This is a genomic window from Nostoc sp. (assembly GCF_036917195.1).
In the GTDB taxonomy this organism is placed as follows: Bacteria; Cyanobacteriota; Cyanobacteriia; order Cyanobacteriales; family Nostocaceae; genus Nostoc.
This window is the reverse complement of sequence record NZ_JBALDG010000020.1, coordinates 1-115,343: the sequence shown is the minus strand read 5'-3', so window position 1 is coordinate 115,343 and position 115,343 is coordinate 1. Positions and strand designations below refer to the sequence as shown.

110 protein-coding genes and 4 pseudogenes (1 of these 114 running past the window's edge) are annotated in these 115,343 nt (G+C 42.6%); 57 read left to right on the top strand and 57 right to left on the bottom strand.

The features are described 5' to 3' along the window. From V7K40_RS06555 to V7K40_RS06525, 7 genes are all read right to left on the bottom strand, one after another. Positions 1 to 1,218, bottom strand: partial view of a TonB-dependent siderophore receptor gene (locus V7K40_RS06555; protein ID WP_334957842.1) — the beginning only. The gene continues 1,458 nt to the left of window position 1, outside the view; only the first 1,218 of its 2,676 coding nucleotides appear in the window; it begins with the start codon at positions 1,216 to 1,218; its stop codon lies beyond the left edge, outside the window. 432 nt (positions 1,219 to 1,650) lie between these two features. Next, complete coding sequence (locus V7K40_RS06550) at positions 1,651 to 2,379, bottom strand: 2OG-Fe(II) oxygenase family protein (RefSeq protein WP_334957840.1); 729 nt, start codon at positions 2,377 to 2,379, stop codon at positions 1,651 to 1,653. Between the two features lie 45 nt (positions 2,380 to 2,424). Beyond that, positions 2,425 to 3,357 (bottom strand): molybdate ABC transporter substrate-binding protein, encoded by a 933-nt coding sequence (gene modA / locus V7K40_RS06545; RefSeq protein WP_334957838.1) that lies wholly within the window; start codon positions 3,355 to 3,357, stop codon positions 2,425 to 2,427. Between the two features lie 554 nt (positions 3,358 to 3,911). Further along, a complete protein-coding gene (locus tag V7K40_RS06540) occupies positions 3,912 to 4,589 on the bottom strand; it encodes a hypothetical protein (RefSeq protein ID WP_334957836.1) in 678 nt (225 codons plus the stop codon). A gap of 608 nt (positions 4,590 to 5,197) precedes the next feature. Further along, on the bottom strand, positions 5,198 to 6,049 hold the full coding sequence (gene modD, locus V7K40_RS06535) for a ModD protein (RefSeq protein ID WP_334957833.1): 852 nt from the start codon (positions 6,047 to 6,049) through the stop codon (positions 5,198 to 5,200). Between the two features lie 248 nt (positions 6,050 to 6,297). Then, positions 6,298 to 7,107, bottom strand: coding sequence for a DUF3598 family protein (locus V7K40_RS06530; RefSeq protein WP_334957831.1), 810 nt, complete (start codon positions 7,105 to 7,107; stop codon positions 6,298 to 6,300). 137 nt (positions 7,108 to 7,244) lie between these two features. Beyond that, entirely contained in the window at positions 7,245 to 8,147 is a 903-nt protein-coding gene (locus V7K40_RS06525) for an ABC transporter permease (RefSeq protein WP_334957829.1), read from the bottom strand. Positions 8,148 to 8,271: 124 nt separating this feature from the next. Here V7K40_RS06525 and def point away from each other — a divergent pair, with 124 nt between their 5' ends. After that, positions 8,272 to 8,835 (top strand): peptide deformylase, encoded by a 564-nt coding sequence (gene def, locus V7K40_RS06520; protein ID WP_334957827.1) that lies wholly within the window; start codon positions 8,272 to 8,274, stop codon positions 8,833 to 8,835. A 10-nt stretch (positions 8,836 to 8,845) separates the two neighbouring features. Next, positions 8,846 to 9,049, top strand: coding sequence for a hypothetical protein (locus V7K40_RS06515; RefSeq protein ID WP_298913367.1), 204 nt, complete (start codon positions 8,846 to 8,848; stop codon positions 9,047 to 9,049). 64 nt (positions 9,050 to 9,113) lie between these two features. On the opposite strand, the gene V7K40_RS06510 is transcribed toward V7K40_RS06515, so the two are convergent. Then, positions 9,114 to 12,686 carry an NB-ARC domain-containing protein gene (locus tag V7K40_RS06510; RefSeq protein ID WP_334957825.1) on the bottom strand — a complete coding sequence of 1,191 codons (3,573 nt, stop codon included), beginning with the start codon at positions 12,684 to 12,686 and terminating at the stop codon, positions 9,114 to 9,116. A 597-nt stretch (positions 12,687 to 13,283) separates the two neighbouring features. Here V7K40_RS06510 and V7K40_RS06505 point away from each other — a divergent pair. From V7K40_RS06505 to V7K40_RS06490, 4 genes are all read left to right on the top strand, one after another. Next, a complete protein-coding gene (locus V7K40_RS06505; protein WP_334957822.1) occupies positions 13,284 to 13,523 on the top strand; it encodes a hypothetical protein in 240 nt (79 codons plus the stop codon). A 115-nt stretch (positions 13,524 to 13,638) separates the two neighbouring features. Beyond that, positions 13,639 to 13,863, top strand: coding sequence for a hypothetical protein (locus V7K40_RS06500; protein ID WP_334957820.1), 225 nt, complete (start codon positions 13,639 to 13,641; stop codon positions 13,861 to 13,863). A 104-nt stretch (positions 13,864 to 13,967) separates the two neighbouring features. Beyond that, positions 13,968 to 14,780 carry a PD-(D/E)XK nuclease family protein gene (locus V7K40_RS06495; RefSeq protein ID WP_334957818.1) on the top strand — a complete coding sequence of 271 codons (813 nt, stop codon included), beginning with the start codon at positions 13,968 to 13,970 and terminating at the stop codon, positions 14,778 to 14,780. 53 nt (positions 14,781 to 14,833) lie between these two features. Further along, a complete protein-coding gene (locus V7K40_RS06490; RefSeq protein ID WP_334957816.1) occupies positions 14,834 to 15,475 on the top strand; it encodes a GNAT family N-acetyltransferase in 642 nt (213 codons plus the stop codon). Between the two features lie 98 nt (positions 15,476 to 15,573). Here V7K40_RS06490 and V7K40_RS06485 read toward each other — a convergent pair whose 3' ends face one another. Beyond that, positions 15,574 to 15,795 (bottom strand): hypothetical protein, encoded by a 222-nt coding sequence (locus V7K40_RS06485; protein WP_334957814.1) that lies wholly within the window; start codon positions 15,793 to 15,795, stop codon positions 15,574 to 15,576. Positions 15,796 to 16,118: 323 nt separating this feature from the next. Here V7K40_RS06485 and V7K40_RS06480 point away from each other — a divergent pair, with 323 nt between their 5' ends. Then, the gene (locus V7K40_RS06480) at positions 16,119 to 18,605 is read left to right on the top strand and encodes a DHH family phosphoesterase (protein WP_334957812.1); all 2,487 of its coding nucleotides are present in this window, start codon (positions 16,119 to 16,121) and stop codon (positions 18,603 to 18,605) included. Positions 18,606 to 18,850: 245 nt separating this feature from the next. Here V7K40_RS06480 and V7K40_RS06475 read toward each other — a convergent pair whose 3' ends face one another. The 5 genes from V7K40_RS06475 to V7K40_RS06455 all read right to left on the bottom strand — a co-directional run bounded on the left by V7K40_RS06475 (position 18,851) and on the right by V7K40_RS06455 (position 22,765). Further along, complete coding sequence (locus tag V7K40_RS06475; RefSeq protein ID WP_334957810.1) at positions 18,851 to 19,858, bottom strand: aldo/keto reductase; 1,008 nt, start codon at positions 19,856 to 19,858, stop codon at positions 18,851 to 18,853. A 263-nt stretch (positions 19,859 to 20,121) separates the two neighbouring features. Continuing rightward, positions 20,122 to 20,769: a carboxymuconolactone decarboxylase family protein gene (locus tag V7K40_RS06470; RefSeq protein ID WP_334957808.1), complete on the bottom strand. Its 648-nt coding sequence runs from the start codon at positions 20,767 to 20,769 to the stop codon at positions 20,122 to 20,124. Positions 20,770 to 21,038: 269 nt separating this feature from the next. Further along, positions 21,039 to 21,263, bottom strand: a complete 225-nt coding sequence (locus tag V7K40_RS06465; RefSeq protein WP_334957806.1) for a hypothetical protein — start codon at positions 21,261 to 21,263, stop codon at positions 21,039 to 21,041. A gap of 159 nt (positions 21,264 to 21,422) precedes the next feature. Next, positions 21,423 to 22,193 carry an SDR family oxidoreductase gene (locus tag V7K40_RS06460; RefSeq protein WP_334957804.1) on the bottom strand — a complete coding sequence of 257 codons (771 nt, stop codon included), beginning with the start codon at positions 22,191 to 22,193 and terminating at the stop codon, positions 21,423 to 21,425. A 59-nt stretch (positions 22,194 to 22,252) separates the two neighbouring features. Then, on the bottom strand, positions 22,253 to 22,765 hold the full coding sequence (locus V7K40_RS06455; RefSeq protein ID WP_334957802.1) for a cupin domain-containing protein: 513 nt from the start codon (positions 22,763 to 22,765) through the stop codon (positions 22,253 to 22,255). 91 nt (positions 22,766 to 22,856) lie between these two features. Here V7K40_RS06455 and V7K40_RS06450 point away from each other — a divergent pair, with 91 nt between their 5' ends. Beyond that, the gene (locus V7K40_RS06450) at positions 22,857 to 23,840 is read left to right on the top strand and encodes an AraC family transcriptional regulator (RefSeq protein ID WP_334958158.1); all 984 of its coding nucleotides are present in this window, start codon (positions 22,857 to 22,859) and stop codon (positions 23,838 to 23,840) included. A gap of 448 nt (positions 23,841 to 24,288) precedes the next feature. Here the strand turns inward: V7K40_RS06450 and V7K40_RS06445 are convergent, their stop codons facing one another. The 3 genes from V7K40_RS06445 to V7K40_RS06435 form a co-directional block, all read right to left on the bottom strand. Then, on the bottom strand, positions 24,289 to 24,924 hold the full coding sequence (locus V7K40_RS06445; RefSeq protein WP_334957799.1) for a pentapeptide repeat-containing protein: 636 nt from the start codon (positions 24,922 to 24,924) through the stop codon (positions 24,289 to 24,291). Positions 24,925 to 25,256: 332 nt separating this feature from the next. Further along, on the bottom strand, positions 25,257 to 25,928 hold the full coding sequence (locus V7K40_RS06440) for a cadmium resistance transporter (RefSeq protein WP_334957797.1): 672 nt from the start codon (positions 25,926 to 25,928) through the stop codon (positions 25,257 to 25,259). Between the two features lie 643 nt (positions 25,929 to 26,571). Continuing rightward, a complete protein-coding gene (locus V7K40_RS06435) occupies positions 26,572 to 27,180 on the bottom strand; it encodes a TetR/AcrR family transcriptional regulator (RefSeq protein WP_334957796.1) in 609 nt (202 codons plus the stop codon). Between the two features lie 110 nt (positions 27,181 to 27,290). Here V7K40_RS06435 and V7K40_RS06430 point away from each other — a divergent pair, with 110 nt between their 5' ends. The 4 genes from V7K40_RS06430 to V7K40_RS06415 all read left to right on the top strand — a co-directional run bounded on the left by V7K40_RS06430 (position 27,291) and on the right by V7K40_RS06415 (position 29,412). Beyond that, positions 27,291 to 27,623: an SDR family NAD(P)-dependent oxidoreductase gene (locus V7K40_RS06430; protein ID WP_334957793.1), complete on the top strand. Its 333-nt coding sequence runs from the start codon at positions 27,291 to 27,293 to the stop codon at positions 27,621 to 27,623. A 56-nt stretch (positions 27,624 to 27,679) separates the two neighbouring features. Continuing rightward, positions 27,680 to 28,432, top strand: coding sequence for an SDR family oxidoreductase (locus tag V7K40_RS06425; RefSeq protein WP_334957791.1), 753 nt, complete (start codon positions 27,680 to 27,682; stop codon positions 28,430 to 28,432). Positions 28,433 to 28,669: 237 nt separating this feature from the next. Continuing rightward, complete coding sequence (locus V7K40_RS06420) at positions 28,670 to 28,885, top strand: hypothetical protein (protein WP_334957789.1); 216 nt, start codon at positions 28,670 to 28,672, stop codon at positions 28,883 to 28,885. A 59-nt stretch (positions 28,886 to 28,944) separates the two neighbouring features. Then, entirely contained in the window at positions 28,945 to 29,412 is a 468-nt protein-coding gene (locus tag V7K40_RS06415) for a cyclic nucleotide-binding domain-containing protein (protein WP_334957787.1), read from the top strand. A 61-nt stretch (positions 29,413 to 29,473) separates the two neighbouring features. Here V7K40_RS06415 and V7K40_RS06410 read toward each other — a convergent pair. Then, positions 29,474 to 29,658: pseudogene (locus V7K40_RS06410) on the bottom strand (IS701 family transposase); the annotation flags it as partial. Between the two features lie 417 nt (positions 29,659 to 30,075). Here V7K40_RS06410 and V7K40_RS06405 point away from each other — a divergent pair. Beyond that, positions 30,076 to 30,531 carry a hypothetical protein gene (locus V7K40_RS06405; protein WP_334957785.1) on the top strand — a complete coding sequence of 152 codons (456 nt, stop codon included), beginning with the start codon at positions 30,076 to 30,078 and terminating at the stop codon, positions 30,529 to 30,531. 247 nt (positions 30,532 to 30,778) lie between these two features. On the opposite strand, the gene V7K40_RS06400 is transcribed toward V7K40_RS06405, so the two are convergent. The 8 genes and pseudogenes from V7K40_RS06400 to V7K40_RS06365 form a co-directional block, all read right to left on the bottom strand. Further along, positions 30,779 to 32,140 (bottom strand): cobyrinate a,c-diamide synthase, encoded by a 1,362-nt coding sequence (locus tag V7K40_RS06400; RefSeq protein WP_334957783.1) that lies wholly within the window; start codon positions 32,138 to 32,140, stop codon positions 30,779 to 30,781. Between the two features lie 108 nt (positions 32,141 to 32,248). Further along, positions 32,249 to 32,482 (bottom strand): CopG family antitoxin, encoded by a 234-nt coding sequence (locus tag V7K40_RS06395; protein ID WP_334957781.1) that lies wholly within the window; start codon positions 32,480 to 32,482, stop codon positions 32,249 to 32,251. Continuing rightward, positions 32,472 to 32,732: a BrnT family toxin gene (locus V7K40_RS06390; RefSeq protein ID WP_334957779.1), complete on the bottom strand. Its 261-nt coding sequence runs from the start codon at positions 32,730 to 32,732 to the stop codon at positions 32,472 to 32,474. The genes V7K40_RS06395 and V7K40_RS06390 overlap by 11 nt, the downstream gene beginning before the upstream one ends. A gap of 154 nt (positions 32,733 to 32,886) precedes the next feature. Then, positions 32,887 to 34,254 (bottom strand): glucose-6-phosphate dehydrogenase assembly protein OpcA, encoded by a 1,368-nt coding sequence (gene opcA / locus V7K40_RS06385; protein ID WP_334957777.1) that lies wholly within the window; start codon positions 34,252 to 34,254, stop codon positions 32,887 to 32,889. Positions 34,255 to 34,430: 176 nt separating this feature from the next. Then, positions 34,431 to 35,960: a glucose-6-phosphate dehydrogenase gene (gene zwf, locus V7K40_RS06380; RefSeq protein WP_334957775.1), complete on the bottom strand. Its 1,530-nt coding sequence runs from the start codon at positions 35,958 to 35,960 to the stop codon at positions 34,431 to 34,433. A 216-nt stretch (positions 35,961 to 36,176) separates the two neighbouring features. Next, on the bottom strand, positions 36,177 to 37,322 hold the full coding sequence (gene tal / locus V7K40_RS06375) for a transaldolase (RefSeq protein ID WP_334957773.1): 1,146 nt from the start codon (positions 37,320 to 37,322) through the stop codon (positions 36,177 to 36,179). A gap of 243 nt (positions 37,323 to 37,565) precedes the next feature. Continuing rightward, positions 37,566 to 38,615 (bottom strand): class 1 fructose-bisphosphatase, encoded by a 1,050-nt coding sequence (gene fbp / locus V7K40_RS06370; protein WP_334957771.1) that lies wholly within the window; start codon positions 38,613 to 38,615, stop codon positions 37,566 to 37,568. A gap of 382 nt (positions 38,616 to 38,997) precedes the next feature. Beyond that, positions 38,998 to 39,812, bottom strand: a pseudogene (locus tag V7K40_RS06365) (IS5 family transposase). A 151-nt stretch (positions 39,813 to 39,963) separates the two neighbouring features. Here V7K40_RS06365 and V7K40_RS06360 point away from each other — a divergent pair. Together V7K40_RS06360 and V7K40_RS06355 are read left to right on the top strand one after the other, a co-directional pair. Then, positions 39,964 to 40,710 (top strand): annotated as a pseudogene (locus V7K40_RS06360) (IS1 family transposase). Continuing rightward, entirely contained in the window at positions 40,655 to 40,987 is a 333-nt protein-coding gene (locus V7K40_RS06355) for a hypothetical protein (RefSeq protein WP_334958163.1), read from the top strand. The pseudogene V7K40_RS06360 and the gene V7K40_RS06355 overlap by 56 nt, the downstream one beginning before the upstream one ends. 476 nt (positions 40,988 to 41,463) lie before the next feature. Here V7K40_RS06355 and V7K40_RS06350 read toward each other — a convergent pair whose 3' ends face one another. The 4 genes from V7K40_RS06350 to V7K40_RS06335 all read right to left on the bottom strand — a co-directional run bounded on the left by V7K40_RS06350 (position 41,464) and on the right by V7K40_RS06335 (position 44,804). After that, positions 41,464 to 42,516, bottom strand: a complete 1,053-nt coding sequence (locus V7K40_RS06350) for an aromatic ring-hydroxylating dioxygenase subunit alpha (RefSeq protein WP_334957769.1) — start codon at positions 42,514 to 42,516, stop codon at positions 41,464 to 41,466. A gap of 183 nt (positions 42,517 to 42,699) precedes the next feature. Continuing rightward, complete coding sequence (locus V7K40_RS06345) at positions 42,700 to 43,137, bottom strand: secondary thiamine-phosphate synthase enzyme YjbQ (RefSeq protein WP_334957767.1); 438 nt, start codon at positions 43,135 to 43,137, stop codon at positions 42,700 to 42,702. Between the two features lie 106 nt (positions 43,138 to 43,243). Then, positions 43,244 to 44,437 (bottom strand): pyridoxal phosphate-dependent aminotransferase, encoded by a 1,194-nt coding sequence (locus V7K40_RS06340; RefSeq protein WP_334957765.1) that lies wholly within the window; start codon positions 44,435 to 44,437, stop codon positions 43,244 to 43,246. Between the two features lie 148 nt (positions 44,438 to 44,585). Continuing rightward, positions 44,586 to 44,804: a hypothetical protein gene (locus V7K40_RS06335; RefSeq protein ID WP_334957763.1), complete on the bottom strand. Its 219-nt coding sequence runs from the start codon at positions 44,802 to 44,804 to the stop codon at positions 44,586 to 44,588. Between the two features lie 1,008 nt (positions 44,805 to 45,812). Between V7K40_RS06335 and V7K40_RS06330 the strand changes: the two genes are divergently transcribed. Next, entirely contained in the window at positions 45,813 to 46,409 is a 597-nt protein-coding gene (locus tag V7K40_RS06330; protein WP_334957761.1) for a DUF1802 family protein, read from the top strand. A gap of 750 nt (positions 46,410 to 47,159) precedes the next feature. Continuing rightward, a complete protein-coding gene (locus V7K40_RS06325) occupies positions 47,160 to 47,423 on the top strand; it encodes a hypothetical protein (protein ID WP_298916704.1) in 264 nt (87 codons plus the stop codon). A gap of 83 nt (positions 47,424 to 47,506) precedes the next feature. Here the strand turns inward: V7K40_RS06325 and ggt are convergent, their stop codons facing one another. Continuing rightward, positions 47,507 to 49,318: a gamma-glutamyltransferase gene (gene ggt, locus V7K40_RS06320; protein ID WP_334957758.1), complete on the bottom strand. Its 1,812-nt coding sequence runs from the start codon at positions 49,316 to 49,318 to the stop codon at positions 47,507 to 47,509. Positions 49,319 to 49,418: 100 nt separating this feature from the next. Here ggt and V7K40_RS06315 point away from each other — a divergent pair, with 100 nt between their 5' ends. Together V7K40_RS06315 and V7K40_RS06310 are read left to right on the top strand one after the other, a co-directional pair. Further along, on the top strand, positions 49,419 to 50,150 hold the full coding sequence (locus V7K40_RS06315; RefSeq protein ID WP_334957756.1) for a phytochelatin synthase family protein: 732 nt from the start codon (positions 49,419 to 49,421) through the stop codon (positions 50,148 to 50,150). Between the two features lie 72 nt (positions 50,151 to 50,222). Further along, entirely contained in the window at positions 50,223 to 50,852 is a 630-nt protein-coding gene (locus tag V7K40_RS06310; protein WP_334957754.1) for a Uma2 family endonuclease, read from the top strand. A gap of 51 nt (positions 50,853 to 50,903) precedes the next feature. Here the strand turns inward: V7K40_RS06310 and V7K40_RS06305 are convergent, their stop codons facing one another. Next, a complete protein-coding gene (locus V7K40_RS06305) occupies positions 50,904 to 51,818 on the bottom strand; it encodes a glycine betaine ABC transporter substrate-binding protein (RefSeq protein WP_334957752.1) in 915 nt (304 codons plus the stop codon). Positions 51,819 to 51,999: 181 nt separating this feature from the next. Between V7K40_RS06305 and V7K40_RS06300 the strand changes: the two genes are divergently transcribed. Next, complete coding sequence (locus V7K40_RS06300; protein ID WP_334957750.1) at positions 52,000 to 53,238, top strand: WD40 repeat domain-containing protein; 1,239 nt, start codon at positions 52,000 to 52,002, stop codon at positions 53,236 to 53,238. 311 nt (positions 53,239 to 53,549) lie between these two features. On the opposite strand, the gene V7K40_RS06295 is transcribed toward V7K40_RS06300, so the two are convergent. Both V7K40_RS06295 and V7K40_RS06290 read right to left on the bottom strand, forming a co-directional pair. After that, the gene (locus tag V7K40_RS06295) at positions 53,550 to 54,182 is read right to left on the bottom strand and encodes an ABC transporter permease (protein ID WP_334957748.1); all 633 of its coding nucleotides are present in this window, start codon (positions 54,180 to 54,182) and stop codon (positions 53,550 to 53,552) included. Next, the gene (locus V7K40_RS06290) at positions 54,179 to 54,937 is read right to left on the bottom strand and encodes an ATP-binding cassette domain-containing protein (RefSeq protein ID WP_334957746.1); all 759 of its coding nucleotides are present in this window, start codon (positions 54,935 to 54,937) and stop codon (positions 54,179 to 54,181) included. The genes V7K40_RS06295 and V7K40_RS06290 overlap by 4 nt, the downstream gene beginning before the upstream one ends. Before the next feature lie 85 nt (positions 54,938 to 55,022). Between V7K40_RS06290 and V7K40_RS06285 the strand changes: the two genes are divergently transcribed. Beyond that, positions 55,023 to 55,697, top strand: coding sequence for a hypothetical protein (locus V7K40_RS06285; RefSeq protein WP_334957744.1), 675 nt, complete (start codon positions 55,023 to 55,025; stop codon positions 55,695 to 55,697). Positions 55,698 to 55,826: 129 nt separating this feature from the next. On the opposite strand, the gene V7K40_RS06280 is transcribed toward V7K40_RS06285, so the two are convergent. Further along, entirely contained in the window at positions 55,827 to 55,952 is a 126-nt protein-coding gene (locus V7K40_RS06280; RefSeq protein WP_334957742.1) for a hypothetical protein, read from the bottom strand. A 102-nt stretch (positions 55,953 to 56,054) separates the two neighbouring features. Then, on the bottom strand, positions 56,055 to 56,441 hold the full coding sequence (locus V7K40_RS06275; RefSeq protein ID WP_334957740.1) for a hypothetical protein: 387 nt from the start codon (positions 56,439 to 56,441) through the stop codon (positions 56,055 to 56,057). A gap of 407 nt (positions 56,442 to 56,848) precedes the next feature. On the opposite strand from V7K40_RS06275, the gene V7K40_RS06270 reads away from it, so the two are divergent. Both V7K40_RS06270 and V7K40_RS06265 read left to right on the top strand, forming a co-directional pair. Continuing rightward, entirely contained in the window at positions 56,849 to 57,247 is a 399-nt protein-coding gene (locus tag V7K40_RS06270) for a DUF4288 domain-containing protein (protein WP_334957738.1), read from the top strand. A gap of 725 nt (positions 57,248 to 57,972) precedes the next feature. Next, positions 57,973 to 58,107, top strand: coding sequence for a hypothetical protein (locus V7K40_RS06265; protein WP_334957736.1), 135 nt, complete (start codon positions 57,973 to 57,975; stop codon positions 58,105 to 58,107). Positions 58,108 to 58,123: 16 nt separating this feature from the next. Here V7K40_RS06265 and V7K40_RS06260 read toward each other — a convergent pair whose 3' ends face one another. The 4 genes from V7K40_RS06260 to V7K40_RS06245 all read right to left on the bottom strand — a co-directional run bounded on the left by V7K40_RS06260 (position 58,124) and on the right by V7K40_RS06245 (position 64,360). Continuing rightward, entirely contained in the window at positions 58,124 to 58,519 is a 396-nt protein-coding gene (locus V7K40_RS06260; protein WP_334957732.1) for a hypothetical protein, read from the bottom strand. A gap of 566 nt (positions 58,520 to 59,085) precedes the next feature. Beyond that, on the bottom strand, positions 59,086 to 59,472 hold the full coding sequence (locus tag V7K40_RS06255) for a type II toxin-antitoxin system VapC family toxin (RefSeq protein ID WP_334957730.1): 387 nt from the start codon (positions 59,470 to 59,472) through the stop codon (positions 59,086 to 59,088). Positions 59,473 to 59,474: 2 nt separating this feature from the next. Continuing rightward, positions 59,475 to 59,723 (bottom strand): type II toxin-antitoxin system Phd/YefM family antitoxin, encoded by a 249-nt coding sequence (locus V7K40_RS06250; protein WP_334957728.1) that lies wholly within the window; start codon positions 59,721 to 59,723, stop codon positions 59,475 to 59,477. 299 nt (positions 59,724 to 60,022) lie between these two features. After that, positions 60,023 to 64,360: an NB-ARC domain-containing protein gene (locus tag V7K40_RS06245; RefSeq protein WP_334957726.1), complete on the bottom strand. Its 4,338-nt coding sequence runs from the start codon at positions 64,358 to 64,360 to the stop codon at positions 60,023 to 60,025. A gap of 168 nt (positions 64,361 to 64,528) precedes the next feature. On the opposite strand from V7K40_RS06245, the gene V7K40_RS06240 reads away from it, so the two are divergent. Both V7K40_RS06240 and V7K40_RS06235 read left to right on the top strand, forming a co-directional pair. Further along, positions 64,529 to 64,756, top strand: a complete 228-nt coding sequence (locus tag V7K40_RS06240) for a hypothetical protein (protein ID WP_334957724.1) — start codon at positions 64,529 to 64,531, stop codon at positions 64,754 to 64,756. Between the two features lie 287 nt (positions 64,757 to 65,043). After that, complete coding sequence (locus tag V7K40_RS06235; protein ID WP_334957722.1) at positions 65,044 to 65,658, top strand: hypothetical protein; 615 nt, start codon at positions 65,044 to 65,046, stop codon at positions 65,656 to 65,658. 305 nt (positions 65,659 to 65,963) lie between these two features. Here V7K40_RS06235 and V7K40_RS06230 read toward each other — a convergent pair whose 3' ends face one another. The 3 genes from V7K40_RS06230 to V7K40_RS06220 form a co-directional block, all read right to left on the bottom strand. Then, entirely contained in the window at positions 65,964 to 67,892 is a 1,929-nt protein-coding gene (locus V7K40_RS06230; protein WP_334957720.1) for an ABC-F family ATP-binding cassette domain-containing protein, read from the bottom strand. A gap of 72 nt (positions 67,893 to 67,964) precedes the next feature. Then, positions 67,965 to 68,381: a DUF1824 family protein gene (locus V7K40_RS06225; protein ID WP_334957718.1), complete on the bottom strand. Its 417-nt coding sequence runs from the start codon at positions 68,379 to 68,381 to the stop codon at positions 67,965 to 67,967. Positions 68,382 to 68,464: 83 nt separating this feature from the next. Continuing rightward, the gene (locus V7K40_RS06220) at positions 68,465 to 69,313 is read right to left on the bottom strand and encodes a prohibitin family protein (RefSeq protein WP_334957716.1); all 849 of its coding nucleotides are present in this window, start codon (positions 69,311 to 69,313) and stop codon (positions 68,465 to 68,467) included. 665 nt (positions 69,314 to 69,978) lie between these two features. Between V7K40_RS06220 and V7K40_RS06215 the strand changes: the two genes are divergently transcribed. Further along, positions 69,979 to 71,520: an NAD(P)/FAD-dependent oxidoreductase gene (locus V7K40_RS06215; RefSeq protein WP_334957714.1), complete on the top strand. Its 1,542-nt coding sequence runs from the start codon at positions 69,979 to 69,981 to the stop codon at positions 71,518 to 71,520. Here V7K40_RS06215 and V7K40_RS06210 read toward each other — a convergent pair. Next, the gene (locus V7K40_RS06210; RefSeq protein WP_334957712.1) at positions 71,507 to 72,181 is read right to left on the bottom strand and encodes a hypothetical protein; all 675 of its coding nucleotides are present in this window, start codon (positions 72,179 to 72,181) and stop codon (positions 71,507 to 71,509) included. The genes V7K40_RS06215 and V7K40_RS06210 overlap by 14 nt on opposite strands. A gap of 715 nt (positions 72,182 to 72,896) precedes the next feature. Here V7K40_RS06210 and V7K40_RS06205 point away from each other — a divergent pair. Continuing rightward, positions 72,897 to 73,001, top strand: a pseudogene (locus tag V7K40_RS06205) (IS630 family transposase); the annotation flags it as partial. A gap of 344 nt (positions 73,002 to 73,345) precedes the next feature. Here the strand turns inward: V7K40_RS06205 and V7K40_RS06200 are convergent. The 4 genes from V7K40_RS06200 to V7K40_RS06185 all read right to left on the bottom strand — a co-directional run bounded on the left by V7K40_RS06200 (position 73,346) and on the right by V7K40_RS06185 (position 79,841). Continuing rightward, positions 73,346 to 73,807: a hypothetical protein gene (locus tag V7K40_RS06200; RefSeq protein WP_334957710.1), complete on the bottom strand. Its 462-nt coding sequence runs from the start codon at positions 73,805 to 73,807 to the stop codon at positions 73,346 to 73,348. A 27-nt stretch (positions 73,808 to 73,834) separates the two neighbouring features. Beyond that, positions 73,835 to 75,673 carry a bifunctional serine/threonine-protein kinase/formylglycine-generating enzyme family protein gene (locus V7K40_RS06195; protein ID WP_334957708.1) on the bottom strand — a complete coding sequence of 613 codons (1,839 nt, stop codon included), beginning with the start codon at positions 75,671 to 75,673 and terminating at the stop codon, positions 73,835 to 73,837. 527 nt (positions 75,674 to 76,200) lie between these two features. Then, positions 76,201 to 78,600: a hypothetical protein gene (locus V7K40_RS06190; RefSeq protein WP_334957706.1), complete on the bottom strand. Its 2,400-nt coding sequence runs from the start codon at positions 78,598 to 78,600 to the stop codon at positions 76,201 to 76,203. Positions 78,601 to 79,106: 506 nt separating this feature from the next. Continuing rightward, positions 79,107 to 79,841, bottom strand: a complete 735-nt coding sequence (locus V7K40_RS06185) for an ABC transporter permease (protein ID WP_334957704.1) — start codon at positions 79,839 to 79,841, stop codon at positions 79,107 to 79,109. Between the two features lie 829 nt (positions 79,842 to 80,670). Here V7K40_RS06185 and V7K40_RS06180 point away from each other — a divergent pair. Beyond that, a complete protein-coding gene (locus V7K40_RS06180) occupies positions 80,671 to 81,756 on the top strand; it encodes a glycosyltransferase family 4 protein (protein ID WP_334957703.1) in 1,086 nt (361 codons plus the stop codon). Between the two features lie 180 nt (positions 81,757 to 81,936). On the opposite strand, the gene V7K40_RS06175 is transcribed toward V7K40_RS06180, so the two are convergent. Beyond that, positions 81,937 to 83,565: a DUF655 domain-containing protein gene (locus V7K40_RS06175; protein WP_334957702.1), complete on the bottom strand. Its 1,629-nt coding sequence runs from the start codon at positions 83,563 to 83,565 to the stop codon at positions 81,937 to 81,939. A 218-nt stretch (positions 83,566 to 83,783) separates the two neighbouring features. Here V7K40_RS06175 and V7K40_RS06170 point away from each other — a divergent pair, with 218 nt between their 5' ends. The 3 genes from V7K40_RS06170 (at position 83,784) to V7K40_RS06160 (ending at position 85,602) form a co-directional block, all read left to right on the top strand. Further along, positions 83,784 to 84,953, top strand: a complete 1,170-nt coding sequence (locus tag V7K40_RS06170) for a cysteine desulfurase family protein (RefSeq protein ID WP_334957700.1) — start codon at positions 83,784 to 83,786, stop codon at positions 84,951 to 84,953. Between the two features lie 46 nt (positions 84,954 to 84,999). Then, positions 85,000 to 85,227, top strand: a complete 228-nt coding sequence (locus V7K40_RS06165; protein WP_334957696.1) for a hypothetical protein — start codon at positions 85,000 to 85,002, stop codon at positions 85,225 to 85,227. Positions 85,228 to 85,323: 96 nt separating this feature from the next. Further along, positions 85,324 to 85,602 carry a hypothetical protein gene (locus V7K40_RS06160; protein ID WP_334957694.1) on the top strand — a complete coding sequence of 93 codons (279 nt, stop codon included), beginning with the start codon at positions 85,324 to 85,326 and terminating at the stop codon, positions 85,600 to 85,602. A 7-nt stretch (positions 85,603 to 85,609) separates the two neighbouring features. Here the strand turns inward: V7K40_RS06160 and V7K40_RS06155 are convergent, their stop codons facing one another. Further along, on the bottom strand, positions 85,610 to 85,804 hold the full coding sequence (locus tag V7K40_RS06155) for a hypothetical protein (RefSeq protein WP_334957692.1): 195 nt from the start codon (positions 85,802 to 85,804) through the stop codon (positions 85,610 to 85,612). Between the two features lie 90 nt (positions 85,805 to 85,894). Here V7K40_RS06155 and V7K40_RS06150 point away from each other — a divergent pair, with 90 nt between their 5' ends. Both V7K40_RS06150 and V7K40_RS06145 read left to right on the top strand, forming a co-directional pair. Next, entirely contained in the window at positions 85,895 to 86,122 is a 228-nt protein-coding gene (locus V7K40_RS06150) for an AbrB/MazE/SpoVT family DNA-binding domain-containing protein (RefSeq protein WP_334957690.1), read from the top strand. Then, positions 86,123 to 86,362 carry a PIN domain-containing protein gene (locus tag V7K40_RS06145; RefSeq protein WP_334957688.1) on the top strand — a complete coding sequence of 80 codons (240 nt, stop codon included), beginning with the start codon at positions 86,123 to 86,125 and terminating at the stop codon, positions 86,360 to 86,362. 11 nt (positions 86,363 to 86,373) lie between these two features. Here the strand turns inward: V7K40_RS06145 and V7K40_RS06140 are convergent, their stop codons facing one another. Further along, a complete protein-coding gene (locus tag V7K40_RS06140) occupies positions 86,374 to 86,646 on the bottom strand; it encodes a hypothetical protein (RefSeq protein WP_334957686.1) in 273 nt (90 codons plus the stop codon). Positions 86,647 to 86,855: 209 nt separating this feature from the next. Continuing rightward, positions 86,856 to 87,260, bottom strand: a complete 405-nt coding sequence (locus V7K40_RS06135; RefSeq protein WP_334957684.1) for a hypothetical protein — start codon at positions 87,258 to 87,260, stop codon at positions 86,856 to 86,858. A gap of 76 nt (positions 87,261 to 87,336) precedes the next feature. Here V7K40_RS06135 and V7K40_RS06130 point away from each other — a divergent pair, with 76 nt between their 5' ends. The 3 genes from V7K40_RS06130 to V7K40_RS06120 all read left to right on the top strand — a co-directional run bounded on the left by V7K40_RS06130 (position 87,337) and on the right by V7K40_RS06120 (position 88,364). Then, positions 87,337 to 87,705 (top strand): hypothetical protein, encoded by a 369-nt coding sequence (locus V7K40_RS06130; protein WP_334957682.1) that lies wholly within the window; start codon positions 87,337 to 87,339, stop codon positions 87,703 to 87,705. Then, a complete protein-coding gene (locus V7K40_RS06125; protein ID WP_334958156.1) occupies positions 87,681 to 87,905 on the top strand; it encodes a type II toxin-antitoxin system VapC family toxin in 225 nt (74 codons plus the stop codon). The genes V7K40_RS06130 and V7K40_RS06125 overlap by 25 nt, the downstream gene beginning before the upstream one ends. A gap of 282 nt (positions 87,906 to 88,187) precedes the next feature. Beyond that, entirely contained in the window at positions 88,188 to 88,364 is a 177-nt protein-coding gene (locus tag V7K40_RS06120; protein ID WP_334957680.1) for a hypothetical protein, read from the top strand. A 244-nt stretch (positions 88,365 to 88,608) separates the two neighbouring features. Here the strand turns inward: V7K40_RS06120 and V7K40_RS06115 are convergent, their stop codons facing one another. Beyond that, positions 88,609 to 89,283, bottom strand: a complete 675-nt coding sequence (locus V7K40_RS06115; protein WP_334957678.1) for a cold shock and DUF1294 domain-containing protein — start codon at positions 89,281 to 89,283, stop codon at positions 88,609 to 88,611. 135 nt (positions 89,284 to 89,418) lie between these two features. Between V7K40_RS06115 and V7K40_RS06110 the strand changes: the two genes are divergently transcribed. Together V7K40_RS06110 and V7K40_RS06105 are read left to right on the top strand one after the other, a co-directional pair. Further along, a complete protein-coding gene (locus V7K40_RS06110) occupies positions 89,419 to 90,150 on the top strand; it encodes a DUF1995 family protein (RefSeq protein ID WP_334957676.1) in 732 nt (243 codons plus the stop codon). Between the two features lie 68 nt (positions 90,151 to 90,218). After that, positions 90,219 to 90,482, top strand: coding sequence for a hypothetical protein (locus V7K40_RS06105; protein WP_334957674.1), 264 nt, complete (start codon positions 90,219 to 90,221; stop codon positions 90,480 to 90,482). Positions 90,483 to 90,531: 49 nt separating this feature from the next. Here the strand turns inward: V7K40_RS06105 and V7K40_RS06100 are convergent, their stop codons facing one another. Beyond that, complete coding sequence (locus V7K40_RS06100) at positions 90,532 to 90,702, bottom strand: element excision factor XisH family protein (RefSeq protein ID WP_334957672.1); 171 nt, start codon at positions 90,700 to 90,702, stop codon at positions 90,532 to 90,534. 159 nt (positions 90,703 to 90,861) lie between these two features. After that, positions 90,862 to 93,882: a zinc-dependent metalloprotease gene (locus V7K40_RS06095; RefSeq protein ID WP_334957670.1), complete on the bottom strand. Its 3,021-nt coding sequence runs from the start codon at positions 93,880 to 93,882 to the stop codon at positions 90,862 to 90,864. A gap of 708 nt (positions 93,883 to 94,590) precedes the next feature. On the opposite strand from V7K40_RS06095, the gene V7K40_RS06090 reads away from it, so the two are divergent. The 6 genes from V7K40_RS06090 to V7K40_RS06065 all read left to right on the top strand — a co-directional run bounded on the left by V7K40_RS06090 (position 94,591) and on the right by V7K40_RS06065 (position 101,932). Next, positions 94,591 to 96,360, top strand: a complete 1,770-nt coding sequence (locus V7K40_RS06090; protein ID WP_334957668.1) for a pentapeptide repeat-containing protein — start codon at positions 94,591 to 94,593, stop codon at positions 96,358 to 96,360. 25 nt (positions 96,361 to 96,385) lie between these two features. Next, positions 96,386 to 96,838: a pentapeptide repeat-containing protein gene (locus V7K40_RS06085; protein ID WP_334958154.1), complete on the top strand. Its 453-nt coding sequence runs from the start codon at positions 96,386 to 96,388 to the stop codon at positions 96,836 to 96,838. A 314-nt stretch (positions 96,839 to 97,152) separates the two neighbouring features. Further along, positions 97,153 to 97,440 carry a hypothetical protein gene (locus tag V7K40_RS06080; RefSeq protein WP_334957666.1) on the top strand — a complete coding sequence of 96 codons (288 nt, stop codon included), beginning with the start codon at positions 97,153 to 97,155 and terminating at the stop codon, positions 97,438 to 97,440. 121 nt (positions 97,441 to 97,561) lie between these two features. Further along, positions 97,562 to 98,632: an LOG family protein gene (locus V7K40_RS06075; RefSeq protein WP_334957664.1), complete on the top strand. Its 1,071-nt coding sequence runs from the start codon at positions 97,562 to 97,564 to the stop codon at positions 98,630 to 98,632. Positions 98,633 to 99,061: 429 nt separating this feature from the next. Continuing rightward, the gene (locus V7K40_RS06070; protein ID WP_334957662.1) at positions 99,062 to 100,384 is read left to right on the top strand and encodes a D-alanyl-D-alanine carboxypeptidase; all 1,323 of its coding nucleotides are present in this window, start codon (positions 99,062 to 99,064) and stop codon (positions 100,382 to 100,384) included. A gap of 330 nt (positions 100,385 to 100,714) precedes the next feature. Beyond that, positions 100,715 to 101,932: an HhoA/HhoB/HtrA family serine endopeptidase gene (locus V7K40_RS06065; protein ID WP_334957660.1), complete on the top strand. Its 1,218-nt coding sequence runs from the start codon at positions 100,715 to 100,717 to the stop codon at positions 101,930 to 101,932. A gap of 387 nt (positions 101,933 to 102,319) precedes the next feature. Here the strand turns inward: V7K40_RS06065 and recA are convergent, their stop codons facing one another. Then, complete coding sequence (recA, locus tag V7K40_RS06060) at positions 102,320 to 103,399, bottom strand: recombinase RecA (RefSeq protein ID WP_298904194.1); 1,080 nt, start codon at positions 103,397 to 103,399, stop codon at positions 102,320 to 102,322. A gap of 699 nt (positions 103,400 to 104,098) precedes the next feature. Here recA and V7K40_RS06055 point away from each other — a divergent pair. The 11 genes from V7K40_RS06055 (at position 104,099) to V7K40_RS06005 (ending at position 113,549) form a co-directional block, all read left to right on the top strand. Continuing rightward, positions 104,099 to 106,738 (top strand): AAA family ATPase, encoded by a 2,640-nt coding sequence (locus tag V7K40_RS06055; protein ID WP_334957658.1) that lies wholly within the window; start codon positions 104,099 to 104,101, stop codon positions 106,736 to 106,738. 189 nt (positions 106,739 to 106,927) lie between these two features. Then, positions 106,928 to 107,221 (top strand): type II toxin-antitoxin system Phd/YefM family antitoxin, encoded by a 294-nt coding sequence (locus V7K40_RS06050; RefSeq protein WP_334957656.1) that lies wholly within the window; start codon positions 106,928 to 106,930, stop codon positions 107,219 to 107,221. Beyond that, positions 107,208 to 107,489 (top strand): type II toxin-antitoxin system RelE/ParE family toxin, encoded by a 282-nt coding sequence (locus V7K40_RS06045; RefSeq protein ID WP_334957654.1) that lies wholly within the window; start codon positions 107,208 to 107,210, stop codon positions 107,487 to 107,489. Before V7K40_RS06050 ends, V7K40_RS06045 begins: the two co-directional genes overlap by 14 nt. Positions 107,490 to 107,549: 60 nt before the next feature. Beyond that, positions 107,550 to 108,782, top strand: a complete 1,233-nt coding sequence (gene xseA, locus V7K40_RS06040) for an exodeoxyribonuclease VII large subunit (RefSeq protein WP_334957652.1) — start codon at positions 107,550 to 107,552, stop codon at positions 108,780 to 108,782. A 35-nt stretch (positions 108,783 to 108,817) separates the two neighbouring features. Further along, positions 108,818 to 109,045: an exodeoxyribonuclease VII small subunit gene (gene xseB / locus V7K40_RS06035; RefSeq protein ID WP_334957650.1), complete on the top strand. Its 228-nt coding sequence runs from the start codon at positions 108,818 to 108,820 to the stop codon at positions 109,043 to 109,045. 359 nt (positions 109,046 to 109,404) lie between these two features. Further along, positions 109,405 to 109,581 carry a hypothetical protein gene (locus V7K40_RS06030; protein ID WP_334957648.1) on the top strand — a complete coding sequence of 59 codons (177 nt, stop codon included), beginning with the start codon at positions 109,405 to 109,407 and terminating at the stop codon, positions 109,579 to 109,581. A 42-nt stretch (positions 109,582 to 109,623) separates the two neighbouring features. Beyond that, positions 109,624 to 111,273, top strand: coding sequence for a leucine-rich repeat domain-containing protein (locus V7K40_RS06025; RefSeq protein ID WP_334957646.1), 1,650 nt, complete (start codon positions 109,624 to 109,626; stop codon positions 111,271 to 111,273). Then, positions 111,252 to 112,190 carry a COR domain-containing protein gene (locus V7K40_RS06020; protein ID WP_334957644.1) on the top strand — a complete coding sequence of 313 codons (939 nt, stop codon included), beginning with the start codon at positions 111,252 to 111,254 and terminating at the stop codon, positions 112,188 to 112,190. Before V7K40_RS06025 ends, V7K40_RS06020 begins: the two co-directional genes overlap by 22 nt. Further along, positions 112,187 to 112,522 (top strand): DUF6883 domain-containing protein, encoded by a 336-nt coding sequence (locus V7K40_RS06015; RefSeq protein WP_334957642.1) that lies wholly within the window; start codon positions 112,187 to 112,189, stop codon positions 112,520 to 112,522. The genes V7K40_RS06020 and V7K40_RS06015 overlap by 4 nt, the downstream gene beginning before the upstream one ends. A 5-nt stretch (positions 112,523 to 112,527) precedes the next feature. Further along, positions 112,528 to 113,199 (top strand): DUF4926 domain-containing protein, encoded by a 672-nt coding sequence (locus V7K40_RS06010; RefSeq protein WP_334957640.1) that lies wholly within the window; start codon positions 112,528 to 112,530, stop codon positions 113,197 to 113,199. Between the two features lie 53 nt (positions 113,200 to 113,252). Continuing rightward, a complete protein-coding gene (locus V7K40_RS06005; RefSeq protein ID WP_334957638.1) occupies positions 113,253 to 113,549 on the top strand; it encodes a hypothetical protein in 297 nt (98 codons plus the stop codon). A gap of 1 nt (position 113,550) precedes the next feature. Here the strand turns inward: V7K40_RS06005 and V7K40_RS06000 are convergent, their stop codons facing one another. Beyond that, entirely contained in the window at positions 113,551 to 113,724 is a 174-nt protein-coding gene (locus V7K40_RS06000; RefSeq protein ID WP_334957636.1) for a hypothetical protein, read from the bottom strand. Positions 113,725 to 113,845: 121 nt separating this feature from the next. On the opposite strand from V7K40_RS06000, the gene V7K40_RS05995 reads away from it, so the two are divergent. Together V7K40_RS05995 and ruvA are read left to right on the top strand one after the other, a co-directional pair. Next, complete coding sequence (locus V7K40_RS05995) at positions 113,846 to 114,604, top strand: sucrose-phosphate phosphatase (protein WP_334957634.1); 759 nt, start codon at positions 113,846 to 113,848, stop codon at positions 114,602 to 114,604. Beyond that, on the top strand, positions 114,604 to 115,242 hold the full coding sequence (gene ruvA / locus V7K40_RS05990) for a Holliday junction branch migration protein RuvA (RefSeq protein ID WP_334957632.1): 639 nt from the start codon (positions 114,604 to 114,606) through the stop codon (positions 115,240 to 115,242). Before V7K40_RS05995 ends, ruvA begins: the two co-directional genes overlap by 1 nt. The last annotated feature ends 101 nt before the right edge of the window (positions 115,243 to 115,343 follow it).

The following is a 115,343-nucleotide window of genomic DNA, read 5'->3' as shown; positions in this document are numbered from 1 at the left end:
AGTCCGCTCTGCGTATACATGATTAATATAGCTGCCGGAATTTTCGTAGTCAGCATTGAAGCGATACAACAGCTTTTTATCAGTCGTCAGAGGACCTGTGAAGTCTAGGGAAGATTTATATAAGCTATAGCTTCCGACGTTACCCTGTATTGAGTAGTAAGGTGTACTCAAGGGCTGTTTAGTTACTAAATTATACACTCCTCCCGGCGAGCCATTTCCGTATAGCACCGAGGCTGGTCCACGTAGCACCTCTATGCGTTCTATGTTGGCAAGGTCATTTTGAAATGGAGTACCAATAAAACTAGTGAAATTATCTCTCAAACCATCTCTAAGACTATTTGAAGCCTCAACATCGAAACCACGAATAATCACACTCTCGCCTAGGCGGCTTGGTTCCGAGTTCTGACCGATACCAAGATTTCTCAGGACATCGCCAACACGCTTATCTGCTTGGTCTTCAATCACTGCCCTTGGGACAACTTGAACCGTTTGTGGAATATCCCGGTTTAGCGTATTTGTTCTTGTCCCGGTAGTGGCATCCGGTACACGATAACCAGTATCTGGGGGAGCAATTACCTCTAGTTCTATCGCCGGGTTTTCCCCTGGTGTCTGCTGTGTTGTTGCAGTAGAAGTTACCCCAAACACCAAACCTTCAGTCTGACTATCAAATAATTCCACCACTGGCGCACCCGTTTTCCCAACTACTGTTAACCGCACCGTGTTAGTGTCCACATTGGTAACTGTAACTAGTGCTATTCCAGCAGATGGCTTTGATTGTTGGAAACTCTCACCACTTGTCAGTTGAAAGTGAGCATTTTTGATATCTGCAACGTAGGAATTACCTTCTACTTTCCCAGAAACTGACAATTTATCAGAACTGGGCGTAACTAAAATTATCTCTATTCCTTTGTCAGTGGTGTTTACCTTCACATCCGTCACCGACACGACAGGAGTTGTAGCTTGACTTATTTGAGAAACAAAGTTCTGATTCTTGAGTGTCCTCAGTAAATACGTTGCGCTGGTGAAAGCAGACTGCATATCACTCAAACTATAAATCTTTTGGGTTGGTTTAACTTGATTGGCTGCTGTCTGCTGAGGTAATGGTTGTCTGTCAGCTTTTGGTATCTCCTGACTCAGAACAGGAAGAGTATATGCCACCATTGAGGCAGTAAATAAAAGACATCGCCGAAACAAGACAAATAGTTTTTCCACAGCCACTATGACTCCTCACAATTCGCTATTTACTTTGAAATCACCACACTACAAAATATGTCAAAGATATAGGCGATCGCAGAATCAATGATCCTTTGTCTTTGAGCATTCATGTTTCTAAAACAATACCAACTGTTGGTAACAGTTACCAATATTTTTGGTTACCAAACTTTGACAAACAGTACTACTGTTGAAATAAAGCAAATAAGTAACAAAAATCAACCAATTATAAGAATTAAACTTTTTGAATATATTTGACTAATTTTGTGCATTGAACTTGATGTAGCTGCTCTATTCCACAAGCTTATTTAGTAGTCTGCCAACCCAAATTGTTAGGTGAGGCTTAGGGAAAGGCTAAACTAACATCTTGCACCAAGCCCAAAGAAGTGGAATAAAGAATAGAGATTGTTTTCAATAATGCAAAGTCAATGCAATAGACTAAGTACCTGCATCGAGCTTATGAAAAAAAGTTACTCTGAGAGCTAATCGGCACTGTGATGCTGCCGATGCCACGGTCGTGACCATGTGCCACGAATTATGTGCTTGCACAATCACAGCCGAAAGCTGGCCCAGTGGTGGAATATCTTGGAAGACGGATTCTGGTTGTTCATCATAGAGAATTCGCAAACAACCACCCCAATCCATAGGCCATTGCTCATTGAAAAATAGTAAATGAGTTAGAGCTTTGGATGGTTCATCAGTATGAGGGCGATGACAGTGCCCTGGATTATATCGACGAAACCCAATCACCATTGCACAGTCTTTGAGTTCCACCCCAGACATTTCTGTTAAGGCTTGGCGGTAACTAGGTGTCCACAGTTCTTCGATCAGTTCTCGCCAAATGCTGCTAAGATTCTCAAGATTAGAAGATAATCTTCCGTCTGCAATGCGATCGCGCCAGCGAACTGCCAACTCAGGACTGGCGCGATCGCAAAACTTGGACATTAAAGCAATATCCTCATTACTAGCAAGCATTTCACTCCAGAGGTATCCATATCCTTCGCCGTTTGATAAGCGAAACTCTTCTTGCGGAAAGCTAACAGCAAGTTCCAAACTAGCCTCTTTGGGCAACAAATTCTCGATCACAGCATAGCGATATGGAACTGACTGCATTCCTATATGACGTATGGCATCTAAATTTAGCATCTTGATTGTTGGCAGTGACAATCATTTCCCTATCACTGCAATTTTAATTGCAGTTTATCTAAGATTTTAAATCTCTATCTTTTGTTGTGCCAATTTTTTATTGAGTGCTAAACCCATAGCCGCAGCTAGTAATAATCCGCAAACATAATTAGGTTCGGGTACTGATTTGGTTGGGCTAATAAATCCATACTTATGCAAAACTTCCTGTCCTTTAGGTGATAAAATATAATCTGCTAGTTTCTCTGCATTCGGGTCAGCATTTTTGATAACTGTTAAACCAAATGGTGCTGCAACAGACAAATAATCTGGTAGCCCAACTACTTGCAGACTCGGATCAATTTTTTGCGATGCGATCGCGCCAGTATAGTAAGTTAAGAAAACATCTGCTTGCTGAGTGTTGTCAAGAAAATACACTAAGCTGTCCTGTCCTGATGGGACTATTGGGGAATTTGTTCCACCTGTTAATCGCAAGGCTTTACTATTCAGGGTATCAAAACTACCAGGGTTTTTTGAATTAGCTTGAGTAAATATCTGTTGAGTGTAGTCTCCAAGAGGATCTGATATAGGTGTTGAAGTTCCCAACTTGATGTTGGGATTTAGTAAGTAATCTAACACCTGATTTGGTGTAATTTTTGTCTGGGAATACTTTGAGGAAAACACCGCTACAACCTGGTTTTGAGTAAATTCCACTGGCTGACTGCTCAACCCCTTGGTGTAAAGTTTTTGGGGATTTCCAATATCTGCACTAGCAAAGACATCAGCAGTAGGCTCTCCTTGTTGGAGTTCTGTTTCTATTGCTTGCTCTCTAATCCCTGATGGGCCAAATACTGTATTCGTTCCTATTCCTGTTTCTTGGGTGAAATCTTGGCTTACTTCCGTTAGTGCATTTCTTAAACTACCTGCTCCATATAAGTTGAGATTAGCGGCAAAAGCTTGATTTTGTACTAGAACACTAAAGGCACAAGCTGCCAAAGAACCTGTCAAAAAATATTTTTTCATCTGTTTGCTAAAATCTTTAGATTTTTGGATATTTTTTCCTCAAGGTTAACACTACCAATTTAATTGGTAAAATGTCAATTACTTTATATAGACAAATGTTGGCTTTATTACAATTAAGACTTTCGTATTGACAGAAGTAAATAAATATGAATACAACTTTTCAGGCATTCAAGTTTGATTTTTTCACTATTAAACTGCGATTGCTACTGATTTAAAGGTAATCGCTAACAGCCGGAAAGAAGTGAATTTCGTCAATACACAGGATAGTTATTTTGTATATTGTGTAAGTTCTATACAATCTGGTTTTGTTAAGAAAGTTATCATTTGAGGCAAATAGGAGGAGTAGTTCTTGAGCAGGGGGAGAAATAATTATTGCTCAAGAACTCTTTTTCCTCCCTTACCTCAAGAATTTATCCAAACTGTATTGGATTTTATTAATTCTTGAAGACATGGTGGGTGTAAACAAGCTTTTCACCAGTCACACTTAAAAAATTTACAAATGTTTCCAGAAGTTATTACTGATAGTCTTAAGACTAAAAATCTTAACCTCTCCATTAGAAATATCTTGGTTTCAAAGGAGAAGCAGGAGCAGATAATATGAGGATATTTCTCACATTAGTCACGTAACGACCTCCAGCTTTGTCACCTGGAACCACTAAACGAGCAAATCCTTCATCTATTAAAGACACGACTTTACCATCACTACCTTTTTTTTCAAATGCAATTAGCACTTTTTTCGCTTCAAAGCTAGGTTGAATTTCACCAATAGCTACAACTGCACCATAGCAATCTGTGGCTTCAACTAAAACATATTGCCTCAGAAAAGAGTTTTTAGGATTCAAACCAGAATTCCCAGGTTTTAGACCACCTCCAGCTTTCGGATTATTAATCAATTCCCATAAGGGAACTCCATAGTATGTTTCTGTTCGTGGACCTGAGCCGGTTTGAAAGCTCACAGTGATTTCAGTAACTACTGGTGGATTTTGTTTTTTTAAAGCATCTCGCAAATTTCTCAGGTTTTGCAAGTTATAGGTGGTTGGATTCTTGAGTTCTCCACCCAAGCGAAAACTTTGTGAAAAACCTCCAGGACACTTATTTTTTTCCCAGATAGATGGTGTTTTTTCTTGTTTATTCCAGTGAACATCACTCCTTGAGTCAGCTAAACTAGGCTGCCATAAAACCAGTATCGATAGTAGAAAAGACGCAATGGGTATTTGTCGGGTAAAACGCATAAAACATTTCTCCGTTTACTATTGAATATTGAAAAATTAGATAGTTTTGCTCAAAGCTGTTTGCTCACCAAAAATTAGTATTGTTATCGCCAAAACTGAGCAGGTTGACAATAAATTTTGTTAGAAAAAAATCAAACCTTCAAATCGTTCAACTTCCAACTCCTTATCAGACGATACAAAATACCTAGTTTTCAATATGAGTTATTAAAAACTAATAAATCACTTGCCATTAGCCGCAAACCTCTTTTTAGACTTGCGTTTTCAAAATGGATAAGTGTATCTGTGTAATCTCTTGAAGATAATACCAACTTATTGAGTAAATTACTAGATTATTTAGTAATCAAACCTTAACAAAATTAATTTTTATTTCTTTTTAAAATAGTTAAGCTTAATATTGTAAAGACACTCGCTGTGGTTATTTTGCTTATAAATAGGTAACTGTCAAGCTAATAAACTATTTACAAGTGAGACTCACCTGTAAATTGGAAATTCCAGCGAATAAACTTCTTGCATAAATTAAAAGCACTCACCTTAAATCCCTCTCCCAAGACTGGAAGAGGGACTTTGAAATTGCCTCTCTTTCTCCCAATTTATAAATTAAAAATGCACTACTGTGCCATCGTCATTTTGACTGCAATATCACATGGTTTACCAAAGTATGGTGAACTTGTCACTAAGATATCTACACCAGTGCTTGCATAATCTTTTATATTTTCAGAGGTAATACCACCAGCCACCGCTAGTTTTAAGTTCGGATACTGCTGCTTCAACTTCAAAACTAAAGGCTCAAGGTCTGGGATCGGAATTTTATCAAACTGAATTAAATCTACACCTGCTTGAGCAAGCATCCAGGCATCTGTTGGTGTATCTACTTCAACGCAAATAAGTTGTTCCTGAAACTGTTGTCGTAGTTGATTCATGCGCTCAATTAGCCCAGCTATACCTCCCAGGAATATTAGGTGTTGGTTAAATATCAGAACTGTTTCCGATAATCCTAAGCGATGAAAAAAGCCCCCGCCAGCTAGAACTGCTTTGATGGAAAGCGCTCTAGTACCTGGAAAACATTTACGAGTAGTCACAATAGAAACAGACTGATTCACTGTTTTAGCAGTATCTACTAATACTCTGGTACGCGAAGCAATACCGGAGGCATATTCCATCAAATTTAAAGCAACTCTCCAGCCACTGTGCAAAGCTTGAGCAGTGCCACTAGCTTGAAGAATTAATTGCTTTTCCTGGCAGACTGTACCACTTTCCACTTGATAATGAACTTCGGCACCACAATATTTTAATACTCTGGCTGCTTCTTCAGTAGCGCAAATGGTCATCGGATGACGGGTAGAAAACTCGATTTCACCGGGTTGCTTGCCAATGCCAAGTCCGTAGGTTGTCAAATCTAGGTAGGGAACATCTTCCTGAATTAACCTAGCGATCGCCTCATCTGAGAAGAAAACACTCATTTTAGTTTTGTGATCAGCTTACAAATATATAAGCTCAACAAAGATTTACACTAAACCTAATATCATTAGGTTGCAGGAATTGTAAGAATTACTACTATTTTCCAAAATAGTTGGTAATAAAATAATTTTATAATTTCCTCTGTGCCTTGTACGACGGATTAGGAGTCAACCCTTACAGGCTTATATGCGATCGCATCTGTGCAATTTATATACATTTTTCTGTACATACTATAGACAATTCAAATTTTTTACACTTTTTCTTCAGTAACTAATGTCAGACTAACCCATTCGCCTTTCTCGTTATAGCTGCGAATCATCCGCTGGCGCAGGTTTGGCTGGATTAACCACCCCGCTTCCAAGAATAAGGGTTGACGTAACTGCACCTTGAGGGGAGAAGTTGCAGAAGCACCATCAGGTAACAATAAGACTTGTACTTGCTTTTGGGGATCTTGGTCAAAGAGAACGATGGAACCTTTGATAGTAGCACTTGAAGTAATTGTCTGTTCCCCAAAAGAAGTACTTTGAATTAATCGCCCAGTATCATCAAGTTGTATTTTCAAAGTTGTAGAGTAAATATCAGGCGATTGCAAATCTCGATATATTGTCACTGCTTCACCAAGCCATTCTCCCAACAAGTCATCTATCTGCAAGGGTGGACGTTCTGCTGTTTGTGTTCCAGCTAGATGTTCTCGAATGAGAGTTAGTCCATTTAGCTGACCGTTTTTATCAAACAGTTGCACCAGACGCAAGCGGCGATTTTCATGAACAAAAGCAAGTTCTCCACCGAATTCTGAAAATGGCCCTAGCTGAATTAAACCTTCAGAAAATGAACCATTTTCAAAAAACAGCAGACCCCCTCCCACAGAACTATATTCTCTCTTGACATCATCTCCTCCCGAACGGCTCAGAGTTAGGCGCACTGTCTGGTTATTGTTCAAACCTTCCAGCGAAAGACGGCTAGGAGTATCGTTCACAAGTGTACCTTGAGGAGAAAAATTGGTAAATGAACCTTCCCAGACACCGAGATTTTGCAGAAAACATTCCCATTGCGATTTCATAACGATTTTGTCCTTTCTCCTTTTCCCATGCCCAATACAACTCTTGGAGAGGCTGCGCCCTAAGCGTAGCTATGCCGCAGGCTTTACAGCAACTCTTAGAGACGCTCTTGCGTTCGCTCAGTACAAGTGCTCAATGCCTAACCTTTAGCAAAACGTCGGACTGCAAATAAGCTTCCCATTAATCCTACAGCTGCACCGAAACTCAAGAGAATCAGGGGCAATAATAAAATTTGGGCTGGAGTGAGTTGTACCCCATTGGTGATAGCTTGAATAAACTCAGGTTGATTGGCTAGCAACTTACCGAGAAACTGTTGAATCACAGAAATGAAACTCCAAGCGATCGCACCACCAACTAAGCCAAAGGTAATTCCTTGTAAAATAAACGGCAGGTAGATCCAAGCCGAAGTTGCTCCCACTAGTTGCATAATTTCAATTTCCTGGCGTCGCGCCATGACAATCAGGCGAATTGTCGTAGTAGTCACTGCGATCGCTGTTAAAGTCAGAATAATTGTAATAGTTAAAGTAATCCAGTTCAGACCTTGATGCAACTGGGCAATGCGTTTAACTGCTTCATCAACATACTGCACCGTATCAACTCCGGGTAACTTAGCCAACTGGGTTGCTAAAGTTGGTACAACTTGAGAATTACGAGCTTTCACCTTCATCTCATCAACCAGAGGATTCTCACCTAGCTGCTGGGTAGCACCCTCAATATCAGAAATTTTCATTTCCTTAACTAACTTAGTCCAAGCTTCCTGTTTGGTAATAGTTTGTATCGCCGCTACCTCTGGGATTTTTGCGATCAGTGGCTCAATGTTTTCGGCGCGCGTATCCGGTTCGAGATAAACTGATACTTCTAACTGGCTACCAAACTGGTAAAGGAGTTTTTCGACTTGCCAAGAGGTTTGCAAACTCAAGCCGAATAAAAACAGTAACACCGTAACAGTACTTATAGCTGCCCAATTCATCCAACCTCCCCGCAATAAACCGAGGAAAGTTTCTTTGAGCAGGTAGTCAAGTTTTGTGAAAGATTTAAACACACGTCACCCCAGTCAAAAATTCATAACTCATAACTCATAACTTATAACTCAGCACTCATAACTGACTAGTGACGAGCTTGATAGAATTAAAGTAGGAATTTTCACCATCTAGCCATCAAGACTCATGCCCTCTGAAATTGCTGTAGAGAAAAAAAAGTTAAAAAATCCACCTTTGGAGCTTCATTATTTAGGCGATCGCGTGTTGCGTCAAGCAGCAAAGCGGATTTCTAAAGTAGATGACGAACTCCGCCAAATGGTGCGCGAAATGTTGCAAACTATGTATAGCAAAGATGGCATTGGTTTGGCTGCATCCCAAGTGGGAATTCACAAACAACTAATTGTCATCGACCTGGAACCAGAGAATGCAGCTAATCCGCCTTTGGTGCTGATTAACCCCACCATTAAACAAGTAAGCCGCGACATCTCTGTTGCCCAAGAAGGATGCTTGAGCATTCCCAATGTATACCTGGACGTAAAGCGCCCCGAAGTCGTGGAAATAGCCTATAAAGACGAATACGGCCGTCCCCGGACATTAAAGGCTAATGACCTCTTGGGACGCTGCATTCAGCACGAGATGGATCACCTTAACGGCGTGGTATTTGTAGACCGTGTGGAAAACTCCTTGACTTTAGTCCAGGAGCTATCTAAGAATGGCTTCTCGTATCAAGCGGTGAAACCAATAGTATAGGGGGCTAGTAGTGTATTTAACTCCAAAAAGCGGTTTATTTCTGGGTGGTTCTTGTGTAAGTGCGATCGCAGCTGTCGGTTCGATTTTTGAGCTTAGTTACGGACATCCAGATTTGGGCGTCCAAGTCACTGCGATTATCCTGGCATTGAGTATTCCACTCACAGGATTCTTTTTCTTTGCCGCAGTGAAGGACGCAAGGGCTAACATAAAATAAGCATCAGGTACATAAAAAAGGTAAAGGGGATGAAGGAACTTGGCAAAATTCACCCTTTTATCTTTTATTTTTTCGATTGTTCTACGGCTCCCAAAGCTTTGAGAGTATCTATCTGTGTCGATGTTAACCCTGTAATCCCAGTAATATTCATTCCTTCATAGGGTCTATCGGCTCTGAAAGTTTTCAGGCGATCACCTGTTGTCACATTCCAAAGTTGAATTGTCTCATCTTCACTGCCACTAGCGAGAATTTGGCCATCAGGACTAAAGGCTACTGAGCGGATCTGGCTGTTGTGTCCTTCTAAGGTTTGGAGGCACTTACCTTCACGTACATCCCATAACTTCACGGTTTGGTCTTCGCCACCACTCGCTAGAATTTGACCATCAGGACTGAAGACCACTGACCAGATCCATTTGGTATGCCCTCGGAAAGTCTTGAGACACTTACCTTCACGTACATTCCATAACTTCACGGTTTGGTCATCACTGCCAGTTGCCAAAAATTGACCATCAGGACTGAAAGCTACTGACCAGATCCGACTCCTACCTCCCTGCAAAGTTTTCCAGCATTCACCAGTTTGCACATCCCATAACTTTACAGTTTGGTCGTCGCTGCCACTAGCCAGGATTTGATCGTCGGGACTGAAGGCTAATGACCAAATCCATCTGCTATGCGCTTGCAAGGTTTGGAGGCATTGACCAGTTTGCACATCCCATAATTTTACAGTTTGCTCGTCACTGCCACTCGCCAGAATCTGCCCATTGTGACTGAAGGCTACTGACCTTACCCAACTGCTATGTCCCGTCAAAGTTTTAAGGCATTGACCTGTTTGGACATTCCATAACTTTACGGTTTGATCGTCGCTGCCACTCGCCAGAATCTGACCATCGGGACTGAAAGCCACTGACCAAATCCATCTGGTATGTCCCTGTAAAGTTTTGAAGCATTTACCAGTCTTGACATCCCATAACTTCACGGTTTTGTCTTCGCTGCCACTGGCGAGAATGGGATTTTTAGGACTAAAAGCTACTGACCAGATCCGACTGCTGTGTCCTGTTAAAGTTTTGCAGCATTTGCCAGTTTGCACATCCCATATTTTTACAGTTTGGTCGTCACTGCCACTCGCCAGAAATTGATCATCAGGGTGAAAAGCTACTGACCAGATCCGACTGCTATGTCCAGACAAAGTATTGAGACATTGACCTGTGTACACATCCCATAACTTTACAGTTTGGTCTTCATTACCACTAGCGAGAATTTGACCATCAGGACTAAAGGCTACTGAGCGCACCCAACTGCTATGAGCCTGCAAAGTTTTGAGGCACTTACCTTCACGTACATCCCATAACTTCACAGTTTGATCTTCACTACCACTAGCTACAATTTGACCATTGGGACTGAAAGCTACTGACCAGATCCAACTGGTATGTCCCTGTAAAGTATTGAGACATTTACCAGTTTGCATATCCCATAACTTCACGGTTTCGTCTTCGCTACCACTCGCCAATATTTGACTATTAGCACTGAAGACAACTGAGCGTACCCAACTTTTATGTCCCTGCAAAGTGTTGAGACATTTACCCGTTTGCACATTCCATAACTTTACAGTTTGGTCTTCACTGCCACTCGCCAATATTTGACCATCGGGACTGAAGGCTACTGACCAAATCCAACTGGTATGTCCCTGTAAAGTGTTGAGACATTGACCAGTTTGCACATCCCATAACTTCACAGTTTGGTCTTCACTGCCACTTGCCAATATTTGACTATTGGGACTGAAGGCTACTGAGCGTACCCAGCTTTTATGTCCGCTACAGGTAAAAAGTCGCTTTCCATCTTCTACTTGCCATAAGTGAGCATCACCATCAGCATCGCCTGTAGCCAAAAGTTTTCCATTTGGACTAAATGCCACCGACAAAATACTACCCAACTTTTCAGTAAAAACTGATTTGGATAAATCAGAATTATCCAAATTGACATGATGCAAATTTACGCCCTGTAAGTAAGCTTGCCAAATAGTCAGATGCGAAAAATCGTAGCCGCTTAAATCAACTTGGAGATGGCAAAGTAAATTGAGAACGTTACCGCCTGCATATCCTAGCTTAACAAATGATTTTGCTCGGATATTCTCTAAAATCTGAGTGAGCTTTTCTGCAAGAATTCTAGGAAATCTAAAAATATTTAGTAAATTTTCTATAACTGGCTGGAGGATGAAGCGAACTTGAGTATTCCTAATATAATCTTTGTCAGTAGCTGCCATCAGAGCATGGCTCATAAATAACGCCATTTCGCCTGTATAAATTTCTTGAGTAATCTGTTCAATAAGTTGCTCAGTAATATACTCCATAACTACAGGCTGGAGAGTAAACTGAGGAGTTTTATGTTCTAGTTTTTGCTCGATTAGCGATCGCCTGCGTAGTGATTCTAAAGCTTCCAGCAATTCCCGTTTGGCTAAGGGACGCATAATATCATCTAACAATTCATCTAGGGAAACTAACTCACGCTTGATTGCCAACCAATAGATGATTTCTTTTTCTAACTCGGAGGTGCGCTCAAATTGTTGATCCAATAAGTTTCGGGTATCGCCAAAAATTATCTCTCCTTCATTAAGAAAAGCAGAAATATCACCGCCAAATAACTCACGAATTGACTCAGATACCAGTTTTAATGCCAAAGGATTACCAGAATATTTGTTAATTAGTTGGCTCCAATCCTGTCTTGAGCCAGATAAGCTTTTATCTTTCAGGATTTCTTGCCCTTCTATTTGTCCCAAGCCTCCTAATGTTAGGGTTCTAACTGGTGACGCTTCTCCTTCTAAAGGTGCAAATTCTTTCGGTTTTTCTCGTGAAGTCAGTACCAAACAACTGTGATGAGGTTCCTCCCCTATGCGTCTGAGTAATTGACCATAATTTTCATATCCTTTTTTGTAGTGTCCAGCAAGAACCTCTTTGGCAGGAGGTACATTCATACTTGCTTGCAAAATTGTCTCTGCGTTATCCAAGACCAAAAGACAACGGCGCTCTCGTAAATAATGAATTAGCAGCGTTATTAGAGCATCTATAGTTTCTGGTAAATCCTTTTCTTGCTCATCAGATACAAATCGGATCAGATTTGTCAGCATCTCTTGCACAGGTGGAGCATTGCGAAGACTTCGCCAAATAATATGGTCAAAATTCTCCTGAACCTCGTCTGCCAGCTTCACAGACAAGGCTGTTTTGCCAATTCCCCCCATACCCAGTAGTGCTATTAGGCGGCAGTGTTCTTTAACTACCCAGCGCTTTAGTCGGAATAATTCGTCTGCACGCCCATAAAAAAGGTAAACTCCAGGTGCTTCCCCCCAATCAAGGCGCTTGTTGGTTATTTGCTCTTGTTCTTCAGTTAGCAAAGATATTTGATACTCATTATCAATTACTTGCTGTAACTTAGTGAGTTTACCTGGACCACCACCGCTCACATTGAATTTTTTGTAAACTTCACTTAATCTTTTACGTACCGCTTCGGCACTGATACCCAATTCTTCGGCGATCGCATTTGGCGATTTACCCTCAACAGCATATAAAAAAACTTCTTGCTCGCTGCCAGACAAGCACCGATCTTGAGCTACAACCAAAAGAAATTCTTGGCGAATCGCACTCATGCACAAATTAAGAGGAAACTACACTCACAATGTTAGCTCACTAGGTGAGAAAATTATCTACCGAGAGTCACATCAAGACTATAATATCTATCCTATTGTTAGGAAACTGTTATTTTCACGCAGTGTCTAAATTTCTTTTGTTGTTAGCTTGACAACCTCACAAAGTTACTTTAAAGTGAGTCTAAGTAAATATTGCTTGGTAACTTAGTAAGTTAGTTGTTGGTTTTAAGAAACTTAGTGAGCCAACGTAAAAACGATGGAATCGCCAATGCAGACACAGCAAGTGTTGAAAGTCTTTGGTCTTGAGAAATTACATTTTAGGGGTTGATGCAGGTAACTGGACGTTATGCGTCATTACGGGCATTGAGCATCTAAATTTCGATTTTCTAATACCTTTGGCAATTTATTGAGGAGCTTAATTTTCATTATCTGCCAATATCAAGACCACCATTGTTGATTTAAATTTCACTCAGGTTTAGTAGGACTGCTGCGTGCTTTGACTAGCTAAAAGCAACGTAAGTATTGACTCTTTTTTTAGAACAGTCGAGGTAGCCCTAGTTGCTGCTTAGATTAAACTTTCAAAACAGGAAAAAAACTATGAAAATCAATCTCAAAGATGATGAAAATCTACTATTTAAGTGGTTTTGTCAGGGACTTAAGTACTTTCTGTTGACTCTGCTTGGTTTGGCGATTGCTCTTGTTTTATCTCACGTTTTTGGCACGGTGTCAATAGCTGGGATGCTGTTATCAACAAGTCTATGGATACTCTTTGTGAGGATAGCAGTATCTCTGTTTTGTCTATTTGCGATCGCCATGATTGTTGAATCTTGGAGTTGATTCTTTATTCAATCATCAGCAACAAGATTGCAATTTTAGGTTCGTAGTGAAGTTTAATCAACTTTCTTGGGTTAAATGCAAGTTACCCCAAGACTTCTCACTAGGAGATTATATCATGTCAAACAACAGCAACTCTTCCGGGGGAGAAACACTTTCGCCGCTTTTAGTCATCTTAGTGGCAGGGTCAATCTCTTTGGCAATCGTTAACAAAGCTAATCACCCAGCATATTTTGACATCGTTAAAATAGCTATGGTCTACAGCTTTGGCTCAATCAAGTCTCAAGGAAAAACTAGATATTCCAATAACCAAAATGATGTAAATCAGGATGAGTTGAAATAGCAGACATGAAAACTATCTGTGAAGGCAGTAAAAAAATTACTGTTTTTTACAGATAGTCTGCCAAAGGTGAGTTGCAGATTAGAATTTGCTTCTAAAATAGAAGAATGCTGTCAACTCCCACTCAACTACTGCGACTGTCTCAAGGACAACTGAACTTACTAGAAGTTTGTCCGCGTAAATTTCAACATACCTACCTAGAACAACTCAATTCGCCCTCAAATCCAGAACAAGAAGAACGGCAAACTTTGGGTAGTCGCTTTCACCTGCTAATGCAGCAGCGAGAAATGGGTTTGCCAATTGATAGTTTCCTGCAAGCAGATGCTAAACTGCAAAGCTGGATGCTAGCTTTTGCCGATGCAGCCCCAGAAATTTTAACGGGTGCATCTGATAATCAAACTTTCCGTGAAAGTGAACACTTCCGCACTCTGCAAGTTCAGGATTATTTGCTGACGGTTATCTATGATTTATTGATTGCAGATAACCAACAAGCGCAAATTCTCGACTGGAAAACTTATCCTAAACCACCCAATAAACGCAAGTTAGAATCTAACTGGCAAACACGGCTTTATCTGTATGTATTGGCAGAAACTAGCGACTATTTGCCAGAAAATATTTCGATGACTTATTGGTTTGTCCAATCTGAGGGCAAACCGCAAAATATTAAATTTAATTACAATACTGCTCAACACACACAAACAGCAAAGAAACTAAATCAATTATTAAGCCAGTTAACTATTTGGCTGGAAAATTACCAAAATAACCAGCAGTTTCCTCAAGTGGTGGAGGGTAGCAAAACATGTGATTATTGTCAGTTTGCCAAACGGTGCGAGCGCACACAAGCTACTGAAGAAGCAGTGAAAGACTCATTGCCAAATTTTGACAGCATTCAAGAAGTCTCACTCAACCCTATACATTAGAGGATGTTTGTAAAATCCAATAGGGGTATAAAGAAATTACAACTTCTAAATTTATGTCAAACTTTGACGAAACTGAAGCCATTTATGTCCGCGAATTAGGAATTGATGACATTGCTCCCGTTTACCATTTGGGAGAAGGTTTATTTACTAGCGATTTATATCCTTATTTATACCGCACCTGGGACGAATGGGAGGTGATTGGACTTTACAACACCGATCCCGAATATTGTCTTGTGGCCGAAACAGATGGAGAATTAGCAGGATTCATTTTGGGAACCATCATCACCAAAGCATCCTGGACTTACGGATACATTTTATGGTTGGGAGTTAGTCCGAAGTATCAGCGTCGAGGAGTTGCAGACAAGTTGGTTGATAAAGTCGTCGCCCGGATGATTGAAGATGGGGCGCGGTTCATGCTGGTAGACACTGACCCCACCAATACTTCAGCATTAAAGTTTTTTAACCGTAAAGGTTTTGGGAATACTCGCCAGCATATTTTCTTGTCGATGAATTTAAGCAAACATGAATATTATGGCAGATTGATTGATTACGAACACCAAAAAGCTGAAAGAGCAGGTTACAGGCGATCACGTCCTGCCATTCGCGCCCGCAAACCCGATAGTGTCGCTAATGAAGTAGTCCTTAATCCCCTAGTAAATGAATCTCAAACAACCGAGGATCAATCTCCAATTTAACAAAAGTTAGGAGTTAGGAGTTAAAACTTTTAAAGGTCATTTATAGCGTTTCCTAATAAAAATGAGGTACAGCTTTATCTCCTCTCTCCTTAGCAAAGCTACAGTATACACATAAGTCTCTTGACCTGCAATGCCAATGCATCGACTGACAATGCCATTGCATCGACTAACAATGCCATTGCATCGACTGACAATCCTAATGCATCGACTGACAATCCTAATGCATCGACTGACAATGCCATTGCATCGACTGACAATGCTATTGCATCGACTAACAATGCTATTGCATCGACTAACAATCCTAATGCATCGACTGACAATGCTTTGCATGAGACAATCAGGAAAGCCTTATCAAGCTAGGTTTTTAGGACTTGTGTGTACACCGTAGCCTTAGCAAGGAGAGGGGTTGGAGGTGAGGTTTTGATATGTACTTCATCCACCTGGGAACCACTATATCAAGTAAAAATAAAATTATAGTAGGGTGTATTAGGCGCATAATTTCGATATCATTTGTCAGCAAAGACATGAGTAAAGCGCCTAACGCACCATATTATATAACGATGCTTGATAGCAAAGCCGTGACTACTTTATAAATCAACTTTTAACTCCTAACTTTCAACTCCTAACTCCTAACTTTCTTTATATGCCAGAACAACAGCAGTGGACTATAGCAGCAACCGAACAACCCCCGGAGTGGTTCATCCAAGCGGTGAAACAGCATACACCCGCATCAAGTGGAATATATGCAGCGCAATTATTGTGGCAACGGGGAATTAAAGATGATCAACAATTAACAGCTTTTATCAACCATAAAGCTTATCAACCAGCCAGTCCGTTTGAGTTTGGGCAAGAAATGCACCTAGCGATCGCCCGGTTGCAACAAGCATATAACGCCAGAGAAAAAATTGCCATCTGGGGAGACTTCGATGCTGATGGAATTACCGCCACGTCTGTACTTTGGGATGGATTGGGGGAGTTTTTTAAACAAAATACTCAGTTAATTTACTACATTCCCAATCGCTTGAAAGAATCCCACGGACTCAATAATCAAGGGATTGATAACTTAGCAAAACAAGGTTGCAAATTAATTGTTACTTGCGACACAGGTAGCACAAACATTGATGAAATTATCTATGCCAAACAACTAGGTATAGATGTAATAGTTACAGACCATCACACCTTACCCGCCGAACGCCCACCCGTCGCAGCAATTATCAATCCCCGTTATTTGCTCACAGAACATCGGCTGTTTAATCTTTCTGGGGTAGCGGTAGCTTATAAGTTGGTGGAAGCACTATATCAAACTCTGCCTAATATTGCAAAACATCCCTTAGAGGATTTATTAGATTTAGTAGCAGTAGGATTAATTGCCGACTTAGTGCAGTTAAGTGGAGATTGTCGCTATTTGGCACAGATGGGAATTCAACGACTGCAAGCAGATTTTCAACAGCCAGCAGCAGCGCGTCGGCGTCCGGGGGTAGGGCGATTATTAGAATTGTGCCAAAAAAGTGGCGATCGCCCCACAGATATTTCCTTTGGTTTGGGCCCAAGAATTAACGCCGTCAGCCGCATCCAAGGCGATGCCAGTTTTTGCGTTGAATTATTAACTAGTCGTGATGCCAAACGTTGTAAAGAACTAGCCGAAGTTACAGAACTCGCAAACACCCGTCGCAAATCTTTACAAAAAGATGTACAAGCGCAAGTAGCACAAAAACTTACTCAATTAGACTTATCAACCACCAGCGTCATAGTCCTAGAAGATGCCCAATGGCCTGCGGGTGTGTTGGGCTTAGTTGCTGGACAGGTAGCGCAAGAAACAGGTCGCCCGACTATTTTATTAAGTACGGAAGGAGCAGGGGAAGCAGAGGAGCAGGGGAGCAGAGGAGCAGGGGAAGCAGGGGGAAAAATTACTCCTTTATCTTCTAACTCTGAACTCAGAATTCAGCACCCAGCACTCGCATTAGCTCGTGGTTCTGCTCGTTCGGTGAATTCCGTCGATTTATACCAACTGGTGAAAGACCAAGCACATTTGTTACATCGTTTTGGGGGACATCCCTTTGCAGCGGGTTTGAGTTTGTTGGTGGAGAACATTCCTTTATTTACAGCAGCGATTAATCAGCAGTTGCGGCAATCTTTAGGTAGTACAACCCTAACGCCTACCATGCAAGCAGACTTGACGGTAACAGTAGCAGACTTGGGGAAAGAGTTATTTTTGGAACTGAAACTGCTAGAACCTTGTGGAATGGGTAACCCTGTTCCGAAATTGCTAATTCAAAACTGCTGGTTTGAAAATTCTTGGCATCGCAATCAGCAGGATTGGCAAGGGAAAAAGGTACAGTACATTAAAACCGAGTTTGATATTCGGGATGATTCCAGCAGAAGTGCTTTTCCTGGTATATGGTGGGGACACTACAAAGATGAATTACCCATAGGAAGCTGTGATTGCATAGCCGAACTGGACTACAACACCTTCAAAAAACGTTATGAAATCAGATTAATTGCCGTGCGTCCCAGTGTTAACTCAGCACTCAATGCTCGGAATGGGCTAAACGCCCCGCTATCGCTAACACCACTCATCTTAGACTTACGAAATCAGGAACACTCAGGAATCAGGACTCAGGACGGGCTAAACGCCCTGCTACCGCTAACAGCACTGATTATCGAAGATTGTCCCACTAATTGGGATAATTTACGCACATGGTTGCGGCGATGTCTAATAACAAGCCGCTCTGCGTCTGTGCTTGACAATCAGCAACAATTAGCGATCGCTTGGTCTAAACCCAACCATCAACCACCCAATCAAATTTGGCTGACTTTTGTAGGAATTGCCAAATATCTCAGTCGTACAAATCAACTAGTTACCCGTGCCCAACTTTTAGAGAAAATCGGCATCAGCAACCAAACCTTACTTGTAGGAATCAAAGCTTTAAAATCTTTAGGGTTCACAGTCAAAGGACAAGACCCTTATTTACAAATTAGCTGGCATCCAACCGATAGTGCAGAAAGCTTTGCTGATGCAGCAGTGGCACGATTTTTAGCCGCTGTCCGAGAAGAACAATTTCAGCAACAGTATTTTGCCGAAGTACCTTTATCTACTATTGTTGCGATCGCCAGCTCCGACAATTATTAACCCAAGTTGCGGGTTATCAGACTGCGAGTGAAAAGCACCTTAAAAGGAACGCGATCGCACAGAGCCTTCATTTGGTCTTCTCTCGGTTGCCTTGCTTAGTACAGCCCACCATAAATGAGGTACGGAATTCGTTTTTTGAATTAAACGTGTCTAGTAGCATCACAGTTTTTATTTCTGACCCCTTTTTGCGGTGACGTGTACTTAGTGAGCTACGGAATGCAACCAGAGAAAACATTTTTTGCCGCTTAACGACCGGTCATTTGCTCCAGCTTTTCGGGGTACCGAGTCCCTTGCACCGTGATCTTGGAGGCAGCGTTATCGATATCATGCAGATCGTCGGGCGTGAGTTCGACTGAGACTGCCCCGATGTTTTCGTCCAAGCGATGCAGCTTCGTGGTGCCTGGGATCGGAACAATCCACGGCTTCTGGGCAAGCAGCCAAGCGAGCGCGATCTGAGCAGGTGTCGCCTGCTTCCGTTCTGCGATGCTGCCGAGCAGATTAATCAGGGCCTGATTCGCCTTGAGAGCCTCCGGCGTGAAGCGAGGCAGGGTGCTGCGGAAGTCGGAGCTGTCGAAAGTCGCTTTTTCGTCCATCTTGCCAGTGAGAAAGCCCTTGCCCAGCGGGCTGTACGGGACAAAGCCGATTCCGAGTTCCTCAAGGGTTGGTATCACTTCCTTCTCAGGAGTTCTCGTCCACAGCGAGTATTCGCTCTGGAGAGCAGTGATCGGCTGAACTGCGTGCGCGCGACGGATCGTTTGCACTCCTGCTTCAGAGAGTCCAAAGTGCTTAACCTTACCTGACTGAATCAGTTCCTTCACCGCTCCTGCCACGTCTTCGATCGGCACGTTCGGGTCAACCCGGTGCTGATAGAGCAGGTCGATTGTCTCGACCTTGAGTCGCTTGAGCGATCCCTCCACGGCCTGCTTGATCTGCTCTGGCCGGCTATTCAGTCCGGGCGCACCCTTCATTCCCCGGGGATCTAAATTAGGACTCAGGTCGAACCCGAATTTGGTGGCAATGACTACTTGTTTGCGGAAGGGAGCGAGGGCTTCGCCCACAAGCTCTTCGTTCAATAACGGGCCGTAGACCTCGGCGGTGTCAAAGAAGGTAACGCCGCGTTCGACGGCGGCCCCCAGAAGAGCGGTCATCTCCTGGGTGTCTTTGGGCGGACCATAGGAAAAGCTCATTCCCATGCAGCCCAGCCCGATCGCCGAAACTTCTAAATTGCTGTTTCCAAGTTTTCTTTTGTGCATTTGCTTTTCTTCCTAAATTATTCTAGAGACCTGATTTAAAGCGATTGCTTGATGTCCTCCGTCCTGGAAGTCCCGTTGTCCGATGATGTCGTCGGGTAATCGTTGGTGGCTTTAGCATCCGCACGACGATAACTCCAGCGCTCAATACAACCATCTTGCTGTCGAGATTCTCCCTGCGAACCAGTTACTTTCTCACTCGATTAGCTCGATCGTGACTTTTATAGAACTGGGCACGTTAAGGGCTTTCGTGTAGCTTGGAGCCTTTATTGAGACCTATTACTTAAAACCTTATTCAATACTTCAGCAGCATTATCGGCTTCAGGCTTGCCGACTTTGGACTTGAGAACGGATACGAGACTGTTCATCTGTGCCTTGGTCAGTCCACTATTCATGCCGATTCTAAAATGTGCTTGCAGTTGGGAGTTGACACCTTTCATGCTCGAAAGAGCTGCAATGGTCGCAATCTCCCTACTTTGGAAGTCCAGGTTGTCGCGCCCGAAGATCTCTGCGAACAGGTGACTTTTCAAAAACTGATCAATGGCGGGAGCAAAAGTATAGATTTCCCCAGCAACCGGACTTCCTGAAAGGCGCGTCTGAATTTCTGTTCCAAGCTCGATCCGACTTTTATCGGTCGGAAGGGGGCTTGCTTCCCTGCCCGCTTCGTCCTTGATCCCCTTTGCCTGCCTTGCTTTCAGAACACTCATGAAGGCGTTGATCGCGTTTAGACTACGCGGGAATCCCGTATAAGCATACAGTTGAACCAAAACCTCCTTGATCTCATTCACAGCCAAGCCAGCATCAAGCCCTTCATTTAGGGCAGTAGACAGATATTCCATATCGCCGTTGGCGGTAAAGGCGGCGATGGTGACAATACTTTGTTGCCGTGCGTTTAAGGTTTGATCGTTGTTCATTAGTTTGTGCCTCCGACACAAATGAAAGGCTAAATATCATTGCAGATACCAGTGCCAAGAACACATTGAGCTTTTTCATCAGGCTTACCCCGTCATCTGCTGTTGTATTGCTCGTCGCTGACCTTTTCCAGCCATCTAACGTTTTCACCGTTTAGGGTCCCTGTGATGGCAATGTGTGTCATTGCGGTGTTGGGCGAGGCTCCGTGCCAATGCTTTACCCCAGGCGGGCACCAAACTACATCCCCCGGTTTAACTTCTTCGACAGAACCTCACCACTGCTGGGTTCGACCAACGCCAGCGGTAACAATCAGATGCTGCCCCACCGGATGCATGTGCCATGCTGTCCGCGCACCAGGCGCGAAGGTGACAGAGCCACCGGAAAAGTGCGCCGAATCATTTGGGGAAAATAGCGGGTCAATACGAACATTGCCCGTAAAGAATTCGGCAGAACCCTTTTGGGGAGGTTGAGACCCAGATCGAGAAATAGTTTGCATCCCGCTATTTGGTGCGGCGACTTGGGTCTGGTTCGCAAATGTGCCCGTTGAAGCAAGTAGAAAAAGCGATAGGAACGTTGCTGTGTATTTCATGTTTCTCCTCTCCTGACGATTCCACCGCACCCATAGGCAATGCGTCATTGTCAGCGACAACCATCACTACACCGTTTGACCGCCATCCACGACCAAAGCGTGCCCGACGACGAAGGAGGACGCATCCGAACACAGCCAGACGACGGCATTGGCGATCTCTTCGGGGTGACCCATCCTTCCAATCGGCTCCTCTGAGACCACCTTTTGGCGGCCTTCGGGAGTGCCGCCGGTGAAGCGATCCATCATCGATGTGTCAATGTAACCGGGAGCAACGGCGTTGACGCGGATGTTCTGCGAGGCGTAGTCGAGAGCCGCCGACTTGGTGAGTCCGATCACGCCGTGTTTTGCGGCGGTGTATGCGGCTTTGCCCTTGATGCCTATGACGCCGGCGCCCGATGATGTGTTCACGATTGCGCCGCCGCCTTGCTTGAGTAGCAGCGGGATTTCATACTTCATGCACAGAAAAACGCCGCGCAGGTCGATGTCTACGATCCGATCCCATTCTGACTCTTCGATTTGGGCTGTTGCTGCATTCTTCTGCTCCACACCGGCGTTGTTAAAGGCAAAGTCCAGCCGCCCGAAAGTTTCGATGGTCTTGTCCAGAGCCGCCTTTACGTCAAGTGCAACGTGGCGCGAGCACTTGACGGCGATCGCTCGTTTGCCGAGTTCTTCGATCAGGCGTGCCGTTTCTTGATTGCCCTGTTCTGAAATGTCAGCGACCACCACATTAGCGCCTTCGCGTGCAAACGCCAGCGCCGTAGCTCGACCGATGCCGTTCGCTGCTCCGGTCACAAACACAACTTTTCCTGTGTAGTTTCCATTCTCGTTCGTCGTCATTATTTTTCTCCCTCAATTTTTCACCTAAACAAGGTCTTAAAACCACTCGGGTGCGGAGATCACTTGCGATACTGTTCGTCGCTGACCTGTTCCATCCAGTCCACGGTCTTGCCATCGAGCTGTTCTTGGATGGCAATGTGCGTCATAGCCGTGGTTGGGGTAGCGCCGTGCCAATGCTTCTCACCCGGCGAGAACCAGATCGTGTCCCCCGGCCGAATTTCCTCGAGTGAGCCGCCCCAGCGCTGTGCGAGGCCGCAGCCAGCCGTCACGATCAGGGTCTGTCCTAACGGGTGGGTGTGCCATGCTGTCCGAGCACCTGGCTCGAACGTGACACTAGCGCCGAGCGCGCGTGCTGGATCGTGTGCCTCGAACAGGGGGTCAATGCGGACAGTGCCGGTAAAGTACTCGGCCGGCCCTTTGGTGGAGGGTTGTGAGCCACTTCTTTTGATATCCATTTTCTTAATTCCTTCACTTGATGCCATTTTGGTTGCTAGCAGGCAAGTCTCTTGCTTAATCAAAATTGAGTTTTCTCTTAAATAAAAATCCAGAATGCTTAAAGAAGCCAGAATCATTTTTCATTGCTTTAGCTTCATTCTAAGAATCCTCAAGAGCAAGCAATATGACGATAATCTAAGATCGTTGTACAATCCTGCAAACTTAGAAATGAATGCTGCCAAAACAAGTGAAAAGTCCGATATGGATTTAATGAACGACCAGCAGGCAAAGCGCGAGGCTTCCAAAGCGCAAGCCAACAGAGACGAACTGACTGAGCGCATCTCACAGGCTATCCCTAATGATGGGACGATTGAGCCGCACAAAGGATTGCATCTCAACCGCTCCTCCTCGCCTGCGGAATGCGTTCATGGTATCTCTGTTCCTGCCTTTTGTGTGATTGCCCAGGGCAGCAAAGAAGTTCTTCTGGGCAACGACCGCTATCAGTACGACCCTATGCATTATCTGCTTGCTACGGTCGAACTGCCGATTGTAAGCCAAATTCTTGAAGCGTCCAAGGAGCAACCGTTCCTTAGCCTTCGCCTCGATCTCGACCCCACCCTTGTCGGTTCAGTCATGGTCGAGGCAGGCTATCCCTCAGCACAAAGCCGTGCCAATGTTAAAGCGATAGACGTGAGTCCGTTAGATGCAAATCTGTTGGACGCTGTGGTGCGGCTCGTCAGGCTTCTAGATTCCCCTGCTGAAGCTCATGTTCTCGCACCACTGATTAAGCGGGAAATCATTTACCGACTCCTGATAGGAGAGCAAGGTAGTCGGCTTTGTCATATTGCAGTTCTGAGTAGCTGCACCCACCACATCGCCAGAGCCGTCGCGCGACTTCATCAAGACTTTAAGGAGCCGCTTCGTATTGAAAGCATCGCCCGAGATCTTGGAATGAGCGTCTCAGGCTTCCACCATCATTTCAAGTCTGTCACTGCAATGAGTCCCTTGCAGTTCCAGAAGCAACTGCGGCTCCAGCAGGCTCGCCGTCTGATGCTGGGGGAAAACCTTGACGCTAGCAGTGCTGCCTACCGTGTGGGTTATGACGATGCCTCGCACTTCAACCGGGAGTACAAGCGGCTCTTTGGCGCACCACCAATGCGCGATGTGGAGCGGCTGCGAGAAGCTGCAAGGGAGACCGCTAGTTCAATATGATCTGCTCAAGACGTCCTAATCTTGCCAGAAATCGTTTCCACGCAAACATCCTTTAACGCTGGCACTTCAGGAATACGGCAGATTGATCAAGACAGTTCATATTCTGCGTTGGTATGCCGACGAGACCAATCGCCGCAGGCTGAATCGCCAGCTCAACAAAGTGGAAGCGCTGCGGGGAAGCGCAAACTTCCCTTGAATATCCCGTTTCAGCATCAACCTTCCCATGTAATACACCGTTAGGGCTAAACTAACGGTGTATTACATGGAAGATGTATTCTACTTTGATTCTGATTTTTGAAGCATAAAATGGTTAACTCTAATATAGATGAACGATTTGTTTGCTCAAATATGCGATCGCCGTGACCCTTCAAATATTAAAGCCTGTATTCATTACTGAATCAGGCTTTTGAAGTTTTTTATTAAATTTGCCCAAAGAACTTCAGTTTAATTACTGAATAGTGAATCCTTCCGGTCTGATAGCATCTTCCAAATCAACCCCCATCAGGTTAACCCCCTGCATGTTTGCATTTGTAAGATTTGTCTTTTCCAAGTCTGCGCCCTGTAGGTTAGCCGCTTGTAGGTTTGCTCCCAGCAAGTTGGCTTTCTCTAGGTCTGCATCAAATAGGTTTGCTCCCAACAGGTTTGCTCCCAAAAGGTTTACCTTGCCTAAATCTGCTCCTTGAAAGTTAGCCCCTTGTAAGTTTGTTTGCTGCAAGTTAGCCCTTTCTAAGTCTGCATTTTGTAAGTTAGCACCCTCCAAGTTTGCTGCTTGCAGGTTTACATCCTTGAGCATTGCTCCGGTGAGGTTACACCCGACACATTCATTAGTTTGCAATAAACGTCTAACGTTTGCTGCTACAGAAACTATTGGGGATACAACCGGAGATATTACCGGGGAAGTTACAGACTCCATTGGCGATGTAACCGGAGGCATTACTGGACCTAGTTTTTCTGTAGGTATGGATGGTGTTAGTGTTTGAGCTTTAACTGCTTGCTGGTCAAGTAGAGAAAATCCTGCTACAAGTACTAGAAATACTGCTGTTACGATCCAGTGAGTTAATTTTTTTGGATTTGGTTTATTCATTAGTTCCTTTCGATGATGATTCGTAGTGGTGAGCTTGCTTTTATAAGAGCCATCAATAATCTGCTTTATTCTCACTTTAGATAAATTGATTGATAACATCAAATATTATTCTGATTCAAATTGATAAATTCAAGTGATTAAAAAATCTTTTTGGATGGGAAACGATAAGCTGATTTTTCGGTTATATGAGAGACATAGCATCCATCAATAATTTTCAGTGGCTCATTGCATAGACGCGTAGTAGCTTGTCGTCAGACATCGTGTCCCCAGGTAACAAGTTTTTAGGGCAGGTGGATGGTACGGAGCGCCCACTGTAAGCGATCGCCTCATGCCTAATTGGAAAGCATTGCTAGACTAGGTAAAAGTCGATATGATTCACTTTTAATTAAGATAGAAAGTCCCAAGTAAATTAAGACAAATGGGAAGACTTTTCGACCATAGCGAGTTAAAACCGGAGTCATCAGAGGATTACGAGTCAGGTTGTAAGAGAGTAAGCACCACGCCCCAACACTGAAATAGCAAGCACACAGAATTACACTCAAACTTGGAAGATTGCTACTGGCAAACAAGGGTACATAGATCCCAATGTTGTTTCCTCCATTGGCAATGGTGACAGCGGAAACGCGGTAAGTTTGAGGATCGCGGATGGTTGCCAATAGTGATTTCTTCTGCCGTCCAGATTTGGCAGGAGTTAAGTCAACTGACACCGCTTGCACTGTCTCTGTTTCCTCATCTCGACTGATGAAATTACTAATACCAATGGCGATGGGAAGCAAACCTAGCAAACCAATCCAAGTGCTTGGAATAATCAGACCGCCGAAGAAACCAGGAAGACTAGCACATACTAAGGTAGTGAATCCCAGAAATTCACCGAGAACAATATGCTTAGGACGAAAGCTGCGATTGACTTTTCCGAAGAAAGCTGTCAAGTATAAATTGCCGTCAAAGGTGGTTGCAAAAGCGGTAGAGATTCCAATAATTAATGTACTAATTAGCCAACTCATAATTTTTGCTCACGATGATTCAATGCTGTTTGTCTTAGTCCTTCTCTGCTTCTGGTAATGAAAGCAGTTCAGAAGATTTTGTGACTGTTTTACTTAACGACAACCGATCTTCGCTAGTCATCAGCCAGTTCCCCAGTTTTTAGAGGCGATGCCTACGGTGGTAAACTACGCCTCCAATCAAATTGGTATTTTTATTTCTCAGCAAGGTACCTTGGGAGCTCATGAAGTCAATATTATGGCTTTCAACCAAATAAGAGCAAATACTCTTGTTTTTTAAAACGATAAATAAAAGTGATTAATAACTTTAGAGACTACAAAAAAAATAAATGACCCAAAAATGATTAAATAAAGCTGCATAATCTAGATAAGAATGATAATCAGAGAAAAAGTGGAGGAAGTAGTTTCCAAAGGGGACTGCTTCCTTCCTAAATCAACTCCTGACTGTGCAAAAAGCAAGCAATTTGACCAGCGTGAATTGATTTATCTTTTACAGACTGACTTGATTTTTTCTGGTCATTTATTTTTTTGCTAGTACAACACGGCGTAAATAGAGCAACCATTCCAAATCAACCAAAAGCTTACATTCTAAGCTTTTTGACTTTTGACTTTTGACTTTTGACTTCCGCGTAGCGGTACTAGTCCCTTAAATTCGACAGGCTCGCAATGCCGTCTGAACAACCTCCAGGAGTTGGGCGCGACTGGCTCCACTCGCTGCTTGGACGGACATCCCAAAGTTGACAGTTACGACAAAGCGAGCAAGGGTAGCAGGATCAATATCAGACGGCAAGTCACCTTCTGATAAAGCACGCTCGAAGCGATCGCGTATTGCAATCTCGCCTAAGACTCGGCGTTCTGCCAATTCTTGATGGAGCGGATCGTCCGGATCTCTACATGAAAGCATACTCAGTGCAAAGAGACATCTTGAGGGATTGCACGGATTAGTCACCAAGTCAACAACACCATACATCATCCGCTCGATGACTCTACGTGCAGTTGGCTCCTCAAGTGCCTCACGAAGGTAGGCTGTTTGCCTATCAGTATAGCGATCAAGCACCTTGCGGAATAAAGTTTCCTTGTTGCCAAAGGTAGCATAGAGGCTCGGACGGTTAATACCCATCGCCTCAGTTAGATCCGTAAGGGATGTTCCCAGATAGCCCTTGCGCCAGAACATCTGCAAAGCTTGCTCTAAAGCTTCGTCGATATCAAAAGCGCGAGGACGTCCCTGTACTCTATGAGACTTTCTCCTTTCCATACCTTTCAGTATAAAACTTCCTTGACAGCAAGATTTAATCAGGGGATACTTTTTGTACCGATTGGTAAATAAATACTGATTGGCAACTATTATGCCCAGCAGAGCAAATTATGGGAAAAACACTCGCAGGTAAAGTTGCATTGGTTACGGGCGGTTCACGCGGTCTAGGGGCAGCGATCACTAAACGTCTCGCCCACGATGGCGCAGCAGTCGCCCTCACCTACACTAGTTCGCCCCAAAAAGCCGACGAGGTAGTGCTTGCGATCGAAGCGGCAGGTGGAAAAGCCTTGGCGCTTGCCGCTGACAGTACCGATGTTGAAGCGGTGAAACACGCCGTCGCCGAGAGCGATCAGGCTGCTGACTTGGTTTCCTATCTCGCCAGTGCTGAAGCTGCTTTTGTCACTGGTGCCAACCTGAAGATTGATGGTGGCTTTACAGCTTGAACGATATGTAATCTAGACTTGCTAGTCCCTAAACCTAATTCAAAAAAAACATTACTATGTCACAGAAGCTTTCAGAAAAAATCGCGCTGATTACAGGTGGCACCAGCGGCATCGGTCTTGCCACTGCCAAGCAATTCGTCGCCGAAGGTGCATATGTCTTCATCACGGGTCGTCGTCAAAGTGAACTTGATGCCGCCGTCAAAGAGATCGGTAAAAACGTCATAGGCGTTCAGAGCGATGCCTCAAATCTAGCAGACCTTGATCGCCTTTACGCCACGATTGAGCAAGAGAAAGGTCGCCTTGATATCATCTTCGCCAATGCTGGAGGTGGGGAACTTGTCCCGCTCGGATCGATTACCGAAGAACACTTTGACAAAACCTTCAACACCAACGTCAAAGGTCTGCTTTTCACTGTGCAGAAGGCATTGCCTTTGTTGCCAGAGGGGGCTTCGATTATTCTCAATGCTTCGGCTACTTCTATCAAGGGCACCCCAGCGTTCAGCGTTTACAGCGCCACCAAAGCCGCCGTGCGATCGTTTGCCCGGAACTGGACACTCGACCTCAAAGAGCGCAAGATTCGTGTCAATGCCATCAGCCCTGGTGTCGTGCCTACTGCTGGCTACAATCTCCTGGGACTGAGCGAGGAGCAGGTGCAGGGATTTATAGCAAGTCAGGCTGACAATATCCCCCTTGGGCGCGTGGGCACGCCAGACGAGATTGCTAAAGCTGTCGTCTTTCTTGCATCCGATGACAGCAGCTTTGTCAACGGCATCGAACTCTTTGTTGATGGAGGCACGGCGCAGATTTGAAGCCTCCCCAAAGTGATCGGCAACCTAAGAAATAGGCTGTTTTTAGTCCACCATCTCTGCCAGAGGCTGACACCAACGCGCAGCGTCTGGTAGAGAAGAATTTGTAGAGTGGGCGTAAGTCCTATTATTATGAGGGTGAGAGAAAAGGCAGCTTGTTGTAAATATCGCGAAAGTGTTTACTTTATTAAAGTGAAACGGTATGACATCTTAAATGTGATAAAAATCTTCGTTTTAAAAATGTCATTACATAGAAATTGGCGGGATGGAGGTCTAACAGGGGCTGTAGCACTGTTAAACCGCATAGGAAAGAGTAGCAGTTGGTCACACCTCATACTGAGTTTGGATCTGAGAAGTTTAAGAGCGATCGCTCCTATTGAAGACATACTAAGTGGATTTCTGTCGCTAAAGCCTGAGATATTCTTGGCAGCTAGTGCTAAACATCGGTTAATATGACTAATCTCGTAGCTTCAGTTTGAAAATGTATAGTAATGTTGGATGTTTAACTTGTAATTATGCTAACCAGTGTTGACCGTTTATTATTTGTCCGGCGAGTCCCAATTTTTAAGGAATTGCGGGATGATTTTATAGTGCGGCTCACTTCAGTGATGAACGAACTGTCATTTCCAGCTAATTACACCATCTTTCGCCAAGGAGAAGAAGGGCGATCGCTCTATATTGTCGTGTCAGGTCGAGTTAAAGTTCACATTGGGAATAAACAACTTGCAGAGGTGGAACAGGGAAAATACTTTGGTGAGATGGCAGTATTTGATACTCAACCTCGTTCCGCCACCGCAACGACTTTGGAACCTTGCGAATTTTTAGAACTGACGCAAGAGCAACTTTATGATGCGATCGAAGAAACTCCCGAAATTGCGCTGAATATCATTCGTGAGTTATCCCGTCTGATTCGCAGATTGAATGACGATATGAATATAACGAATTCCCCACGGACAAATCCGGGGGCTTTTAGCAGAGAGTGAGAAATAGCGGTTTGGTTCCTGTGTAGGTTCAAAAACACTACTAATGGGACTTAGATAAAAATTAAGCCCAAATAAAGCCCAAACTAGCTTTATAAGCAGCAAATACGTCACAGTTAAAGGTCAACCAGTTAAAAAATCGCGCATGACATAGCTGTTATAAAGGCATCTTATTGCTTCAGTAAATATGTTTAAAGATTTGTTCGCCCATCTACGTCTTAAGCCAACTGTTAGTTGATGCCAACTGACTGCGACGTTCACATGAGTGTGGATGTTAACTGTGACACTTGCTACCACAAGCTTTGCTACTGATTACAGAAATCATCTACGTCACAGAAGATTTGTAGTAATATCAAGCGGAGCCGGAGACGCTCCGCCTCCGGGCAAGATACAATCGTAGATATAGTCGAGACTCAATTTTTCTTAGATATTTTTAGTCTCGGCGTTTTTTTGTGACTTTTTTGCCGATTCTCCATAAATCTTCGACATCACTATACCTGCCCAATTTCTTAAATTCATATCTAGCAAGCTTTTTGTCCTTTTCTAACTGTAGAACTCAGGTTAATTTATAGCAACTTATTAAGAACATTATCGACAGAACACCTTATTGGGGTAGGATTACAGTCGTTTATCTCAACACTTTTAGCAGATGGATGTGAAATTAAGATGAATACTACTCAAGAACAAGCGACAACTTCTTGTTATGAAAGGTTAGAACGTTCTAAACCTATAGAAACTCCAGACTCATTCAGCAAATTTAATAAATGGAATGATAGATGTATTTTTAGCAATATACTTGATAGAGGTCAAGAACATTTTGTTTTGGATGACATGAAATTGACACTAATCAAGTTCGCTGATAACCAATTTAAAGGAACCTTGTCCTATTACATTACTTCCAAAGGCTGGAGAACAGGAACAACCCAAATGCCTGGAATACGGATAATTCTAAAGAGCTGTAAGGGAATCGGTTTTGCCAACTGGTCTATTGATGATATTCAGGTAAGTTGTAGAGATAATCATCAGTATCGAGAACATCAGACAATTTTCAATCTTTATGCTTTTGAAAACCTTTTTAAAGCTGAAATAGATATTAATAATGGTAGTGTTTACAAATGTTAGCAAATTTATTGCTAGTTGGCGTAAAAGTAGTGGATCTGGTCTTAGAGGATGTTTGAAAAGCCCTCTTGCGGGGATCAAAAGTTTTAGATCCTTCTAAATCCATGCCACGTGCAACAACAGTGGCTCCTCGATAAATTGGGGGACTTTGATTCTGATTCCTCCCTTAAAAAAGAAGGGCTAGGAGGGATCTAAAAGTGCTTAAAGTTATAGCAAAACACTTTTTAAACAACCTCTGAGACTTCACCTACTAACTTTTACATTGCTTAATAAACCGTTGTGGTATCTCTCTACTTTCTCCCCAATGGAGATGAACATAAGAAGCATAAACATTTGCAGGTAAACCCCATCCCTCGCATCCCATATTTTCCTCACAATCGTAGCGAGAAGTTTCAAATAGGGGCTGAGTGGGAGTTAAGGTTAAACGGGAACGATGAAACTCATGTCCGTAAACAGTTGTACCTACCTTCAATAAAAGATTATCTTGCAAAGCTACTGCACGACGATAGCCCAAAGTTAAACGCCCACCCATCACAGCAGATGTGGGTAAAACTCCCGCCATCGACCAAGATTTACCCTCAAAATCGATAATTTGCTTACATAAATACATCAATCCCCCACATTCAGCAACTGTAGGCATTCCTTTCAGAATTGCCGTTTTCACTGCATCACGAACGCTGATATTTTCTGCTAGTTGCTGGGCAAAAACTTCTGGGAAACCACCCCCAAAATACATTCCCTGCACATCTTTTGGGATGCCAGCATCTTCTAAGGGACTCCAGAAAACTAATTCTGCACCAAGGTTTTGCAGCAAATCGAGATTGTCTTGGTAGTAGAAATTAAAAGCGCGATCACGGGCTACTGCAATCCTGATAAAGAAGGGGGGATGAGGGGGATGAGACGAATGAGCCAGAGGTTCTGATTTTAATAGGGGTAATAAATGTTGCCAATCAAAACAGGTATCTCCTAAATCGGCGAGGCGATCAATTAAAGCGTTCAGTTCGGGAAGTTCTGCTGTGGGTACTAAACCCAAATGGCGATCAGGAATTGTGATGTTATCTTGACGCCGCACGACGCCGAGAATGGGTAATTGTAAGCGTTCTAGGGAATCTTTGAGTAGAGAGAGATGGCGATCGCTCCCCACGCGATTTAGTACCACCCCAGCTATTTTAATTCGGGGATCAAAAGACTGGTAGCCATGAGCGATCGCAGCTACAGAACCAGATAAACGACTGCAATCAATCACCAACACCACAGGTAAATCTAAAAGCCGCGCGATGTGCGCTGTACTCGCAAAATCAGTTGATTTTTGCTTTTCTTGCCCATGCCCAATTCCATCAAATAATCCCATTACCCCTTCCACTAGGGCATATTCACTCACTTGACTATGAAGGGCAAAACATTGCTGAATGTAGGCTTCGGAAGTCAGCACGGGGTCTAAATTCCGACAAGCACGACCAGTTACGTGTTGATGAAACATCGGATCAATGTAGTCTGGGCCTACCTTGAAAGATTGCACCAGGCGATCGCGACGACGTAAAGATGCTAAAAGGGTGAGCGTAACTGTTGTCTTGCCCACCCCACTACGTTCTCCAGCAATGATTACAGACATGGATAATTGGTGATTGGTTAAACTAAATAGTCAGCTATCTTAGTAGTATCAAATCAAAGTAAGACAAAAATATTGAATCATTTATTTGATTAAAATCACTGCTTTCTTTTACTCAGGAATAATTTTTTTATCAAGACGTTCAGCCAACCATAATTTAATAATAGAATCAGATGTCACCCCTAAACGCTTGGCTTCATGTTCTAAGGCTTCAATCATCCAAATGGGAAAGTCAATATTAATTCTTTTTTGCTCATAACGTGGACGATGTGCGTTAGATAAGTCTATAAACTCAGTAATATCTTCTCCATTCTCAAACTTAGCATCAAATTCTTTAGCTTTCATAAATATTTACCTCTTCAGTCCGAGAGCGACGAACGGAAATAATTCTTATTTTATCACCACGATAAGTAATGACTGCTGACCAATATTTTTCAGCAATCTTGCCAATAACTAGAAACCGAGGCTCATCTGTTGTGCGTGCGGGGATTTCAATAAAATTTACATCTGTCCAAAGTTTCTGTGCTTCAATAAAATCAATGCCATGTTTAGTTTTATTATTTGCACTTTTGTGAGGATGAAATTCAAACTCCATAGTTTTTTTTAAGACAGATGTAAAATATTTTAATAAATAATCTTCACTATTTTATAAATTAAATTTTCCTTGCCATTCGTCTTCACTTTAATAATAATTAAGAAAATTCCCCCCTTCCCGCATCAGGAAGGGGGGAAGGGGGGTTAGGTCTGAATTAATTCGCCAATTTGAAAATATTCGCTGTCACTCCCAGGCTTTCTTCAAACAGGGACTCGCGGCCCCAGCGTTGCACTTGCTGACTCAGCAATGCTTCCGCCTTTTGTTCCGAAAGTGAAGTCACCTGTTGAAACAGACCGGCGGATTGGGCACCACCGTGTGTTTCCATCCGCATACAACCACCAGTTTCCGAGCAGATAACTGTACCACAGTCTGCCTGGGGATTTGTCGAGCTGAGGCGCAAGGCAATCAAGTCGCCGATAATATCGCCCACATCAGCAACCGGAACTCCTGCTAACTCTGCTTCTACTTCTCGCTGTTCTTGAGCAATAAAACGGATGCGAGTGATGTCATAATCACCGCTTTCCTTTTCATAAGAAACTGGCTGCCATTCCAGCCGACTTGCCAGCCAACCCAAAAACAGCAAAGCTTGGGCGGGGTTGCCTTTTTCGTAATCAATCGTAACGCGGTCAATTTCTTTGAGGGCGGCGCGACGGTGAGGAGAATCATAGGCCTCAGCTGTCAATTCCTGCCATGACGCAAGGCGACGCCAGTTCAAATCAGCTAAAGGTACACCCGTTTCTACCAACTCTTGTAGGTGGAGTAAATCACTTTCTGGGGTGTTAAAGTTGCAAGAATCTACAATGACATTATTGGAGACTGCTGCTAGGCGCTTGAATAGACTGTTGTTAGGGTCTGGTGTTGCCTTCCACCAGAGAAACTTCGGTAAGCCGCCAATCAACAATGCTGGAATCATGCCCCCTATCCGTTCCAAGGCGGCAGCAGTACCACTGAGAGTGATGTATTCGCAGCAGACAAGTGTTCTTGACGATTGTTTTTGGATGGGGCAATAGGCAGAAACTTGAGCTTTAACCCCTTTATCTTCGCCAGTAATGGGAAATAGGGCAATGATGCGGCAGGGGTTGCGGAGGGCGATTTCATCGGCAATTCTGGGGCTGGCAGCGCTATTTAAGATCCCACTACCAGGATGTTCTCCTCCAGACGTGCTTCGCTGAACTTTAGCAAATTCTTCTCGTAATACAGTGAGAGTTTCTAGTGTTGCTGTTCCAGTTTGTGGCAGACTATGTTTTTTTTGCACTTCCCGCAATGCTGCTGCCATCTGTGGCCCTAAAATCCCATCAATTGGACCGTTGTAAAATCCTAAAGCAGCCAACAAATACTGAGTTTCTTCTGGTTCGTAGACTATTAAAGTAAATGTTGTTGCCCTAGTAGCACTGGGAAGTCCACCGTCCTCGCCAGTAATACCGTAGCTTTGCCAAATTTGACTCAGTTCCGCATCTATTTCGTCAAGCGAAATATCTTTTGGTGCCTGAAGTGAAAAAATTGTAGAAGTTTGGAGAGCCATAGGAAATTTTGGATTTTGGATTTGAGATTAGAGATTTTGGATTTGAGATTAGAGATTTTGGATTAAGAACTGGTAATTTGGTAATTAGTAATTGGTAATAGTTTTTTATATTCTCCATTACCCATTCCCTGTTTCGCCATCCCCAATCTAAAATCTAAAATCTGAAATTTAAAATCTTAGAGTCTTCGCCAGCGACGGCCATCTTGGTTAATTAAAAATTCTGCTTCTGCTGGTTCCCAAGTACCGGCTTCGTACTGGGGAATAGTATTTGGATCGGCGGGTGCATCCCAAACGGAAAGGGCTGGTGTTACTACCTGCCAGGCAGCTTCTACTTCATCTGCCCGGGTGAACAATGTTTGGTCGCCCATCATACAATCAAGGAATAGGCGATCATAAGCATCGGATGTTGCTTGGATGCCAAAGGAACCATAACTAAAGTCCATGTCAACAGATCGGGTACGGAATTCTGCTCCCGGCATTTTGACATCAAAACGCACGGAAATTCCTTCATTTGGCTGAATCCGCATCGTCAAAATGTTGGCGTTTGTCTGTTGGGCAGCAGATTGAAACATCCGAGACGGAACTTCGCGGAAGTGGATGGAAATCTCACTGACTTTTTTCGGCATCCGCTTACCAGTCCGCAGGTAGAAGGGAACACCTTGCCAGCGCCAATTGTCTACCAAAAACTTCATCGCTACATAGGTGGGCGTTGTTGAGTTGGGATCAACGCCTGGTTCTGCCCGATACCCTGGCACTGCTTGACCCTTCATCCAGCCAGCACTGTACTGACCACGCACTGCTCCCCGTGATAAATTGTGCACATCCGCTAAACGAGTAGCTTGCAGTGCCTTCACTTTTTCTGTGCGGATGCTGTCGGCATCCATTGCGTTGGGTGCTTCCATAGCCGTTAGGCAGTAAAGTTGCATTAAGTGGTTTTGCAACATATCCCTTAGTGCGCCGACGCTTTCATAGTAACCAGCCCGGTCTTCCACGCCTACGGTTTCTGCGACGGTAATTTGCACATGGTCAACAAATTGACGGTTCCATAACGGCTCAAAAATCGCATTGGCAAAGCGAAACACCAGTAAATTCTGGACTGTTTCTTTACCCAAGTAGTGGTCAATGCGGTAAACTTGGTTTTCTTTGCAAAATTTCTGTACCACTTGGTTAAGACTCTGGGCAGAAGCCAAGTCGCGACCAAAGGGTTTTTCAATTACTAGACGATGTTTGTAGGGATCTTCTAGCATCCCGGCGCTTCCTAGTTGCTTAATCGCTTCGGGAAAAAATGAGGGGGCAACTGAGAGGTAGAACATTCGATTTCCTCGCGTGCCCCGTTTTTCGTCTAATTCACTCAATAAGTTTTTCAGTTTCTGGTAGCCTTCGGGTTTGTCTATATCTCCAGGACTGTAGAACAAACCTTGAGAGAAGTCTTGCCAGAGTTCCCCTAAATCGACATCAGGATGTGCCTCTTCCATGCCTTTTTGCATCTGTTCACGGAAGTAATCGTGGCTCCACTCTCGACGTGCCACACCGACAATGGTAGTTTCTGGGGGAATGCGCCGTTCTCGCCGCAATTTGTAAAGTGCTGGCACTAGTTTGCGCCAGGTAAGATCACCAGAAGCGCCAAAAATGACTATAATCTGGGGTTCGGGCATCCCTTGTTGTTGCAGACCAACGCGCAAGGGGTTTTCTAGCAGACTAACCATAGCAATTTTGGATTTTGGATTTTGGATTTTGGATTAGGGATTGAGATTGGGATTGGGAAAGGATTTTAGATTTGCAATTTTGAATTGGATTTCAATCAAAAAGACGCTCGCGGACTTGTTCTAAGCGTTCGCGTAGCGTCTCGTAGAGAAGCCATGCCACAGGCTTCACGCTACGCTATCGCAAATCCAAAATCCAAAATTCCCATTTCCTAGCCCCTACACTGGTGACAATACCTTGATCTTGTCTTCTAAAGAGTTCATCAAGGACTGGAAGGGCTGAATGAACTTGTCAATACCATCGGCTAACAGTTCATCCATTACAGCATCGAGATCGATGTTGATGTCGGGATCTTTGAGGTTTTCGAGCAGTGTGTAAGCTTGATCTACATCTGTTTCTAAGCGATCGCTGACGTTACAATGATCGGCACAAGCTTTTATCGTCGCTGGTGGTACGGTGTTAACGGTTTCTTGCCCAATCAACTCCTCGATATACATCACGTCGCGGTAGTTGGGGTCTTTGGTGCTGGTACTAGCCCAAAGTAGCCGCTGTACTGTGGCCCCTTTTGCTGCCAAGGCTTGCCAACGATCGCTCTCGATAATTTTCTTGTATTCTTGGTACGCAATCTTGGCGTTAGCGATCGCTACTTTCCCTTTAACAGCTTTTAGCTTTGCTTCCACAGCAATATCATCAACGCCTTTTTTCAACTTAGCATCAATTTTGCCGTCAACGTTACTATCGATCCGGCTGAGGAAGAAGCTGGCGACTGAAGCAACTTTACTGATGTCTTTACCTTCAGCCAACCGTTTTTCTAAGCCACGAATATAAGCCCAAGCTGTGTTTTTGTAGCTTTCTACAGCAAAAAGTAGCGTAATATTGACATTCATCCCTTCGGCTATTACCTGTTCTGCTGCTGGTAAGCCAGGCTCTGTGCCGGGAATTTTAATCATCAAATTTTCCCGACCTACTTCTTGGAAATAACGCCGGGCTTCGTTTATTGTTGCTTCAGTATCATGGGCGATGGATGGTGGGACTTCGATACTCACATAACCATCTAGTCTATCCGAGGCTTCAAAAACAGGGCGTAAAATATCACACGCATTACGGATATCTGCAAAAACCAGCGATTCGTAAATTTTGTCTGTCGGTAAGCCAGCGCGAACTCCGGCTTCGATATCGGCATCATAAATGGCGTTACCAGCGATCGCTTTTTCAAAGATAGCTGGGTTAGAGGTAATCCCACAGATCCCTTGATTTTCAATCATGTCTTTGAGTTCGCCTGATTGAATAATGTCACGGGTCAGATTATCCATCCAGATACTTTGACCGTATTGCTTAATTTCTAGTAGATGATTGGTAGCCATAGCTCTAATTTGTTTCAGTCCTGTATAGTGATGTTTCGTAGTGAAGTTGGTAAAACCCATCAAATGTTGATGGTTACTTTTGAATTGTGGCGTTGCCAATCACTTATCGCATCCGCCAGCTGAGATAATCTTTAATACATCTTCAAGAAGTCCTATTCTGCATTCACAATCCTAAATCATCATGATTAACGTTTAATTAATGGCTGATGCTAAACGCATCCTTGATGCTTTTGTGACTGTCTTCTAGTGGCCGTTTTGAATAAAAGACTCCACCTTTGCTACATCCTCTTTGCTACCAATAATTAAAGGTGTGCGCTGATGCAGTTTTTTCGGTACTACATCCAAGATATTTACTAGTCCTGTAGTGGCACGACCGCCTGCTTGCTCAATCAAAAACGCTAGAGGAGCGGTTTCATAAAGCAGGCGCAATTTCCCTTCTGGGTTTTGAATTGTGCCTGGGTAAAGAAACACGCCACCTTGAACCAAAATTCTATGGATGTCGCTCACCATTGCGCCGCTATAACGAGCGCTGTAACCTTCTGTGCGATGAACATAGCGGATGTATTCTCGAATTGATTCTTCCCACTGCCAAAAGTTACCCTCATTCACGCTGTAAACAGACCCGTGGGTAGGAATCCGAATATTTTCTTCTGTGAGAATAAATTCGCCTAAGCTGGGATCAAGGACAAAAGAATGAACGCCCTTACCTATAGTATAGACCAGCATCGTGCTGGGCCCATACAGAATGTATCCGGCAGCCAGTTGCTTCCGTCCGTTAGTGAGGAGATCAGTTGCCTTACCATCGCTATCAGTTCCTTCTTGTTGGCGAATGGCGAAAATGGAACCTAAGCTGAGATTATTATCAGTGTTGGATGAGCCATCAATTGGGTCATACAGTAGGGTATAACGGCCAATGGGGCAATTTTCCGGGATGTAGTAGGGATTTTCCATTTCCTCAGAAGCTAGGCGACAGACTAAGCCGCTTTGCTTAAAAACTGAGATAAATACATCATTGGCATAGACATCCATCTTTTTGACGGATTCTCCTTGCACATTAACTTCCCCAGTAAATCCCAGAACGCCTTCCATTAAACCAGCACGACTCATGCGACGAGCAACCAGTTTGCCTGCTAAGGCGATGCGATTCATCAGCGCACTTAAATCCTGTGCATCTGAAGAAAAACTCTGAAGTTGCTGGAGGACGTGACGGGATAATGTTGTACAATCACGATCTAGGGATTTGTCTGTAGCATCGTAGGTAGATAAGTCTAAAGATTCTGGCGCTTTAGTCATTTTTATGTTTTCCGCAGCCACTAGCTGTTGATTGGGTGTCGTGTATGGCAACTTATAGTTGCTGCTTCTATCTTAGAAAGGTAATTTGAGAACTTAGATACGACTTTAGATAAACTAAAGAAATCAATCTTCAGTGACCCCTGCACTCAAGGCTTAGATACGTAGTAATTTGTCTAAGACATAAGGGACTTCCAGTTAAAAAAACATCGCATCTCCAAGGCGCAAGGCCAAGATCCCCTACAAATGTACAAATAATTTTGGATAATTTATTTTTTGTCAGTCCCTAAAAGTTCGTCATTTTACTATTTGGTTTTAAATATTCAAGGGTAAGGTGGGGCGCAAGGCCTTAGAGGATGTTTGAAAAGTTATGAGAGGTAAAATTTTATGCCAATCGTCTCACCATAATTCGGATCATCGCAATGTAAATAAAAGTTTCGGATGTTTCAGGCAGTAGCTCGTAGTCTTTGTTTAACCGCCGACACCAAATCAGCCATCCGAAGGTTCGCTCCACCACAAGGGCGTTTAGGCAGCAAAACGAACCCCTTACGCTCTTTTGGTCGTAGTACTACTTGTACAATCCAACGGCAGAAATCCATCACCCAGCGCATAAATGGGTCACCGTCAAAGCCGCTATCAACCCAGACTCGATTCAGGCGCGACACAACATTTTCCATCTGTTTAACCTTCTTGAGGACTTGTTTACCACCTTCCCTACGGGACGCTAACGCGAATACGTTCACCTGTACTGGCAGCAGTGACCAACACTCTCAGTACTAATCCCAAGGTATCGACTGTTAAAAAACGTTTGCGTCCCTTGACTTTTTTACCCGCGTCGTACCCTACTGCTTGGCTTATAAAAGCGCTACTTTTGACACTTTGACTGTCTATGATCGCTTCAAACGGACTCGGTTCTCGATTATTTTCCATTCTTGTCCACAAACAGAGTCGGTCATGCATTCTTACCCACGTTCCATCTTTGCGCCAGTTACGAAAGTATGTGTAGACCGTCTGTCAGTTAGGGAAGTCGCATGGGTTAGCACGCCACCAACAGCCTTCACACAGTACATAGAAAATGGCGTTGAGAATATCCAAAATCTCGACTTCACGAGGATGACCACCGGGTTTTGGGGTTGGTATTAACTTGCTAATCAATTCAAATTGATCTGGGGTCAGGTTACTAGGGTAAGCTTTACTCATGGCTCTCAATGGTGCTGTATCTACGTATTTACATTTAATGTCCTGAGAGCTTTTTTTACTGCATCACCGACTTTTAAAACATCCTCTTATGCCTCTACTTTTAGAAGGATTTTGGCGTTGCAGAATAGAAATATGAATTCGAGCGATGACTATGAAATGTCCAAGATGTTCATCAAATCATATTCGCAAGAATGGGCGGCAGCGTGGTAAACACGCATTACATATGTGTAGACTGTAAACGTCAGTTCATCGAATCTTATGAGCAGAAAGGGTACAGGGAAGATATTAAAAGTGAGTGCTTATAAATGTACGTTAATGGTTCTGGTTTCCGCGCCATAAAAAGAGTTAAAAAAGTAGATCATACTACTGTTATAAATTGGGTGAAACAAGTGGGTAATACTGTACCAGATACGCCTTATAGAAGTGAAATACCAGAAGTTACTCTTATTTGATGAACTTGAAACCTTTATTGGCTCAAAAAAAACACTCATTGGTTGTGGACAGTAGTAAATCATCGCATTGCGGGGATTATAGCTTGGGTTTTGGGAGATAGAAGTTCAGAAACTTTTAAATATTTGTGGATGGTGATCAAGTGTTGGCAATCTTACTTCTATGTAACACGAGGCTTCACTGTGTATCCTTGCTTTATTAGCAATGAAGACCACATTGTTAGTAAGACATAATTGACTTGAGTAGAAGGTGAAAATAGCCGTTTAAGACCGGAGGCGGAGCGTCTCCGGCTCCGCATTATCTTACTCGATTACATCGCAAAACTTTTTGTTACTCCAAAACCGAAGAAATGCTGAAATACTCAATTCGGTTAGTAATACATTATCTGGAGTATGGCTCTGTGGCCCTGCGGGCGCTACGCGCCCGCAAGCTTGAAGCGATCGCGTGATTCATATTTTGATTCAGCAACGCCCGGTAATCAAAATCCTAGCCCCGCAGATATTACAAACGTAATAGCAAGCTTAGGTGAAAGGGAATGGACTCAAGATTATACTGCTGGATATGCCGCCGAAGCCTTAAATTTGACCATTAATATATACAATCCAGACGGTAGCCACTACTACACGGCTTCTCCTACAAACCCCACAAGCGCAACTCAAACCATACACATGACCTATACTGGTAATCACTTTAACTCACATACCCGCAATCGCTTATCACAATGAGCAACTGTGAGCGGGTAAGGGTTGAAGTTTGTCTCTCTTCCCTTCCCAGAAGTTTTGAATGTACTGCATTCCTAAAGATTGTTGCATCATATTACCAGCAAAGCTTTTGAAAAGCATTCGCTGCCCTAATTCGTCATCTTTATCGCACTCAGATTTTGAGTGCGATAAAATTTTACTTTCCCAGTCTGCTGAAGTTCTGCTTGTTCTTTCTCCTAAACATTCATTGCTGCTGTGTTGATTAGTGGAGTTTAGATTAGTAAATGTCCGTTCGCTTATTTTGAGAATTGAAGAGGAATTAAAGCCTTAATACAAAAGGAAGAAGAATTATTAAGTAAATCTGGAATTGTTGGCAAGAAAAGTAAATCTGGCGTTGTAGAACACTGGGATGAATTTGGGCAAGCAGGGGAGGCAAGGGGAGAGATGAGCCTTAGTTGCTAAATCATCCCGCAAAGGGAGCAACGCCGTAAATCTCAATTTTAAGCACGCCACCGGAGTATTTGACCCTTGACAGGATTGACAAATTCTCGTCCTTCAGTGACAGACCGAGCATACTCCCGCTTTAATTGGTAATACCACTGCGCCTGCATATCTGAGTCCTTAATCAGCCGTAGCACAGGATTATATTTCAAACCAATTTGTTGCTTTTCCACTACCGTTCGGTCTTGGCCAAGGAAAGTCCGCGTCAGCACATGCATCAGTGGCTTAAAAAATCCTAGCCAAGGAAGTGTCCAGTAAAGAGCAAAAGTTACCTCTGTTTCTGTGTCTGAAATCGGTGTAACTGCCGTTAAATTAACGACTCGATTATTATTAATAGTGGTTTCTTCAATTCTGACTCCAGGTAAACGAAAAGAAATCTCCGTTTCCGGGACACCACCGCCAATCAGCCAGTATAATCGACCCCCATTCGCTGGTAATCGGTGTCGTCGCATCGTAAAACCGTAGAGCGAAGCATCGAATTGCTTTACTTCTTCATGCAATTGCTCATTTCGCCACCACCAAGCGCGATGAACATAGGGTGAATGGGCAGGGTCCATCAGACCTACGACTGCATGATCTACAAAACAAGGGAATTTTACCACCTCTACGAACTGGTGCGATCGCTCATCAAATCCTGGAATTACCGGAATCTCCATCTCAGAAGCAGGCTGAGGGTTATCGGGATCAGTCATATATATCCAGATATTCCCTTGGGCTTCCCGAACTGCATAGGATTGAACGTCGAAGCGACTCAAATCCATCTGCTGTTCTTCTACAAGAGACGGGATCGCAGTACAGTGCCCACCGGAGTTAAAACGCCAACCGTGGTAGCAACATTCCACTTCCTGCCCATCGAATCTACCACAACTTAAGGGCACAGCACGATGAGGACAAATGTCCCGCATAGCAGAGACTTTGCCATTGCGATCGCGGACTAACAACACTGGTTCTCCCAAGAAAATGCGGCTGATCATCATACCTGGCTTGATCTGATTACTAGGCAGAGCATAGTACCAAGTATTACGTAATACAAAGTTATCGTTATTTTTCATAGCTAATTGCGTCTGCCTTTGACACAACGAAAGTCCTGGTTTGTGGAAAGGAAGGTTATGCTTGAAAACATTCTTTCAGATTTTTAATTGCTGTAAGTAAATTCAACTGATACACTTGTTGGTCGTGTTCGTAATTCTCTCAGATTTGGGATAATCTGTGATCGCTCTAGGTGTAAAGTTGCATTATTCGCCAGAAATTTGCACAAATACCGTTCTTTTGCGCGGCCCATCCAACTCAAAAAACAACACAGATTGCCAGGTTCCCAAAGCTAATTTACCATCCACAATGGGAATTATCTCACTAGTAGTCAGCATCATTGCCATTAAGTGAGAGTGAGCATTAATCGGCTCATCTTCCGGGACATCTCTTAAATGCAAGTCATTATGCAAGTAACGGTCTGATTCAGGTGCTAATTTTTGCAAGAACATTTTTATATCTTCTAACAATCTGACTTCATTTTCGTTGATAGCTAAAGCTGTTGTTGTATGTCGAGAAAATACTAAAATTTGTCCATTTTTAATTGATGTTGAAGCAAGAAAATTTTGAATTTGTAGTGTGATATTATAAATATTAATTTTTGGCTCAGTTTCAATTTCAATTAGCTTATTAATAATTGGCATCTGTTCAATTTTATATTTGTAACTGCAAAGAAGTACGCCAACACAGTTTAACGCCTTCATAAATTAAATATCAACTCCTGTACAGACGCGATTAATCGCGTTTCTCCTAACTCCTAACTATAGTTTCCAAACCTTGCACTAATCTTTCTATACCTTCTTTTGCCGTCTCTTTTTGTAGCGCCCCATAAGCAACGCGTAGGTAGCATCCATCATCCATACCAAAGGTTGTACCTGGAATGACTGCTACTTTATGTTCCTGGATTAGTCTTTTAACTAACTCAAAAGCATCCATCTGAGTATTAACCTTGAGGAAAAAATAGAAAGCGCCATTAGCGGGTGTAATGCTAGATAAACCTTGTAAGCGGTTAAGGGAATCTAATACTAATTGCCGCACTTGAGCGATTGCACCTATATTACTCTTCAAATACTCCTCTTTTGCTTGTAATGCCCCTAAAGCTGCATATTGAGAAATTACTGGCGGACAAATCAAAATCGTATCCTGGACTTTTTTGACAGCAACAAATAAGTGTTTGGGAATCACCATGTAGCCAATGCGCCAACTAGCAAAACCGTATGCTTTAGAAAGGCTAAAGAGAGAAATGGTGTACTTGCTACTATTCCTAAATGCACCAGGGGAAACGTGTTTTACCCCGTTATAGGTAAAGCATTCATAGGCTTCATCGCTGATGTGGTAAATGCCGCGATCGCCTTCAGCACAGCTTCGCCCAACGCCACAGATTTGATTTACTTGGCGCAATGCCGCTTTTGAATAAACAACTCCAGTCGGATTATTCGGGGAAATTGTGACCACAGCCCGTGTTTTGGGAGTAATTGCTTGAGCGATCGCTTCTGGACGCAATTGATAATTTTCATCTGTCGCCACTAACACTGCACGACAACCAGCCATTGCGATCGCCATTTCGTGGTTGAAATAGTAGGGCGTATTCAGAATAATTTCATCGCCTGGGTTAGTGATAGCAAGAATGGCATTCATAAATCCCATATTGCTTCCCGCTGTCACGACGATGCAGTTTTCCCCATTGATTTCAATGTTGTTGAAAGCTTGCAATTTTCCTGCAAGTGCTGTCAACAATGGCGGAATTCCTTCAACTGATTTGTATAAATTATTAGTGGGTTCGGCGAAGAATTCGGGTAAAAATTTTATGGCTTCCGCTGGTGGATTGTAATAAACAACACCCTGTCCTAGAGAGATTGTTCCAGGGGAGTTTTTAATCAGTTCCCCAACCACAGGAATAATTGGCGACTGTACCGCCTGCATACGAGAGGTTAGGGATTCCATATTTCCTTGCCACTTACCTAGCTTTAGTATCTCTTAATATGGAAGACATGGAAAGTTTTTCTGTGACAGACTCCCACATGTGATGCAAGCATACAGTGTGAGAGTCTGTCACCAAAATGATTAACCAGATTTGCGATTACCCAAAAATTTAGTCAATCGAAATCTGTTGAGGGCCACTTGCTTTGCCGTTATGTGCGTCTATTGTGGTGCTGGTGTAACTATTTGAGCGGATCTGTTGATCCAGCCAGCTTTTAACGGGATCGTCTGCAAGATTCAGCCGAAGCACACCAGAGAATAACCCACCCACAAATGAGACTGGATGCTGGATAAATTCTCTGAATATAGGTGACAATTCATCAATGAACATTAAGAGACTCCTGGCGGTGCCGTAAAAAATTATTACTTCTTAATTGATCGTAACCTGTTGAGCAATATATGGTTAGCGGTAATGAAAGATACAAATTTTGTCTGCCATGAACTGGGAGTAAAGATGAAAGAAATAGCTAAATATTAGAAAACTTGTGCTTCTATGGATAATATTTAGGACTACCCCTTTCAAGGTGACAAATTCACTTCTCATTACCTGTTTGAGAGCGTTCTATTCGCTCCGAACTGATTTCCACCCTTTTCTCGTTATCCTGGTATCCAAATTAATCAGCGATCGCTCCCTGTTCTCCACACTACCGGGAAATGGGGAAGCGTTATACGATTGGGTTGGAAAATCGTCTTAATTCTTTCCCCTCATGACGTTAATTCCTCTTGACAACTGTGAATATTATTTATATATAGCCAAATAAGTAAGAGTACTCCAAATAAAAAAATGCCCAATTGTCATTGCGAATGGAGCAAAGCGTAATGAAGCAATCGCAAAGACTTTGAGATTGCTTTGCTACACTACGTTTCGCTCGCAATGACAGGTTTTGGATCATTTATTTTTTGGAATACTCTAACATGATTAAAGATGAGAAATTATGGAAGCAAACAAGCCATGATTATTAAAGAAGAAATTACCATCAAAGCTGCCTATTAGGTAGCAAAAAATACTTTATGCTACTGAAGAAGCCCCTACTCAAAAACCAGCTACGTGTAGCGTCTCCAAAACAGAGAGATTAACATGACTAACCAAACTGCATTGTGATCAATTCCACATAATTGGACTGTTATCAAGATGGTGGGTGACAATACGGCTGATCGCATCAATTTCTGCCAATTGGGCGGCAGAAAGTTGAATTTGGGCGGCTAATGTGTTGTCTAGTGCTTGTTCGGGATAACGCGCCCCGGGGATCGCTTTTCCATAACTGCTTCCTAATTCATTCCCTTGGATAGTTTCACACTTTATCGGTTTTAGCTTGAAATTAAATCAGAGTTATAGTAGATGCAGATGGAATTGACTACAACTTTTCATGCTCTCAAAGAATGGGCAGTCGCCGTAAATGCCTTGGAAGACGGTAAAACAATTATGTTGCTCCGCAAAGGCGGTATCCATGAACGAAATGGACATTTCCAAGTTGCCCACAAGCAAATTTTGCTTTACCCTACTTATGAACATCAACAAGCTTTCATGCTCAAAGCAGAGTATGCCAATAGTGTATATCCAGTAACATCAGGTTGGCATCCAGAGACAGTTCGTATCGGCAGTTGGGCTGAAATTACAGATATTTTGCCAGTTAGTGACGAGTCTATTGTCAACACTTTGCTTCCCTTCCATATTTGGAACGAGCATTTTATTAGCGATCGCCTCAAATGGAAATCACGCCAGCCGCTTTATATTCTCCTGCTGCGGACATATCAACTACCTGAACAAGAAATTCCCTACCACCCTAAATATGGCGGTTGCAAGTCATGGATTGATTTAGATCAAGCAATTGAGTTGCAAGCAGCAAAACCAGTTTTGTCTGACTTTGCATACACTCAACTAGTAGAGACAATTCGCAAGATTGTCGGCGATAAGTTGTATGCTCCATCTTTCTAATAACCCAACTTGCTGCCTAGATCCCCGACTTCTTGAAGAAGTCGGGGATCTAAATCTAGTACGCTACGGCGTGAATAGAGCAACCATTTAAAATCCCTAAAAAGCCCATTCCATAATACTTTTGACTTTTGAACGCCAGTTGCTAAGAAAGCGGGAACGCTAAGAGCGAACAAGTCGGCAGAGCCGCAAGGGCGCACTGGCTCCTTTTGATTTTTGACTTCCGCCTTGCGGTACTAGGTTAAGTAACGCTATTCTACCCTACAGTTAATTTTATTTTTACTTTATAAATGATCTTGCTTCTAGATAAATACGGGATTGTGTCTGGTCATCAAACGGATCATTTAAACAACAAGCATTGGTGTTAGATTTTATATTGTTTGCTCATAGTGTTTAATCAACAGAATTTTATAAGTAATTTCTAAAATCTACGCTTATGTAACCATAAATACAAATAGTCTGATTGTAAACTCTAGCTAAAATAGTAGTTATTGTTACACACACTCATTAAAAGCGCGGATAACATTAGAAAAATCTCCCCTAGAAGGAAGGTGAGGGAAAGCTGTTGATCTTTGTGTCCTACAGCAGCTTTCTCAGGGTATGACTTGTTAAGTAATTATTCTGTAGTGGATAGAACTTAATTACACTTTGTCTAAAGTATTAGGCAAAAAAGTACTCCACAAGGGTAAGATTTAGCTTGACAAAAGTCTGCCATTATGGGTTAGTTATTAGCTAAAAGCAAAGGAGTTTGCAATGCATCGACAAATGTGCTGGTTATCTAAGTCTGGTGGTGACGGAGAGAAAATTTTGTATTTGCAGACAGAACCCAATCAGCCTTGGCGTCCTTACACAGCTTTTGGACATTTCGCAGTCCCAGATTATCAAATACCAGGTGGTTCTAAAGGTTGGGCAACTTATCAAAAACTTCTCAAAGCAGGTTGGACACTAGTACCTAGCACACGGGCAAACGAGTTTGGCGGCAGCAGCTACGCAGAGTCAACAGCTCAAAATCAATAGAAAAACGCGATTAATCGCGTCTGTACAGGAGTTAGGAGTAGAGACGCGATTAATCGCGTCTGTTATTATTCTCCTTGTCTGGCTCACAATCCTTTTGGGGAACCTTCACCGCGAGGATCAGCCGCCCCTTCTAAAGTTCCATCGGCTGTAACAGCGATCGCGTTACCATTACCCCAAGGAGCAGTTTCCTTAATTTTATGCCCCCGACGGCGTAAGTCTTGCACAGTGAGAGCATCCAAACCCCAAGATTCGACGCGCAATTCATCGGGAAGCCATTGATGATGTATGCGTGGAACAGAAACAGCCGCACCAACATCCATGTTATATTCCAGCACATTCAGGATCACTTGTAAAACCTGGGTGATAATGGTGCTACCACCAGGCGCACCTGCTGCCATGCGGAAATGACCGCTTTCTGTAACAATTGTGGGAGTCATGCTGGATAGAGGAGTTTTACGAGGGGCAATGCTGTTGGCATCGTTACCAACCAAACCAAAGGCATTAGGCACTCCTGGCGCAGAAGCAAAATCATCCATCTCATTGTTGAGGACAATTCCAGTTCCGGGTGTCACCACACCAGCACCAAAACCAAGGTTAATCGTGAAAGTCAGACTTACGGCGTTGCGTTCTTCATCCACAACAGTAAGATGAGTGGTTTGGGGAGATTCATACCGAGTCGCGTGCAGTTTAAGAGATTGAGCAGATAACGGAATGATATTTTCTCCTAAACTCTGATTATTAGCTTGACTAAAACGTTGTAATGTCTCTTTATCTACTGGCTTGACCTCGGTCGAGGGTCTAGCCACTTGCATATTAATTTCTTGACGACGTTTTTTGGCGTAAGCTGGACTGAGCAGTTCTTGTACAGGGACTTTGACAAAATCTGGATCGCCTAAATATTCTGAGCGATCAGCGTAAGCAATCTTCATTGCTTCTACCATTAAATGTATAGCATCGGGATGATGCCATCCTAAAGATTTTAAATCAGTGTCACCGATAATATTTAAAATCTGCAATAGATGAACACCTCCCGATGAAGGTGGTGGCATTGAGCAAATTTTAGCTTTACGAAAATTGCCACAAACGGGAGTGCGCCAGATTGGTTTGTAGGCTTTCAGGTCTTCTAGAGTAATTAAACCACCATTTTTTACCATATCAGAGGCGATCACACGAGCAATACTTCCGGTGTAAAAACTTTGGGGATTTTGGGCAATTTCTGTTAAAGTCCGTGCCAAATCGCGCTGCACCAGCTTTTCCCCTGGTTGATAAAACTCACCATTGCGAGTGAAAATTTCCCGCGCTGCTGGATTGTCGAGAATTACTTGCTTGCGGTTTTTGTACTCTGGGAGCGAACGCCAAGTAATTTGAGGACTGAGGACAAAACCATCTTTAGCGAGTGCGATCGCAGGCTTCACCACCTCTTGCCAAGGTAGCTTACCATAGCGACGATGCACTTCATAAAGTCCCGCTACCGTTCCTGGTGTGCCTACTGCCAAATAACCATTAATACTTGCATTCGGACGCACCTTTCCTTCTGCGTCTAGATACATATTTCTTGTAGCTTTCAGGGGTGCGCGTTCTCGAAAATCTAGCGCTTTCATCTCCCCAGTTTTCTCGGAGTGCATCAGCAAAAATCCGCCGCCGCCGATTCCGGCTGAAAAAGGCTCAACTACCGAGATTGCAAAGGTTGTGGCTACGGCTGCATCCACTGCATTACCACCTTTGCGTAACATCAAAATTCCCGCTTCACTTGCTAAGGGATGGGCCGAAACCACCATCCCCTTTTTGCTGCGTAGGGGTAAAGTTAATGCAGCTGAGGCAACTTGGCTGTAAAGCAATACACTGAAAGAAAAGATTGCGATGGCAATTTGCTTATGTTTAGTAATAGTAAGCATTTTTATAGCATTTCTCCTAAAATTTTATACTTGTTTTGCATCTTGACGTGAGATTATTGATATGATCTGATTTGAAAATTTTACAGTACTTATAAATGCTATGTTACGAAAAATAAGTAAAACATTTTTCAACGCTTTAACTATTGGATTATGTATCTCCACCGGAAGCGTTCTCTCTCAAACATTACCGCTTTCGTCTAACTTAGTAGGTTTTAATACGCCTGAAGGTGAAAAATTATTACTTCAGAGTAAATCAAATGAAGACTTCTTTCCACTGAGTATACAGTTCACTACTCAAAATAATCAGGCATATTGTGGTGTTGCTAGTATGGTTATGGTACTGAATAGTCTAAAAATTCCAGCACCAGAAGCACCGCAGTACAAGCCATATCGAATATTTACTCAAGAAAACTTTTTTAGTAATGATAATACAAAAAAAGTGCTAAGTCCTGAAGTTGTGTCTCGGCAAGGTATGACTTTAGATCAGTTAGGGCAATTACTAGCCAGCTATGGTGTTAGAGTTAATGTTTACCACGCTGCCGACACTAGTTTAGAGCAGTTCCGCAAACAAGCGGCAGAAAATTTAAAACAACCGCAAAACTTTGTTTTAGTAAACTATTTACGCAAAGAAATAGGTGAAGAGAAAGGTGGGCATATTTCTCCTTTAGCAGCATATAATGAGCAAACAGATAGGTTTTTAATTCTTGATGTTTCTCGTTACAAATATCCACCAGTTTGGGTAAAAACAGCAGATTTATGGAAAGCAATGCTCACAAATGATTCCTCAGTAAATAAGACCCGTGGCTTTGTATTTGTTAGTAAAAGCCCTTGATATAACAGTCTGTTAATTGAGTTCATGAATCCTGCGATCGCCCATCTTCGATATAAATAATGCGAGCTAATTATGGATACCGTAATTACCCCAGAAAGAATCGAGTTACCACCTGGCGCGGTGTTGAAGCTTTTGGGAGACTGGAAAGACTATCAAATATTGAGTCAGCAACTAGGCGATCGCTCCTCGCCTCGGATAAAATATCGGCCTGGAGAAATTTTACTGATGGCACCCCTACCTGAGCATGGAAGAGATGCGAGTTTGTTGGCATTGATAATAATAGCTCTACTTGACCACTTGAACCGCATATACGAGTCATTTACGCCCATCACCATGAGCTTGCCAGAGGTTAGTGGTATTGAACCAGACTATTGCTTTTACATTGAAAATTGGAGAGCAGTAGTAGGTAAAAAAAGAATTGATTGGCAATCAGATCCCCCACCAGATTTAGCAATTGAAATAGATGTGACAAGCTACACCAACATTAATGATTTCTTACCTTATCGAGTGCCAGAGGTCTGGATATTAAAGAGTAATCAGTTATTAATTTATAGATTGCAAGAAGAAAGTTATCTGCTTACAGAAAGCAGCTACTTTCCTAACGTCAGAGAAATTGTACAGCAATGTCTTCAAATTGCAAACGAGCAAACAACAAGTGAGGTGATTAGGTGGTTAAAGAACTTTTTGCGTGGACAACAGTAGACAAGCGGTAATAGTTAAACACGAAAAATGGTATAAGCGATTCCATCGTACCTATGGTTGAGATGAACCTAATCCCTTAGATTTGCGAAACTCGCGCACAACATCTTTAATATCTTGCAATTCACCCTCAACTAAATAGTTTAATTGCCGCATTTCATCTGCCGAAATCTTTCCGGCAAGTTGAGCGATCGCTGTTCTTAATTCGGGATATTTTTTTAAAGTTTCTTGTCGAACAATTGGTGTAGCTTCGTAAGGAGGAAAATATTTTTTATCATCCTTGAGTACAACTAAACCCAAGCGAGCAATCTGTCCGTCAGTAGAGTTACCCGCTACCATATCCACCTGTTTTTGAATCAAAGCACGATATATTAAACCCAAGTCCATAATTTGGGGTGGTTTAGCAAAACGTAAATCGTAAGTTTTAGCTAATCCTGGAAAACCATCTTCCCGTTCTAAAAATTCGTAGCCAAAACCGCCACGCCACTGCGGTGTATATTGAGTAGCTTGGGAGAGAGTTTGAATATTGTAGCGTTTGGCATCATCACCCCGGACAATCATCGCAAAAGTGTTTTCAAAACCCAAGCTTGGCATCACTTCCAAATTGAATTGCTGGGCATAAGCTTGTTTTAATCTTTCATAAACTTCTTTGGTATCCTTAATTGCTTTTTGCTTCAAAATCCCAGTAAAAGCTGTGCCTGTATACTCAATATAGGCGTCAATTTTGCCAGCAGTAATAGCACTATGACAAACAAAAGAACCACCCAGACGGAAACGACGATCCACTTTTAAATTAGTTGTTGACTCAATTTGCTGTGCTAAAAGCTCACCTAAAATATCTTGTTCGGTAAAATCTTTGGAAGCAACGATAATATTGGCATTGCTACTACTATTTAAATTCGGTGTGCAGCTAGTGATTACCAGTAACAAAGCAAAAGTTAAAAAGCAAAATGTTAAAAATCTTTTCATTAGACCATTTATAAATTCAATCTTAAGTAGCTTAACGCACCGCTATATAACATGGTGCGTTAGGCGGATAATATCGTTTGTATTCTGGATACTTTTACGTCAGCGAATCTTGAACCAAGAACATTCTTAGACAAAAAGGCTCTGAAAAGTTATGGTAAATCTTCTGTTTCATGGAGGCAAAATGAAACAACGACAAATATTGACGCAAGCAAAGGAGCAGGATTTGCAGGTGTTGTCAGAGATGAACCAGAAAGCAAATCGGCGGATTCGGTTGGGGGCAATTGCGCTGATGCTGACAAGCGCGATCGCAGCAGGATTTGCGGCTTGGCAAAGTCAGAAAACAGTGATTGCTGTCAATGGCGATCGCACAGTTGCAGCGGTTGAAACAGCCCGCCTAGAGAACAAACACTTATTGAAACAGTCAGCAGACTCTAAGCAAAATTTGAAAGTCGCAAGTCAGAAGCAGGGGGTTAATCAGGTGAGTGAGCAAAACAGCTTGGATCTCAGTGATATCAATCCCCTGAGTGGTTTCGATCCCCGTGCTATGGTAAACAGTGTCAGCTTCAGCCCGGATGGACAAATGATCGTCTCTGGCAATGCAGATGGCATTATCAAGCTGTGGAAGCCAGACGGCACACTGATCACCACACTGAGTGGACACGGATACAAGATTGCTGTTAGCAGTGTCATCTTCAGCCCGAATGGAGAAATGATCGCCTCTGGTGGTGGGGATAAGACCATCAAGCTGTGGAAGCCAGACGGCACACTGATCAAGACGCTGACGGGACACACTAGTGGTGTGGACAGTGTCAGCTTCAGCCCGGATGGACAAACGATCGCCTCTAGCAGTTGGGGCACTATCAAGCTGTGGAAGCGAGACGGCACGCTGATCAAGACGCTGAATGTTGACAATGCTTCTGTAGAGGATGTCAGCTTCAGCCCGGATGGACAAACGATCATCGCCGCTGACAGTAGCATCGCCGCTGGCACTAGCAAAAATACCATCAAGCTGTGGAAGCGAGATGGCACGCTGATTAAGACGCTGAAGAACGATTATTTTGTAAAGAGTGTCAGCTTCAGCCCGGATGGACAAATGATCGCCTCTGGCAATGGAAATGGCACTATCAAGCTCTGGAAGCGAGACGGCACGCTGATCAAGACGCTGAAGGGTCATTATGATCCTGCGGACAATACCAGTTTCCCTCTGAGCAGTATTAGATTCAGCCCGGATGGACAAATGATCGCCTCTGGCAGTACGGATAATGGCATTATCAAGCTGTGGAAGCCAGACGGCACGCTGATCAAGACGCTGGTTGAACGCGGTTTTCCTGTAAACAGTGTCAGCTTCAGCCCGGATGGAAAAACGCTTGCCGCTGGCACTTGGGGGACTGAGACTATCAAGGTGTGGAATTTGAACTAGGCTAGTACCGCAAGGCGGAAGTCAAAAGGAGCCAGTGCGTTGGGCGGCTCTGCCGACTTGTTCGCGCAGCGTCTCCGACAGGAGAAGCAACTGGCGTTCAAAAATCAAAAGTCAAAAGTATTATGCAATGGGCTTTTTAGGGATTTTAAATGGTTGCTTGTCTTGCAAAATTCTGATACCTGCGGCGGGCTGCGCTTTCCGGTAGAAACCTCCGCTCAGACGAAAGCGCTAAATTTATTTATGCGGATTATTAATTTTGACTTTTGACTTTTGACTTTTGACTTCCCCCAAGGGGCTGACCTCTAACTTGCTTAATTTTTAATTTTTAATTTATTCTCCAACCAGCCAATTGCAAAATCAGCTAGTAATGCAATTCCCGCCGCCGGAACTGCACCAGCTAAAATTAACTGATCATTCACTACTGATATGCCGCGAAAAATAAACACTCCTAAACCACCAGCACCAATTGCTGCTGCAATGGTTGCAATCCCAATGGCAATTACCGTTGCTACCCGCACTCCTGCTAAAATTACTTCCATTGCTAAGGGAATTTCAACTTGCAATAACAATTGTCTATCTGTCATCCCCATCCCTCTCCCAGCTTCCCGAATAGCTGGATCGACGCTAGTAATTCCTGTGTAAGTGTTACGAATTATCGGCAGCAAGGAATATACAATCAGGGCAACAATTGCTGGTACTGCGCCAATTCCGCCAATTATGGGAACCGGAATGAGTAAGCCAAACAGTGCCAGACTAGGAATAGTTTGCAGAATATTTGCTATGCCAAGAATTGGTTGGCGAAGATAGGTTTTGCGTGTAATCAAAATACCTAAAGGAATGCCTACAAGTATGGCAATTCCGATCGCGATTCCTACCAAAAATAAGTGTTCTAGAGTATGCTGAAGAATTTCTGGGGCATACTTAACGAGGAAAAAATTTTTCATAAATTGTCTTGGAAGGAACGCAGACATTGGAGAAAAGCTAGGCTTTCTGGGTGTTGCGATCGCATAAATTCATCTGTTGTCCCCAATACTACCAATTCTCCGCCATACATTAAACCAATTCTTGATGCCAAAATAAAGGCTTCTTGAATATCGTGGGTGACAAACACAACAGTTTTGCCTAATTCTTGCTGCAAATGCCGAAACTCTTGTTGAAGTTCTAGACGCGTAATTGGATCGAGTGCGCCAAAGGGTTCATCCATTAACAATACTGGCGGATCTGCTGCTAAAGCCCTGGCTACACCGACTCTTTGCCTTTGTCCTCCCGAAAGTTCGTGCGGGTAACGTCCAGCGAATTGTGTCGGTTCTAAGCCTACTAATTGCAACAATTCATAAACCCGCGTTTTTATTTGTTTCGATTGCCAACCTTCCAAAGCCGGGACTAAACCCACATTGCGTTCTACAGTGAAATGGGGAAATAAACCAATTTCTTGAATTACGTAACCAATTTTTCGCCGCAGTTTAATTTCATCCCATTGAGTTGTCGGAATACTATCAAATAAAACTTCGCCTTGTGTGGGTGTAAATAGGCGATTAATTAACTTCATTGTCGTGGTTTTGCCACTTCCACTGCGTCCGAGTAATACGAGTGCTTCTCCTTGATGAATGGTGAAATTGAGATTTGACACCAATGAGCGATGATTGCGGCTAAAGGTGACATCGCGGAATTCGACGGCGGTTTGGTTATTTTGCGGCATGAGTGGCTGGCACTAGAAGCTAGTTATATGTATTATGTGCTAATTTTGTGAATATGGTTTATATAAATTATTTTTATAAAAAATTATGGTTCCTCTACCGAATCAACTTGAAGATATAATTAAAGGCGTAGCAATGGACATTTTGGATGCAGAAGAAGCAATTAAATTATACGAAGTCATTGGTAATCATAAAGATACATTAATTAAGGATAATTTTGAAAATTTATTTGCAGTGCTTCAAGTTGCCTTGTTAAAGAATACTATTCTTGCTATAAATAAAATTTATGAAACACCTAAGAAGACGTATCCATTGAGAAGCCTTCCTGCTGCTGTTAAAATACTAAAAGATAACTGCAATAAATTTAAAATAGAACAGAGAGAACAGTTAGAACAAAAACTAACTAATTGGGGACTTGATAAAAAATGTTTTATATCTCTATCTGACTTAGAACTTACAAATATTGTAGCTGAAGCACTTAACACAAAACTACCCTCAAAAGAGGAAATAAAAAATATCAAAGAAGTAAGAGATAAACAAGTGGCTCATCATGAGTTGATTGATAAAGAAAAATCATCAATAATGTGGTCACATTTAGACGACTTATTGGCACGTGCGAAGAAGATAGTTGGAGTTATCGGTAATCACTACATTGGTAGTTTTTATGAAATCAATGATGGGGAGTATGTTCTCTCTTACGATGCATCAATAACAAGTCTTTCGCTAATGAGGCTTTTAAAGAAAGCTGGTATTGTCAACTAGTAGTGTTTTCTAAAATTAGGATATATACCAGCACTGTGCCAGTATATGTATGGTGCGTTAGGCTAACGCCATAACGCACCCCAATAGATCATAAAAACGGTGCGTTAGCCTTTGGCATAACACACCCTACTATGCAGTTTTAGCATTCTCATCTAAGACCTGTTCTGCAACATTTTTCAAGCGGCTCGACCTGATTTTGCGGGCGCGTAGGCGTAGCCCGCCGCAGGCATCGCTATTGCGAACACCACCCGCCATTTCTACTCACGCTTGGCTTTACCGTACTTAATAGCAACCACCATCAGCATCTTCTCAGAAAGCTGACTAAAGTTTTTTCCATCTCTTCAATTTCGTTTACTATTAACGCTGCCAATCATACATTAATCGTCCATGACGATCGCGCACAAGTTCCCATTCTCCATGACGATATCGTTGTCCGTGATAATCTATAGAGCGATAGTGTCGTCTGTAATAATGTCGTCGATAGTGTCGTCTGTAATGATGTCGTCGATAGTGTCGTCTATAATAATGTCGTCGATAGTGTCGTCTATAATAATGTCGTCGAGTGTATCTGTGAGCTAACAAAAGCTCTTCACTTTGCTCTCCAACTAATTTTGTCTGTGCGTCAATACTCTGTTGATTGAGAACATTATTTAGAGTATTATCCTTAGCTTCAGCTAAAGCAGGTGGATAAATGAAGGTTAATAGCAGCAACACAATTGAGGATAGCTTTTTGAAACGGTTCACGTCTTTGCTTTTCCTAGACTATTGGTAATCTTTTTATTTAATACTTAAGTTGAATAATTATATAGTTCAGAGTTCACAAACTTGATTATTGCAAATGTAATGAAAGAACTTAATATGAAATATAAGATACTTAACTACGACGGAAAATCAGGACAAATGAACACAACAGCACTCATATATTTTTAGCTTTACCATTAAAGTATCTAGATGTTATAGCTTGGCACTATATCGCTACAAACTTTCAAAGATGGCTATATATTATTTTTTTCAGATACCATACTCATCAATTTTCCGACTATGAACTACTCTGTCTCCTTAATAGTTTTGAGTTGAAAAAATCCTTTAAAACAAAACTACTAAATAGTCAGTGATACCATTATTAATATAATTTTTTGGTTTTATAAGCAATGGCATACATTCCAAAGAACGCAAAGTGGTATATTGCTGAATTGGTAATCGAGTGCAACATTGAAGGAAATCCACGTAATGTTGTTCATGTAAATATTGTTCTTATCCGTGCTTCTTCACCAGAAGAGGCTTTTGACAAAGCCGAAGAACTTGGTTATGAGAGTAACAGCACATATCTCAATCCCAAAAATCAAACCGTAACTTTTACTTATAAAGGCTTACGGAATCTCAATGTTATTCATGATGAATTAGAACATGGTGCTGAACTGATGTTTGAGGAAAAAATTGGTATACGTGAAAGCGAGTTACAACAAATGTTGACTCCAAAATCTCAGCTAGCTATCTTTCGTTCCTTAGAACCAATAGATCCATCTAAGCCAGACTATAGCAGTAAATAAATTATGGATGAAGTAGCAAAAATAATGAGTGGCGACGTGTGTTATTGAAAAACTTTAAATGCTTCAATCCAACAGTGCATTCGCCATCCCAAACCTTTACAGTACAACTAACGTTATAAATATGCTGTTTGAGTTATTAATGTAGTCAGCGAAGGAGCCTCGGTACTCAAACCCATAGTGTTGTACAAGGCTCGTGCTGAGGCAAACTCTGGAATTGCCTCAATCTCTAAATTCAGGCGATCGGATTTGCGCCGTTCAGCTTCTTTGACGATCTATTCAAGAATTTTCAAGGCGACATCCTTACGTCGGTGAGCCTTGGCGGTACGTATTGATTTACAGCAGTTTTCATGTATTTGAACCACATCTATCGTAGGGGCACAGCAATGCTGTGCCCCTACCGCGTGGTCTATTTACCTGAAAATAGCTGTAAGCCAAGGCATCTGCTCAAAGTCTCGGATGTCGCCAATGGATGGGGTAATAGTTAGGATTGCCTTGCGGTTACTTCTAAATTTTGTAATGCCAACTTCAAGATTATTTGTTTTTTGCGTAAAGCACGAAACTTGAGGTAAATATTATTATATAACAGTATTTAATATGCCTAAACCGGAGACAACAGTAAAAGTCTCCTATATACTATATAACTTATTTCTCTCAAAAACTGCTCTGGCTTTCGTCTAGAGCAGTTTTATATTATACGGTAGAAGCCAGATTCTAAACTATACCCAATGGTGAATCATCTAACAGTAGCTGGCAGCAATCAAAATTTTATTACTACTGAAGATGCTTGTGTCAAACTTAAGCATTTTTATCCGGTTGTTAAAACCGACGATATAGATAACTCTAATGCAACAACATTTTAGGCTTGCCGCGCCACTACTATGCAGTTTTACTATCTTCATTTAAGACTTGTTCTGCAACATTTTTCAAGCGGCTCGACCTGATTTTGCGGGCACGCTCGCTATTGCGAACACCACCCGCCATCTCATACTCACGGCTGTCTTTGCCGTACTTGATAGCAACCACCATCAGCATCTTCTCAGAAAGCTGACTCAAGTTTTTTTCCATCTCTTCAATTTCAGTTCTAGAAGAGTCAACCACAGACAGAGCAGTGTTATAAACATCAAGTTTGTTACGTAACTGCTCAATTGACTCAATCAGTTTTTCCTGACTATGATTTTCATCAAATTTGATGTTTGGAACAATCGATTTAAGTCCAGCGGATCTTAACTGAGATTTTTCTAAAACGCGGGATGTACGTTTTTGACGAGACATAAATTTATTCCTTTAAAATGCTTATATAGCTAGCTTGCCTCAATTAAACCGTATTCCGGTTCAGCAGAACTCGCAATTTTTCTCATAAAATTTTCAGGTGATACTAGTAATTTTTCGGTATTTAATCATTAGATGTTGATTTCTCTAGAAATAATTGTCTAAGTTTCATAAAAGTTTTAAGTCAGACCGCTCCCGGCACGAGTCAGACCGCTCCCGGCACGAGGCAGACCGCTCCCGGCACGAGGCAGACCGCTCCCAGCACGAGGCAGACCGCTCCCGGCACGAGTCAGACCGCTCCCGGCACAAGGCAGACCGCTCCCGGCACGAGGCAGACCGCTCCCGGCACGAGGCAGACCGCTCCCGGCACGAGGCAGACCGCTCCCGGCACGAGGCAGACCGCTCCCGGCACGAGTCAGACCGCTCCCGTCACGAGGCAGACCGCTCCCATTTATTGGGGAGTGCGTAGAGGCAAAGCGATTTCTTGCTAGATATCGCTGCGTAGGCAAAACAACAGGCGATCGCAGTTTGTAGAAGGGCGATCGCAGTTTGTAGAAGGGCGATCGCCATCACCATATAGTTTGAACAAGATACTGTGTAATTTGCTGATCAATTGTCACAATTGGCAAATTCTCTATTTGGCTTTGGGCAATCAAAATCCGCTCAAATGGATCTCGGTGGATACTTGGTAAACTAGCAACTTGCAAAACATGGCTCATTTGAATAGGTAAACTTTCAAAGCGATTGATCGCCAGACGACTTGGAATATACTGTTCTACAGGTTCAGGAAAAGTCAGTTTCCCTAATTTATTTTTGATGACAATTTCCCAGGTACTTACTACGCTCAAAAATAGGATGTTACCTGAATCAGCAATCAGATTACGAGCGTTGGCAGATAACTGAGAGTCATCTGTCACCCACCAAATGAATGCATGGGTATCCAGTAAAGCTCTCATTACTAAACGAAGTTAGAACTTTCAAAATCACTCAAGATTTCTTCTGGTAAAGGCTCGTTAAAATCTTGTGCAATAAACACTTTACCTTTATCTAAGCCTGGAATGCGAGGAGAACTGGTATTCGTAAGGGCGACTAGACGTGCAACAGGAATCCCCTGTTCAGCAATCACGACTTCTTCACCAAGCAATACCTGACTTAGAAGTTCACTAAATTTGGCAGTTGCTTCAGTAACGTTGACAGTAATAGTCATCTGCCTTGGTAATTAATTCCTAATATTCTTTACGATAACACCGAATGGTTGGGCGATCGCTCATCGACAGTCTAGACAATTTCTGGTGATGATTTTATGATTAATTGCGATCGGCCACTCATGGACACCAGAGAGAGTTTGTAAATTTGATACCTGCTTGATGGTTGAGTAGCTGTAAAAGGCGATCGCACTTCGCTTAAAACTATAGATTCTGCATCCCCTTATACCAATTGACTAAAATCAGGCTGTAGATGCAAGTTAAATCTAACTCTCTTAAATTACGAATTACGAATTACAAATTATTTCCACCATCGCGCCACATCCTGAATAGCACGGGCAAGTTCTGCCGTTGCTGCTTGACCACCTAATGCAAAGATAACTGGAAATAATGCCTTGAAATCTTGCAGTAAGTTAGGGCGAGTCTGAAGAGATAGCTTATCAAGTCTATCTTGCCAGAAAGGGAAAAGTTCCGTAGATAGTATTTGTGGTAGTCTGTTGGCTAAACTAATCAGAGTAAAGATGCGATAATGCTTATTTTGAATTGCTCTAGCGACTATCAGTGCTTTTGGTAACAATTCTAGTGGCAGTTTATCGGCTAATGCAATTAGGGCATTGGCGCGATAATGCTCATCTTTAATTGCTCTAGCGGCTATCAGTGCTTCTGGCAATACCTCTGGCAGTTTGTCGGCTAATGCAATCAGGGCATTGGTGCGATAATGGTCATCTTTAATTGCTCTAGCGGCTATCAGTGCTTCTGGCAATACCTCTGGCAGTTTGTCAGCTAATGCAATCAGGGCATTGGCGCGATAATGCTCATCTCGAATTGCTCTAGCGACTATCAGTGCTTCTGGCAATACCTCTAGCAGTTTGTCAGCTAATGCAATCAGGGCATTGGCGCGATAATGCTCATCTCGAATTGCTCTAGCGACTGTCAGCGCTTCTGGTAACAACTCTGGTGTCAGTTTGTCAGCTAATGCAATCAGAGCATTGGCGCAATTACGCTGATCTTGAATCGCCTTTGCTGCCGTCAGCGCTTTTGGCAAAACTTCTGGCAGTTTGTTGGCTAATGCAATCAGGTCATCGACATGATAATACTTAGGCTGAACTGCCCTAGCTGCTGCTAGTGCTTCTGGCAAAACTTCTGGCAGTTTATCAGCTAATGCAATCAGGGCATTGACATGATAATACTCTGGCTGAATTGCCCTGGCTGCTGCTAGTGCTTCTGGCAAAACTTCTGGCAGTTTATCAGCTAATGCAATTAAGACATTGGCGCGATAATGTTCATCTTGAATTGCCCTGGCTGCTGCTAGTGCTTCTGGCAAAACTTCTGGCAGTTTATCAGCTAATGCACTTAAGGCAGAGGCGCGATACTTCTCCTGCTCAATTGCCCTAGCGGCTGTCAGTGCTTCTGGTAACAACTCTGGTAGTAGTTCATCGGCTAAAGCACTCAGGGCAAACGCACGATCTCCTTCATCCTGAATCGCCTTTGCTGCTATCAGTGCCTCTGGCAATAATTCTGGCAGTCTCTTGGCTAAGACCCTCAAGACATCGGCGCGATATTCCTCATCCTGCATCAGCGTTTGTTCATACATGAATGGCAACGAATAATTTAGTGGCAGCAGTTTGTCGGCTAAAGCACTCAAGGCATTGTCGCGAGACTTCTTAGACTGAATTGCACTCGCTGCTGCTATGGCTTCTGGCAACAATTCTGGCAGTTTGTCGGCTAAAGCACTTAAGGCAGAGGCGCGAGACTCTTCAAACTGAATAGCCCTTGCTAATGCTATGGCTTCTGGCAACAATTCTGGTAGCTTATCAGCTAAAATTGTTAGCACATTGGCACGATCGCTCTCATCCCGAATTTCTCTGGCTACGATCAGTGCTTCTAGCAACAACTCTGGCGGCAAATTATCGACTAAAGTACCCAGAGCATAGGCACGATACTCCTCGTGCTGAATTGCCCTAGCTGCTGTCAGCGCTTCTGGCAGTATCTCTGGTATTTTATCCGCCAATGCTCTCAAAGCGTAAGCACGATACTCCTCCTGCTGAATTGCCCTAGCGGCGGTCAGCGCTTCTGGCAGTACCTCCGGCAGTTTGTTGGCTAAAGCTCTAAGAGCATCGGCGCGAGAGAACTCAGACCGAATCGCCCTAGCGGCGGTCAGCGCTTCTGGTAGTACTTCCGGCAGTTTGTTGACTAAAGCTATAAGAGCATCAGCGCGATCTCTGTCATCCTGAATCGCCTTAGCGGCGGTCAGCGCTTCTGGCAGTACTTCCGGCAGTTTGTTGGCTAAAGCTCTAAGAGCATCGGCGCGATCTCTATCATCCTGAATCGCCCTAGCAGTGGTCAGTTCTTCTGGCAGTACCTCTGGTAGTTTGTTGGCTAAAACTATAAGAGCATGAGCGCGATCTCTGTCATCCTGAATCGCTTTAGCGGCGGTCAGCGCTTCTGGTACTACTTCCGGCAGTTTGTTGGCTAAAGCTCTAAGAGCATCGGCGCGATCTCTGTCATCCTGAATCGCCCTAGCAATGGTCAGTGCTTTTTGTAATGCTAGTTGTTGAAGATTTAGTGACAAATAGTTGACTAACTCTATCAGCGAGTTGACTTTTTCCTTGGGCTTTGGATTTTGCAGGGCGTAAGCTAGCCCTTGTTCAGGAGTCCAAAAATTATTTTTGACTAATGCAACTAGCAGTTTTAGTGGTACATTAGCTGCCAAACTATTCAGGGATGCAATCATCAAAGCATAGCGACACTGCAAACCTACCACTTGCGGTAGTGTTGATTCATGCCAATTCACTTCTGCTAATTTCCAGGCACGAGAAATATCTGTGATGTAACCGCCAGTTTGTGCCAATTGTTCTCGCACTTCATACCAGCCATTGCTTCCAGTTGCAGACTCTTCCCGCAATAACTGGTGAATCTCTTCTAACTGTCCAGCTTTTTCCAAATGCCAAACTAAATACTGATGAATGTAACCATCATCGAGTAAAGTATGCCATAAACCATTCTGGGTTTTCTGCCGATACTTCTTTAAAAAAGCAGCGTGAACATCAGCAAGATTTAAACCCAACCCAGCCAAATCTCCTGGGCGCTTTGGCTCAGAGGGAGCAGTTAACAAATTACAAGCTAAATCGTGGAATAAGTCATGTAAGCGATAGGTAGGCATACCATCAGCAAGCGGTACTCCTGTTAATAGCAATGCTTTATTCCGTAAATATTGCAACATCTTGGCAGCATCACGCTTATCCATCAGCCACAGCGTTGCTGCCATCATCTTATTAATGTTGACATCCTCCGGCAATACCCCTAACCAAGAGAAATGCTGCTGCTTTTCTAGTGGCATTCTCTTGACACTCAAATTTAATGATGCGGTTAAACTCAGGCGTTTTAAACTAGCCTCATCAGTAATTTCTTCGGCTTCCGGTCGGTCAAAACTTGTTAATCTGGCTACTTCTTGCCGAATATCCGCCAACAGTTCATTCCAAGTCGTACCACAGGCAACTTCGGCGGCTGCAAGTTCCAATGCTAGAGGAAGATAACCAACGCCTTTGGCTAAATTTTCTGCTGAGTGACGTTCTGTGCCTGTAATCTCGCGTCTTAATTTCTTCGTCAGCAATTCCATTGCCTGGTGTGGTTTCATTATATCCAGACTGTAGGTGTTGGCTGCTAAGGCATCGGCAATGTGACCTTCACGAGTAGTTACTAAAACTTGACAACGCGCACCACCAAAATTAAATGCTCGTGCATCTTCGGTATTCCAAGCATCATCCACCACCAGCAATACAGCCTTGTCATAAAGCAGAGTCCGCAAATGCGAGGAAGTTGCTTCTACACTTGTAGGCTTAAAGCTATAGTCTCCTAATGCTTGCACCCAGCCACTAAGTAAAGCCAGCACATTGGGTTGTTGACCTAATGTTGCCCAAAGAATGCCATCACAAAAACGAGATTGTATTTCTGTATTATGGGCTAAAGCCGCAGCTAAAGTAGATTTGCCCACCGAACCCAAACCGTGAATCGCAGTAATTACTAAAGTGCGACTATCAGACGATGAACCATTTAAAAGACGAGTCTTTAAATCATCGCTGTACTCTGGGCGTTCTACAAAGTGTGTGGGTAAAGGTGGCGCTTGAAATATGTTTGCGTGACCTAACCCCCTAACCCCCTTCCCTACGAGGGAAGGGGGAAAATTCAAAGCCTCTCTCCCTGTGGGGGAGAGGTTTGGAGAGGGGTTTTCTGCTTTCGATTTTTTTGGTCTGTTATTTTCCCATCCCTCATCAAACCGTTTGAGGTTTTTTTCCCTATCCCTTGACCATAGCTTGAGTGTAAAGTACCAGTCATCAGAACCTTGAGTGTGGAAACGCTTATCTTCCAGAATTTTCAAGAAGTCTTTCAGCAAATTCAGCGCTTCTCGAATTTGCACTTTAGTTAACTTACCAGGATATTTGTCTTTTTGCGTCAGCGACTCCAAAGCAATCAGCGTTGTTTGAACAGTCAGCTTAGGGTTAGTGCTGTCTTCTTCTTTCCAATTGTGCTGAATTTTAAAGCTACCGTCCTCAAATTCCCCATCGACAAAACAAAGCAACGCCTCTAGCAGACGCTTGACTCGCTTTTTAGGTTCAGGGCCGTAAGTTTGTCGCGGCATTGCATTTAAAAAATTGAGCAGGAAGCTTAGGGCTACCCCATATTAAAACTACCACCCCAAACTCATGTAATCCAGATTCTAAGGCATTTTCAGCAACCTTGGGGTATTTGCTTAGGGACACAACCCCAAAGAGAACCTATATCTATCAACTCTTTGGGGTACAAACAAATGCAAATTAAGCGTCAAAATATTCTCGGTAAAACCATTGCTTTGTTGCTGGCAATGCAACTATTCTTGATTGGTTTACAAGCTAAAAGCCGAATCGACCAAGGTAACTCAACCCTTGAGGCGTTAACTTGGATGATTCAACAATATATTCCAGTGCTGGTTAAATTTCGTAGCTTGCAGGATAAAAGGGAGAAAAACGATTCTCTAAAGATTAAAAGTAAAAGATGAAGTCGTAGGGTGTGTTAGGCAAAACGCCGTAACGCACCGCAATCTAGCAATCCTATCTGATTTTGTTCAAATTCGCAGTGTCCAGATCCCCGACTTTATAAAAGTTGTCGGGGATCTAACTTTTCACGAGTGATTTAGGACTGCTATAGATATTCAAATGGTGCGTTGCGCTTTGCGACAACACACCCTACTTTGGATATTTTTTAATTGAAATCTCTTATTGTCCAATACAATTCTATTAAGAATAATCGTAGAGTAGTGTATGCCATCGACACAAAAACTGCTGTATGAGTCGTCCCCGAATCATTCAACCTGGTCAAAGCTATACATTCAGCAAATATTTTGAACTGCCGTTTTCCCCAGAAGATATTCTTGCTGAACTTGGCTGTTCTTACAAACGCGATCGCTTGCAATTACCAAAAACAGAATTTCCTCTTGAGATAATTGCAGAATTACACCGAGTCATTGAGCGTAATCTCCGACGTGTGAAGCTACTTAGTGAGGATGCACGCAAGCAAGCAATTATTGCACCGATATTACTAGAAGTTTGCGAAATTGCCCAAACCCAATTGAATATTGAGTATCCCATTAGTGTTAGTGACCAACTAAAAGGCAGCTTGGATTACTACATTGATAAAGGTAAGGGATTGTTAGTAATTGAAGCAAAACAAGCAGATATAAGTAGAGGATTTACACAATTAGCAGTTGAATTGATTGCACTTGACCAGTGGATAAATTCAGAATTGCCAGTTCTTTATGGAGCAGTAACTACTGGTGAAGATTGGCGGTTTGCAATATACAAACGTCAAGAAAAACAGATAACGGAAGACCTCAAATTATATCGGGTTCCTGAAGAATTAACTGAATTAACTTATATTTTAGTTGGAATATTGAGTAATTAAACATAGTAATACAGTTCAGTTAAGCATTTCTTCCTTCTCTTTCTCTCTTCTGTGTGTCCTCTGTGCCTCTGCGATACCCTGCGGGAAGCCGCTTTGCGTCTACATTAAAAAAAGAGTTTTAGCCTTAAGTGAACTGTATTGATGCTTAATGTTGTGTTTCGTTCCTCAACCTAACCTACACAGTTGAATGAAAAGACCTCTCCCTGGTTTTACTACGCAAAACCGTCCCTCTCCGACTCGGAGAGGGACAGACTTGAACTTTAGTTCAAAGCAGGGAGAGGTTCGTCGAATTCACGTCAAAGATATTAAGATTCCATCTCTGCCAATTCTAACCAGCGTTCAGTCGCCACATCGATCACTTGCTTGAGTGTTTCCACCTGATCATAGAGTTTCTGTACTTGGCTATAATTCCCCGGTGAGACATTCGCTAGTGTTTTCTCGGTTTCTGCTTTCTCAGCTTCTAACTGGGCGATTTTCCCTTCCAACTGCTCAAATTCTTTCTTTTCCCAATTGGATAACCTGCGCCGCTTGGTATTCTCTACATCTTTGGGTGAAGATGCACCATTTTGGACTTCGACATTTTTGGGCTTCTCCTTAGTATTAGCAGCTTGCTGCTGTGCCTCTTCAGCCTTCTTATAATCCAGATAAACTGAGTAATTACCTGGATATTGCCGGAGATTACCGCCTTCCTCAAAGGAAAATACTGTGTCGATGGTGCGATCGAGAAAGTAGCGATCATGAGAAACTACAATTACACACCCGGCAAAATCCTCTAAATAATCCTCTAGTACTGCCAATGTCTGCACATCTAAATCGTTCGTCGGTTCATCTAAAATCAAGACATTGGGCGCACTCATCAGCACCCGCAACAGAAATAAACGGCGTTTTTCCCCACCCGAAAGTTTATGAATTGGGGCATACTGTTGATTACCAGGAAACAAAAACCGCTCCAACATTTGGGAAGCAGTAATTTGAGTACCATCAGTAATTTTGACAAATTCTCCTTCTTCTTTGATATAGTCAATCACGCGCTGATTTTCGTTTAAGGCTGTGAGCAATTCTTCAGAATGCTGGTCAAAATAACCGATATGAATTGTAGTACCAATATCTGCAATACCTGAATCTGGCTTAATCTGACCAGTAATAATATCCATTAAAGTAGATTTACCAGCACCATTAGCGCCGATGATGCCGATGCGGTCTTCTGGGCTAAATTCGTAGGTGAAATTATTAATCAGGGTACGTCCATTGTATGCTTTAGAAATTTTATTTAATTCAATAACTTTTTTGCCGATGCGACGACCAACTGTAGAAATATCAACTTTACCCTGAACTTGTTTAAATTCAGTATCCCGCAGAGCGTGTGCGCGGTCAATTCTAGCTTTTTGTTTGGTACTTCTGGCTTTCGGGCCTTTTTTGAGCCATTCTAACTCGCGCCGCAGCAAGCCTTGATGTTTCCGTTGAGTACTTACGGCAGATTCTTCAGCTAATGCTTTCTTTTCGAGGTAATATGAATAGTTACCTGTATAGGTGTAGATGTCGCCTCGGTCAATTTCAACGATGCGATTGGTGACACGATCCAAAAAGTAGCGATCATGAGTGATCAGAAAAAGTGCACCGCGATAGCGATTTAAATAACTTTGTAACCATTCAACAGAAAGAGCATCCAGATGGTTTGTCGGCTCATCCATGAGCAAAACATCGGGTTCTGCTAGCAACGCCGATGCTAGGGCAATGCGCTTGCGATAGCCTCCAGATAAAGTGCCTATTTTGGCATCAAAGTCAAAGATTCCTAATTTTGTGAGGATGATTTTAGCATTAGTTTCTAGTTCCCAAGCACCACTCGTATCCATCCGTTGCATCACCACAGAAAGGCGAGACATCAGTTGGTTATCATCTGGATAGTGAGCCAATTTATCTGAGAGTTCTTCATACTCACGCACCAAAGCCATGTGTTCGCCGCTATCAGCGAAAACTTGCTCTAAAACTGTGTGGTTTTCATCTAAATCTGGTAGCTGGGGTAAGTAGATGATTTTAGAACCGGAGTTGACTAAAACTTGACCGCCATCAATGGTTTCTAACCCAGCGATCATTTTTAATAAAGTTGATTTCCCAGAACCGTTAGTACCAATCAAACCAACTTTATCGGTAGCATCAAGGCTAAAACTAGCATCTTTTAAAATTTCTTTGATGCCAAAGTCTTTTTTTACTGATTGTAATGTAATAATACTCATAATATTTAAGTCATTAATTATTTTTCATTAGTGAGTAGGCAAGGCACATACCCTACCTACATTCACCGAATTCTATACAAATAAATCCAAGGGTAAATGTCCATACATTTCGTTGATTCCATCTTCGTCGTAAGACTGGCAAGATACTAATACACCACGATGATGTCCAGCATAGGAATCTAGATAACACAAGCCGTTTTTACCATTTAATTTGATATAAACTGGGCCTTCAGGTGTAAGTAAATTGCTTGGTGGTTCATAACCCAAAGCCAAAGAATAGGTCTTCATAGCCAGTATTCCTTCTTCTGCTGTATCAGCACAAATTCCTAAAATTTGATAATCAGCAAGCTTGGTGATTAGAATTAAGGCACTACGAATTACTGATTTTTCTGATGGCTTGAGGACAGGCGCAATGTCTAAACAGTTGAATTTATTCAGTAATTTTTTCGCTTCTTCGGCGGTGAGATTTTGAGGATTGGGGGTTGACATAAACTTCGATTATTATCTTGTTACTTTTTCTGTTGTATTTGAGTTGGGACTAGCCTAACTTAACTAAGTATTATTTACTCGAATCAAGGTTGATTTTGGACATTTCCAAGGTTGAACATGAAGGGGACACCACTTTTTGAGTCACCACCCATAACGAGGACTTTTGGCATCTGAGCGCCGCCAGTCTTCCAAGCTTCAATTGCTTCTTTTTGTAGAACCAACTGTCCCCCTTGGGCTTTGAGTGTCTCTGCTAAGAGTCTTTGAGCTTCTGCCTTACCTTTGGCACGATTCACATCAGCTTGTGCTTCTTGTTCAGCTTCCCGTGCTACATAAACGGCTCTTTGCGCCCGCTGTTCAGCAATTTGTTTTTCTTCCACTGCTCTGGCAAATTCTGGTGAGAACGCTAAGTCAACTACGCTAGTATCTAACACAATTATCCCATATTTGTCTAAGCGATCGCCTAACGCATTATCAAAGTCTTCTTTTAATTCACTTCTTTTGGTAATTGCTTCTTCTACGGTTCTTCTGGCTGCGGCAATTTTAAATGCTTCTTGTGTCTGAGGTGCAATGATTTTCGATACAATATTTGCTAAGGTTCCTTGTTTCCTTCTAACTTCAACGACCTGCATAGGATCGAGGCGAAAGTTAATCGCAAATCTCGCAGATAAATTTTGCAAATCCTTAGTAGAACTCTCCGCTGGCACTTCAAATTTTTGGACTGTTAAATCATACACATCTATCACTGAGATAAAAGGCGGTTTCACGTGAATCCCTTCCAATAAAGCGCCATCTCTAGCTTTACCCAAGATGCTAATCACTCCTGCTTGTCCAGGGTTAATAATTACAAAGGAATTTAGTCCGAGAATCACTAATATTGCTAACACAATTCCTAAAACTGTGGTTTGCCAATTTCCCAATTGCTGATTTTTCAAATTCCTCTCTCCATCTGAGTGCTGAGTGCTGAGTCCTAAGTAAAATAGTACGGATAAATCTGAGAGTAGTAAATAGTCAAAAGTTTTGCTTTGACTTGGGTAAACTCAGTTACTAGTTTAAGTTTCTCATCAGTTTGTCTGAATCAAGTCTTTTATCTTCAGACTCAGAACTTTGTTCCGTGGTAATATTAAGTTGCACGAAACCGCAAAAAGCCGTGGCTACTCTATAGCAATCCGATCTGAGTTGTAAAAATTATTTTGTTTAACGAACCGCAAAGGACGCAAAGGCCGCAAAGTGTAGAAAGAGAAGATTTTACAGATGATTTAGGATTGCTATAGCAGTCCTAAATGATTTATGAACTTTTCTGTTTCTCCTTTTGGCGCTCTTGGCGCCTTCTCTGCGAGACGCTGGGCGTTCGCGTAGCGTTCCGTTGGCGCAGCCTCTCGTAGAGAAGGAAAGGCGGTTCGATAATTTTCATAACTCAAATGGGATTGCTATATATTAAAATTTATTCTATGAATGATCAGTACATGGTTTCTGTGTTGGTGGCGGCTCTGGCAAACTCTTCCCTTGTGCTAGAATCCCTCTGTGAATAGGGTTTGAGACGCGCTAACTCTGGCTCAGTTAGCATACCTTGAAAACCATCGTTGCAAACATAAGGGATATGCAAAACACAGATATAGTTGTCATTGGTAGCGGTATTGGCGGTTTGAGTTGTGCTGCTCTTTTGGCACGGTATGGCTTTGATGTGATAGTCTGCGAAAGCCACTCTATTGCTGGAGGCGCTGCCCATGCTTTTGAGCGCAATGGTTTCAAATTTGACTCGGGCCCGTCCCTCTACTCTGGACTGTCTTACAGCCCCTCTGCCAACCCATTGCGACAAGTGCTAGATGCAATTGGCTCTGAATTACCATGCGTAACCTATGATACTTGGGGTTGTTGTCTGCCAGAAGGTGATTTTGACACGGGGGTTGGTGCCGAGCAATTTTGTGAAGTGCTGATGAAATTCCGTGGTGATAATGCTGTAGCCGAATGGCAGGAACTCCAGCGCGTTATGGAACCATTCGCTAATGCAGCAACTTCTATACCACCAGCCGCATTACGCTTTGATTTTGGTGCAGTTAGAACTGTGGCCCCGTTTGTCGGATCTATGACAAAAAATGTGGCGAATATCATCAAACTGACGGGCCCCTTCAGCCGGATTATGGATGGTGCTGTTAAAGACTCGTTTACGCGAAATTGGCTCAATTTGCTGTGTTTTCTACTTTCTGGACTACCAGCAGATGGTACTAGCGCCGCAGAGGTAGCATTTATGTTTGCCGACTGGTATCGACCAGACGCAGTACTTGAATATCCGATTGGTGGTAGTGGTGCTTTAGTTGACACTCTTGTCCAAGGATTAGAGCGTCACGGTGGGAAGCTGATGCTGGGTGCTCATGTGGAGCAAGTGCTTGTAGAAGGTAATCGTGCAGTGGGTGTGCGTCTGCGCGATCGCCAAGAAATTCGGGCGCGGCGGGCAGTAATTTCTAATGCATCGGTTTGGGATACACTGAAGTTGCTACCAGAAAAGGCAATACCTAAACAGTACCGTAGCAAACGACAGGCGACACCTGAGTGTGATAGCTTCATGCATCTACATTTAGGCATTGATGCTCAAGGATTACAGTCAAATTTGCGGTGTCATTACATCGTAGTCAATAACTGGGAATTGGGTGTGACAGCACCTCAGAATGTTGTAGTGATATCAATCCCTTCAACTCTCGATCCATCCTTAGCACCCGCAGGTAAGCATGTGATTCATGTGTATACTCCTGGTAATGAGCCGTATGCTCTGTGGCAGGGAATGGATAGAAGGAACCAAGAATATGCCGAACAAAAGCGATCACGTGCAGAAATAATGTGGCAAGCGCTACAGCGGATCATTCCAGATATTCGCTCTCGTTGCGAAGTCACACTTGTTGGTACACCTCTAACCCACGAGCGTTATCTCCGTCGTCACCAAGGTTCCTACGGCCCAGCAATTCCGGCTGGATCTGGTATGTTTCCTGGCCCCAGCACACCTCTACCAGGACTGATGTGCTGTGGCGACTCGACATTTCCCGGCATTGGTTTACCAGCAGTCGCCGCTAGTGGGATGATTGCTGCGAATACCCTTGCACCGGTTAATAAGCATTTAGCTATGCTTCATGATATCAGGTGGATTTAATTTTTTGATTATAAAATTTAGTTGCCAACAGAGCCGCACCCGCTGCCAAAACTGCTAGTACACTGTCAGGTTCAGGTACAGCAGCAACTTCAGCATCAATTCGTGCAGTTCCAGCAAACAAACCGGACAAGTTAGGGTTTTGCAGTATAGTCGCAAACTCTGGAGAAATCAACAATTCAACATCAGAGATGGTTAAATTTTCACCATCAAATGCCACAGGTTTTGGAATACTCAAATCAAACAAAATTGTATTTAAAGAAAGTGTATCTCTTAATACAAATCCACTGGCACCTGTGACGGTACGTCCTGGAGCAAAACCAATTGAAAAGTCACCAACAGTAATATTATGGTTGAAGGTAACACTACCAGTATGCTCAAATGTACCTGAGAGCGGAGTAAAACCGCCCTCGTCACTGAATGTAAAGTTAGTAGCTGAGTCGATGTTAAAGCCTACCAAATAATTGCTGGGAATTGGTGTAACTGTATCATTAGTGCCTGTCAAGGTTAGCCCGATATTTTTAAGAATATCCTCGTGATCATGATCGATGCTGGTGACTCCAGATATCACTTTAAAAGTTGCAGCTTCTACCTGTATGGGTGTAATTGATATAAAAGCTGCTGTAGTACAACCAAGAACCCCTGCAAATTTAGAAAAACGCATAGATACTCCTTATCTTCGTAGTTTATTCTATCTAAAAAAACACTCTTTATTAATCTAAAAGCTTAAGTATTTTTGCTAAAAAACTGATTTTTAAAGAGAAAAAAATATTTTTTAAAACTTTATATGAAGTCATCATCAAGTTAATAACAAAATTTAAATCATTCAGTTACAAATGCAAAGTTAAGTAGGCGGGTAAAAATAAATATCACTACTCAGGATGGAGCGTAGAGTATGAAGTATAAGGCATTATGGATAGAAGATGATAAAAATATAGTTACGTTTAATTATGTCCAAGCGACTGCGATCACAAAGGACACAAAGAAAGAAATAATAAGCCAATAAAATTTGGTGCAGCCCCGCAAAAAAATGGTATTACAATTTATAGAGATTTGGTATCAATAAAGTTAATAACAATTAACTATAAGGTTGTATAAAACAAGGGGATTTTGCCCCTTGTCTTACCAAGCCTGATTTTGTACAGTTTCACAAAGAATTGGTACAAGTATTTCTTTCTTCTTTTTGTGTCGTACCCTGCGGTCAGCCGCAACTCTACAAGACGCTCTTGCGTTCGCGTCTTCGTTCAAAAAATTGACTTTGACAAAGAGTTTTAGCCTTAACCCAAGCGGATTGGATCGTGTATGGTTTTCATATTACGTTGACATTATAGCGCTACAAGATTGTGTTAGGACTATTATATCGAGTGCAAAAAAATCTGATGCCTGCCCCCTATAGCTATGACCTGCGCCAAAAAGCGATCGCGGCGGTGAAACGTGGAGAACGTAAAAGTGATGTGAGCCGGATGTTGAATATTAGTCGGAATAATAAACGCACTGACTCTTGCAAAACACATAGTTTAATTTACTCTCGCCGGACTTATACTAATTCTGTATGAAGATGCGCCTATAAGACTTACACAAAACAATATTCTGTAGGGGCAATTCATAAATTACCTCTATATGAATAAAGCGCAACCTCACATAGAATTAGTATTATATAAAGTCCGGGTAATTAGTTATGATTCCCACAGTCATTGCACCCCACACGCCAGATGCTCTACTTAATCCTCTAAGAGCTTGCTCTCAGGGGAGACGAAGCGTAGCTTTGGCTCTTTGGGGTTCTTCAGGTTTAATAAGTAATCAAGCGGACATGATATTACTTGTTGATTTATAGACTTGTTCTAATCCACCAGCTTATTTTCTCCAAATTAGGATCTATTTGCTGCCAAAAGCTTGCTAATGAATCTGCTTCTCTTGCTGCTGTGAGTATTTTATCTATACTGTCAAAGTTTTTTTGAATCAACTGCTTATCTAGTTTAGGAATATCTAATTTAAGATACTTCAGACGGTTGGGTAACTCTACTTTCTCTCTTGTCGGCAAGTTGGGAATCTGATCAAGTTGTTCTATAATTTTATCTATTGATGCAATTACTTCTTCAATATTCGGCTTTTTAGTTTTTAATTGTAAATTTTTTTCTTCAAATGTTTCTTCTTGAGTACCTAACTTTACTATCACTATTTTGACAAAAAAAATATTGTAATCAACCTCACTAACTTCACCTACTTGTTGATGATATTTTCCACTTTTATTTATAAGTACTATGTCACCTTTCTCAATTCTGTCCTTCATAATTTATACAACCTTTGAATTAAATTGCTAAATAATCTCCTCTACAGAAAATACTACTCTAAAGCCACAAACCCTCAGTCCACCGTCTGACTCATTCCAGCTACGACTGGCGCTGCGACAAAGTTCTGCACTGAAACTCCAAGAACCACCGCGTAAGACTCGGCGATTAATATCACCGCCAACTTCCCAAGCTGTTCCATCTAAGGGTGCATCGTTATAATTGTTGTGCCAAGAATCAGCGCACCATTCCCAAACTAGCCCGTGCATATCGTATAATCCAAAGGCGTTAGCTACTTCAAAACTACCAACGTTTGTTGTTTCTTTACGGAATTTGCTTTTTGGTTCGACAGCACAACTGACTAACTCAGAGGTAATCGTTTCACCAAAATGGAAGGATGTTGTAGTTCCAGCCCGACAAGCATATTCCCATTCAGCTTCACTCGGTAAACGATAGTCGCGTCCGGTTTTTTCTGATAGTCTGAGACAGAATTCTACAGCCTCATACCAAGATACATTTTCCACTGGTCTATCTAGACCTTTGAATTTCGATGGATGGGGATTTAAAGCTTGTTTGACTTTGGGTAAAGCCGCTACTACTCTCCACTGTGCTTGAGTTACAGGAAATTTCCCCATAAAAAATGGTTCGACGCTAACTTCGTGTTGAGGACGTTCGTCAGCATCCCCTTCAAACTCTGGTGAACCCATTATGTAAGTACCACTAGGAATTGATACCATTTCTAGTGTGACAGACTTACCCAATTCTTCAGCAAAGAAGTTTGCATTGCTGTTCACGCGGTTTACTTCTCTACCACCCGTGTCTACTGTCACTACATCAAATTCAAAGGTTTCTAAGGAGAGTAATGGTATTATTACTTTTTGTGGTAGCAGCGGTAATATAGATTGGGACATCGAAACAATTTTTAGGGCAATCGGTTCAATGTTCGATGTTGTAAACTTCAAATCGTTGAGAACTTCAACTGCTGTTTGATATCTTTCGCTCGGTAAATGTTTTAGTAGTTTATCTAAAATTTTCCCTAAGTCATCACTGATAGTAATACCTTTTTCTTGTAACCGTTGACGCCACAACCACTTAGCATTCATAGCATCATAAATAGGGTCATTAATCTGTCCAGAAGCATCCTGTAAAGGCAAACATCGAGTTAAAAGACGCACGCAAGTTACACCCAAAGCATACAAATCACTGGCGTGACAAGCAAATCCAGCCATTTGTTCTGTTGGGGCATAACCAAGGGTATAAATTACTGTAGCTTGTCTTCCTAAACTGGTTTGTGTTAGCTGTTTAGCACCCCCAAAATCAATTAATACGGGTTTTTCATCACTTGCACGGCGGATAATATTTTCTGGTTTTATATCCCGATGAATGACATTATGGGTATGAATGAATTCCAGAACTGGCAATAAATCAGCTAAAAGTTCCCAAATTTGTTTCTCACCATAGATTTGTTGCTGAACTTCTTGTAAGAGAGTTTTTCCTTGAATAAATTCTTGTACGAGATACAAGCTAGTACCTTGTTCAAAATAAGCTAGTAATCTGGGAATTTGCGTATGATTTTCTCCCAGTTCATACAACCGAAAAGCTTCTTCTTTGAAAAATTCCGCTGCTTTGGTGCGTTGTCCTGTTCCCTGAAATTGTGGGAAAAATTGCTTGATGACACAAGGCGCATTTAGTCTGTCTACATCTTCTGTTGCATAGGTTCTGCTAAACCCACCTTCACCTAAGAGTCTTAAGACGCGGTAACGGTTTCTCAGAAGTTTGCCAAAGTTGCTTTGTCCGCAACTCACGCAAAATCTATTGCCATCAGAGTTGAATGGATTTGAGCAATTGGGATTTTGGCAGATTTGCATAATCAGGAGGAAATAGCATCTTCTCCAAAGTTAGCCCCAATATTATCTAATTGAAAACAGTTTTGTAGAGAAGCGAACACGGAATTTTTTATATGTGCTTAAAAACTATCTTTCCCATGAGGATAGAAGGATGATTAAAATAATTCGTAATGGGCTTCTCTACGAGACGCTGCGCGAACGCCCCGTTAGGCTAACGTAATTCGTTATTAAGTTTTGTAATAGGATTTAAACTTACCACAAAACTTGGCGCTTTTAGAAGCGGGGGACTTAAAGCCCCAAAATTAGTTAACAATTCTAAATTAAAAATTTAAAATTCAAAATTTAAGAGAGTTACATAAGAGGATTTAAACCTGAATTAAACTGATATTGGTACATTACGCTAGCCGTAACACACCCTGCATTTTAATATAGCTCTTGTTCACTATCCAAAAAAGTTCGTAAAGAACCAAATGAACATAGTAGGGTAGCACAGCTGTGCTACCCTACCCGTGTACCTGATTCAAATGAGAATCGCTATATCAGATAACTTAATTGACCTTACGTTGGAAACTAAATGTTCCAGACTGTCCAGGTTGAAGTGGCCCAGGAATTGTGTCTAGATAAGTGGTGATATTAACGCCAATCGCATCCGTTACTGCTGCTCCCAAATTTAGATAAGTTACAATTCCGGCAGGATCAATTGCAGTATTAAACACATGACTGGTATCCACCGTTCCATTGCCATCATTGTCTTTCGCCCAGCTATTATTAGTGGAATTACCATTTTCAGTAATAATGATTCCAGTTGCACTTATAGTAGCGTTATTTGAGCCGATGGGAACTGATGAAATATTGGTGTAAGTAATCCGATACTCAATAATGTTGCCTACACCAGGCTTTTTCGGTGTTGTGCTAAAAGTGCTATCATTCGTAGCAACAGCAGATCCACTTCCTTGTATAATTCGAGATTCTTTCACAAGTTTCAAGAAACCTGTGTAAACTTGGTCAATAGTATTATTGTAAGATTCTCCAGAATTAAACGCTCCATCATTATTGCTATCCACAAAAGCTCGAATTGTCACAGGAAAAGCTTTACCTGTATCTGTTGATAGAGGCGTTCCTCCAGGTAAATCTACAGTTACGGTATAATCAACTGGGAGATTATTGAGGGTTGGTAAGACAATTCCTAAACCAGAAGTCAAGGTGAAGACAGTGCCATTGTATGTATAAGTGGCAACATTGGCTCCAGAAGTTAACGTTACAGTTGTACCTGATGGGAGGTCACTAGTATTGGTTGGGGTAACTGGTACTAGTAAGACATTACTCAACAACGTTGGATCGGGGTTTAGTATAGTATTAAAGAAGCTGACAGCACCAGGATCGAGGGTAGATCCTGGCGGCAGATAGAGTGAAACGATCGCTGATTGGTTTGAAAAATCATTATTATTATCAGTCGCTCCCACAGCGTCAGGGTGCAAATGCGGCCCATTCAAAATCGAAGTTTGGGCAGTCATCGTAAAGGTGTTAACTTCACCTCCAGGCCCTTGACCTGTGTTGTTATTACTGCTATCTGCCCCTTGACTAGCAACATTTGCTACCCCACTATTAGGAATATTTGAACCAACAGTACCATCATCATTAAAGTTGCTAGGGTTTTGGTCGCCTGACTCATCATAAACTAGCTGATTGAGTGTATCACCTTGAGTTTGACCAAAGCTCTGAGCAATATTAGAAATCGTGGCTGTAGAAGTCAGAACTCCATTTGTCACCACTTGGAAGGATAATCCATTTACTGTTGTCCCGGCAGTGAGAGTGCCAGATTTAACAAATCCAACACGAGTTACCAATGTTAAATCAATGGGTACACTACTAGTCCAAAGGGCATTGTTTGCCGTCACTACTGTAGGCGTCACTGTGTAAACAACAGTCCAACCTGTAGGAGGGGTAACTACACTCGCTAAGTGAGTATTTACAGGAATGGCATCAGATACCAAAATTTTGGCACCAATCAGCGCATCTACATTGATATTCGTACCTACTAAATTTGCGGGAGTTAATCCTGTACTACCTGCGGGACTTGTGGAATCAATTTTTAGACTTAAATCGTAGGTCAACTTATCATCACCTAGATTGTTGGGTGTACCGGAATCTGAATACCCAGAACGAACTTTTAAGACTTTAGCAAAGGCCTGTGGAGTTGCAGAGATGGTAGTTGTTTGTATAGCGCTAGCTTCTCGTTCTCCATTCAACGGTACCCCTGCCGTTTCTCCTGCTGTTGCATCTGAATTATCAACGGTACGGACTTCCGTAGTGTTTGAGCCATCAGGACTATCAGGTTGGTTTTGGGTAGTATTACTGTTATCGTTAGGGCCTGTATCACCTAGTAATACTGAAATATTAGAACCTGGCGTTGCCAACAAATTAACTGTGACAGGAACACGCACTTTGACAAATCCACTAACAGGAATGGAACCAGTGGTAAAACCAGCGTTGGGAATAGTAGTTTCAAATGTACCGTTGCCATCTAAATCTGCGGTAATTGCGCCAGCTGTTGCTGGCCCTGTAATAGTAGCTTTACCTGGAATAAAGAAACGGGTGGGATCATTTCCCACATTAGTAATCAAAAAATCGTAGTACAGCAAATCGTTAGAAACAACACTACCACCTGTTGTATCTGTCATGCCTTGAGAAGTCACCGTAATTCCTGCTATCTCTGCTACAGTAATTGTTACAGTATTGGAAGTAGTTTTATTAAGAACATTTACTCCCAAATTATTCACGTAATTATATTCAGCAGTTGCGGTGTTGTTGATAACAGTACCAGCAGTTGTACCATCTGCTAGAGAAGGCATTACTAGTGTAAATGGGCCTCCTAAAGAAATTACTGTTGCTAATAAAAAACGGTATTGATGCAATTTATGAGCGAAAAAGTTGCGTGATGGTTTCATGATTTATGAACCGATTTTCAGTCTTTTAATTTTTCTTCTGTAAGATTTTGCACCAGTTGTTTTAAAACTTTTTTTAGAGAGTAGACACTGCTTACTATTCACTCAAATACTGATTTTTAAGCACTGCTGACTCTACGAATATTCAGAATGATTTAGACCTAAACTTCACATATTCAATTTTGTTTGTAAAACCTAATACTTAACACCGAAAATTTGCTTAATTTGAAGTATTGCCTGATTTTAAATAATTGGTATAAATACTAATTATTGACCCTTGAGTCTTAACTTAACTCAGCACTCTCTATGCTGAATAGCACTAAAAAAAGCTCAAACACTTGTGGTTTAAGCAGTTTGTAATTGCTTACGTAATTCCGATTGAATATAACTTAAAGAATTCTCAGTGTTCTCATCTATGATTGAATCAGGTACAGTACTTAAAGCCTTAGAAACTGCGATTCCATCTGATGCTATTGAACAGACGAAGATTGTAAAGATTGATTTGACTCTTATTTGAAGCTTTTATTGTCTCCAGAAGCACGAATTAATTCAGCGACAAGAGCAACGATCGCAGATACTGAAATCAACATCACACTTAAAGCGTTAATGTCAGGCTTGACTCCGGTTCTAATGCGGCTAAAAATTTCCATTGGTAGGGTGTTAGAACCGCTACCAGCAGTAAAACTGGCAATGAGAAAGTCATCTAAGCTAAGGACAAAGGCCAAGAGACAACCAGCTACAATACCAGGCATCAATTGAGGTAACAATACTTTCAGGAAAGCTTGTGTGGGTGTAGCGCCTAAATCTAATGCTGCTTCTTCTAAATGAGGATCTAAATTAGTCAGTTGTGAACCAACTACAAGTCCGACGTAGGCCAGACAAAACACCACATGGGCTGCAACTATTGTCCACAAACTTAAGGGTATTGCAAACGCCGCTAGGCATACTAAGGTAGCTACTGCGATCGGAATATCAGGAATAATCAATGGTACGTAAGCAATACCACGATACAATTTTTTACCAGGAAATTGGTAACGCGCCAACCCAACTGCCATCAAGGTTCCCAGCACTGCTGAAATCCCCACTGCACAAACAGCAACTATCATACTGTTTTGCAAAGCTGATAAGATGCGATCGTCATTGAACAACTTGCTATACCAATCGAGAGTGAATCCTTGCCAAGTTGCACTGTAGGGCGACTGATTGAAGCTATAAAAGCCAAGTACCAGTATAGGCAGGTACATGAAAATAAGTATTATGAGTGAGAAAACCGCCTGCCATGAGACACGCGGTTTTTTGAAAGATGCAGAGATATTCACGTTTATATTTAATTTTTATTGATAGCAACATAAAATATCATATTTAATGAAATAAGTCAATAATTTTACTCTTTTCTCTAGCCCTGTCAAGGTGGGCGCAAGTATTCTAAAACCCTTGATTTAGCGTTGATTTGATTTTGGCAAGCACGCATTTATTCATCTTTTACCGACCGAAAATTATCACATGAATCTAGCCCTAATTTTGTCTCAAAGAGGCAAAACCTTGGCTGTAGACTTCGACCTACAAGGAAATCTGAGTCAGTGGCTTGGGATTAAGGTAAATAGGTTGATTGTAGGGCAACCCTATCTTATGAAAATCTACCCTTTGGGCGGCTACGGGTTGTCCTTTAGGTACGGAAAGCCGCGCTAAGAGTGACTACACACTTTATTCTTTAATTAACATTTGAAAATCAGATAATTAACAGACGATAATAGAGCTTTTTAGTCCATTATCACCATTTAGCTGAAATTTTGACGATTAAATAAAATTCATCCTGATCAAAAAACTATATTTAAAATTGCACCAAATCACCAAAAATTAATAAATTAGAATGTATTTACCTCTTTAGTAGTGGGTAATTTCCGTACTAGGATAGATAAAAAATGTATAAAGATGAACTTAAAATTTGAAGGCAATTGTTAATAAGTTTAGTATCTGAAGTTACTTTCTGATGCAGAGTGAATCAATTACAAGCATTAGAGCAACAGAAAGAAGAAACTTCTAATTCAATTTTTATTTTTTAGGAGGTTTGTGATGCGAATTGCCCAAGTAGCTCCATTATGGGAAAGAGTTCCGCCTCCAGCTTATGGTGGTATAGAGTTAGTAGTGGGGTTACTGACTGATGAATTAGTTCGACGCGGACACGAAGTAACTTTATTTGCATCGGGAGATTCTATTAGTCTGGCAAAACTAACGTCAGTTCATCCCCGTGCCCTCAGACTTGATCGCACTATCAAAGATTACAGCGTTTACGAAATGCTGAATCTAGCTTCGGTGTATGAACGTGCAGAAGAGTTTGATATTATTCACTCTCATGTGGGGCATGGGACAGTGACCTACGCAAATCTCGTCACAACCCCTACAGTTCATACGTTGCACGGTATTTTTACTCCTGACAACGAAAAGATATTTAGTTTTGGGAAAAAACAACCCTACGTCAATATTTCCGATGCACAACGAGAACCAAGGTTAGGGTTAAACTATCTAGCAACGGTCTACAACGGAATTGATGTCAGCAGTTATGAGTTTCACGCCCAACCAGAAAATCCGCCCTACCTAGCATTTTTGGGTCGGATGTCTCCAGAGAAGGGAGTGCATTTAGCAATAGAAATTGCCAAACAAGCTGGTTGGCATTTGAAAATGGCAGGCAAGGTGGATGTTGTTGATGTGGAATACTTTGAGAAGGAAATTAAACCGCACATTGACGGGAAGCAAATTGAGTATCTAGGTGAAGCTAACCATGCTCAAAAAAATGCCCTCATGGGAGGTGCAGTCGCAACTCTGTTTCCGATCACTTGGCGGGAACCGTTTGGGTTGGTGATAATTGAATCAATGGCTTCTGGTACACCAGTGATTGCGATAAAATTGGGGTCTACTAAAGAGGTAATTTCCCACGGCAAAACAGGTTTCCTCTGCAATAATATTCAAGAGTGCATCAGTGCTATTGACCAAGTAACAGAGTTAGACCGCTATGCCTGTCGCCAGCATGTCGAAAATATTTTCAGCGTTAAGCATATGACTGATGGCTATGAGGCGGTTTATCAACAAGTAATAGCAGAACGATTTTCTCAGAATGGGCATTCCCGCAGTTTGCTTAGTTTAAGTAGCGATCACATTTAAATTGTCTGCCCCAGATCCGCGACTTCATAAAAGTTGTCCGGGATCTTGTTAATCAAATCAAAAGACCTCTAAGAGGTTTTACTACGCAAAACCTGTCCCTCTCTAAGTCCTAGAGGCACAGACTTTAACTTTAGTTCAAGGCAGAAAGAGGTTTATCGAACTCACCTTAAATAAAGACTGCTACCAAGTAACTTGTTCGCGCCATTTTTCTACAGTTCTAGCACTAACTCCTGGAACTCTTTCTAAGTCTTGTAAAGATGTAAATTTTTGCTGTTGACGGCTAAGAATTATCCGCTGTGCTAACTTTTTACCCACGCCAGGGAGAGTTGCTAATTCTTCCAGACTTGCAGTGTTGATATTTATTTGTTTAATTACTTCTAGTTCGCTTGATGAAGCTTTTATCTGGGGACACCGTGTTTGTTCTAATTTAATTTTTTCTTGAATTGCTGGTGGTAAACCGGGTTTAACTTTGGTATAAAGACGAGCAAATTCTCGCACATAATGAGCAGCAACTATAGGATTTTTAATCACTATAAGCGTCTCATCGTTACCATTATTGGCAGCGTCTGACCAATTATGAGAACCTGTAATTACTGTTTGGCTATCAATCACACCAAATTTGTGATGCAATAAATCGCCTTTGGGTAACACAGGTACGCCTACGGTGGTAATTGGATTTGACCAAGGATGGTTATCAACTTCATATTTACATTTATTACTGAGAGCAACCCCCATCATATCCAATGCTTCGCTATAGGGACGATAGGCAAATTGCGGTTCAATTAAAGCGCGAATTTGGACACTTTGTTGATGGCGATTTTCTAAGATATTGGCAAGACGTTGATCGGAAAGGACAAATAACGCCATATCAACAGATTTAGTTGCTGAATCTAAAGTTTTACCAATTAAACCATTACTACTGTTATTCCAGGGTTGAGTTAGAGAAGTAGGGGAAAATTGCACAGTAATTATGGTTTGATTTAATGTAATTTGTTTAGGCGATCGCATCGGTTTTTCCAAACCAAATCGACTATCTGGCTTACCTCCTGGCCCATCTCCCCACATAATGTTAAACTCTTCTGTAAATAAAGATGCTAATTCTGGGCTGTCAATCTGTAATAAGTTATTAGCATTGCCTAAAGAGTTGGAATTTGTAAAATCACCAGAAGTATCACTTAAAGTAAAATTCGCTGAAGTAATAATTACAATGCGATTGTCCACAATTACAAATTTGTGATGCATCAAACTGCTACCGGCTGAACCATCTGCTTGATCATCTATCCAGGGGATTTTGGCATTTTGCAAAATTATCAAAGCATCTCTTTGATTAATCTCTGCTGAACTGAGTTGATTATCTTGATTAATATCGATAAATTGGCGAAATTCGTGATAGCGTTCCTGTTCTCTTTTATTTAACTTACCTACTTCAGCAGATGTTAAACTACTCCAAGGTCGGCTATAGGTATTTTCTAAAATTATCCTGACTTTTACCCCAGCTTTTTGTCTATCAACCAGTGCTTGGGCAACTTTGGGTAAACGTAATTCTTGCACTGCCATATCTACTGTAGATTTAGCGTGCATAATAGCATTGACAATCTGTTTTTCTAAATCATCCCCCAGGCGAGTTTGCTGACGGTAAGGTTCTTTGTATTCTGAAGACTCAGAATGGTTAAAGTAAACTTGAACTAATGGGTCTTGTGGTAAAGGTGCTGGACGCTGATTGTAGGACTCGACTCGTTGACAACCAGCGAGGGGAAATATCAGTAAAAAGATATATAAAAAATATCTTTGTCTAGAGATATGTTGCACTGTAATCTGTTAAAAGTGGATTGGGAGTGGACATATTTATCATTCCCAAAATTTTATGTTTTGAATTAAGTAGATAAATAGCTTTCCAAGCAAAGGGAAAAATCCACTGCTAGAGGCAGAATTACAAAGATTTTTTCAGGATTTGTCCACTAAAACTGTATATTCTGAAAATATCAGCAGCCTAGTACCAACATGTGTTCTCACCATTATTCAGTTATATGCAAATTTATCTAGATTACAGCGCCACCACTCCCACTCGAAAAGAAGCGATCGCAGTTATGCAAACAGTCCTCACCCAACAGTGGGGTAATCCTTCCAGCTTACACGAATGGGGGCAACGGGCTGCAACGGTTGTGGAACAAGCCAGAGTCCAAGTTGCTGGTTTAATTAAGGCCGCCGATCCGGCATCCATAATCTTTACCTCTGGCGGCACTGAGGCAAATAATCTAGCAATTATGGGTGTAGCTCGGTTGTATGCTGTTCCTCAACATCTAATTATCTCCAGCGTCGAGCATTCAGCAATTTCTGAGACAGTGCGGTTCTTAGAGATGTGGGGTTGGGAAGTTACGCGCTTGTCTGTAGATATTAAAGGTAGAGTCAATCCCCTAGATTTAAAGGCGGCGTTGCGACATAACACAGTCTTAGTTTCCGTGATTTATGGTCAAAGTGAAGTAGGGACTGTGCAACCAATTGAGGAACTGGGTAAGGTTGTGCGATCGCATGGTGTTCTGTTCCATACAGATGCGGTGCAAGCTGCGGGACGCTTACCTATAAATGTGCAACAACTCCCAGTAGACTTACTTAGTCTTTCCAGTCATAAAATATATGGCCCCCAAGGTGCAGGGGCGCTATATGTGCGTCCTGGTGTGGATTTGATCCCCTTACTGGGTGGTGGTGGGCAAGAAATGGGACTGCGTTCTGGTACGCAAGCAGTACCGATAATTGCGGGCTTTGGTGTCGCAGCAGAATTCGCAGCAGAAGAATTGGCTACAGAAACACCACGGTTAATTGAGTTACGCGATCGCGCTTTTGCCCAATTAGCTGAGATTCCTGGTTTAATTGCTACAGGGGATGGCTGCGATCGTTTACCTCACCATGTCAGTATGTGTCTAGAACACGCCGATGGCGAAAAATTCAGCGGTAAAGCCTTGGTACGACAGCTAAACCTTGCAGGTATCGGCATCAGTGCTGGTGCTGCCTGTCACAGTGGTAAACTTAGCCCCAGCCCGATATTGTTAGCGATGGGTTATTCTGAAAAAGCTGCCTTGGGCGGAATTCGCATCACATTGGGGCGTGATACGACGCAAGCTGATATAGATTGGACAGCGATGGTATTGAAGCAAGTTTTGCAGAGGCTAACACCAGATTTATCTTTAGTCAAGCGTTAGTCCCTCATACTAAAATTTAGATACAGCATTTGTCGGAGTGTTTTCTATGTCCCTGCAAGAGCTTAAAGAGCAAGCCCGTCAACTGCCAGCGAGCGATCGTCTTGAACTCGTCCGTGCGATCATTGAATCCTTGCAAGATGTTCCAACCCAACCACCTGAGCGATCGCGCATTATCAAGCAGATGAAAGGTTTGTTGAAGACCGACCAGCCAGCGCCGACTGATGAACAGGTGGAGTCGATGCTAGAAAAACGTCGGGTGGAGAAGTATCTTTAGTGATTTTGATTATAACGAAGAAGTGCGATCGCCAGTTTCGTGCAAGTTCCTGAGTATATACGATCGCACTGTAAAATCGGGATGTAAAGCACTTTTATGTTTACTGCTATGAACTTTCCTCCCCAACTCCAACAGAAAATTGAAAAATGGGCAAGCAGTCAGGGAATATCGACTGAGCAGTTTATTTTGCAAGCGATCGCTGAAAAAATTGATGCACTCACTCAGCAAACGGCAGAAACAACCAATATAGTGTCTTCTAACCAACCAAATGTCTATCGAAAAGAAGGGATTTTGGTTGTAGATGCCCAATTACCAGAAAACTTTGATTTGAATACCTTCATAGATGAATTGAGAGAAGAACGCATTCGGCGCTGAATCCGAATCACTTCACTCGTTTAGGAAATGCGATCGCTAATCTCGTGCAAGTTCCTGAGTAAGTGCGATATTTATGCAGTTTCCGATCGCTTTTTGCAAGAAATAACTGGCCATAGGCGATCGCCTTTACCATATTGATCCTTTCGTCACCATCATATTCCTCGGCAGGACTGCTAGGATTTCCATAGATTCGGTTTAACAATCAGCTACTCAAGCAAATTTCAGAGTTGCATTTATCAAATTCCATGCTAACCAGACCATAAATATTAGCTAATTTCAGGACAATAACACCATGAACATTGCCAAACTCACCACTGATGGCACTCACCAAATGGTCATTTTACCCGAAGACTTTCAACTCACTGGTACTGAAGTCTATATCAAAAAAATTGGTAACGCCATTGTCCTCATTGCCAAAGATAACCCCTGGCAATTCCTCATCGATAGTCTAGACAATTTCTCCGATGATTTCATGAATTCTAGAGATCAGCCACTCCTTGACACCAGAGAGAACTTCTAAATGCGATACCTGCTTGATACCAATATCTGCATTTACCTCATCAAGGAAAAACCCCAAAAAGTACTGGATAAATTCCAAACCCTTAGCATTTATGATGTCGGTATATCTTCTATCACAATTGCCGAACTCGAATATGGATGCATGATAAATCTTCTAATTAGGGGGTTTTGGCAAAAGGCGATCGCACCAAAAACAAAAACCTGTGGTGTTTACCACAGGCTATTTTTTACTGAAGCTTGAAAATTAAATAACTACTTATTACAACCTCGGCGATCCCACTCCCGCCATTTTTGATAGTGTCGCAAGGCATCACAAGACATATTGTCGTGCATTGCTTGGACGTGGGGCGGCACAAGCGGTTCCAAGGTTGAGCTTGGCAAGGGGCTTGGTTTGTCAAAAGCATGACGAAGTTCGCTGCAAAGTCCAATAGCAAGCGTCAAAGCTACAAATATCTTTAATCCAATCTTTATAAAGCTGTGTTTAGGAGGTGTTTTATCCGAAGGTTGTTGATTGAACTTTTTCATGCTGCGTTTTATCGTAAACCACTTAATACATGTTTCCCCTCGGAGGTAATTAATTTGACAAACAAAATAAATACACATTACGGACGCGCAATTTAAACGCACAAAGTTCGGTTAACCGAACTAATGCAAATACAAAAAGCGTTAGCGCAGATCGCGTAGTCGCTCCTAACTCCTAACTTAAGTGATCGCTACATCCCGATCTGAAAGTCTTACCAACCACGAGCGCCAATAGCGTGGCAGTGGTAGCTCATTGCAAGGCTAGCGGGGCTATCTGTTCTAACAGCTACTTGTTGGCGTATTTTCTCTTCAGTCAATTTAACTCCTTGGCTGTAGGTTCTAAAGCCGACAATGGACAAGGTTTCATCTCCGCAGGAAGCCCTAACCAATATCTCACTCATCAAGCCATTTTTCATCTGGTAAACCTTGAGAACACTACCAAATCCGGGTTCCCTTTTCCGCATACTGGTGGCATCTAGTAAAAACGGATCGCCATCGCTGTCATATCCAACGTTGACAAATTTTTCTGCACTTTGGGCGAATACGACGCTGTTAAAGCTCGAAGTCGAAACTGCTACGGCAGTCAACAAAACAGCAATGTGCTTGAGGTAGTTCATTAAATTACTGGTAGTCTATAATACCTCATTTTTATCTTGACACGACAAAATACTGTTGCAGTAAGGACACCGAAAAATGAATGAAGTTTGTGTAAAAATAGCCATTCCCAACAGTTGGACACCACCCTTATACCGCCTTGGACAACGAGTAAAGCAAGGTGAAATTATCGGTCTAGAATATCATCCCCCAGGCACACAGAGAGCCTACGAATTCGGACAAGGCTGGAGTTACACCGTACTGCTAGATGATTATTCTGCTGAGGTTGATATTTACAAAGAGCGTCAGATTGAACTACCGACCGACTCTGAATCACACTCATGTGTTCAAGAACTAATTAACCAACACCAAATCAGAATAACGGCACTTACTGAACAAATGGAGTTGCTAAAAGGCAACAGCAACAGAAAAACCGCACCGCCCTGCTGCAATTTCTGCTACCTCTAGAAATTGTCGAATTCAATCAAGCATCTGCAACGATTTACGGCAGCATCAGAAGCAATCTAGAAAGTAGAGGACTTATTATTAGTGCAATGGATATGCTAATTGCTTCTCATGCGCTGAGTTTAGGGGTTACCCTCGTCACCAATAATGTGCGAGAGTTTTCTCGTATTCCTACGCTCTTATTAGAAAACTGGGTTGAGTAGTTGTAAATAGGCTGTGTGTCATCACATTGCGTTGCTAGGGTTTCCCCGGTTGTATTTCTACTTTTGAGCAAGCTACGTGCAGCGTCTGTGAACAGGAGAAGCAAGTGTCCGTGGCGTTTACGCTTTTACCACAATGATTTTGCGTCTCTACAACAAGATTCATACATCTAATCAGTAACGCTGCCGAAAGTGTTAAAGGAGTTTTTTCCCAAAAGGTAATATTTTGAGTCATAAAGGAATTCAAGCATGACTTATTTTGATTACTTTTGAGGCTTTTCTTGAATGAGTAAAACCATCATTGGAATTGGGATGTTTATTGGCTCTACGATTGGCAGCTACATCCCTGCATTGTGGGGTGGAAGTTTACTATCATTCACCTCGATCCTTTTGGGCGTCATTGGTGGCCTTGTGGGGATTTGGCTTGGGTATCGCGTATCAAAATATCTCGGTTTTATCTGATCGGCACTCTATGTCACTGTTGCTGAAAGCCTTAAACGAGTCTTTTACCAACAGATAAAATTTTAAGTATGTCTTCTATACGATGTCTACGACGGGCTACGCCTACGCACTTCTTAAATTGGGATGTGAAGCACCTTTGTGTTTACTCCTATGAACTTTCCTCCTCAACTTCAATAGCAGATATAAAAATGGGCAAGTAGTCAGGGAATCTCAACTGAGCAGTTTGTTTTGCAAGGGATCTCTGCTACCCTTTAAAAACAATGCCCAGAAATAAACCCACCAGTCTTTTCCCAAAGAAAAGCCAATCCAACCAAAATATAATATGAATAGCTACTATTACCCAAAATACAACTTGGTATGAAACCTTGCTACTTTTGTGACGTAATCTTCGTTGGGCGATGAATCCCCCCAACCATCCACCCATGAATTCACACAAATGTAATGTCTTTTCTGATATTCTCCAACGCCCTTGCTTTGCCCGAGATTTATCATCCGCGTACAGTGCAAAGGTAACAAAACTCATTACAAGATAGAGAATCAGAGGAATTGGGTTGAAAGTAGTTAATGCAAAATGCATTGCTCCTAAACTTGGTAATAAAGATAAGAGCAATACCTCAAACATTAAAGAAGATTTTGCTTTAAGCTGGAATGTTTCTTTCTTGATTGCGGACGATGAGACTCTCGGCAGAGGTTTGGATACAACTCCCTCAATGAAGGCGTTGGAAGCATAAATTCTGCCGTCTTTACCAACCGTTAGCTGATAGCAAATCACATCACCAACTTGTGGACGATGATTTGTTTCTTTGAGTGCAGTGATATGAAGAAAAACGTCTTGAGTGCCATCACTGGAGCGGATGAAGCCAAAACCCTTGTCATCCTTCCATGTTGTTAATTTACCTTTACGCAAAACAGGTTTCATCAAAGACCTTGATATCAATACTTCATTTTTATGCTTCCCATATTAAGATCAAATGATTCATATTCAAATTGAGCAACGCCAAAATCAGAGCTAATACTGAAACAATGGAAGTAATGCTAGAGTGACATATAAACTATGAGTGAACTTCCAAATACTCTTGAAGATGCGATCGCCCAATCTCAGACAGCCGTCCAAGCTGCCCTTGCAGATGGTTGTACTCGCATACAAGTTGAGTTCCTGTTCCCAGAACTCAAGTTTATGCCCGTGGCGGAACAATTTCTACCTGTGTTTACGGAATATGATTCCCGTTTGAAGATTTTCTTTGCTGACGCTGGTGCTGCGGCCCTAGCCCGCCGCAATTGGGCTGATGCACCATTTCAAATTTTGGATATTGGTACAGGTAGGGCTGCTTCCTTGCAGACAAAAATTCAACCAGAGGATAAAATTTTCTTATTCATTGCCCCCACTTCCGTAGAAGTGCCGCAGTTGGAAAAGTTATCTGAAGTAATAGGCGATCGCCCTTTAGTCTTGTTGAATCCCCGCCTAGAAGATTCTGGAACTGTGGGCATTGGTTATACAGCTAGAAAAATCCGCGATCGTTTTATCAGTACCATTGAATCCGCCTATTACCTGCGCCCTGTAGACGATCAAAGCGCCCTACGTCGCTGCTACCCAGGACAGTGGGAAGTTTGGCTGGAAACCGGCGGTGAATATCAAAGAATTGCCGAATTACCCACAAAACCATCAGGTGATGATTTGGAACTCATTCTCTTGAAAGGACAACCGCAAACAACAGACGCGGTACCTGCAAGAAAGCCCAGTGTGTTTAAGAGTTTGCAACGGTTCTTAAAGGCGTTGAGTAGTTAGGAGAAAGCAGAGGTAGCAGCAGGAAACTTGATCATCTGCTGCCTCATTTTAAGTTTTTTATTTATCCTTTGATAGTAAATCGTCACGAGTCAGACCGCTCCCGTCGCGAGTCAGACCGCTCCCTTCACGAAGGAAACCGCTCCCGTCACGAAGGAAACCGCTCCCGTCGCGAGTCAGACCGCTCCCCTCACGAGTCAGACCGTTCCCGTCACGAGTCAGACCGTTCCCGTCACGAGTCAGACCGCTCCCGTCGCGAGTCAGACCGCTCCCGTCACGAGTCAGACCGCTCCCGTCACGAGTCAGACCGCTTCAGTTTGTTGGGGAGTGCGTAGACGCAAAGCGATTTGTTGCTAGATATCGCTGCTTCGGCAGAGCAACAACTTAGGCGATCGCACTATATAATTCATAATTAATAATTCCCTCTGCCCCTAAATCAATGTACATATCGGTAATATTTTCTATGCGAATTAGCAAAGGATCATGAGTAATTCGCCACCCGTCCTTTTGTAATGCCGATTTCACAACATTGTGAAATTTATCTCTAGCTGACATAAACTGTTTTCTCAGCCTGTATGGGCATTCTAACAGGACTTACGCAAAGGTAACGTATTTCCGTCATCGCTGCGTAAGTCCTATCTAAATTTATTTTGCCAAAATCATGGGAGAAGAGGAGTTAAGAATTTTATTATTAACTCCTCACTCCTAACTTTTTTAATTCCCTTGCAACGGCGCATTCAAGACTTTCTCAATGCGATCGCGCGTTTCTAGTAAATGCGCTTTGGTGTATTCATCCTCGGAATCAACCCCCTTGAGTTTCTGATCAAGCTGTTTGAGTTTATACCAAGCTAGTGTGCGAGCATCTTCTGGAACAGATTCTTTTCGCAACACCATACCAGTTAAAATATCCAGATATTGCCGCTGCAAGCCTCGCCGCAAACTAGAAATCTTCATTGGTTTACCTTTTGGTTTGATTACTTCTGTCCAGATACCTGACTGTAAAGTGTCAAACAATTCTGGTAAACCCAGTGTATTCTCTGATTTAGTTTTGAGTTCAATATCCTTGAGGCGAGAGAGGCGATCGCCTGAGAGCAAATCTCGCAACACAGAACCCTGAATGAGTTGCACCAAGTCATGAATTGGAAAATCCAAACGACCAACTTGAGGAGAAGCACCCCAATGTCGCCAACGGGAAGGTGCTAATTTATTCAGTAGTTCTGGTGAAAAGCTCAGGGCATCTTCTGCAAACACGTACTTTTGCAGCGTTTCTAAAGCCTGGCGTTGTTCTTCAACTGGTATTGGTTCAAATGGTAATCGGTGTTGGCTAACTCCAGAGGGGATTTCGCTAGGGTGAATGCGATAGAAAGACTGTCCCCCGATATATTTTGTTGTGTAAAATATTTGCTGGAAATAGTTACCCAATACTGTGCTAAAACGTTCGCTGACATCGCTATAACTATCACCAGCCATTGGGTAACGCTGATCGAGACGTTCCCACATCACCCGCGAATTATTCAACTGCCACTGAGAATAAAGCAGTACATTGCTGCTGTTATCCCAAGCATCGGCAGTTGGGTCAAGGTCATACACATCTTCATCTGTGGAATAACTTAACTCTGGCTTGTAGGATTGTGCAGCAATTTGCTCCAAAATTGGCTTTTCCGCTATAGGAGTTGATGTTTGAATTGGTATGTAGCCATACTTAATCGCCCATTCATCATAAGGCCCCACCATGCTGGGAAAATAATCTCCCTGCTTTGTACCTTGAGGAGCAATATTTGGGGGAATGTAGTCCATTACGGAACTTGTCAGACCTTTAGTTTTAGTAATTTCCGTATTATTCATCTCCTGTGGTGCTAGCAGGGTACTACCACGGAAGTTATGCCGTAAACCAAGAGTATGTCCAACTTCGTGAGCAATGATTAAACGTAAATATTGATTGATATATTCTTTCACCTGGTCTGGAGTAGCCATGGTATCTGGCAGTAGTGACATTGCCAGTGAACCAAAGGCAAACTGGTTAGCAGCTTCCATCCCGTAGCATAAATCATACTCGCCTGCCATTTTCGATAAACTACTCAACAATCCCTGTTGATCTTGCATCTGCTGAGGGACATCATTGTTTTTGGCATCTAAACCATTGGCGCAAAGTAGACGATTTTGCATCAAAGCTGATAAAGTAGTCTGGTTTTGTGTTTGGCTAGGTTGGACGATTTTGCGATACTCATTCTTGAGTACCCTCACAAAGCTGGCATCTACGAGAATGTCTGCATCCAAAATTTCCCCAGTCAATGGGTTAACGCGGGATGGCCCCATTGCAAAATAACCATCGACTGTGTTAATCCAGCGAATCGTGTTGTAACGAATATCTGCTGGGTCCCATGTGGCGTCATCGGGCATTTGGCGGACTTCAATTGCATCTTTGAATCCCGCCTTGAGAAAGGCTTTGTTCCACATCAGGACGCCTTCTTTCATCGCATCGCGGTACTCTAAAGGCACAGCGTTATCAATCCAGAAGACAATCGGTTTTTTGGGGCGAGAAATTACTGCTTTTGGGTCTTGTTTTTCTAAGTCCCAGCGATTGATGTAGCGGACAAAAGAATCGCCGTGATCGTCTTTGGATAAATCTTGATAGGCGGTGATGAAATAACCGATGCGATCGTCAGCAAGGCGCGGTCGATAATCTTTATCAGGTAGTTGAGAGAGACTGTAGTGGACACGCAGGGTAAAGCCACGGTTGTCAGGTAGTGACGCAAAGCTTGGTATTTCACTCTCGTGGTCAGGGCCACCAGAGAAATTCAAAACTGACTCAATTTCTAAGTTTTGGGGAAAAGCTTTAGCAGTACCAAAATAGGACTGGTCTGTGGTTGCTGGGACTCCTAAACTTGCAGATAATCCACCTAAGTCTGTCAGTAACAAATCGCCCAAGTCGATGAGAATAGTTTTACGTTGTGGATGAATGCTTTTTATAGAAACGGTGTAAAGAACAGAGTCACTAAACGATCGCACCAGCGATCGCACTTGAGGATCTCCTTCACGAGTGCGAAAATTGACATTGCGGATGACAAAGTTTAATTTATCATCCACTCGTTGGAAATAAAACAAAAAATCTTGTAAAGGCATACCGCTGTAAATACCCCGTTCGCCAATCCCTGATTCCAGGGTTGTTGTAGCTAGGTAATTTTTATTGAGTTGCTCTGGCTTAATTTCTAGATAAATTTTATTCTTTTCTTTATTGCGATAAAGGGTAAACAGTCCCCCTGACTTTTGAGTGCCTTTGATTACTTCAGTAAACGGCTCTAAATCATCCTTTGCTGGTGGTTTGGCATTAGGATTAGGCTTTGAATTCGGTTTGTTTGGGGGTTTTGCAACTTGCAAAAATGGTTGCTGTGCTGCTTTTTTAAGGTCTTTTACTACCCAAATAAACGGTTGAGGCTGTACGTGTTTATTTTGATTAACTACCCAAACTTGCCCTGACGGTAGCCTCTGTTTCTGGGAAATATTGATATTATTTGGCGATAAAGCTGAGATTTTAGTTGCAGAAGTTTCTGTGGTTAACTGACTATTAGATTTCTCTCCACTTCTACCTGTAACGACGGCTTCTAAAACCCGCACAGTCTTATGGGTGGCTGACAATTCTGTATTAACATTCACAGATGGTGACTTGGCGCTAGCTGTTACTATTCCAAAAAACAAACCATGTAACAAAATCATATAAAAGGTTAATCTGTTCATCGCATCAATCCCCCGATAACTATACCGTAGTTAATTTTTAACTTTTGCAAAGCTATGTAGCCAGCTTTTTACCGATTCTCTCAATTGCTTTATATCAAGCAGTAAACTTTAGACTTCAATTTTAGTTGCAATTTTTTAGCTTTGTTACACTGTTGTACTAGAGGATTTTTCCTAATAATTGCATCTCTCACAAACAGGAAGTATTATTTTTACATCAGACTAGTACCGCAAGGCGGAAGTCAAAAATCAAAAGGAGCCAGTGCATTGGGCGGCTCTGCCAACTTGTTCGCGCAGCGTCTCCTTTAGGAGAAGCAACTGGCGTTCAAAAGTCAAAAGTATTATGGAATAAGCTCTTTAGGAATTTTAAATGGTTGCTCTATTTACGCCGTAGCGTACTAGTAAATATTGGGAAAAAAAATCTAACAAATTAACCAAATTTGGCAAATTACTTGATTTTTGAAAGAATTTTTCCGATGATCCTTTATTTGTATCAGGAGAAGAAGCTTGAGGTTACTTCGGGTTAGCGATAAGCCGCCCTCCAGGAACGTCGTCAGTGTAGCCCATCGTAGATATCGCCAACGCATGAGATTTTTCGTGTAGTATTTATTGATACTATTAATTTTTGGCAATGAAAAGCAAACTAGCACAGAAAAATTTTTAGTTCAGGATTATCAAAATAGTAATTTAAATGTAACAACGGACACAGAAATGTCAACATATTTATCTCAAGTCTGGCAACTGCTGAGAAATTATGTGAGGGATACAAGTTTACAAGAGATGCCAAAGACCACATCTGTGGAAACCGAAGCAGTTTTACCTCTAGGAAAAAGCATTAAAAAACCAGACAAAAGCGTTAAATTTGCTCAAGATAATTTGGAGTCAGATTTATGCTTTCAAAGACTGCAAGAAAGCTTAAAAAAATGGACAATATTAAAGAGCAGTTTGACTTCTAAGATAGGTGATCAGACATCGGGCACGCTACCATCAGAGTTCTGTTTGAGAGTAGGCGATCGCCAGATGCATGAAGAAATTTATGATTTATTGGGCAATGGAGCGCTGAAACCAGAAATAGTCAACGAACTCATGGAATTACTGGTGACAGGTAAAAAAGTTCGCCTAGAACTACTTTTCTGGCGGCTAGAAGATTTTTATCATCGCTGGTGTCAGGGAGAATTTATCGATGGCACACCAGATGATAACCTGCCTCAGAAAACAAGATTAAAGTTGGCGGCAAAAAATATTGCGATCGGGCTGAGACAGGTAGATATATATACAGGGCTGAACGTACTGATTTTACTGTTAGAGTTACACCGCTACGCCCAAGAGCAAGATGAACTCAAACAAAAAATCACCTTCTATCCATCTGCTCAACCAGACACAGATAATTTTTTCACATCCCAACTGCTGCGGATCATCAACTATAGCGATGCCCTAGAAATTGGTAATTTTAGCAGTATAGTTGGGCAATTCCTCAAAGGCGGCAACTTTCAGAGTGCTTACCTGGGCGATGCCAACCTCACTGGGGCAGACTTTAGGGGTGCTGACCTCAGCCATGCTTACCTGGGCGATGCCAACTTAACTGGGGTAAACTTCAGCGGTGCCAACCTTAGCGGTGCTAACCTCGGTGATGCCAATCTCAGCAGTGCCAACCTCACTGGTGCTAACCTCAGTGGTACCGACCTCAGTAGCACCAACCTCAGCGGTGCTAATCTTAGCTGTGCCAACCTTAGCCGCGCCGACCTCAACCGCGCTGACCTCAGCAGCACCAACCTCAGCCGCGCCGACCTCAGCCACGCCGACCTCAACCGCGCCGACCTCAGCAGCACCAACCTCAGCAGCACTAACCTCAGCAACGCCATCCTTTTTGGTGCGAATCTAAGTGAAGCCAACCTTAGCAGCACCAACCTTAACCATGCCGACCTCTGTCGCGCCGACCTCAGTGGTGCTGATTTGAGTCACGCCATCCTCAACGGTACTAACCTCAGTGACACAATTCTTTTTAGTACCAACCTCAATAACGCCATCCTTGTTGCCGCAGACCTTAGCTACGCTAAACTTAACGGTGCCAAGCTTAACAAGGCCAAACTCAACGGTGCAATGTTCTTAGGCGCAGACCTCAGCGGTGTAGACCTGAGTCGGGTAACTCTCAACGACGCCGACCTCAGTGGGGTGATTCTCAGCGACGCCGACCTCAGTGGTGCCGACCTCACCGACGCTATCCTTTTCGGCACAGACTTCAGCTATGCCAATCTTAAAAGTGCTAACCTCAGTGGCAGTAACCTCAGTGGTGCTATCCTCAACGGCGCGGATCTCAGCCACAGTAACCTCAGTTATGCCATTCTCGGCGGTGCTGACCTCAGCGACGCCAATATGGAAAAAATGACCTGGGGTAAAAAGCAGCAGTGGGAAGATGTGCGGGGATTAGAGACAGCAGTTAATGTGCCGGAGGCGTTGAAAGAAGAACTGGGATTGAATTGAGATCAGGGGAAGGTAAAACCTTCGCATCATTAACTACAGTGATTGCATTCAGCTTCAAACTTTCAATAGTGTAGTCGGGCAATTCCTTAATGGTGCAGTCCTTAGGCGTGCAAACCTCAGTGGTGCAAATCTCAGCGGCGCACACCTCAGCGGCGCAGACCTCAGCGGCGCACACCTCAGCGGCGCAGACCTCTTCGGCGCACATCTCAGCAGCGCAGTTCTCAGGGGCACAGACCTCAGCCGCGCAGACCTCTTCGGCGCAAACCTCAGCGGCGCAGACCTCAGGGGCGCAAACCTCAGCGGCGCAAACCTCAGCGGCGCACACCTCAGCGGCGCACACCTCAGCCGCGCAGACCTCAGCGATATAGATGGGGGAGATATCCGCTGGGATAAAAATACAAAATGGGATGATATCAAGGGGCTGGATACAGCAAGGAATGTGCCAGAAGCCTTAAAGCAACAGTTGGGGCTGAGTTGAGAAGAAGTGGGAGCAAAGGAGCAGGGAAGAATCACTATAAGTAACCACGCAAAATTAATTACAGTCATTGCGAGCGTTCGCGTTAGCGTCTCGAAGAGAAGCGAAGCAATCCCAGCCCTTGCGATTGCTTCATTTCGCTTCGCTACATTCGCAATGACATTGTGTAATTAATTATGTTTAATTACTTATAACTGTAATTGAACGTGAATTCGACGACTTATATAGTGTCCCCCTAATTAACTCAATGAAAGAAAAGACCTCTCCCTGGTTTTACTACGCAAAACCGTCCCTCTCCGACTTGGAGAGGGACAGACTTGAACTTTAGTTCAAGACAGGGAGAGGTTCGTCAAGCTCACGGTGAACATCATCTTCCGAGTTCTGAACACGACTTTCCGAGTTCCGAACACCAACTTCCGAGTTCCGAACACGACCTTCCGAGTTCCGAACACGACCTTCCGAGTTCCAAACACGACCTTCCGAGTTCCGAACACGACCTTCCGAGTTCCGAACACGACCTTCCGAGTTCTGAACACGACCTTCCGAGTTCTGAACACCATCTTCCTACTTCCAATTTCAAAAGATGGGCATCTGGGCTTGAGTAATGAGCAATACTATCTCAAAGCCAGTTGTCAGTGTGTTAACTGTACATCAGAGGGCTTATTCCCGCTTGCTAGAGTGTGAGTAGTTCACGTAAAATATAATGCCATTGTTGCAGCACTTCTCATGACCTCATCTGCGTCGTTTGACACATCAGAGTCTTTACAGGCGGATATCGCTGAATTGATCGCTCGTTTACCGACATTAAAAAATCGGCAACTTATTCAGCAAGCACTTGCTACTATTGTTCGTCTAGCTGATACCGAAATTGAGCGTCTCGATTGGAAAATATTGTCGGCTGCTCTAATAGATATGGAGCGTGGTTTCCAGCTTTTTTATAATTATCGACACGTTCGCAAAATCACCGTCTTCGGTTCTGCTCGTCTAGCGCAAGATACGCCAGAATACCAAATGGCCCTTAAGTTTGCTCGCGCTGTTTCTCAATTAGGATTTATGGTGATGACTGGCGGTGGCGGTGGGATTATGCAAGCGGGTCACGAAGGTGCTGGGCGAGAAAATTCTTTTGGATTAAACATTCAGTTACCCTTTGAACAGCTAGCGAACCCGTTTATAGAAGGCGATCCTAAGTTAATTAACTTCAAATATTTCTTTACCCGCAAGCTGTTTCTCCTCAAAGAAAGTGATGCTATAGCCTTGTTTCCTGGTGGCTTTGGCACTCAAGATGAAGCTTTTGAATGCATGACATTAAGCCAAAATGGTAGATTTGGCCCAGTACCTCTAGTTTTAATCGATCGCCCTGGTGGCGATTACTGGTGGTCTTGGAGCGAATATATTAATAAGCAACTAGTACAAAATGGTCTTGTCAGTCCTGAAGACCCCAGCCTTTACACGGTGACAGACGACTTAGATGTGGCTTGTGATGTGATTACTCGTTTTTACCAGGTTTATCACTCCTGTCGATATGTTGGCAATAAATTAGTCATCCGCCTCAAGACAGATATATCAGACGCTCAGGTAGAGCAACTCAATGCTAATTTTAGCCAGATTATTGTTCAAGGACGGATTGAAAAAAGTCAAGCATTACCTCAAGAAGCACAAGATGAAACTGTTGGACTACCCCGGCTCATTTTGTACTTCAATCAACGCGACTTAGGGCGCTTGTATCAGATGATTGCCACAATTAACCTGATGGGTACTCCTTCACCAGAGGATGCAGCACATCCAGAAAGAAAGTAGGTATTAATAAAGAAAAGGGTAAAGGGAATAATTTTTTTGAATCCCTTCCCTTTTTATTGTTTCAAAATTATAGAATAGCGAGGCGAAATAGCCCGTCGTAGACATCGCCAGTTCCTGAATCAGGCTAACGGCGTAGTCTCTGCACATATCAAAAATGTCTCTAAAGAGCATTTCTCAGCTATTTAGACTACGACTGAGACGGGGAATGGGGAATAGGGAGTAGAAAGTGGTGTAGTTTAATTACTCATGCGGCTATCTTGATGAGCGATCGCATTTTGGCATTGTCAAAGGAGCCAGGAAAACAATATGATTCACCCTACTTACAGATGAGAATAACAGCAGTTATTATGACTCAATACTGATTCTGGTAAAAAAGCTTGTATATTAGCACAGGAAACAACATATCAGATCCTAACAGAGGAATAAAAGATGCTGGAATTATTGGGTTCAGGTTTGGTGTCGCTCTGGCTGGAAATGGCCGGGGTACGAATCAAGCCTCTAGATGCCTTAGATGCATTGACTTGGCAAAGTAGCCCTGGCTTGGTTCTTGCCCCTGATCCCAATCCATCTGGGGCGACGACGGTGCAGGAATATCTGAAAAAGCTGATAACATCAAAAGTGGTGGCGCCAAATCTGGCTGAGAGTCAGGGAATTTGGATGCAGTCGGGGCCGATGCTGATGGCAAATCACCAAGGTACAACACCTCTGCCGGCTGCCTCTTTAACCAAAATTGCCACTTCACTAGTTGCTTTAAAAACTTGGGGGCCAGATTACCAATTTGATACTTTGGTGAGTGTGACTGGCCCAGTGGTAAATGGGGTTGTGCAGGGCGATTTGGTAATTACAGGCCGTGGCGATCCGATGTTTGTTTGGGAAGAAGCGATCGCACTTGGTAATACTCTCAATAAAATGGGCATCAAGCAGGTAAAGGGAAATTTGATCATTACTGGCAATTTTGCCATGAATTTCCAACGTCAGCCGATGCTAGCAGGTCTGATGCTCAAGCAAATACTAAATCGTGCGACTTGGGGCCGCCCCGCTATTTTCAGGTACTCAATTATGCCCAAGGGAACGCCCAAGCCTCAAGTTGTGATTACAGGTGGGGTGAAAGTTGAGGCGCAACCAAACCCTCAACAAACTTTGTTAATGCGTCATCGCTCATTGCCCTTGAAGCAACTGCTTAAGGAGATGAACGTTTACAGTAACAATGATATGGCACAGATGCTCGCAGACTCACTGGGAGGAGCAACTGTAGTCCAATCCACTGCTGCTAACCTTGCTAGGGTGCCACAAGTAGAAATTCAGTTAATCAATGGTTCAGGACTGGGCCCGGAAAATCGCATTTCCCCTAGGGCTGTCTGTGCCATGCTGATGGCTATTCAAGTTGAGGCATCTGTCCATCAGCTGAATCTGGCTGACTTGTTCCCCATGTCTGGGTTTGATCACCGAGGTACACTACACACCAGACACATTCCCCTTGCTACTGTGATCAAAACTGGCACTCTCCGCGATGTTAGCGCTTTAGCAGGAGTGATGCCCACACGCGATCGCGGTTTGGTTTGGTTTGCGATTATCAACCGGGGGACAAATGTCTGGGGTTTCCGGACTGGACAAGACCAACTCTTGCAAAGTGTTGTAAAACAATTACAACTACCTTTGGCCGTTCCTGCTGCCCTCACTCCCCACTCAGTTATCAACTCTTTACCCCAGCTAGGTGCAACCAGTCGAAATGAAATTTTATTAAAAAGTTAGTTTATCGTCCAGAGTCATCATCTGACAAGGTTTTGAACCAAAAGTGAATATGGCTATCCTTTGTCCGTTTTTTATGAGTGTCACTACCTTGAAAGGTCTAGTCTTATTAGCAATCCAAAAGTTTTACTCCTGGGTAAAAACCGAACTTGTAAAGGGTAAATGTCCATAATAGCTTTTGGGTTAAATTTTCCATTAAGTTGATTAGAGGTAGTTCGCAAAATGCCTTAACCCCAGTGTTGGGAAAAGCAGGCGAAACCTGAAGTAAAAATAACTGTAAATAGATTTGTCACGACGAAGCTTCAATTAGGCTTAATAAATTAGGTTGTGATTATGCGATTTCCCAAATTATCCCGGTCTCTACGTCAACTTAGTTCTCATGTGTTAGCGATCGCGCTAGGAGTTGTGCTAACTGTTAGCACCCTGCAAGTGTTGCCCTCCCAAGCCGAACCAGCACCCCCTATGACTGCTGGAGATACTTCAAAAGTGATTGCCCAACGGCAATCACCAACCACTGCTGCGATCGGTAGCACTAGCTTTGTCACAGCAGCAGTGAATCGTGTGGGCACAGCAGTTGTTCGGATTGATACTGAGCGCACAATTACTCGTCGCGTTGATCCATCTTTTGAAGACCCCTTTTTCCGTCGGTTTTTTGGTGACGGTTTCTCTCAACAGATGCCTTCTGAGCAGCAGTTGCGCGGTTTAGGCTCAGGTTTCATTCTTGACAAGAGCGGGTTAGTTATGACTAATGCTCATGTGGTCGATAAGGCTGATAAAGTAACAGTCCGGCTCAAAGATGGCCGCACCTTTGAAGGGAAAGTTCAAGGCATTGATGAAGTCACAGATTTGGCAGTAGTTAAGATAAATGCTGGTAACGATTTACCAGTGGCACCCTTAGGTTCTTCTAATAATGTACAGGTAGGAGACTGGGCGATCGCAGTTGGTAATCCTTTGGGATTTGATAATACCGTTACCTTGGGAATTGTCAGTACCCTCAAACGTTCCAGCGCCCAAGTCGGCATTAGTGATAAACGCTTGGACTTTATTCAGACAGACGCCGCGATTAACCCTGGTAACTCTGGAGGACCACTATTGAATGGCCAAGGTGAAGTGATTGGCATTAACACAGCCATTCGTCCTGACGCGATGGGTATTGGGTTTGCGATTCCCATCGATAAAGCCAAAGCGATCGCAACCCAACTGCAACGTGATGGCAAAGTTGCTCACCCGTATCTAGGTGTGCAAATGCTAACTTTAACACCTGATCTTGCCAAGGAAAATAACACCGATCCCAACTCTCCTATTCAGATACCAGAAGTTAATGGTGTTTTTGTAATGCGAGTTGTCCCCAATTCTCCAGCCGCATCTGCGGGTATCCGGCGCGGCGATGTAATTCTTCAAGTCGACGGTAAAGCTATTACCAGTGCTGAACAATTGCAGAACTTTGTGGAAGACAGTCGTCTTGGTCAAATATTACAGGTGAAAGTGCAACGAGGTAATCAGACACAGCAGCTTTCAGTCCGCACAGCTGAGTTGCAAAATGCTTCGTAGGGGGACATATCTGTTACTGGTGTTAACTTACAGCAGTTTCATGTATTTGAACCACATCTGTCGTAGGGGCACAGCATTGCTGTGCCCGTAGAGCGTGGTCTATTTACCTGAAAATAGCTGTAAGCGTGGAATCTAAGAACATCAAACCAGATGTACCTAGATTACATCTTATGCTGACTTTTTGCTTAAGTTGACACCAATATACAGATGTACACCCCTACTTTTACCTGATTCCAACGAGAAACGCCAAAAAAATGATTGCTCGTCATATAGTAGCAATCATTTCCTTAGGCTTGTTGTAACTCATCAATACCTTGGAAAAGGTGCGTTAGCTGTCTTCATAACGCACTATCCATTAGCAGTTGCAGATTAATAAATCTCCACTCGTTATTCTTCTGGCTCTAAATCGACTTCTTCCTCTTCCTCTCCTTCACTAGCTTTAGCTACAGAGTTAGCAGAAACAACAGCGCCTTTATCTAGCTTTTCACGCACCAGTTGCTTAATTTGTTCAGCAAATTCAGGCTTTTCTTCTAGATACTTAATGGCATTGTCTCGTCCTTGGGAGATATTATCGCCGTTGTAACTATACCAAGCTCCTTTGCGGACAAGCACGCCAGTTTCTTCTGCCAAGTCTACAATACAACCCAATGTAGAAATACCTTTGCCAAAAATAATGTCAAATTCCGCTATTCTGAAGGGCGGCGCTACTTTATTTTTGGCGACTTTGACTTTAACGCGGTTACCAAATTCATCTGTACCTTTTTTCAAGGTTTGAATCCGGCGAATATCCAAGCGCACCGAAGCGTAAAACTTCAATGCATTACCTCCAGTCGTGGTTTCTGGGCTACCGTAGGTAACACCGATTTTTTGCCGCAACTGGTTAATGAAAATTACTGTACAACCAGATTTACCAATATTACCCGTAATCTTACGTAGGGCTTGGCTCATCAACCGTGCTTGCAGACCAACGTGAATATCACCCATATCCCCTTCAATTTCAGCCCGGGGAACCAGTGCTGCTACTGAGTCAATGACTACAATATCAACCGCAGCAGAGCGAACAAGCTGATCGACAATTTCCAAAGCTGATTCGCCAGTGTCAGGTTGGGAAATCAGTAAATTGTCAATATCTACACCCAATGCCGCAGCATAGGTAGGGTCAAGGGCGTGTTCAGCATCAACAAAGGCAGCAATACCGCCATTTCTTTGCACTTCCGCGAGCGCATGTAGGGCTACTGTAGTCTTCCCGGAACTTTCGGGGCCATAAATTTCAATTACCCGCCCCTTGGGTAAACCACCACCCAATGCTAAATCTAGGGTGAGCGCTCCACTGGAAATCGTCTCCACCCGCATCCGGGTGGCATCGCCCAGCCGCATGATTGCTCCTTTACCAAAGCTGCGCTCAATCTGGTTGAGCACCATAGTCAGCGCTTTTTGCTTGCCAGAAGTATCGGTGTTGATAGCCATTCCTGCCTCTAATGCCTCTAAATATATGGTTTTAAGGAGTGTTGCTCTGGGAGTCTGAGTAGAACAGATATACTATTTTAACCAGAAAATTCTGGAATAGGACTTCTCAAATCAAAAAAAGGGTGTGACAAGATCGTAACTCGATCACTACCAGATTAGGGTAGTCTTGCACAATGATACCAACTTGCATTCAGAGATAGCTTTTTTTGACTGGGTAAGCAAGGGATTTAAAGAAAAATTATCTAAATATACAGTGTCAGTAGAACCGTACTCGTAAGCATTTGCGGAGGTTGAAAAATTAGGAGCGATCACCATGCCAATCAGCATATCATCTCAGCGACTTCGCTGGGTCGGGGTAAGCTGTAGACAGCTTCTAGTATGAATCTAGTTACCATAACTTAGTAATATAATATACTAATAAATTAATGTCAGCCTCATAAAGAGTTGGTTGTTTTCGCATTGTCATCTGGGGTAGTCCTCTAAGTCATTTATTAAAAGCATAAAGTTCAATTTTGGTTGTGACTCAGGAGAAACGAGTTGTGCCACTAATTTTGTCACAGGAATACTAAAGTCAAGCAAGCTCAACTACTGCCAGTAACTCAATATTCTGGATTTTATTTATACAAAACTAATACATGTAACCCTATGCGTCTTGACTCCATTTTCATTAGATTTTACAAATCATTCAACGTTGACTATATGAGGCAACATGATTTCAGAGTTCAGAAAAAGCCTTGGGAAATTATTAAAGCTGATGATACTGAGATGTGGTATCCCTATATCCAAGTACCGATAGATCCAAAAATCACAGCAGTTGTCGGTGCAAACGAGTCGGGCAAATCTCATCTTCTAAGTGCTATCGAGAAAGCAATCACCGGTTGTGACTACAAAGATCAACCAATTTCTTCAAGAGATTTTTGTCGCTATTCAGAACGTTTTCTTATTACTTCTGACAAAAATCGGTTGCCTGATTTCGGTACAGAGTGGTCTCGTGTATCTCAAATAGAATCTAAACGTATTAAAGCAATATCTGACATTCCTCCAAGCCGTTCATTCGATAGATTTTTTTTATTTAGAACTGGTGGCAATATTCTAAATATCTACCTTCCCGAAGAAGAAGGAAAGTATTCTTTCCATCAAGTCAATCATCAAAAAGTAGATGAATTTAGAAAAATCCTGCCAGGAACTCGCAGATTAAAGAATAATATAGCACTCCCTTCAAGTATACCAATCCAGAAACTTGTTCTGAAAGTAAAAGGAGAAACTAATTGTACTAGATATGAAATACTTTCAGCTACTCAGCGTCAAAGAGTTCGTAAGTTGCTAGATGAATTCTATAAAAATCCAGAAAATTTTATTAAATCTAGAAATTCATATGTTTCTAACGAAGACAATAATTCCAATAACGTAATACAAGAACTTACAAGTATTTTGTCTAACCCTGACAGTAAATTGAACGAAGAAGACAGGGACAGACAAGAGGAAGAAGTGAATTTAACCTATAATTTGCTTTGCAAAATTGCTGAAGTTAATGACGGATTTTTAATAGATTTAGCTAATTCAATGGAGGCAAATGATGTAGGCTATACTCAGGCTTTAGTAGATAAAATTAATAGACAACTGTCAACAAATCTAAACTTTCCAAACTATTGGGTTCAAGATAGCAAATTTCGCTTGCTAATGTCAACAAAAGATCACAATCTTGAATTTACAATAGTTGACAGAACAGGAACAAAATATTCATTTGAAGAGCGTAGTAGTGGTCTAAAGTATTTTCTTAGTTACTTCATTCAACATCGTTCTTATGAACCGCCAGACAATGTTCCTGAAATTCTCCTGATGGATGAACCAGATGCTTTTCTATCGAGTAGGGCACAGCAAGATATGCTAAAAATCTTTGAAGAAGTTGTAAGTTCAGAAGATATCAAGCCAGCATCTCAGGTAGTCTATGTCACTCACTCACCATTCCTGATAGATAAAAATCACGCTCAACGAATCCGTGTTTTAGATAAGGGTAGTGACTATGAAGGTACTCGTGTAGTCAAAAGTGTATCTAAAAATCATTATGAACCACTACGTTCTGCATTTGGAGCATTCGTCGCTGAGACTGTTTATATCAGTCATTGCAACTTAATGGTGGAAGGCCCTGTTGATCAAGTACTTCTTGCTGGAGCATCAACATATTTGCGTACTTTCAGTATTGCCTCTAAGCGAGAGTCTCTTGACCTTAATGAAATTACTATTGTTCCTGCTGGAGGCGCAACAAATATTCCTTATTTGACTTATCTAGCTCGTGGACGGGACTCAGAACAACCAGCAGTCATCGTTTTATTAGATAGTGATCAGGAAGGTAATCGAGCCAAACAAGAGTTAACAGAGAAAGGTTACGGGCTTCGAAAACAACCGCCACTCAAAAAAGAATTTGTGCTTCAAGTTGGTGATTTAGCAAGCCTCGGTGTAGATTTCCCTGAAAAACTTTCAAGTCCTGAAGTAGAAGACCTAATACCGATTCCAATTAGTGTGATGGCTGCTCAAAAGTATGCTTTAGATGTACGCGGTATCAGAGAACGTGATATCAGAGATATTACAGAAGATTTTGTTCAACAAAAAGTGGAATCAGGTGAAACAATGTTTGATGCAGTCAATGCTTGTGTTAAAGCCTGTTCAAAAGACCCACACTATCTTGATAAAGTTGGTTTCGCACGAAGTGTTATTGAAGTAGTTAACTTATTAAGCAAAAATAACAATCGAGAGCAAAAATATACTGAGGCTTTAGAGAAATTTGAATCCAGTTTCAAAATACTATTCCGTGAACTTGATAGAAGAAAATCTTTAGCAGAACTCGAACGCACCAGAGATAAGGCTTCTCAGAAAGTTAAAGATTTGGAAGAAAGCTTTTTCTCTAATCATCCCAATGGTGCTAATCGAGAAGATGTTGTAGAGTTTTTGGAAAAATTAGAAGCATTATTGCTATCAGACGATAATTTTGATGGTGATGAGATTAGAAAAGGTATAGGGAGTATTCGCAATGATTATAACCTTCAAACTAATTTAGGAGAACGTGTTGATAATTACGAACAATTCAAACGCGATGTACAGCGTCTCAAGTATTTAGGAAAGCTTGCCAGTCAAGACAAACAGGAACTTGGTGAAATTAATAGTGATGGTAACTTGACTAATTCTGCATTAGAGAATATCAATTTAACTGACTCTTCATCAGTTTCATCAGATATGGATAATCAGGTTAGTTCTTCATCACGTGACTCAAAAATTACAGACAGTAGAAAACCAAGGACTAGGAAGAATGAGAATAAGGTTGATACTACTACTTCACAGTAATTTATAGTCTTTACTGTACCAATAAATTACTTAAAACTGCTTCTGTAATAATAACAGTGCCATAAAGTTCTTGCAGTAGACTCAGTTGGCTGATTACTGCAAGATTGTTGATGAGCGATCACATCTAACAATAATCACAGTTAAGCCAGAATTGAGATGAGAAGAGTTATCTACTAAAATATAGTCAAAATGTCTAAAATAGTCAAAATTGCTATGCAGACCTACACTCTTACAGATGCTCGTAACAAACACAGTGAGGTTTTTGATAAGGCTGCTACTGAGCCAGTTCTACTAACTAAGCAATCACGGCCTAGCCATGTGATTATTTCAGCCGAGAGCTACCAAAAATTAATTAATCGGCTAGAAGAATTAGAAGATATAGTTTTCGGTCAAGCAGCTGAAGTTGCTCTGAGTCAGTCCAAAATGATTGGTGCAGAGGCTTTTACATCTGCATTAGAGCATTTAGCTAATGGCGAAGCTTGATGGTCTAGCAACTGTTCTTGATTTTCTGAACGGTTTGCAGCCTAAAATAGCAGCACAGATTGCAAAAAAGGTTTTGGCTTTGAATGTTGAGCCTTTACCCGCTGATAGTGAGCAGCTATCTGGTTATCAGGGTTTATATAGAGTTGATAGTGGTGAATATCGAATTGTTTACAGGTATTTTCCTAATCAAGATTTAGTAGAAGTGATTTTAGTCGGTAAGCGCAATGATGATGATGTTTACAAAAGATTAAAGCGTTTACTAGCATGAACTTCTGTTTTCATTAAAATGCTAAAATCGCTCCAGCACAAATGCTTTCAGGCATCTTTGATGACTTTCGACCTTCCCGACTCTCTGATTCTCGATACAGCGCTTTCAGTATCTGGATTAACTGACTATATCCGCCTGCTGTTAGAGCAAGATGAACAATTACGGCAAGTTTGGGTAACTGGCGAAGTTTCCAGTGCTAACCATCATCGCAGTGGTTTATTTTTTACGCTGCAAGATACCAATCGCACCGCCGGAATTAAGTGTGTGGTATGGAATAGCCAATTGCCAAAACTCGCCCAGATACCCGTTCCCGGTGAGCAGATAATTATTTTGGGCAGTATTCGCCTGTATCCGCAACGGGGAGAGTATCAGTTATCAGTTTGGCAGACTTTACCTGCTGGTGTTGGTTTGCAGGCGCTGCGCTATCAACAACTAAAAAATCGCTTGCTGGCTGAGGGGTTGTTCGACGCACAAAGAAAGCGATCGCTTCCAACTCACCCCCAAACGATCGCTGTCGTCACTTCACCAACGGCTGCTGCTTGGGGTGATATTCAAAAAACCCTCAAGCAAAGGTATCCAGGTTTACAGGTTTTATTTTCTCCAGCTACAGTACAAGGTGAGCAAGCGCCGGAATCTATCGTCAAAGCAATTGATCGGGTGGAAAGAGATGGACGCGCCGAAGTGCTAATTTTATCACGGGGTGGTGGCGCGGTTGAGGAGTTGGCTTGCTTTAATGATGAACGAGTGGTGCGATCGCTTGCTAGTTGTTCCATACCCGTAATTACTGGTATCGGTCATCAACGCGATGAATCTTTAGCAGATTTAGTCGCAGATGTCTGTGTGCATACACCGACTGCGGCGGCGGAAATGGTTGTGCCAGCACTTTCAGAGTTGTATACTGAGCATCGGGGGCGAGTTGTCGCTTTACATGAGGCGGTACATGACTTTAAAGAAAATGCTGAGAATAAATTGCAAGTATTGCGAAACCGTTTGCGACGTTTGCGGTTAGATCGACAAGTAGAGCAAGAGGCGCGTAAGCTAGCTTGGAAACGTCAGCAATTGGTGCAAATTACGACGGGGCGATCGCAGCAAGCAACGCAGCATCTAGAGTTATTGCGGCAAAAGTTGGCAAGTCTTGACCCGAAAGCGGTGTTGCAGCGTGGTTATGCGGTGGTAAGGCGGGAAGATGGGGCGATCGCGCGTTCTGCAACTGAGTTGGCTGTGGGAGATGATTTGTTGATTCAGTTGGGGCAAGGTGGGGTTAAAGTGAAGGTTATGGAAATGAAGGATTAACGAACCACAGAGGCGCAGAGGACACAGAAAGTTGAATGGTTAAACGTAAGAGTGCTTCTAGTTCTGAAGAAGGTTGGAATTATGAGGCGAAGGTTGTTGAAATAGAGGGAATTATCGCTGGCATTGAGGCGGGTGAGTTGGAATTGGAAGAGGTTTTTGACCAATTTGCTAAGGCTGTAGAGTATTTGCGTCAGTGCGAAAGTTTTTTGCAGCAGCGACAGCAGCAAGTAGATTTATTAATTGAAACTTTGAGTGATGAGTAGAAATTAGGACTTACGCATTGACAGGAAAGACCAAATATGGATGATTTGAAAAATACACATCTGTCGTAGGGGCACAGCATTGCTGTGCCCGTAGGGCGCGGGTCTATTTACCATCAAAAAATGATTAATAAAAACCTAAAACGACGTATTTACGTTGATACACAACATCATTGTTTTGTACAGTGCGTAAGTCCTAGAAATATTCAAATTTGTTAGATAGCGTGATCGCTCCCTGGTGTACTGTCAGGGATGCGATCGCTCGATTTTGTAAGCAATGCCAAAAATTGATCGTAGGTATCATAACAGAGATAGTTAGAAACCAGATTTAGATATATACGATCGCCGCATCTCAAAGCGTGATGTCTACGACGGGCTATCGGCGTCGCCTAAATCCACAATATCTCAAACAGCAAACTGACAAGTTAGCACACTCGCGCGATCGCTTTTCTCATCATCTCAAGGCGCGTTGGCGTAGCCCGCCGCAGGCATCGCGAACAAGTGATAATTTAGTATTTTTCGCTAATCAGTTAAGATAATCTTCATCAATCTTCTTTCCTTTTACCCTTCTCTTTAGAATTATGACGCAGGATGAGTTGTTGGTACTGATAGATCGCGCGGTGGCTGAGGGTTGGCAAGAGTTAGACTTGTCGGGGCAGAAGTTGACTGAGTTACCTGTAGAAATTGGTAAGTTGCAACAGCTTGAGTCTTTGATTTTGGGAAAGAAGGTTGAAGGTTATGAAGTAGTAGGAAACCGCTATCTCGAAAAGGTTTCGGGCAATAATTTAAAAACGCTTCCACTCGAACTATTGGGTTTGCCTAATTTGCGTAAGTTGGATATTAGTGGCAATCCTTTAAAGAGCATTCCCGATGTGGTAACGCAAATACTACATTTAGAGGAACTTATCTCAATTCGAGTAGAGCTAACTGAAATACCTGATGCGATCACTAAATTAACCAATCTGACGCAACTTCACCTCAGTGACAACCAAATAACCCAGATTCCAGAGGCGATCACTAAATTAACCAATCTGACGCAACTTCACCTCAGTGACAACCAAATAACCCAGATTCCAGAGGCGATCACTAAATTAACCAATCTGACGCAACTTCACCTCAGTGACAACCAAATAACCCAGATTCCAGAGGCGATCGCTAATTTAACCAATCTGTCGCAGCTTAACCTTAGTTACAACCAAATAACCCAGATTCCAGAGGCGCTCGCTAAATTAACCAATCTGAGGGAGCTTATCCTCTATAAAAACCAAATTACCCAGATTCCAGAGGCGCTGGCTAATTTAACCAATTTGACGAAGCTTTCGCTCAGTTACAACGGAATTACCCAGATTCCAGAGGTGCTCGCTAATTTAACCAATTTGACGCAACTTCACCTCTATGAGAACCAAATTACCCAGATTCCAGAGGCGATCACTAATTTAACCAATTTGACGAAGCTTGATCTCATGGGCAATCGAATTACCCAGATTCCAGAGGCGCTCGCTAATTTAACCAATCTGATGTATCTTGACCTCAGTGTCAACCAAATTACCCAGATTCCAGAGGCGTTCGCTAAATTAACTAATCTGATGTATCTTGAGCTCAGTGACAACGAAATTATCCAGATTCCAGAGGCGTTCGCTAAATTAACTAATCTGATGTATCTTGACCTCAGTTACAACGGAATTACCCAGATTCCAGAGGCGCTCGCTAAATTAACCAATCTGTCGCAGCTTGACCTCGGTGTCAACGAAATAACCCAGATTCCAGAGGCGCTGGCTAATTCAACCAATTTGACGCAGCTTGACCTGCGTTACAACCAAATTACCCAGATTCCAGAGGCGCTGGCTAAATTAACCAATTTGACGCAGCTTGACCTGCGTGACAACCAAATAACCCAGATTCCAGAGGCGCTCGCTAAATTAACCAATTTGACACGGCTTGACCTACGTGACAACCAAATAACCCAGATTCCAGAGGCGCTCGCTAAATTAACCAATTTGACGCAGCTTGACCTACGTGACAACCAAATAACCCAGATTCCAGAGGCGCTCGCTAAATTAACTAATCTGACGCAGCTTGACCTTAGTTACAACCAAATTACCCAGATTCCAGAGGCGCTCGCTAAATTAACTAATCTGACGCGGCTTGACCTTAGTTACAACCGAATTACCCAGATTCCAGAGGCGCTCGCTAAATTAACTAATCTGGCTTGCTGCATCGACTCGGCTTAGTTCTCAACTTCCGCGATCATCCCATCCTCAAAGATACCAATGTCCTCAAACCTAACTGGGTGACAGAAGGTATTTACGCGCTCCTGAGCGATGAAAACCTCAAAACTAAAACCAAAGGTATTTTCACCCCCGCCGATCTCACCCGCATCCTCAATCCAGAGCGATACCCCACCAAGCGTCATCACTATTTGATCGGGCTGATGAAAGAATTTGAGCTTTGCTTTGCACTAGAATGTGAGCCACCACAATTTCTGATTGCAGGACTTTTGCCCAAAGACCAACCAGACAAAACAAAACTCCAAGGCGAAACCCTGGAATTTCAATACCATTACAAAGTTCTCCCTGAAAGCATCATCTCCCGCTTCATCGTCATCAGCCACGAAAAAATTCATAACCAAATCTATTGGCGCAGTGGCGTAATGCTGCAATATCAAGAAAACAACGAAATCTACAACATCGCTCGCATCAAAGCCGATCCTGAAGACAAAAAAATCTTCATCACCATTAGCGGACGCAAAGAAACCCGCCGCTTATTTCTCGGCATTCTCCGCGATGTCTTCCAAAAAATCCACAAAAGTCTTCCCAATCTCGAAATCACCGAATGGGTTCCCGTCCCCAAGCATCCCGAACACGATCCGCTCAAATACTCAGAACTACTTGGACTCGAAGAGATGGGAGAAACCCATAAAGTTATTGGTGAACTCAAGCTCAAACTCGATTTGCGTGAACTTTTAGATGGCTATGAAGACATACGTCAAAGAAAGTCAAAAGGCGATCGATTTATTGATATAGAAACAGATGACTCACCTCTTACAGTTAATGTTAATGTTAGCGATCGCCGTTCTAAAACCATTAACCAACATGGAGAAGGCGATAATATTGCTGGCGATGGGGTCAAAGGCAATAAAACAGGATGAAGTTACCCAACTTTGAATTAGCCTTTATTGATCGCAACAAACTGCAAAACTATAGCCTCAACTCCCAACATGATCGCGGAAAGCATAAGGCCAGACTGTTTGCCACTATCCTAGATTTAGGTAGCGATGATGCAGAAATTCTACAACTGCTAATCGAAGATGCGATTCAAAATTATCAAGCAATTCCCAGCCTGTTAGATGAATATGGTCAACGCTATATCGTCGATTTCCCCATCACCCGCAACCAAAACACTGCTAACATTCGCACCACTTGGATCGTCCGCCCCACCGAAGATTTTCCCCGTCTCGTTAGTTGCTATATTTTGAGATAATGCCCATGCTTGCGACCCCAAACAAATTCAATTTATTAGATATTGTTGCTCTTAAAACTCCCTTATCCGAACATAACCTCCTTGCAGGTCAAGTGGGAACCATTGTTGAAATTCTCGCCCCCGAAGTATACGAAGTAGAATTTAGCGATGATGATGGTCAAACCTATGCTATGCAGGCCTTACCAGCCCATCAACTCCTAAAACTCCATTACAAACCCCTAAAAACTATGTCTAACACCATCAATCAATTCGGCAAAGGCGACAACGTTGCAGGTGATAAAATCCAAGGTGATAAAAACCAAAATGACTTCAAAGACGCAACTATTGGATTTGTCGCTCAAAACCAAGCCCAAGCCACAGTAAGCAACCTTAATCAAACAAGCGGCGCAAACATCAGCGAAATTCTGCAACTGATCGGCAACCTGCGCCAAACTGTAGCCCAATTCCCGCCAGAAACCCACGACGACATCATCATTGATATTGATGATGTAGAAGTAGAAATTCAAAAGCCAGAAAAAGAACGCAATTTAGCCAAACTGAAAAAGCGTCTACTAGCTTTACTAACTGCTGCTACTCTAGTCGCTGTCCCGATCGCAGGTATGACAGACTTTGCAAACAATGTTATGGAAATAGGGAACAAATTAAACATCGAACTAAAGCTTCCCTCTGGTAAATAGACTTTTCTCACTCCAGGGGCGATCGCATAGCTTGAAATGATGCCCGCTTTGATTTGACGAGAATTGAATTAGCGATCGCCGAAATAACAAATGGGTTCGCCGAAATAACAAATGGGTTCGCTGAAATAACAAATGGGTTCGCCGAAATAACAAATGGATTCCCCAAAATAACAAATGGGTTCCCCAAAATAACAAATGGGTTCCCCAAAATAACAAATGGGTTCGCCGAAATAACAAATGGGTTCGCTGAAATAACAAATGGGTTCGCCGAAATAACAAATGGGTTCGCTGAAATAACACAACCCAACCTACGAATCAAGGCATTTTTTGATTTGGCAAAGGTATTGTAAATCAGCTATTGTTCAACTGCTGAGTAAACGCTTGATGTTCAACTGAAGTTAGTTTTTTGTCTAATACTGCCAACACCTGTTGCATATTTCCCGCAACTAATGCTGAGACATCAAGCCACAATCCTGGAAACACTTGACTTTCAATTATTCCTGACGTATTTGGTATCAATGCCACATATTCACCATCCTGCAAGCTGAACCAATTAACAGTACTTTCAAAAACCTGCCAAACAATAAACCTCTTGCAAAAGTCTCTTCACGCGGTAAAATAACAAAATTTTGCAAGAGGTCTAATCATGAAACCATTTCTTTTTGTAACTGACTTGGATGACACCCTTGTATATCGCACTGTGGGGGATGACAGCGCCTTACCAGAACTAAATCAATTGCTGAATCAACATCGCCAAGAATACGGTACAAAAATTGTTTATGCTACTGGGCGATCGCCTGTGCTTTACAAAGAACTCCAAGCTCAAAAAAATCTTTTGCAACCAGATGCTCTTGTTCTTTCTGTGGGTACTGAGATTTACTTTGATGGTACTGATACACCAGACTCAGGTTGGTCAGAAATCCTCTCTCCGGGATGGGAACGGGAAACTGTATTATCTATTACTAGAAAATATCCTGAGTTAGTTATCCAACCAGATTCAGAACAGCGTCCCTTCAAAGTGAGTTTTTTCTTACAACAAGAGGCATCTGCAAGTGTGATACCACAACTTGAGGCACAGTTGCAAAAATATAAATTAAATGTAAAGTTAATCTACAGTAGCGGAATAGACCTTGACATTGTACCCCATAGCAGCGATAAAGGTCAGGCAATGCAGTTTTTGCGCCAAAAGTGGAAATTTGCAGCAGAACAAACAATTGTCTGTGGTGATTCAGGTAATGATATTGCTTTATTTGCTGTAGGCAACGAACGGGGAATCATTGTGGGGAATGCCCGAAAAGAGTTACTCCAATGGCACGATGAGTATCCCGCTGATCACCGCTACCTGGCAAAAGGTTTTTGTGCAGGTGGAATTATCGAAGGATTAAAATATTTTGGTCTCTTGTAATGATTAGTTATTTAAAAGGTATAGTCGCTGGTATCCAAACAATTGGCGCTAATCGCGTGATTTTGACTCTGGAAGTGAATGGCTTAGGATATGATTTGCAAGTTCCCCAACGGCTAGCAAACCAGTTACCTGAGTCGGGAGGAGTGACGCAAATTTTTACGCATTTCCAAATTCGTGAAGAAGTGCCCTTCTTATATGGCTTTGCTTCGCCATCCGAACGCGATTTATTTCGCCACTTGCTGACTGTCAGTGGTATTGGTGCAGCCTTAGCGATCGCTCTATTGGATACTCTGGAACTACCAGATTTAGTCCAAGCAATTATCGCTGGCAATACACAAATATTAATTCAGGCCCCTGGTGTCGGTAAAAAAATTGCCGAACGCATCTGCTTGGAACTGAAAAGCAAGTTAGTCGAGTGGCGCAAATCAGCCGGGTTCTTTGTGGCCACAGGTGGGCCAGCACCTGGAATTCTTGAAGAGGTGCAAATGACCCTCTTCGCCTTGGGATATACTGCCCATGAAGTTAGTCACGCGCTGCATGTAGTCAGTGAAGATATCGGACTACCCAAAGATGCCTATGTAGAAGATTGGATTAAACAAGCGATCGCTCATCTCAGTAGTAGTAGTGAACAAGTTTAATTGTCATTAGTTATTAGACTTGTCGCTAAATAAGAATAAAAAATTATGAAATGCTATTGTGGATTTCACTCTGGCAATTTATGCAGCCATCAAGTAGAAAT

Coding starts and splice junctions, on each gene's coding strand:
- V7K40_RS06130 (WP_334957682.1), top strand. CDS start 87,337: ATGAATGAAGTTTGTGTAAAAATAGCCATTCCCAACAGTTGGACACCA.
- V7K40_RS06490 (WP_334957816.1), top strand. CDS start 14,834: ATGTCAAACTTTGACGAAACTGAAGCCATTTATGTCCGCGAATTAGGA.
- V7K40_RS06270 (WP_334957738.1), top strand. CDS start 56,849: ATGGCATACATTCCAAAGAACGCAAAGTGGTATATTGCTGAATTGGTA.
- recA (WP_298904194.1), bottom strand. CDS start 103,399: ATGGCTATCAACACCGATACTTCTGGCAAGCAAAAAGCGCTGACTATG.
- V7K40_RS06190 (WP_334957706.1), bottom strand. CDS start 78,600: ATGAAACCATCACGCAACTTTTTCGCTCATAAATTGCATCAATACCGT.
- V7K40_RS06395 (WP_334957781.1), bottom strand. CDS start 32,482: ATGAAAGCTAAAGAATTTGATGCTAAGTTTGAGAATGGAGAAGATATT.
- V7K40_RS06350 (WP_334957769.1), bottom strand. CDS start 42,516: ATGAAAAATAACGATAACTTTGTATTACGTAATACTTGGTACTATGCT.
- V7K40_RS06450 (WP_334958158.1), top strand. CDS start 22,857: ATGAATGCTGCCAAAACAAGTGAAAAGTCCGATATGGATTTAATGAAC.
- V7K40_RS06530 (WP_334957831.1), bottom strand. CDS start 7,107: ATGAAATCGCAATGGGAATGTTTTCTGCAAAATCTCGGTGTCTGGGAA.
- V7K40_RS06245 (WP_334957726.1), bottom strand. CDS start 64,360: ATGCCGCGACAAACTTACGGCCCTGAACCTAAAAAGCGAGTCAAGCGT.
- V7K40_RS06265 (WP_334957736.1), top strand. CDS start 57,973: ATGGTGAATCATCTAACAGTAGCTGGCAGCAATCAAAATTTTATTACT.
- V7K40_RS06325 (WP_298916704.1), top strand. CDS start 47,160: ATGCATCGACAAATGTGCTGGTTATCTAAGTCTGGTGGTGACGGAGAG.
- V7K40_RS06145 (WP_334957688.1), top strand. CDS start 86,123: ATGCGATACCTGCTTGATACCAATATCTGCATTTACCTCATCAAGGAA.
- V7K40_RS06140 (WP_334957686.1), bottom strand. CDS start 86,646: ATGAAAAAGTTCAATCAACAACCTTCGGATAAAACACCTCCTAAACAC.
- V7K40_RS06510 (WP_334957825.1), bottom strand. CDS start 12,686: ATGAGTGCGATTCGCCAAGAATTTCTTTTGGTTGTAGCTCAAGATCGG.
- V7K40_RS06120 (WP_334957680.1), top strand. CDS start 88,188: ATGAGTAAAACCATCATTGGAATTGGGATGTTTATTGGCTCTACGATT.
- V7K40_RS06015 (WP_334957642.1), top strand. CDS start 112,187: ATGAAGTTACCCAACTTTGAATTAGCCTTTATTGATCGCAACAAACTG.
- V7K40_RS06185 (WP_334957704.1), bottom strand. CDS start 79,841: ATGTACCTGCCTATACTGGTACTTGGCTTTTATAGCTTCAATCAGTCG.
- V7K40_RS06440 (WP_334957797.1), bottom strand. CDS start 25,928: ATGAGTTGGCTAATTAGTACATTAATTATTGGAATCTCTACCGCTTTT.
- V7K40_RS06165 (WP_334957696.1), top strand. CDS start 85,000: ATGTCCCTGCAAGAGCTTAAAGAGCAAGCCCGTCAACTGCCAGCGAGC.
- V7K40_RS06425 (WP_334957791.1), top strand. CDS start 27,680: ATGTCACAGAAGCTTTCAGAAAAAATCGCGCTGATTACAGGTGGCACC.
- V7K40_RS06135 (WP_334957684.1), bottom strand. CDS start 87,260: ATGAACTACCTCAAGCACATTGCTGTTTTGTTGACTGCCGTAGCAGTT.
- V7K40_RS06505 (WP_334957822.1), top strand. CDS start 13,284: ATGAAAATCAATCTCAAAGATGATGAAAATCTACTATTTAAGTGGTTT.
- def (WP_334957827.1), top strand. CDS start 8,272: ATGCCCTCTGAAATTGCTGTAGAGAAAAAAAAGTTAAAAAATCCACCT.
- V7K40_RS06540 (WP_334957836.1), bottom strand. CDS start 4,589: ATGCGTTTTACCCGACAAATACCCATTGCGTCTTTTCTACTATCGATA.
- V7K40_RS06470 (WP_334957808.1), bottom strand. CDS start 20,769: ATGAACAACGATCAAACCTTAAACGCACGGCAACAAAGTATTGTCACC.
- V7K40_RS06115 (WP_334957678.1), bottom strand. CDS start 89,283: ATGAAACCTGTTTTGCGTAAAGGTAAATTAACAACATGGAAGGATGAC.
- V7K40_RS06180 (WP_334957703.1), top strand. CDS start 80,671: ATGCGAATTGCCCAAGTAGCTCCATTATGGGAAAGAGTTCCGCCTCCA.
- V7K40_RS06250 (WP_334957728.1), bottom strand. CDS start 59,723: ATGACTATTACTGTCAACGTTACTGAAGCAACTGCCAAATTTAGTGAA.
- V7K40_RS06070 (WP_334957662.1), top strand. CDS start 99,062: ATGCTGGAATTATTGGGTTCAGGTTTGGTGTCGCTCTGGCTGGAAATG.
- opcA (WP_334957777.1), bottom strand. CDS start 34,254: ATGGCTCTCCAAACTTCTACAATTTTTTCACTTCAGGCACCAAAAGAT.
- V7K40_RS06280 (WP_334957742.1), bottom strand. CDS start 55,952: ATGGCGGGTGGTGTTCGCAATAGCGATGCCTGCGGCGGGCTACGCCTA.
- V7K40_RS06285 (WP_334957744.1), top strand. CDS start 55,023: ATGGTTCCTCTACCGAATCAACTTGAAGATATAATTAAAGGCGTAGCA.
- V7K40_RS06150 (WP_334957690.1), top strand. CDS start 85,895: ATGAACATTGCCAAACTCACCACTGATGGCACTCACCAAATGGTCATT.
- modD (WP_334957833.1), bottom strand. CDS start 6,049: ATGAGTGTTTTCTTCTCAGATGAGGCGATCGCTAGGTTAATTCAGGAA.
- V7K40_RS06435 (WP_334957796.1), bottom strand. CDS start 27,180: ATGGAAAGGAGAAAGTCTCATAGAGTACAGGGACGTCCTCGCGCTTTT.
- V7K40_RS06415 (WP_334957787.1), top strand. CDS start 28,945: ATGCTAACCAGTGTTGACCGTTTATTATTTGTCCGGCGAGTCCCAATT.
- V7K40_RS06300 (WP_334957750.1), top strand. CDS start 52,000: ATGAAACAACGACAAATATTGACGCAAGCAAAGGAGCAGGATTTGCAG.
- V7K40_RS06095 (WP_334957670.1), bottom strand. CDS start 93,882: ATGAACAGATTAACCTTTTATATGATTTTGTTACATGGTTTGTTTTTT.
- V7K40_RS05995 (WP_334957634.1), top strand. CDS start 113,846: ATGAAACCATTTCTTTTTGTAACTGACTTGGATGACACCCTTGTATAT.
- V7K40_RS06170 (WP_334957700.1), top strand. CDS start 83,784: ATGCAAATTTATCTAGATTACAGCGCCACCACTCCCACTCGAAAAGAA.
- V7K40_RS06200 (WP_334957710.1), bottom strand. CDS start 73,807: ATGAAGGACAGAATTGAGAAAGGTGACATAGTACTTATAAATAAAAGT.
- V7K40_RS06445 (WP_334957799.1), bottom strand. CDS start 24,924: ATGAATAAACCAAATCCAAAAAAATTAACTCACTGGATCGTAACAGCA.
- V7K40_RS06500 (WP_334957820.1), top strand. CDS start 13,639: ATGTCAAACAACAGCAACTCTTCCGGGGGAGAAACACTTTCGCCGCTT.
- V7K40_RS06460 (WP_334957804.1), bottom strand. CDS start 22,193: ATGACGACGAACGAGAATGGAAACTACACAGGAAAAGTTGTGTTTGTG.
- V7K40_RS06235 (WP_334957722.1), top strand. CDS start 65,044: ATGAGTCGTCCCCGAATCATTCAACCTGGTCAAAGCTATACATTCAGC.
- V7K40_RS06480 (WP_334957812.1), top strand. CDS start 16,119: ATGCCAGAACAACAGCAGTGGACTATAGCAGCAACCGAACAACCCCCG.
- V7K40_RS06430 (WP_334957793.1), top strand. CDS start 27,291: ATGGGAAAAACACTCGCAGGTAAAGTTGCATTGGTTACGGGCGGTTCA.
- V7K40_RS06050 (WP_334957656.1), top strand. CDS start 106,928: ATGTCTAAAATAGTCAAAATTGCTATGCAGACCTACACTCTTACAGAT.
- V7K40_RS06075 (WP_334957664.1), top strand. CDS start 97,562: ATGACCTCATCTGCGTCGTTTGACACATCAGAGTCTTTACAGGCGGAT.
- V7K40_RS06160 (WP_334957694.1), top strand. CDS start 85,324: ATGTTTACTGCTATGAACTTTCCTCCCCAACTCCAACAGAAAATTGAA.
- V7K40_RS06100 (WP_334957672.1), bottom strand. CDS start 90,702: ATGTCAGCTAGAGATAAATTTCACAATGTTGTGAAATCGGCATTACAA.
- zwf (WP_334957775.1), bottom strand. CDS start 35,960: ATGGTTAGTCTGCTAGAAAACCCCTTGCGCGTTGGTCTGCAACAACAA.
- V7K40_RS06090 (WP_334957668.1), top strand. CDS start 94,591: ATGTCAACATATTTATCTCAAGTCTGGCAACTGCTGAGAAATTATGTG.
- V7K40_RS06495 (WP_334957818.1), top strand. CDS start 13,968: ATGCTGTCAACTCCCACTCAACTACTGCGACTGTCTCAAGGACAACTG.
- V7K40_RS06010 (WP_334957640.1), top strand. CDS start 112,528: ATGCTTGCGACCCCAAACAAATTCAATTTATTAGATATTGTTGCTCTT.
- ruvA (WP_334957632.1), top strand. CDS start 114,604: ATGATTAGTTATTTAAAAGGTATAGTCGCTGGTATCCAAACAATTGGC.
- V7K40_RS06030 (WP_334957648.1), top strand. CDS start 109,405: ATGTCTACGACGGGCTATCGGCGTCGCCTAAATCCACAATATCTCAAA.
- V7K40_RS06330 (WP_334957761.1), top strand. CDS start 45,813: ATGCAGATGGAATTGACTACAACTTTTCATGCTCTCAAAGAATGGGCA.
- tal (WP_334957773.1), bottom strand. CDS start 37,322: ATGGCTACCAATCATCTACTAGAAATTAAGCAATACGGTCAAAGTATC.
- V7K40_RS06225 (WP_334957718.1), bottom strand. CDS start 68,381: ATGTCAACCCCCAATCCTCAAAATCTCACCGCCGAAGAAGCGAAAAAA.
- V7K40_RS06255 (WP_334957730.1), bottom strand. CDS start 59,472: ATGAGAGCTTTACTGGATACCCATGCATTCATTTGGTGGGTGACAGAT.
- fbp (WP_334957771.1), bottom strand. CDS start 38,615: ATGACTAAAGCGCCAGAATCTTTAGACTTATCTACCTACGATGCTACA.
- V7K40_RS06295 (WP_334957748.1), bottom strand. CDS start 54,182: ATGAAAAATTTTTTCCTCGTTAAGTATGCCCCAGAAATTCTTCAGCAT.
- V7K40_RS06390 (WP_334957779.1), bottom strand. CDS start 32,732: ATGGAGTTTGAATTTCATCCTCACAAAAGTGCAAATAATAAAACTAAA.
- xseB (WP_334957650.1), top strand. CDS start 108,818: ATGGTTAAACGTAAGAGTGCTTCTAGTTCTGAAGAAGGTTGGAATTAT.
- V7K40_RS06260 (WP_334957732.1), bottom strand. CDS start 58,519: ATGTCTCGTCAAAAACGTACATCCCGCGTTTTAGAAAAATCTCAGTTA.
- V7K40_RS06310 (WP_334957754.1), top strand. CDS start 50,223: ATGGATACCGTAATTACCCCAGAAAGAATCGAGTTACCACCTGGCGCG.
- V7K40_RS06315 (WP_334957756.1), top strand. CDS start 49,419: ATGTTACGAAAAATAAGTAAAACATTTTTCAACGCTTTAACTATTGGA.
- V7K40_RS06420 (WP_334957789.1), top strand. CDS start 28,670: ATGTCATTACATAGAAATTGGCGGGATGGAGGTCTAACAGGGGCTGTA.
- ggt (WP_334957758.1), bottom strand. CDS start 49,318: ATGCTTACTATTACTAAACATAAGCAAATTGCCATCGCAATCTTTTCT.
- V7K40_RS06400 (WP_334957783.1), bottom strand. CDS start 32,140: ATGTCTGTAATCATTGCTGGAGAACGTAGTGGGGTGGGCAAGACAACA.
- V7K40_RS06210 (WP_334957712.1), bottom strand. CDS start 72,181: ATGCGTTTTTCTAAATTTGCAGGGGTTCTTGGTTGTACTACAGCAGCT.
- V7K40_RS06240 (WP_334957724.1), top strand. CDS start 64,529: ATGCAAATTAAGCGTCAAAATATTCTCGGTAAAACCATTGCTTTGTTG.
- V7K40_RS06065 (WP_334957660.1), top strand. CDS start 100,715: ATGCGATTTCCCAAATTATCCCGGTCTCTACGTCAACTTAGTTCTCAT.
- V7K40_RS06305 (WP_334957752.1), bottom strand. CDS start 51,818: ATGAAAAGATTTTTAACATTTTGCTTTTTAACTTTTGCTTTGTTACTG.
- V7K40_RS06475 (WP_334957810.1), bottom strand. CDS start 19,858: ATGCACAAAAGAAAACTTGGAAACAGCAATTTAGAAGTTTCGGCGATC.
- V7K40_RS06290 (WP_334957746.1), bottom strand. CDS start 54,937: ATGCCGCAAAATAACCAAACCGCCGTCGAATTCCGCGATGTCACCTTT.
- V7K40_RS06335 (WP_334957763.1), bottom strand. CDS start 44,804: ATGTTCATTGATGAATTGTCACCTATATTCAGAGAATTTATCCAGCAT.
- V7K40_RS06345 (WP_334957767.1), bottom strand. CDS start 43,137: ATGCCAATTATTAATAAGCTAATTGAAATTGAAACTGAGCCAAAAATT.
- V7K40_RS06025 (WP_334957646.1), top strand. CDS start 109,624: ATGACGCAGGATGAGTTGTTGGTACTGATAGATCGCGCGGTGGCTGAG.
- V7K40_RS06195 (WP_334957708.1), bottom strand. CDS start 75,673: ATGCAAATCTGCCAAAATCCCAATTGCTCAAATCCATTCAACTCTGAT.
- V7K40_RS06405 (WP_334957785.1), top strand. CDS start 30,076: ATGAATACTACTCAAGAACAAGCGACAACTTCTTGTTATGAAAGGTTA.
- V7K40_RS06340 (WP_334957765.1), bottom strand. CDS start 44,437: ATGGAATCCCTAACCTCTCGTATGCAGGCGGTACAGTCGCCAATTATT.
- V7K40_RS06215 (WP_334957714.1), top strand. CDS start 69,979: ATGCAAAACACAGATATAGTTGTCATTGGTAGCGGTATTGGCGGTTTG.
- V7K40_RS06355 (WP_334958163.1), top strand. CDS start 40,655: ATGGCTCTGTGGCCCTGCGGGCGCTACGCGCCCGCAAGCTTGAAGCGA.
- V7K40_RS06465 (WP_334957806.1), bottom strand. CDS start 21,263: ATGCAAACTATTTCTCGATCTGGGTCTCAACCTCCCCAAAAGGGTTCT.
- V7K40_RS06230 (WP_334957720.1), bottom strand. CDS start 67,892: ATGAGTATTATTACATTACAATCAGTAAAAAAAGACTTTGGCATCAAA.
- modA (WP_334957838.1), bottom strand. CDS start 3,357: ATGAAAAAATATTTTTTGACAGGTTCTTTGGCAGCTTGTGCCTTTAGT.
- V7K40_RS06055 (WP_334957658.1), top strand. CDS start 104,099: ATGAGGCAACATGATTTCAGAGTTCAGAAAAAGCCTTGGGAAATTATT.
- V7K40_RS06045 (WP_334957654.1), top strand. CDS start 107,208: ATGGCGAAGCTTGATGGTCTAGCAACTGTTCTTGATTTTCTGAACGGT.
- V7K40_RS06110 (WP_334957676.1), top strand. CDS start 89,419: ATGAGTGAACTTCCAAATACTCTTGAAGATGCGATCGCCCAATCTCAG.
- V7K40_RS06455 (WP_334957802.1), bottom strand. CDS start 22,765: ATGATTCTGGCTTCTTTAAGCATTCTGGATTTTTATTTAAGAGAAAAC.
- xseA (WP_334957652.1), top strand. CDS start 107,550: ATGACTTTCGACCTTCCCGACTCTCTGATTCTCGATACAGCGCTTTCA.